The sequence below is a fragment of the Streptomyces sp. NPDC002054 genome (assembly GCF_040296685.1).
In the GTDB taxonomy this organism is placed as follows: domain Bacteria; phylum Actinomycetota; class Actinomycetes; order Streptomycetales; family Streptomycetaceae; genus Streptomyces.
On record NZ_JBEOXT010000031.1, the window covers coordinates 1 to 114,046 of the forward strand.

General features: G+C 71.6%; 107 protein-coding genes. 36 read left to right on the plus strand and 71 right to left on the minus strand.

Annotated features, from left to right (window positions below):
* Positions 1–56: 56 nt before the first annotated feature.
* The 5 genes from nudC to ABT123_RS26030 form a co-directional block, all read right to left on the minus strand.
* The gene (nudC, locus tag ABT123_RS26010) at positions 57–998 is read right to left on the minus strand and encodes an NAD(+) diphosphatase (RefSeq protein WP_351318889.1); all 942 of its coding nucleotides are present in this window, start codon (positions 996–998) and stop codon (positions 57–59) included.
* Positions 999–1,095: 97 nt separating this feature from the next.
* Positions 1,096–2,514, minus strand: a complete 1,419-nt coding sequence (locus ABT123_RS26015) for a dipeptidase (protein ID WP_351318891.1) — start codon at positions 2,512–2,514, stop codon at positions 1,096–1,098.
* 10 nt (positions 2,515–2,524) lie between these two features.
* Positions 2,525–6,301, minus strand: coding sequence for an ATP-dependent helicase (locus ABT123_RS26020; RefSeq protein ID WP_351318893.1), 3,777 nt, complete (start codon positions 6,299–6,301; stop codon positions 2,525–2,527).
* Between the two features lie 100 nt (positions 6,302–6,401).
* Positions 6,402–9,824: an ATP-dependent helicase gene (locus ABT123_RS26025; protein WP_351318895.1), complete on the minus strand. Its 3,423-nt coding sequence runs from the start codon at positions 9,822–9,824 to the stop codon at positions 6,402–6,404.
* Positions 9,825–10,109: 285 nt separating this feature from the next.
* Entirely contained in the window at positions 10,110–10,439 is a 330-nt protein-coding gene (locus ABT123_RS26030) for an MGMT family protein (protein ID WP_351318897.1), read from the minus strand.
* 140 nt (positions 10,440–10,579) lie between these two features.
* On the opposite strand from ABT123_RS26030, the gene ABT123_RS26035 reads away from it, so the two are divergent.
* Positions 10,580–13,426: a lysylphosphatidylglycerol synthase transmembrane domain-containing protein gene (locus ABT123_RS26035; protein WP_351318899.1), complete on the plus strand. Its 2,847-nt coding sequence runs from the start codon at positions 10,580–10,582 to the stop codon at positions 13,424–13,426.
* 450 nt (positions 13,427–13,876) lie between these two features.
* Here ABT123_RS26035 and ABT123_RS26040 read toward each other — a convergent pair whose 3' ends face one another.
* Positions 13,877–14,566 (minus strand): helix-turn-helix domain-containing protein, encoded by a 690-nt coding sequence (locus tag ABT123_RS26040; protein ID WP_351318901.1) that lies wholly within the window; start codon positions 14,564–14,566, stop codon positions 13,877–13,879.
* Positions 14,567–14,659: 93 nt separating this feature from the next.
* Between ABT123_RS26040 and ABT123_RS26045 the strand changes: the two genes are divergently transcribed.
* Positions 14,660–16,225: an alpha/beta hydrolase gene (locus tag ABT123_RS26045; RefSeq protein ID WP_351318903.1), complete on the plus strand. Its 1,566-nt coding sequence runs from the start codon at positions 14,660–14,662 to the stop codon at positions 16,223–16,225.
* Positions 16,226–16,284: 59 nt separating this feature from the next.
* Here ABT123_RS26045 and moeZ read toward each other — a convergent pair whose 3' ends face one another.
* From moeZ to ABT123_RS26105, 12 genes are all read right to left on the minus strand, one after another.
* Positions 16,285–17,463 (minus strand): adenylyltransferase/sulfurtransferase MoeZ, encoded by a 1,179-nt coding sequence (moeZ, locus tag ABT123_RS26050; RefSeq protein WP_351318905.1) that lies wholly within the window; start codon positions 17,461–17,463, stop codon positions 16,285–16,287.
* Positions 17,464–17,544: 81 nt separating this feature from the next.
* Positions 17,545–18,354, minus strand: a complete 810-nt coding sequence (locus ABT123_RS26055; protein ID WP_351318907.1) for a spherulation-specific family 4 protein — start codon at positions 18,352–18,354, stop codon at positions 17,545–17,547.
* Positions 18,342–19,337 (minus strand): NAD-dependent epimerase/dehydratase, encoded by a 996-nt coding sequence (locus ABT123_RS26060; RefSeq protein ID WP_351318909.1) that lies wholly within the window; start codon positions 19,335–19,337, stop codon positions 18,342–18,344. Before ABT123_RS26060 ends, ABT123_RS26055 begins: the two co-directional genes overlap by 13 nt.
* Positions 19,334–20,422 (minus strand): hypothetical protein, encoded by a 1,089-nt coding sequence (locus ABT123_RS26065; protein ID WP_351318911.1) that lies wholly within the window; start codon positions 20,420–20,422, stop codon positions 19,334–19,336. Before ABT123_RS26065 ends, ABT123_RS26060 begins: the two co-directional genes overlap by 4 nt.
* Positions 20,419–21,918 (minus strand): glycosyltransferase, encoded by a 1,500-nt coding sequence (locus ABT123_RS26070; protein WP_351318913.1) that lies wholly within the window; start codon positions 21,916–21,918, stop codon positions 20,419–20,421. Before ABT123_RS26070 ends, ABT123_RS26065 begins: the two co-directional genes overlap by 4 nt.
* 146 nt (positions 21,919–22,064) lie before the next feature.
* Positions 22,065–23,726: a dipeptide ABC transporter ATP-binding protein gene (locus tag ABT123_RS26075; RefSeq protein ID WP_351318915.1), complete on the minus strand. Its 1,662-nt coding sequence runs from the start codon at positions 23,724–23,726 to the stop codon at positions 22,065–22,067.
* Complete coding sequence (locus ABT123_RS26080; RefSeq protein ID WP_351319074.1) at positions 23,723–24,715, minus strand: ABC transporter permease; 993 nt, start codon at positions 24,713–24,715, stop codon at positions 23,723–23,725. Before ABT123_RS26080 ends, ABT123_RS26075 begins: the two co-directional genes overlap by 4 nt.
* Positions 24,716–24,717: 2 nt before the next feature.
* A complete protein-coding gene (locus ABT123_RS26085; protein ID WP_502971051.1) occupies positions 24,718–25,707 on the minus strand; it encodes an ABC transporter permease in 990 nt (329 codons plus the stop codon).
* Entirely contained in the window at positions 25,704–27,434 is a 1,731-nt protein-coding gene (locus ABT123_RS26090; RefSeq protein WP_351318917.1) for an ABC transporter substrate-binding protein, read from the minus strand. The genes ABT123_RS26085 and ABT123_RS26090 overlap by 4 nt, the downstream gene beginning before the upstream one ends.
* A 152-nt stretch (positions 27,435–27,586) precedes the next feature.
* Positions 27,587–27,682, minus strand: a complete 96-nt coding sequence (locus tag ABT123_RS26095; protein ID WP_351318919.1) for an Ms4533A family Cys-rich leader peptide — start codon at positions 27,680–27,682, stop codon at positions 27,587–27,589.
* A 57-nt stretch (positions 27,683–27,739) separates the two neighbouring features.
* The gene (locus tag ABT123_RS26100; RefSeq protein WP_351318921.1) at positions 27,740–29,107 is read right to left on the minus strand and encodes a DUF3152 domain-containing protein; all 1,368 of its coding nucleotides are present in this window, start codon (positions 29,105–29,107) and stop codon (positions 27,740–27,742) included.
* Positions 29,108–29,161: 54 nt separating this feature from the next.
* On the minus strand, positions 29,162–30,154 hold the full coding sequence (locus ABT123_RS26105) for an alpha/beta fold hydrolase (RefSeq protein ID WP_351318923.1): 993 nt from the start codon (positions 30,152–30,154) through the stop codon (positions 29,162–29,164).
* Between the two features lie 131 nt (positions 30,155–30,285).
* Here ABT123_RS26105 and ABT123_RS26110 point away from each other — a divergent pair, with 131 nt between their 5' ends.
* The 4 genes from ABT123_RS26110 to ABT123_RS26125 all read left to right on the plus strand — a co-directional run bounded on the left by ABT123_RS26110 (position 30,286) and on the right by ABT123_RS26125 (position 32,061).
* A complete protein-coding gene (locus ABT123_RS26110; RefSeq protein WP_351318925.1) occupies positions 30,286–30,501 on the plus strand; it encodes a hypothetical protein in 216 nt (71 codons plus the stop codon).
* Positions 30,502–30,625: 124 nt separating this feature from the next.
* Positions 30,626–31,267: a TetR family transcriptional regulator gene (locus ABT123_RS26115; protein ID WP_351318927.1), complete on the plus strand. Its 642-nt coding sequence runs from the start codon at positions 30,626–30,628 to the stop codon at positions 31,265–31,267.
* Between the two features lie 134 nt (positions 31,268–31,401).
* Positions 31,402–31,629: a DUF3107 domain-containing protein gene (locus tag ABT123_RS26120; RefSeq protein WP_351318929.1), complete on the plus strand. Its 228-nt coding sequence runs from the start codon at positions 31,402–31,404 to the stop codon at positions 31,627–31,629.
* Between the two features lie 132 nt (positions 31,630–31,761).
* Positions 31,762–32,061: a hypothetical protein gene (locus tag ABT123_RS26125; protein ID WP_351319078.1), complete on the plus strand. Its 300-nt coding sequence runs from the start codon at positions 31,762–31,764 to the stop codon at positions 32,059–32,061.
* A gap of 66 nt (positions 32,062–32,127) precedes the next feature.
* Here ABT123_RS26125 and ABT123_RS26130 read toward each other — a convergent pair whose 3' ends face one another.
* Positions 32,128–32,886, minus strand: a complete 759-nt coding sequence (locus ABT123_RS26130; RefSeq protein ID WP_351318931.1) for a ferritin-like fold-containing protein — start codon at positions 32,884–32,886, stop codon at positions 32,128–32,130.
* Positions 32,887–33,351: 465 nt separating this feature from the next.
* Here ABT123_RS26130 and ABT123_RS26135 point away from each other — a divergent pair, with 465 nt between their 5' ends.
* The 3 genes from ABT123_RS26135 to ABT123_RS26145 all read left to right on the plus strand — a co-directional run bounded on the left by ABT123_RS26135 (position 33,352) and on the right by ABT123_RS26145 (position 36,458).
* Complete coding sequence (locus ABT123_RS26135) at positions 33,352–35,250, plus strand: DEAD/DEAH box helicase (protein WP_351318933.1); 1,899 nt, start codon at positions 33,352–33,354, stop codon at positions 35,248–35,250.
* Positions 35,251–35,355: 105 nt separating this feature from the next.
* A complete protein-coding gene (locus ABT123_RS26140) occupies positions 35,356–36,225 on the plus strand; it encodes an alpha/beta hydrolase (RefSeq protein ID WP_351318935.1) in 870 nt (289 codons plus the stop codon).
* A gap of 92 nt (positions 36,226–36,317) precedes the next feature.
* On the plus strand, positions 36,318–36,458 hold the full coding sequence (locus ABT123_RS26145; RefSeq protein ID WP_351318937.1) for a DUF8834 family protein: 141 nt from the start codon (positions 36,318–36,320) through the stop codon (positions 36,456–36,458).
* Between the two features lie 80 nt (positions 36,459–36,538).
* Here the strand turns inward: ABT123_RS26145 and ABT123_RS26150 are convergent, their stop codons facing one another.
* From ABT123_RS26150 to ABT123_RS26165, 4 genes are all read right to left on the minus strand, one after another.
* Positions 36,539–37,144, minus strand: coding sequence for a MarC family protein (locus ABT123_RS26150; protein WP_351318939.1), 606 nt, complete (start codon positions 37,142–37,144; stop codon positions 36,539–36,541).
* A gap of 64 nt (positions 37,145–37,208) precedes the next feature.
* A complete protein-coding gene (locus ABT123_RS26155) occupies positions 37,209–38,081 on the minus strand; it encodes a PHP domain-containing protein (RefSeq protein ID WP_351318941.1) in 873 nt (290 codons plus the stop codon).
* Positions 38,082–38,196: 115 nt separating this feature from the next.
* Entirely contained in the window at positions 38,197–38,847 is a 651-nt protein-coding gene (locus tag ABT123_RS26160) for a DUF6758 family protein (protein WP_351318943.1), read from the minus strand.
* Positions 38,848–38,931: 84 nt separating this feature from the next.
* Complete coding sequence (locus ABT123_RS26165) at positions 38,932–39,528, minus strand: suppressor of fused domain protein (protein WP_351318945.1); 597 nt, start codon at positions 39,526–39,528, stop codon at positions 38,932–38,934.
* A gap of 269 nt (positions 39,529–39,797) precedes the next feature.
* Here ABT123_RS26165 and ABT123_RS26170 point away from each other — a divergent pair, with 269 nt between their 5' ends.
* Together ABT123_RS26170 and ABT123_RS26175 are read left to right on the plus strand one after the other, a co-directional pair.
* The gene (locus tag ABT123_RS26170) at positions 39,798–40,916 is read left to right on the plus strand and encodes a magnesium and cobalt transport protein CorA (RefSeq protein WP_351318947.1); all 1,119 of its coding nucleotides are present in this window, start codon (positions 39,798–39,800) and stop codon (positions 40,914–40,916) included.
* A 17-nt stretch (positions 40,917–40,933) separates the two neighbouring features.
* A complete protein-coding gene (locus ABT123_RS26175; RefSeq protein WP_351318949.1) occupies positions 40,934–41,446 on the plus strand; it encodes a hypothetical protein in 513 nt (170 codons plus the stop codon).
* A gap of 6 nt (positions 41,447–41,452) precedes the next feature.
* On the opposite strand, the gene ABT123_RS26180 is transcribed toward ABT123_RS26175, so the two are convergent.
* Positions 41,453–42,229: a hypothetical protein gene (locus tag ABT123_RS26180; protein WP_351318951.1), complete on the minus strand. Its 777-nt coding sequence runs from the start codon at positions 42,227–42,229 to the stop codon at positions 41,453–41,455.
* A gap of 173 nt (positions 42,230–42,402) precedes the next feature.
* On the opposite strand from ABT123_RS26180, the gene ABT123_RS26185 reads away from it, so the two are divergent.
* The 3 genes from ABT123_RS26185 (at position 42,403) to ABT123_RS26195 (ending at position 45,598) form a co-directional block, all read left to right on the plus strand.
* Positions 42,403–43,674 carry a magnesium transporter MgtE N-terminal domain-containing protein gene (locus tag ABT123_RS26185; protein WP_351318953.1) on the plus strand — a complete coding sequence of 424 codons (1,272 nt, stop codon included), beginning with the start codon at positions 42,403–42,405 and terminating at the stop codon, positions 43,672–43,674.
* Between the two features lie 211 nt (positions 43,675–43,885).
* A complete protein-coding gene (locus ABT123_RS26190; protein WP_351319080.1) occupies positions 43,886–44,392 on the plus strand; it encodes a DUF1003 domain-containing protein in 507 nt (168 codons plus the stop codon).
* Between the two features lie 42 nt (positions 44,393–44,434).
* A complete protein-coding gene (locus ABT123_RS26195) occupies positions 44,435–45,598 on the plus strand; it encodes an Mrp/NBP35 family ATP-binding protein (RefSeq protein WP_351318955.1) in 1,164 nt (387 codons plus the stop codon).
* A 228-nt stretch (positions 45,599–45,826) separates the two neighbouring features.
* Here the strand turns inward: ABT123_RS26195 and ABT123_RS26200 are convergent, their stop codons facing one another.
* The 5 genes from ABT123_RS26200 to sigE form a co-directional block, all read right to left on the minus strand.
* Complete coding sequence (locus tag ABT123_RS26200; RefSeq protein WP_351318957.1) at positions 45,827–46,540, minus strand: hypothetical protein; 714 nt, start codon at positions 46,538–46,540, stop codon at positions 45,827–45,829.
* A 122-nt stretch (positions 46,541–46,662) separates the two neighbouring features.
* Entirely contained in the window at positions 46,663–47,085 is a 423-nt protein-coding gene (locus tag ABT123_RS26205) for a sec-independent translocase (RefSeq protein ID WP_351318959.1), read from the minus strand.
* 93 nt (positions 47,086–47,178) lie between these two features.
* On the minus strand, positions 47,179–48,528 hold the full coding sequence (locus ABT123_RS26210; RefSeq protein WP_502971052.1) for a S1C family serine protease: 1,350 nt from the start codon (positions 48,526–48,528) through the stop codon (positions 47,179–47,181).
* Positions 48,529–48,644: 116 nt separating this feature from the next.
* Positions 48,645–49,364 (minus strand): zf-HC2 domain-containing protein, encoded by a 720-nt coding sequence (locus ABT123_RS26215; protein WP_351318961.1) that lies wholly within the window; start codon positions 49,362–49,364, stop codon positions 48,645–48,647.
* A complete protein-coding gene (sigE, locus tag ABT123_RS26220) occupies positions 49,361–50,131 on the minus strand; it encodes an RNA polymerase sigma factor SigE (protein ID WP_150209573.1) in 771 nt (256 codons plus the stop codon). Before sigE ends, ABT123_RS26215 begins: the two co-directional genes overlap by 4 nt.
* A gap of 134 nt (positions 50,132–50,265) precedes the next feature.
* On the opposite strand from sigE, the gene ABT123_RS26225 reads away from it, so the two are divergent.
* Positions 50,266–50,928 carry an O-methyltransferase gene (locus tag ABT123_RS26225; protein ID WP_351318963.1) on the plus strand — a complete coding sequence of 221 codons (663 nt, stop codon included), beginning with the start codon at positions 50,266–50,268 and terminating at the stop codon, positions 50,926–50,928.
* 106 nt (positions 50,929–51,034) lie between these two features.
* Here ABT123_RS26225 and ABT123_RS26230 read toward each other — a convergent pair whose 3' ends face one another.
* The gene (locus tag ABT123_RS26230) at positions 51,035–51,202 is read right to left on the minus strand and encodes a DUF3117 domain-containing protein (RefSeq protein WP_003966491.1); all 168 of its coding nucleotides are present in this window, start codon (positions 51,200–51,202) and stop codon (positions 51,035–51,037) included.
* A 318-nt stretch (positions 51,203–51,520) separates the two neighbouring features.
* Here ABT123_RS26230 and chcB point away from each other — a divergent pair, with 318 nt between their 5' ends.
* A complete protein-coding gene (chcB, locus tag ABT123_RS26235) occupies positions 51,521–52,324 on the plus strand; it encodes a 2-cyclohexenylcarbonyl CoA isomerase (protein ID WP_351318965.1) in 804 nt (267 codons plus the stop codon).
* Here chcB and ABT123_RS26240 read toward each other — a convergent pair.
* Entirely contained in the window at positions 52,309–52,926 is a 618-nt protein-coding gene (locus tag ABT123_RS26240) for a DNA-3-methyladenine glycosylase I (protein ID WP_351318967.1), read from the minus strand. The two genes, chcB and ABT123_RS26240, sit on opposite strands and share 16 nt — an antisense overlap.
* Positions 52,923–53,336 carry a DivIVA domain-containing protein gene (locus ABT123_RS26245; protein WP_502971053.1) on the minus strand — a complete coding sequence of 138 codons (414 nt, stop codon included), beginning with the start codon at positions 53,334–53,336 and terminating at the stop codon, positions 52,923–52,925. Before ABT123_RS26245 ends, ABT123_RS26240 begins: the two co-directional genes overlap by 4 nt.
* Positions 53,337–53,441: 105 nt before the next feature.
* On the opposite strand from ABT123_RS26245, the gene folP reads away from it, so the two are divergent.
* Positions 53,442–54,302: a dihydropteroate synthase gene (folP, locus tag ABT123_RS26250; protein ID WP_351318969.1), complete on the plus strand. Its 861-nt coding sequence runs from the start codon at positions 53,442–53,444 to the stop codon at positions 54,300–54,302.
* Between the two features lie 25 nt (positions 54,303–54,327).
* Here folP and ABT123_RS26255 read toward each other — a convergent pair whose 3' ends face one another.
* A complete protein-coding gene (locus ABT123_RS26255; protein WP_351318971.1) occupies positions 54,328–55,083 on the minus strand; it encodes an LOG family protein in 756 nt (251 codons plus the stop codon).
* Positions 55,084–55,147: 64 nt separating this feature from the next.
* A complete protein-coding gene (gene dapE, locus ABT123_RS26260; RefSeq protein ID WP_351318973.1) occupies positions 55,148–56,227 on the minus strand; it encodes a succinyl-diaminopimelate desuccinylase in 1,080 nt (359 codons plus the stop codon).
* Between the two features lie 85 nt (positions 56,228–56,312).
* Here dapE and ABT123_RS26265 point away from each other — a divergent pair, with 85 nt between their 5' ends.
* Together ABT123_RS26265 and ABT123_RS26270 are read left to right on the plus strand one after the other, a co-directional pair.
* Complete coding sequence (locus ABT123_RS26265; protein ID WP_351318975.1) at positions 56,313–57,317, plus strand: VldE C-terminal domain-containing protein; 1,005 nt, start codon at positions 56,313–56,315, stop codon at positions 57,315–57,317.
* A gap of 154 nt (positions 57,318–57,471) precedes the next feature.
* Complete coding sequence (locus ABT123_RS26270) at positions 57,472–57,804, plus strand: ATP-binding protein (RefSeq protein WP_351318977.1); 333 nt, start codon at positions 57,472–57,474, stop codon at positions 57,802–57,804.
* Between the two features lie 80 nt (positions 57,805–57,884).
* Here the strand turns inward: ABT123_RS26270 and dapC are convergent, their stop codons facing one another.
* Positions 57,885–59,003 carry a succinyldiaminopimelate transaminase gene (gene dapC, locus ABT123_RS26275; protein ID WP_351318979.1) on the minus strand — a complete coding sequence of 373 codons (1,119 nt, stop codon included), beginning with the start codon at positions 59,001–59,003 and terminating at the stop codon, positions 57,885–57,887.
* An 84-nt stretch (positions 59,004–59,087) separates the two neighbouring features.
* The gene (gene fdxA, locus ABT123_RS26280; protein WP_150209564.1) at positions 59,088–59,420 is read right to left on the minus strand and encodes a ferredoxin; all 333 of its coding nucleotides are present in this window, start codon (positions 59,418–59,420) and stop codon (positions 59,088–59,090) included.
* Positions 59,421–59,536: 116 nt separating this feature from the next.
* On the opposite strand from fdxA, the gene ABT123_RS26285 reads away from it, so the two are divergent.
* The gene (locus ABT123_RS26285) at positions 59,537–60,520 is read left to right on the plus strand and encodes a GNAT family N-acetyltransferase (RefSeq protein WP_351318981.1); all 984 of its coding nucleotides are present in this window, start codon (positions 59,537–59,539) and stop codon (positions 60,518–60,520) included.
* Positions 60,490–61,314, plus strand: coding sequence for a transglutaminase family protein (locus ABT123_RS26290; RefSeq protein WP_502971058.1), 825 nt, complete (start codon positions 60,490–60,492; stop codon positions 61,312–61,314). Before ABT123_RS26285 ends, ABT123_RS26290 begins: the two co-directional genes overlap by 31 nt.
* Before the next feature lie 70 nt (positions 61,315–61,384).
* On the opposite strand, the gene ABT123_RS26295 is transcribed toward ABT123_RS26290, so the two are convergent.
* The 17 genes from ABT123_RS26295 to ABT123_RS26375 all read right to left on the minus strand — a co-directional run bounded on the left by ABT123_RS26295 (position 61,385) and on the right by ABT123_RS26375 (position 83,899).
* The gene (locus ABT123_RS26295) at positions 61,385–63,430 is read right to left on the minus strand and encodes a peptidoglycan binding domain-containing protein (protein ID WP_502971054.1); all 2,046 of its coding nucleotides are present in this window, start codon (positions 63,428–63,430) and stop codon (positions 61,385–61,387) included.
* Between the two features lie 196 nt (positions 63,431–63,626).
* A complete protein-coding gene (locus tag ABT123_RS26300) occupies positions 63,627–64,010 on the minus strand; it encodes a DUF6113 family protein (RefSeq protein WP_351318987.1) in 384 nt (127 codons plus the stop codon).
* On the minus strand, positions 64,007–64,921 hold the full coding sequence (mshB, locus tag ABT123_RS26305) for an N-acetyl-1-D-myo-inositol-2-amino-2-deoxy-alpha-D-glucopyranoside deacetylase (protein WP_351318989.1): 915 nt from the start codon (positions 64,919–64,921) through the stop codon (positions 64,007–64,009). The genes ABT123_RS26300 and mshB overlap by 4 nt, the downstream gene beginning before the upstream one ends.
* A 23-nt stretch (positions 64,922–64,944) precedes the next feature.
* Positions 64,945–65,139 (minus strand): hypothetical protein, encoded by a 195-nt coding sequence (locus tag ABT123_RS26310; protein WP_150209559.1) that lies wholly within the window; start codon positions 65,137–65,139, stop codon positions 64,945–64,947.
* Between the two features lie 271 nt (positions 65,140–65,410).
* Positions 65,411–66,439, minus strand: a complete 1,029-nt coding sequence (locus ABT123_RS26315) for an ABC transporter ATP-binding protein (RefSeq protein ID WP_351318991.1) — start codon at positions 66,437–66,439, stop codon at positions 65,411–65,413.
* Positions 66,432–67,415, minus strand: coding sequence for an ABC transporter ATP-binding protein (locus ABT123_RS26320; protein WP_351318993.1), 984 nt, complete (start codon positions 67,413–67,415; stop codon positions 66,432–66,434). Before ABT123_RS26320 ends, ABT123_RS26315 begins: the two co-directional genes overlap by 8 nt.
* Before the next feature lie 12 nt (positions 67,416–67,427).
* A complete protein-coding gene (locus tag ABT123_RS26325; protein ID WP_351318995.1) occupies positions 67,428–68,474 on the minus strand; it encodes an ABC transporter permease in 1,047 nt (348 codons plus the stop codon).
* Complete coding sequence (locus ABT123_RS26330; RefSeq protein ID WP_351318997.1) at positions 68,467–69,390, minus strand: ABC transporter permease; 924 nt, start codon at positions 69,388–69,390, stop codon at positions 68,467–68,469. The genes ABT123_RS26325 and ABT123_RS26330 overlap by 8 nt, the downstream gene beginning before the upstream one ends.
* 53 nt (positions 69,391–69,443) lie before the next feature.
* Positions 69,444–71,060, minus strand: a complete 1,617-nt coding sequence (locus ABT123_RS26335; protein WP_351318999.1) for a peptide ABC transporter substrate-binding protein — start codon at positions 71,058–71,060, stop codon at positions 69,444–69,446.
* A gap of 105 nt (positions 71,061–71,165) precedes the next feature.
* A complete protein-coding gene (locus ABT123_RS26340; RefSeq protein WP_351319001.1) occupies positions 71,166–72,092 on the minus strand; it encodes a GNAT family N-acetyltransferase in 927 nt (308 codons plus the stop codon).
* Positions 72,093–72,185: 93 nt separating this feature from the next.
* Entirely contained in the window at positions 72,186–73,304 is a 1,119-nt protein-coding gene (locus ABT123_RS26345) for an ABC transporter ATP-binding protein (protein ID WP_351319003.1), read from the minus strand.
* A gap of 25 nt (positions 73,305–73,329) precedes the next feature.
* A complete protein-coding gene (locus ABT123_RS26350) occupies positions 73,330–74,391 on the minus strand; it encodes an ABC transporter ATP-binding protein (protein ID WP_351319005.1) in 1,062 nt (353 codons plus the stop codon).
* Positions 74,392–74,401: 10 nt separating this feature from the next.
* Positions 74,402–75,379 (minus strand): ABC transporter permease, encoded by a 978-nt coding sequence (locus ABT123_RS26355; RefSeq protein ID WP_351319007.1) that lies wholly within the window; start codon positions 75,377–75,379, stop codon positions 74,402–74,404.
* Positions 75,380–75,489: 110 nt separating this feature from the next.
* Positions 75,490–77,292, minus strand: coding sequence for an ABC transporter substrate-binding protein (locus ABT123_RS26360; protein ID WP_351319009.1), 1,803 nt, complete (start codon positions 77,290–77,292; stop codon positions 75,490–75,492).
* Between the two features lie 98 nt (positions 77,293–77,390).
* Entirely contained in the window at positions 77,391–78,320 is a 930-nt protein-coding gene (locus ABT123_RS26365) for an ABC transporter permease (protein ID WP_351319084.1), read from the minus strand.
* A 581-nt stretch (positions 78,321–78,901) separates the two neighbouring features.
* Positions 78,902–80,806, minus strand: a complete 1,905-nt coding sequence (typA, locus tag ABT123_RS26370) for a translational GTPase TypA (RefSeq protein ID WP_351319011.1) — start codon at positions 80,804–80,806, stop codon at positions 78,902–78,904.
* Between the two features lie 318 nt (positions 80,807–81,124).
* Complete coding sequence (locus ABT123_RS26375) at positions 81,125–83,899, minus strand: ABC transporter substrate-binding protein (protein ID WP_502971055.1); 2,775 nt, start codon at positions 83,897–83,899, stop codon at positions 81,125–81,127.
* Between the two features lie 355 nt (positions 83,900–84,254).
* Between ABT123_RS26375 and ABT123_RS26380 the strand changes: the two genes are divergently transcribed.
* From ABT123_RS26380 to ABT123_RS26395, 4 genes are all read left to right on the plus strand, one after another.
* Positions 84,255–84,476 (plus strand): Rv0250c family protein, encoded by a 222-nt coding sequence (locus ABT123_RS26380; protein ID WP_351319013.1) that lies wholly within the window; start codon positions 84,255–84,257, stop codon positions 84,474–84,476.
* A gap of 147 nt (positions 84,477–84,623) precedes the next feature.
* Entirely contained in the window at positions 84,624–85,445 is an 822-nt protein-coding gene (sdhC, locus tag ABT123_RS26385) for a succinate dehydrogenase subunit SdhC (protein WP_351319015.1), read from the plus strand.
* 1 nt (position 85,446) lies between these two features.
* Complete coding sequence (locus ABT123_RS26390; protein ID WP_351319017.1) at positions 85,447–87,345, plus strand: fumarate reductase/succinate dehydrogenase flavoprotein subunit; 1,899 nt, start codon at positions 85,447–85,449, stop codon at positions 87,343–87,345.
* Positions 87,342–88,166 carry a succinate dehydrogenase/fumarate reductase iron-sulfur subunit gene (locus ABT123_RS26395; protein WP_351319019.1) on the plus strand — a complete coding sequence of 275 codons (825 nt, stop codon included), beginning with the start codon at positions 87,342–87,344 and terminating at the stop codon, positions 88,164–88,166. The genes ABT123_RS26390 and ABT123_RS26395 overlap by 4 nt, the downstream gene beginning before the upstream one ends.
* A gap of 350 nt (positions 88,167–88,516) precedes the next feature.
* Here the strand turns inward: ABT123_RS26395 and ABT123_RS26400 are convergent, their stop codons facing one another.
* The gene (locus ABT123_RS26400; protein ID WP_351319021.1) at positions 88,517–88,993 is read right to left on the minus strand and encodes an ATP-binding protein; all 477 of its coding nucleotides are present in this window, start codon (positions 88,991–88,993) and stop codon (positions 88,517–88,519) included.
* 243 nt (positions 88,994–89,236) lie between these two features.
* On the minus strand, positions 89,237–89,392 hold the full coding sequence (locus tag ABT123_RS26405) for a hypothetical protein (protein ID WP_351319023.1): 156 nt from the start codon (positions 89,390–89,392) through the stop codon (positions 89,237–89,239).
* A 193-nt stretch (positions 89,393–89,585) separates the two neighbouring features.
* On the opposite strand from ABT123_RS26405, the gene ABT123_RS26410 reads away from it, so the two are divergent.
* The 4 genes from ABT123_RS26410 (at position 89,586) to trxA (ending at position 92,680) form a co-directional block, all read left to right on the plus strand.
* On the plus strand, positions 89,586–90,419 hold the full coding sequence (locus ABT123_RS26410; protein WP_351319025.1) for a helix-turn-helix domain-containing protein: 834 nt from the start codon (positions 89,586–89,588) through the stop codon (positions 90,417–90,419).
* On the plus strand, positions 90,416–90,619 hold the full coding sequence (locus ABT123_RS26415; protein WP_351319027.1) for a DUF397 domain-containing protein: 204 nt from the start codon (positions 90,416–90,418) through the stop codon (positions 90,617–90,619). Before ABT123_RS26410 ends, ABT123_RS26415 begins: the two co-directional genes overlap by 4 nt.
* A gap of 1,333 nt (positions 90,620–91,952) precedes the next feature.
* Positions 91,953–92,351: a MerR family transcriptional regulator gene (locus ABT123_RS26420; protein ID WP_351319029.1), complete on the plus strand. Its 399-nt coding sequence runs from the start codon at positions 91,953–91,955 to the stop codon at positions 92,349–92,351.
* Positions 92,348–92,680 carry a thioredoxin gene (gene trxA, locus ABT123_RS26425; protein WP_351319031.1) on the plus strand — a complete coding sequence of 111 codons (333 nt, stop codon included), beginning with the start codon at positions 92,348–92,350 and terminating at the stop codon, positions 92,678–92,680. Before ABT123_RS26420 ends, trxA begins: the two co-directional genes overlap by 4 nt.
* Positions 92,681–92,701: 21 nt before the next feature.
* Here the strand turns inward: trxA and ABT123_RS26430 are convergent, their stop codons facing one another.
* The 4 genes from ABT123_RS26430 to ABT123_RS26445 all read right to left on the minus strand — a co-directional run bounded on the left by ABT123_RS26430 (position 92,702) and on the right by ABT123_RS26445 (position 95,061).
* On the minus strand, positions 92,702–92,878 hold the full coding sequence (locus ABT123_RS26430) for a hypothetical protein (protein ID WP_351319032.1): 177 nt from the start codon (positions 92,876–92,878) through the stop codon (positions 92,702–92,704).
* A gap of 323 nt (positions 92,879–93,201) precedes the next feature.
* The gene (locus ABT123_RS26435) at positions 93,202–93,456 is read right to left on the minus strand and encodes a hypothetical protein (RefSeq protein ID WP_351319033.1); all 255 of its coding nucleotides are present in this window, start codon (positions 93,454–93,456) and stop codon (positions 93,202–93,204) included.
* Positions 93,457–93,698: 242 nt separating this feature from the next.
* The gene (locus ABT123_RS26440) at positions 93,699–94,556 is read right to left on the minus strand and encodes a hypothetical protein (RefSeq protein WP_351319034.1); all 858 of its coding nucleotides are present in this window, start codon (positions 94,554–94,556) and stop codon (positions 93,699–93,701) included.
* The gene (locus ABT123_RS26445; RefSeq protein WP_351319035.1) at positions 94,549–95,061 is read right to left on the minus strand and encodes a hypothetical protein; all 513 of its coding nucleotides are present in this window, start codon (positions 95,059–95,061) and stop codon (positions 94,549–94,551) included. The genes ABT123_RS26440 and ABT123_RS26445 overlap by 8 nt, the downstream gene beginning before the upstream one ends.
* Before the next feature lie 277 nt (positions 95,062–95,338).
* Between ABT123_RS26445 and ABT123_RS26450 the strand changes: the two genes are divergently transcribed.
* The 3 genes from ABT123_RS26450 (at position 95,339) to ABT123_RS26460 (ending at position 98,819) form a co-directional block, all read left to right on the plus strand.
* Positions 95,339–95,614, plus strand: coding sequence for a hypothetical protein (locus tag ABT123_RS26450; protein WP_351319036.1), 276 nt, complete (start codon positions 95,339–95,341; stop codon positions 95,612–95,614).
* Between the two features lie 251 nt (positions 95,615–95,865).
* Positions 95,866–98,016: a TPM domain-containing protein gene (locus ABT123_RS26455; protein WP_502971056.1), complete on the plus strand. Its 2,151-nt coding sequence runs from the start codon at positions 95,866–95,868 to the stop codon at positions 98,014–98,016.
* An 83-nt stretch (positions 98,017–98,099) separates the two neighbouring features.
* Positions 98,100–98,819, plus strand: coding sequence for a PspA/IM30 family protein (locus ABT123_RS26460; RefSeq protein WP_351319037.1), 720 nt, complete (start codon positions 98,100–98,102; stop codon positions 98,817–98,819).
* A 48-nt stretch (positions 98,820–98,867) separates the two neighbouring features.
* Here ABT123_RS26460 and ABT123_RS26465 read toward each other — a convergent pair whose 3' ends face one another.
* The 6 genes from ABT123_RS26465 to ABT123_RS26490 all read right to left on the minus strand — a co-directional run bounded on the left by ABT123_RS26465 (position 98,868) and on the right by ABT123_RS26490 (position 105,671).
* On the minus strand, positions 98,868–101,486 hold the full coding sequence (locus tag ABT123_RS26465) for a SpoIIE family protein phosphatase (protein ID WP_502971059.1): 2,619 nt from the start codon (positions 101,484–101,486) through the stop codon (positions 98,868–98,870).
* Positions 101,487–101,670: 184 nt separating this feature from the next.
* Positions 101,671–102,099 (minus strand): ATP-binding protein, encoded by a 429-nt coding sequence (locus ABT123_RS26470; protein WP_351319092.1) that lies wholly within the window; start codon positions 102,097–102,099, stop codon positions 101,671–101,673.
* A gap of 128 nt (positions 102,100–102,227) precedes the next feature.
* Positions 102,228–102,653 carry a (deoxy)nucleoside triphosphate pyrophosphohydrolase gene (locus ABT123_RS26475; RefSeq protein WP_351319038.1) on the minus strand — a complete coding sequence of 142 codons (426 nt, stop codon included), beginning with the start codon at positions 102,651–102,653 and terminating at the stop codon, positions 102,228–102,230.
* Between the two features lie 44 nt (positions 102,654–102,697).
* A complete protein-coding gene (locus ABT123_RS26480; protein ID WP_351319039.1) occupies positions 102,698–102,883 on the minus strand; it encodes an SPOR domain-containing protein in 186 nt (61 codons plus the stop codon).
* A gap of 231 nt (positions 102,884–103,114) precedes the next feature.
* Positions 103,115–103,867 (minus strand): GntR family transcriptional regulator, encoded by a 753-nt coding sequence (locus tag ABT123_RS26485; RefSeq protein ID WP_351319040.1) that lies wholly within the window; start codon positions 103,865–103,867, stop codon positions 103,115–103,117.
* A gap of 226 nt (positions 103,868–104,093) precedes the next feature.
* Complete coding sequence (locus ABT123_RS26490) at positions 104,094–105,671, minus strand: S8 family peptidase (RefSeq protein ID WP_351319042.1); 1,578 nt, start codon at positions 105,669–105,671, stop codon at positions 104,094–104,096.
* Between the two features lie 514 nt (positions 105,672–106,185).
* On the opposite strand from ABT123_RS26490, the gene ABT123_RS26495 reads away from it, so the two are divergent.
* Positions 106,186–107,007, plus strand: coding sequence for an isocitrate lyase/PEP mutase family protein (locus ABT123_RS26495; RefSeq protein ID WP_351319044.1), 822 nt, complete (start codon positions 106,186–106,188; stop codon positions 107,005–107,007).
* 42 nt (positions 107,008–107,049) lie between these two features.
* Positions 107,050–108,024: an EamA family transporter gene (locus ABT123_RS26500; RefSeq protein WP_502971057.1), complete on the plus strand. Its 975-nt coding sequence runs from the start codon at positions 107,050–107,052 to the stop codon at positions 108,022–108,024.
* A gap of 30 nt (positions 108,025–108,054) precedes the next feature.
* Here the strand turns inward: ABT123_RS26500 and ABT123_RS26505 are convergent, their stop codons facing one another.
* The 4 genes from ABT123_RS26505 to ABT123_RS26520 all read right to left on the minus strand — a co-directional run bounded on the left by ABT123_RS26505 (position 108,055) and on the right by ABT123_RS26520 (position 112,637).
* Entirely contained in the window at positions 108,055–108,861 is an 807-nt protein-coding gene (locus tag ABT123_RS26505; protein ID WP_351319046.1) for a trypsin-like serine peptidase, read from the minus strand.
* The gene (locus ABT123_RS26510; protein ID WP_351319048.1) at positions 108,858–110,039 is read right to left on the minus strand and encodes an alpha/beta hydrolase; all 1,182 of its coding nucleotides are present in this window, start codon (positions 110,037–110,039) and stop codon (positions 108,858–108,860) included. The genes ABT123_RS26505 and ABT123_RS26510 overlap by 4 nt, the downstream gene beginning before the upstream one ends.
* 82 nt (positions 110,040–110,121) lie before the next feature.
* Entirely contained in the window at positions 110,122–111,402 is a 1,281-nt protein-coding gene (locus ABT123_RS26515) for a DUF418 domain-containing protein (RefSeq protein WP_351319050.1), read from the minus strand.
* Complete coding sequence (locus ABT123_RS26520; protein WP_351319052.1) at positions 111,399–112,637, minus strand: alpha/beta hydrolase; 1,239 nt, start codon at positions 112,635–112,637, stop codon at positions 111,399–111,401. Before ABT123_RS26520 ends, ABT123_RS26515 begins: the two co-directional genes overlap by 4 nt.
* A 192-nt stretch (positions 112,638–112,829) precedes the next feature.
* On the opposite strand from ABT123_RS26520, the gene ABT123_RS26525 reads away from it, so the two are divergent.
* Together ABT123_RS26525 and ABT123_RS26530 are read left to right on the plus strand one after the other, a co-directional pair.
* Positions 112,830–113,099, plus strand: a complete 270-nt coding sequence (locus ABT123_RS26525) for a type II toxin-antitoxin system Phd/YefM family antitoxin (RefSeq protein ID WP_351155685.1) — start codon at positions 112,830–112,832, stop codon at positions 113,097–113,099.
* Positions 113,092–113,391: a type II toxin-antitoxin system RelE family toxin gene (locus ABT123_RS26530; RefSeq protein ID WP_351319054.1), complete on the plus strand. Its 300-nt coding sequence runs from the start codon at positions 113,092–113,094 to the stop codon at positions 113,389–113,391. The genes ABT123_RS26525 and ABT123_RS26530 overlap by 8 nt, the downstream gene beginning before the upstream one ends.
* Here the strand turns inward: ABT123_RS26530 and ABT123_RS26535 are convergent.
* Together ABT123_RS26535 and ABT123_RS26540 are read right to left on the minus strand one after the other, a co-directional pair.
* Positions 113,363–113,617, minus strand: a complete 255-nt coding sequence (locus ABT123_RS26535; RefSeq protein ID WP_351319056.1) for a Txe/YoeB family addiction module toxin — start codon at positions 113,615–113,617, stop codon at positions 113,363–113,365. The genes ABT123_RS26530 and ABT123_RS26535 overlap by 29 nt on opposite strands.
* A complete protein-coding gene (locus ABT123_RS26540) occupies positions 113,614–113,895 on the minus strand; it encodes a type II toxin-antitoxin system Phd/YefM family antitoxin (protein ID WP_351319058.1) in 282 nt (93 codons plus the stop codon). Before ABT123_RS26540 ends, ABT123_RS26535 begins: the two co-directional genes overlap by 4 nt.
* Positions 113,896–114,046: the final 151 nt, after the last annotated feature.

A 114,046-nucleotide genomic window follows, 5' to 3' on the forward strand; every position in this document is an offset into this window, starting at 1 on the left:
CAGCAGGCCCCCGCCGAGGCGGGGGCCTGCTGCCGTACGTACGGCGGGTCAGGCGGTCAGGCGCCCGGCCTCGGCAGCGGCCGGCCGTACCAGAGCTCGACCAGGCGGGCGGCGATGGAGATGCCCGACGGCGGCAGGACCTCGCCCCGTTCGATGGCGATGCGGAGGTCGTCCCGGGAGAACCAGCGCGCCTCCTGGATCTCCTCGCCGTCCACGTTGATCTCGGAGGAGACCGCGCGGGCGGTGAAGCCCAGCATCAGGCTGTACGGGAAGGGCCAGGGCTGGCTGGCGACGTACTCGACCTCGCCGACCCGGACGCCCGCCTCCTCCCACACCTCGCGGATCACGGACTGCTCGATGGACTCACCGGGCTCGACGAACCCGGCCAGGGTCGAGAAGCGGCCTTCCGGCCAGTGCACCTGGCGGCCCAGCAGGGCGCGGTCCTGCTCGTCCGTGACCAGCATGATCACGGCCGGGTCGGTGCGCGGGTAGTGCTCGGCGCCGCAGCCGGGGCAGCGGCGGATGTGGCCGGCCGCCGCGACGACGGTGCGCTCGCCGCACCGGGAGCAGAAGCGGTGCATCCGCTGCCAGTTCTCCAGGGCGACCGCGTGCACCATCAGCGAGGCGTCCCGCGGCGGCAGCAGCAGGCCCGCCTCGCGGAGCCCGGCGGGCCGCGCCTGCTGGTCCATGCGGCCCGGCAGGGAGTCCTTCTGGAGCGCGAAGTAGCTGACGCCGTCGTCGTCGGTGCCGAGGAAGTAGCGGTGCGTCTCGGTGAGCGGCGCCTCGAAGGCGGGGGTCATGACGATCCCGGTCCCGCCGTCCGGGGTGTCGTCGATCAGGACCTGACCGCCGGAGACCACGAACACCCGGGTGGTGGGGTGGCTCCAGGCGGCGGCCAGCCATGCCTCGTCGAGGCGGTGGTGCGCGGCGCGGTCGATTCCGCCGGGCGCGGTGAGTGAGACGGGCCGCTCGGTCGAGATGCTCACAGGTACTTCCAACTCCCCCGTTGGTGGGACAGGCAGCAGACTCTGGTTCGGGTGTGCGGTATGCGGTGCTCGGTGTGTGGTGCTCGGTGCGGGTGGCGGTTGCGGGCGGTCAGGCGGAGGGCGCGGCGGGCGGTGCCGGCCAGGTCTCCGCGAGGTCCCCCCACAGGTACGCGGCGGTCTCCACCCCCTTCAGGAGGAGGTCCAGTTCGACCTTCTCGTTCGGGGAGTGCCAGCCGTCGGACGGTACGGAGATGCCGAGGAACAACACGGGTGCGCCCAGGACGTCCTGGAGGTCCGCGGCCGGTCCGGAACCGCCCTCGCGGGTGAAGCGGACCTTCTGGCCGAAGGCGCGGCCCATGGCCCGGACCACGGACTGCAGCGCCGGGTGGTCCAGCGGGGTCAGACAGGGCCGAGTGGGCGCGCCGAAGGTCACCGAGTGGCGGATCCCGGCAGGCACCCGCTCCTCGACCCACCGGGTCACGGCCGTCTCGACCCGGTACGGGTCCTGGCCCGAGACCAGCCGGAAGGACAGCTTCAGCTGCGCGGAGGCCGGCACGATGGTCTTGCCGCCGGGGCCCTGGTAGCCGCCGCCGATGCCGTTGACCTCGGCCGTCGGCCGGGCCCAGACCCGCTCCAGGGTGGAGTACCCGGCCTCGCCGAGGGTCCCGTACGACTTGGCCGTACGCAGCCACTCGGCCTCGTCGAAGGGCAGCTCGGCGATCAGCTCGCGCTCGGCGTCGGTCAGCTCGGCGATGTTGTCGTAGAAGCCCGGGATGGTGACCCGCTCGTCGGCGTCGTGGAGGGCCGCGACCAGCCGGGCGGCCACGGTGGCCGGGTTGGGCACGGCGCCGCCGAAGGCTCCGGAGTGGATGTCCTGGTCCGGCCCGTACAGCTCGATCTCGCAGTCGGCGATGCCGCGCATGCCGGTGCAGACGGTGGGGGTGGTCTCGTTCCACATGCCGGTGTCGGAGACGATCACCACATCGGCGGCCAGTTCGGCCGCGCGGGCCTCGACCAGGGCCCGGAAGTGGGTGGAGCCGGACTCCTCCTCGCCCTCGATCAGCAGCTTGAGGTTGACGGCCGGGGCGGTCCGGCCGGTCGCGGCGAGGTGGGCACGGACGCCGAGGGTGTGGAAGAACACCTGTCCCTTGTCGTCGGCGGCACCGCGCCCGTACATCCGGCCGTCCCGGACGACCGGCTCGAAGGGCTCGGTGTGCCAGCCGTCGGCGAGGGCGGCGGGCTGGACGTCGTGGTGGCCGTAGACGAGGACGGTGGGTGCGGCCGGGTCCCCGCTGGGCCAGTGCGCGAACACGGCGGGGGCACCGGGGGTCTGCCAGACCTCCGCAGTCGGGAAGCCGGTGTCCTTGAACCGCGCGGCCAGCCACTCGGCGCTGCGCCGCACGTCTCCGTCGTGCTCGGGCTGGGCCGAGACGGAGGGGATGCGCAGCCAGTCGGCGAGGTCGTCGAGGAAGGCGGCGCGGTGCTGATCGATGTACGCGCGGACGGCGTTGTCCGAGGTCTGGCTCATGGATACGAGCCTAGCTGTCCGGTCCTTGGTCGATTTCCGGGTCCGTTTTGCCTAGGAGGATCCTCTCAAGGCGGGCCCGGGTGGGCAGGTCACGGGGCCGGATGACGCGGCCACTGCGGACGTGCAGGAAGGCGGCGGTGACCCGGTCGAGGGGGGTGCCGGTGGTTTCCGCCCAGGCCAGGCGGTAGACGGCGAGCTGGAGGGGGTCCGCCTCGGCGGTGCGGCCGGTCTTCCAGTCGACGATCTCGTAGCCGCCGTCCGCCGTCCGGTACACGGCGTCGATCCGGCCGCGGATGACCCGGCCGGCCAGGGTGAGCTGTACCGGGACCTCCATCCGGTGCGGGGTGCGGTCGGCGTACGGGCTGCGCTCGAAGGCCTCCTTCAGGGCTGCCAGGTCGCGTTCGTCGGCGATTTCCTGGTCGGAGCCGGGCAGGTCGGCGGCGGGGTCGAGTACGTCGAGCAGGGGCAGCGGGAGATCGTCGAACCGGGACTCGACCCAGGCGTGGAAGCGGGTGCCTTGGCGGGCCGCGGGCTGTGGGGGCTTGGGCATGGGGCGGGCGAGTTCGCGTACGAAGGCCTGCTCGTCGGCGGCGAGCCGGAGCAGGTCGCTCGCGGAGAGGGCGGCGGGGAGCACGACGTCCCGTACGGCGGCGCGGGCGCGGCGGAGCTCGCCTTCCAGGGCGTCCAGGTCGCGGTCCCAGGAGGCGATGGCTCGGGCGTCTTCGGGTGTCGGGTCGGCCATGCCGGGGGCTGCGCCTGGGGCGGAGCGCGGTTGTGGCTGCGGGTCGGGCTGTGGCTGCGGCTGGGCGGGGACGGTGGGGTGCCGCTGCGCGGGGCTTTCCCCCACCCCGCCCTCCCCCTCGCTTCGCTGGGGGGACCCCCATCCCGAAACCGGGGCTCCGCCCCGGACCCCGTTCGCGCCTTCGGCGCGGGGTGCCGCGCCGTCCGGCGCGCCGACGGCCCCGGCCGCCGGGCCCGGAGCGGCGGACGCGTCCGGGACGGACGCCGGCCGCGGGCCGGGGCCCGGGCCCGGAGCGGCGGACGCGGACGCGTCCGGGACGGACGTCGGAGCGGGCCGCGGGCCCGGGACCGGGTCCGGGGCGGACCGCGGCCCGGGGACCGGGTCCGTGGCGGGCTCCGCCCAGGGGTCCTCGGCCCAGTCCTCGTCCGGCCAGAGCTCTTCCTCGTAGGCCGGGTCCTCGCAGTCCGGGGGCCAGAGGTACTCCTCCGATGCCTCGGGCGCGGGCTCGGGGGGCGGCGGGGCTGCCAGGTGGGATTCCACCAGGGCGGCGGCGGCGCGGCGGAGGCGCAGGGAGTCCGGGTCCAGGGGGAGCGGCCAGGAGTGGTCCGGGGCGGAGTTCTCCGCCAGCGCCGGGTTCTCCGCGTCCGGCTCGGGCTCCGCCGCCCACGCCTCGATCTCGCCGAAGCCCGCCGCGCAGTGGTCGTGCAGCGCGGTCAGGAACTCCGACGGGCCCCGGCGGCGCTTCTGGGTCGGCCCCCACCAGTGCCCGGAGGCGAGCAGCAGGGAGCGCGGCCGGGTGAAGGTGACGTAGCCGAGGCGGAGTTCCTCGGTGGACTGGTGGGAGCGGAGCCCGGTCTTGAAGGTCTTCAGACCGGCCGAGGTCCACGGCGGGTCCGCCGGGAGGGTGGCCGCGTCTCCGCGCAGCGCGTGCGGCAGCACCCTGGCGTAGGAGGTCCAGGCCTCGCGGGGCTGCGCGCTCGGGAACGCTCCCGCGTACAGCCCGGGGACCGCGACCACGTCCCATTCCAGGCCCTTGGACTTGTGGGCGGTGAGCACCTTGACCGTGTTCTCGCCGCCGGGCAGGGCGTTGTCCAGGCCCTTCTCGTACCGGGCGGCCGTCCGTAGGAAGGAGAGGAAGGCCAGCAGCGAGGCCTCGCCGTCGAGCGCGGCAAAGCCGGCGGCCACGTCCAGGAAGTTGGACAGGGTCTCGCGGCGCCGGGCGGCCAGCGCGTGCGGGGACGCGGCGAGCTCGACGTCGAGGCCGGTGGCCGCCAGGATCCGGTGCAGGACGTCCATCAGCGGGTCGGCGAGGGACCGGCGCAGGTCGCGCAGTTCCTGGGCGAGATGCGCGAAGCGGATGCGGGCGTCCGCGGAGAAGGGCAGCCCGTCATCGGCCGTGTTGGCCGTGTTGGTTCCGCTGCCGTCCAGGAACGTTTCCAGGGCGTCGGACAGCGAGACGATCTCCGCCGGGTCCACTCCCTCCACGGCCGCGGCCAGCCGCAGGTTCGGGTCCTCGGCGGGCCGGGCGTCCCGCGCCACCAGCAGCCGGGCCCGGCGCCCCAGCAGCGCCAGGTCACGGGCGCCGATCCGCCACCGGGGGCCGATGAGGAGGCGGACCAGGGAGGCGTTCGCCCCCGGGTCCTGGAGCACCTCGCAGACGGCCACCAGGTCGGCGACCTCGGGCAGGTGCAGCAGCCCGGACAGGCCGACCACCTCCACCGGGACGTCCCGGGCCACCAGCGCGGCCTGGATCGCCGCGAAGTCGCCGCCGGAGCGGCACAGCACCGCGATGTCCTTGGGCTGGGTGCCCGTACGCACCTGATGGGCGAGGGAGTCGGCGAGCCAGGCCAGCTCCTGCGCGTGGGTGTCGAGGAGGGCGCAGCGGACGAAGCCGGCGTGTTCCGCGCCCTCGGCCGGACGGAGTGCCTCCACTCCCTCGTGCAGCTCGCGGAGCGGTGCGGCCAGCCGGTTGGCCAGGTCCAGCAGACGGCCGCCGCTGCGTCGGTTCTCGCTGAGCGAGTGGCGGTCGGCCGGGGTGCCGTCGGCGTGCGGGAAGTGCTCCGGGAAGTCGTCGAGGTTGGCGACGGAGGCGCCGCGCCAGCCGTAGATGGCCTGGCAGGGGTCGCCGACGGCGGTGACGGCATGGCCGGTGCCGCCGCCGAAGAGGCCGGAGAGCAGCAGCCGCTGGGCCACCGAGGTGTCCTGGTACTCGTCGAGCAGGACGATGCGGAACTCCTCGCGGAGCAGCGCGCCGACCTCGGGGCGGGTGGTGGCCAGCTGTGCGGAGAGGGCGATCTGGTCGCTGAAGTCGAGCAGGTCGCGGGAGCGTTTGGCGGCGCGGTAGCGGCCGACGAGTTCGAGGAGTTCGAGCCGGCCGCGGGCCGCCTCGGGCACCTTGCGGAGGTCGTCGTTGGTGAGCCGGGCGTCCGCGAGGGTGTCCAGCAGGGCGGTGTCGTACGCGCGGAGGGCTGCCGGGTCGACCAGGTGCTCGGACAGTTCGGCGTCCAGCGCGAGGAGGTCGCCGACCAGGTCGGGGAGGGACCGGGTGAGGGCCGGGTACGGGCCGGGGGCCTCGCGGAGCACGCGGGCGGCGAGCTGGAAGCGGGTGGCGTCGGCGAGCAGCCGGGCGCTGGGCTCGAGGCCGATGCGCAGTCCGTGGTCCTTGAGGAGCTGGCCGGCGAAGGCGTGGTACGTGGAGATGCGGGGCTCTCCGGCGACGCCGTCTGCGGTGTCCGCCACTGGGGCCGGGTCGGGATCGGTGATGCCGGCCCGGGCGAGGGCGGTCCGGACCCGCTCGGCCAGCTCGCCGGCGGCCTTGTTGGTGAAGGTCAGGCCGAGCACCTGGGCGGGGGCGACCGTGCCGGTGCCGACCAGCCAGACCACCCGGGCGGCCATCACGGTGGTCTTGCCGGAGCCGGCGCCGGCGACGATCACCTGGGGGGCGGGCGGGGCGGTGATGCAGGCGGTCTGTTCGGGCGTGAAGGGGATCCCGAGGAGCTCCTTGAGCTGCTCGGGATGGGTGAGGCGGGGTGCACGTCCGGACACCCGTCAAGGCTAGCCGGGGCCACCGACAGCTCCGCCCGCGAGCGGAGGCCGCCGGGCCCGCCGGGCCGGGGGCCAAGGGCCGGGCCCGGTTATTCGACGGCTATTCGACGGTCTGGCGGCCCTCCGGGCGGGCGCTGCATGCGGAGCGGAAGGTGCAGTGGTCGCAGTGCGAGCCGGTGGCGGGGGCGAAGCGTTCGTCGAGGACCCGGCCGGCCGCGGTGGCGAGGAGTTCCCCGACCCACTCGCCCGACGGGCCGTCGTACAGCGGCTGCTGCGCCTGCACCTTGGGCTCGGCCGAGCCCTGGCGGAGGTGGACCAGTTCGGCGCCGCCCGGCTCGGGGCGGGCCCCGTCGAAGTGCTCGTCGACCGCGCCCTCGCGGACGGCGAGCTGGTAGACGGCGAGCTGCGGGTGCCGGGCGACCTCGGCACGGGTCGGGGCGCTCTTGCCGGTCTTGAAGTCGACCACGTACGCGCGGCCCTGCGGATCGGCCTCGACGCGGTCCATGGAGCCGCGGATGCGGACGGCGTACTCGCCGGCGTCGAGGGTGACGTCGAAGTCCTGCTCGGTGGCGACGGGGGTGCGGCCGGACCGGTCGGAGTGGTGCCAGCGCAGGAAGCGCTCCAGGGCGGCGCGGGCGTTCTCCTTCTCCTGCCGGGACTTCCAGGGGGCGTCGAAGGCGAGGGCGTCCCAGACGGAGTCCAGGCGTTCCATGAGGACGGCGAGATCCGCGGGGGTGCGGCCGGAGGCGACCTCGTCGGCCAGGACGTGGACGACGTTGCCGAAGCCCTGGGCGGTGGTGGCGGGGGCGTCGGCCTTGACCTCCCGGCCGAGGAACCACTGCAGCGAGCAGGTGTTCGCGAGCTGGTCGAGGGCGCTGCCGGAGAGCGCGACGGGGCGGTCCCGGTCGCGCAGCGGGACGCTGCTGCGGGTGGGCTCGTACAGGCCCCACCAGCGCTGCGGGTGGGCGGCGGGGACCAGCGGGCGGTCCTCGTCGTCGGTGAGCGCGGCCAGCCGGGCGAGGCGGCGGGCGGCGGCGTCGCGGAGGGCGGGCGAGGCGTCCGGGTCGACGGTGGTGGCGCGGAGCTCGGCGACCAGGGCGGGGACGGCGAGGGGGCGGCGGGGCCGGCCGGTGACGTCCACGGGGGTGACGCCGAGTTCGGTGAGGAAGCGGGAGGGCTGGTCGCCGTCGTCGGCGGCGGCCTTGACGGCGGTGACGACGAGGCGGTCGCGGGCGCGGGTGGCGGCGACGTAGAAGAGGCGGCGTTCCTCGGCGAGGAGGGCGCCGGGGGTGAGGGGTTCGGCGAGGCCGTCGAGGCCGATGCGGTCGGCTTCGAGGAGGGAGCCGCGGCGGCGGAGGTCGGGCCACAGCCCTTCCTGGAGGCCGGCGACCACGACGAGGCTCCACTCCAGGCCCTTGGAGCGGTGGGCGGTCATGAGGCGGACGGCGTCGGGGCGGACGGACCTGCCGGTGAGGGTGTCGGCGGCGATGTCCTCGGCTTCGAGCTGCTCGAGGAAGTTGAGCGCGCCACGGCCGCCGGTACGTTCCTCCGCGCGGGCGGCGGTGTCGAAGAGGGCGCAGACCGCGTCGAGGTCGCGGTCGGCGTTGCGGCCGGCGGCGCCGCCGCGGCGGGCGTTGCGCTCCAGGCGGGCGGGCCAGGGGGTGCCGTCCCAGAGGGTCCAGAGGGCCTCTTCGGCGGTGCCGCCGCCGGCGAGCAGCTCGGTGGCCTTGCGGAGGAGGGTGCCGAGGCGGTGGGCGTTGCGGGCGTAGGCGGGGTCGTGGGCGATGAGCCGCTCGGGCTCGGCGAGGGCGTGGGCGAGGAGGACGTCGGAAGGCGGGGGCACGAGGACCCCGCCGGCCCGCTCCTCCTCGCGCAGGGCGCGGCCGAGCCGCCGCAGGTCGGCGGCATCCATCCCCCCGAGCGGCGACCCAAGCAACCCAATGGCCACCTCGGCGGAACCGGGCCCGGGCCCGGGGATTGCCTCAGGGCTCTGCTGGGGGCCCTCGGCGCCCGCGCCGGCGTCGGCGGCCGGCAGCTCCGCGCCGAAGGCGTCGGACGGCTCCGCGCCCGGAGCGGGCGCGGCCTCGTCGGTCCCGTCCGGGCCGGGCCCGGCGGCGGGTTCCGGACTCTGCCCGGCGTCCACGGCGCCGGCGCCCGACCCGGGCACGACCCGCGCCACCTGACCCGGCAGCTTCGGGTCGGACGCGTCGGCGTCGGACGGCTGCGCGGCCACGGCTTCGCCGGAGGCGGTGGCGACGGGGGTCAGGGCCGATTCTGCGCAGAGGCGGAGGGCTGTCAGGAGGGGGGCGACGGCCGGTTCGTGGCGGAGGGGGATGTCCGCGCCGTCCGTTTCGACCGGGACGCCCGCCGACACCAGCGCGCGCCGCATCGACGGCAAGGTGCGCCCGCCCGCACGGACCAGGACGGCCATGTCCTGCCATGGCACCCCGTCCTCCAGGTGCGCCCTGCGCAGGATGTCCGCGATGTTGTCCAGTTCCGCGCCGGCCGTCGGGTACGTGAAGACCTCCAGTCGGCCCCCGCCCCGCGTCGGCCGGAGCTCCCGGTGGGCGCGGACGGCCGCCACCGGGAGGCGGGGCACCGGCATCCGGGTGGTCAGCAGCCGGGTGGCCGTCAGCAGCATCGCCGCCGAGCGGCGGGACACCGTGAGCGGGGTGACCGTCGCGCCGGGGAAGGACGCCGGGAAGTCGAGGATGCCGTTCACATCGGCGCCGCGGAACGCGTAGATCGACTGGTCGGGGTCGCCGAAGGCGGTCAGCCCGGCGCCGCCCGCCGTCAGCGCCTGCAACAGGCGGATCTGCGAGGCGTCCGTGTCCTGGTACTCGTCCACATAGATCGCGTCGTACAGGGAGGCGACGGACGGGGTCCGCTCCGCCAGCAGCACGGCCCGGTGCACCAGCTCCGTGTAGTCCAGAGTGCCCTGCATGTCCAGGACGTCCAGGTATTCGGAGAGGAACGCGGCAGCAGCAGCCCAGTCCGGGCGGCCGGTGCGGCCCGCGAACGCGGCCAGGGCGTCCGGGGCCAGCCCCAGCTCCCGGGTGCGGGCAAGCACGGCCCGGACCTCGTCGGCGAAGCCCCGGGTGGTCAGCGCGGCCCGCAGGTCGTCCGGCCAGGGGATGGACCGCAGCTCGCGCTGCCCCTCCAGCAGCGCCCGGACCGTCACGTCCTGCTCCGGACCGGACAGCAGCCGCAACGGTTCGGTGAAGAGTTCCGCGTCCTGGTGGGCGCGCAGCAGGGCATAACAGAAGGAGTGGAAGGTGGTGGCCTGCGGCGCCCGCGCGCCGCCCAGCCGCAGGGCGGCCCGGTCGCGGAGTTCCACCGCGGCCTTGCGGCTGAAGGTGAGGATCAGTATCCGCCCGGGATCCGTGCCCGACTCGACCCGGGCTGCGGCCGTCTCGACCAGGGTGGTGGTCTTGCCGGTGCCCGGTCCGGCGAGGACGAGCAGCGGGCCGGCGGTGTGGTCAACCACCGCCTGCTGTGCTGCGTCCAGGACAGGGGGACCCACGGGTTCCGGTCCGCCGCGCACGAGCCGGTACGCGTCGGGTGTCCGCGTACGGCCGTGGGAAGGAGAGGTGATCACGTGGGGTGCCGGTCCGGTCCTGATGTGTGCGTCTGCGTGTGGCGAAGAGGCAACGCTACGGCAACCGGGTCGCCCGGCGAAGTTCCGCCGGTCACAGCGGTCAGCCCGGCTGCCGCCGCGGCGCCGGCTCCCCCGTACGGGCTCTTGACTGTCGGTACGTGCCCCCACTCGGCCCCGAAATCACGGAAGCTGTCACGTGTGAGCCAGTCCTCAGCCGCCGTCCCAGCGGGCCCGCCGCATGTCCAGCCGCGGCCCGGCCGGCGAGTCCCGCAGCGGGGTGCCCTCCACCCGGTAGTGCTCGAGCGCGCGCCGTTCGCTGCCGGGCAGCAGGACTCCGTCGGAGCGGACCACGCGCCACCACGGGACGGCTCCGCCGTAGAGGGCCATCACCCGTCCCACCTGGCGCGGGCCGCCCTCCTCCAGCCATTCGGCGATGTCGCCGTAGGTCATCACCCGGCCGGGCGGAATGCGCTCGGCAGCCTCCAGCACCCGTTCCGCGTAGTCGGGGAGCCCGGCCGGGCCGGGATACTCGTCGCTCATTGGGCACATGGTGCCGCACCGGTCCGGAGGGCGCGCGGAAGGATTTCTTCCGCAGGGGCACGCACCCTGGTGCCCCGGCCCGCCACCGGTCCGTGCCACCATCGTCCGGGCGGTGACTGGTGATACGTGATCAAGAAGAGATGACCGAAGTGACGGGGAACGAGCGGGGTGTCAGCCCTCCTGACGACGCGGACGCACAGCGCGACGCGGCGCCGGAGGCGCAGTCCGGCACGGAGCCGGCCACGGAACCGGGCGGCACCGGTACGGGCCCCGCCGAGCCGAACGCCACCGTGCCGTCCGCCACCGTGCCCGGCCCGACCGAGCCCGGCCCCGCCCCCGCGGCGCCCACGGCGCCGGACGGCATCGGGCAGCAGCCCGCCGCACCGCACGGACACACCGCGGCCGACCGCGTCCAGATCGACGAACCGCTGCTCGCCGCCCGCGTGCACCGGCCCTCCGACCTGGTCCGGCTGCTCGTCGGGGTCCTGGGGATCGCCCTGGTCCTCGCCATCGCCGCTTTCGCCCACGGCACCGCCGCCGGCCTGGAGGCCGACATCAGCGCGGGCACCGACCAGGCGCCGCCGCTGCTGATCAAGGTGGCCGGGCTGGTGGGCAGCATCGCGGTGCTGCTGGTCCCGGTCGCCTTCGCCATCGAACGGCTGATCAAGCGCGACGGCCTGCGGATCGCCGACGGGGTGCTCGCCGCCGTCCTCGCCCACGGCGTCACCCTGGCCACCGACCTCTGGGTCTCCCAGGCCGCCCCCGCGACCATCCAGGACGCGCTCACCCGGGCCACCGGGGCCGGCGAAGCCCTCACCGACCCGGTCCACGGCTACCTCGCGCCCGTCATCGCGTACATGACCGCCGTCGGGATGACCCAGCGGCCCCGCTGGCGGGTGGCGCTGTGGGTGGTCCTGCTGCTCGACGCGTTCGCGATGCTGGTCAGCGGCTACACCACACCGTTCTCGATCATCCTCACCGTGCTGATCGGCTGGAGCGTGGCCTACGGCACGCTGTACGCGGTCGGCTCCCCCAATGTCCGGCCGACCGGCCAGAACCTCCTCGCCGGCCTGCGCCGGGTCGGCTTCCAGCCGGTCAGCGCGATGCGCGCGGAGGGCCACGAGGGCGGCGACTCCTCCGAACAGAACGACCGGGGGCGCCGCTACCACGTGACCCTGGAGGACGGCCCGCCGCTCGATGTCACCGTGGTCGACCGCGAGCAGCAGGCGCACGGCTTCTTCTACCGGGTCTGGCGCCGGCTCACCCTGCGCGGCATCACCACCCGGCGCAGCCTCCAGTCGCTGCGGCAGGCCCTGGAACAGGAGGCGCTGCTCGCGTACGCGGCGATCGCCGCCGGGGCCAACGCGCCCAAGCTGATCGCCACCTCGGAGCTCGGCCCGGACGCCGTGATGCTGGTGTACGAGCACCTGGGCGGGCGCAGTCTCGACGCGCTCGGCGACGAGGAGATCACGGACGAGCTGAGCCGCAACGCGTGGGAGCAGGTGCGGTACCTCCAGTCGCGGCGCATCGCGCACCGCCGGCTCACCGGGGACGCCCTGGTGGTGGATCGTTCCGGCACGGTGATCCTGACCGATCTGCGCGGCGGCGAGATCGCGGCGGGCGATCTGGTGCTGCGGATGGACATCGCCCAGCTGCTGACCACCCTCGGCCTGCGGGTCGGCGCGGAGCGCTCGGTGGCCTCCGCGGTGTCGGTGCTCGGCCCGGACGCGGTGGCGGGCTGTCTGCCGCTGCTCCAGCCGATCGCGCTGAGCCGGTCCACCCGGGCGACCCTGCGGCGGCTGGCGCGGGAGCGCTCGCAGCGCGAGCGGGACGCGGTGCTGGAGTCCTCGCGGCGGGCGAAGGCGGAGCGCGAGGCGGAGTCGGCGGCGCGGAAGTCGCCCAAGTCCGCGAAGGCGGAGACCAAGGCCGAGAAGAAGGCGGAGAAGAAGGCGCTGGACGTGGCGCTGGACGAGGCCCGGGAAGAGGACCTGCTCAGTCAGATCCGCCGCCAGGTGCTGCTGATCCGGCCGCAGGCGCCGGTGGAGCCGGCCCGGCTGGAGCGGATCAGGCCGCGCACCCTGGTGTCGTTCATCGCGGGCGCGTTCGCCGCGTACTTCCTGCTGTCGCAGCTGACCCACGTCGACTTCGGGACCATCGTCGGCGAGGCGCAGTGGGGCTGGGTGGGGGCGGCGCTGGCCTTCTCCGCGCTCAGCTACTTCGCCGCGGCGATGAGCCTGCTCGGTTTCGTCCCGGAGCGGGTGCCGTTCCTGCGGACCGTGTGCGCGCAGGTGGCCGGCTCGTTCGTGAAGCTGGTGGCACCGGCCGCGATCGGCGGCGTCGCCCTGAACACCCGCTTCCTCCAGCGGGCCGGGGTCCGGCCGGGGCTGGCGGTGGCGAGTGTGGGTGCCTCGCAGCTGTTCGGCCTGGGCAGCCACATCCTGCTGCTGCTGTCCTTCGGCTATCTGACCGGCACCGAGAACACGCAGGAGATGACCCCGTCCCGGACGGTGATCGCGGGTCTGCTGACGGTGGCCGTGCTGGTGCTGGTGGTGACGGCGATCCCGATCATGCGGAAGTTCGTGGCGACCCGGGTGCGGGCGCTGTTCGCGGGCGTGGTGCCGCGCATGCTGGACGTGCTGCAGCGGCCCCAGAAGCTGCTGACCGGGATCGGCGGGATGCTGCTGCTGACCGGGTGCTTCGTGATGTGCCTGGACGCGTCGATCCGCGCGTTCGGGGGCGGCGAGGCGATCTCGCTGGCCAGCATCGCGGTGGTCTTCCTGGCGGGCAACGCGCTCGGCTCGGCGGCGCCGACACCGGGTGGTGTGGGCGCGGTGGAGACCACGCTGACCCTGGGTCTGATCGCGGCGGGGCTGGAGAAGGAGATCGCGATCTCGGCCGTGCTGTTGTTCCGGCTGATGACGTTCTGGCTGCCGGTGCTGCCGGGGTGGATCTCGTTCAACTTCCTGACCCGCAAGGAAGCGATCTAGCCTCCGGCGGGCGCGCGGTTCACCCCGGGCCCTGCGGGCCCGGGACCGGCTCCGGCCCCGCACGGGCCGGAGCCGACGACCCTGACCACCCTTCCGGCGCTTCCGGCCGCCCTTGGCAGCTGCGCGGCCGGGCGGACCCACGGCGCACTGCGCCCGCTGCCGGCCGGCCGGCCACGTCATGGGTATCCCCGCCGACCCGGCCGCCCTGGCCGGCACCGGACTGTTCTCCCCCGAAGGCATCGCCCGCGCCGCCGCCGAGGGGACCCGGCCGGCCCCCGCCCTCACCGCCCGGTTCGGCCGGGAGACGGTGGACCGGCTTGTCGAGCCGATGCCGGGCGGGGTGTACGCGGGCCGGGCCGAGCGGGTCTCGCTCCGCGCCGTCCTGCCGCGGATCGCCGCCCTCGCCGAAGAGGGCGGGCCGCTGCGGACGGCCGACGCACGGCGCCCGGCTCAGTCGGCCGGGTGGGGGTCCGGGCCCGGCCAGGCGCCCAGCAGGGCGTCCAGGAGCTCTGCCACGCGGGCCTGGGCCGGGGAGATCTCCCCCGCGAGGGCGGCGGACGCGGCCGGACCGGGGCCCGGGGCCGTCGGCGCCGGGCCCGCGGCGGCCGGTTCCGCATCGGTGAAGTCGGGCTCCGGGAAGCACGCCGCCCGTTCCGCCGCCTCCAGCGCCCGGATGTGCACGAACCAGTCGTGGGCCAGCCGCTCCACCCGCGGGTCCGCCGCCTCCGCTCCGGCCAGCGCCGCCAGTTCCGCTTCCAGCCGCTCCTGCTCCACCCGCAGCCTCGGGTGCAGGACCAGCAGGTGCCGGCCCGCAGCCTCCAACCGGGCCGCCGCCGGTCCCAGCAGTTGTCCGGCCTCCGGTTCCGGCCGCCGGGCGCGGACCGCCGCGGCCAGCCGGGCCAGCAGCTCCTCGGGGCCGGCGTCCGGGGCCAGGACCTCCCGTACCTCGTGCGGGGGCAGCCCCAGCTCCGTCAGCCGCCGGGCCCACAAGATCCGTACCAGGTCCTCGTACCCGTACCCCGGTTCCCGTTCAGGTTCCGGCAGCAGTCCGCTGCGGTGCTGCCGGCGGAGGGCCGCCGGGGTCGTGCCGGTCAGCGCCGCCGCCTCGCCGATCCCGACCGTGATCTTCTTCCGGTTCATGGCACCAGGTCACCACGGCCGCGGGCGGAAGGCCCGAACCCGAACGGGTCACGGCAGGGGCGGGCCCGCGGAATCACCCACAGGATGGGTTACATGACGGGAAACGCCCTTCGGACCACCGCTGCCGCCGCCCTCGCCGCGTCCCTGCTCAGCACGGCCGGCTGCTCCGACAGCACGCAGCAACAGGAACCACCGAAGGGCGCGGCGGCCAGCCCGACCCGGCAGGCACCCGCGCAGAAACTCCACTGGGACGCCTGCCCGCCCCCCTCCCCCGCCCAGGGCGGCGGCCAGGCTCCCTCCCAGGATTGGCAGTGCGCCACCCTCAAGGTCCCCCTCGACTACGCCAAACCCGAGGGCGAGCAGATCGAACTGGCCCTGATCCGCACCCAGGCCCGCGACAAGAAGAACCGCATCGGCTCGCTGGTCTTCAACTTCGGCGGCCCCGGCGGCTCCGGCATCGCCACCCTGCCCCCCGCGGCCGAGCAGTTCGACGCCCTGCGCGACCGCTACGACCTGGTCAGCTTCGACCCCCGCGGGGTCGGCCGCAGCGCGCCGGTGCTCTGCGAGAGCGACCGGCAGCTGGACGCGTACTACGCACAGGACAACACCCCCTCGAACCCGGCGCAGGAGAAGCAGTACCTCGACAGCATCCGGGCGTATCAGAAAGCCTGTGAGAAGAACTCCGCCAAGGTGCTGCCGCACGTCGGCACCACAAACGCCGCCCGCGACCTGGACGAGCTCCGCCGGGCGCTGGGCGACGACAAGCTGAACTACTTCGGGATCAGTTACGGCACCGAACTCGGCGGGGTCTACGCCCACCTGTTCCCCACCCACGTCGGCCGGGCGGTGTTCGACGCGGTCGTGGACCCGACCGAGACCTCCGAGCAGGGCGCCCTGGGCCAGGCCGAGGGCTTCCAGCTGGCCCTCGGCAACTTCGCCCAGGACTGCGTGGACCGCGGCGACGCCTGCCAGTTGCAGGGCAGCACCGTCAAGGAGATCCAGGACAACATCATCGCCCTGCAGAAGCGGCTGGAGACCGCCCCCATCGCCGGGATCGGCGACCGCAAGCTCACCCAGTCCGCGGCCACCAACGGCATCGCCCAGGCCCTGTACTCCAAGGAGCTGTGGCCGCTGCTGGAACAGGGGCTGGACGAGGCGGAAGGCGGCCAGGGCCAGCTGCTGATGGCCCTCTCCGACGCCCTCAACGGGCGGGACGAGAACGGCAGGTACAGCAACATCGGGGCCGCCAACACGGCCATCAACTGCGTCGACACCAAGCAGCGGTTCGACCTGGCGCAGACCAAGGCGAAGCTGCCCCGGTTCCGGGCCGCCTCGCCGGTGTTCGGGGATCTGCTGGGCTGGGGCGTCCTGACCTGCACCGGCTGGCCGGTAACCGGCACCTCGGAAACCCCGGACGTGAGCGCCCCCGGCTCCGCCCCGATCCTGGTGATCGGCAACACGGGCGACCCGGCCACTCCGTACGAGGGCGCCCGGAAGATGGTGGAGCGGCTCGGTCCGGGGGTCGGCGTGGAGCTCACCTACAAGGGTGAGGGCCACGGGGCCTACAACAGCGGCGACCCGTGCGTCCAGAAGGCGGTCAACTCCTACCTCCTCGACGGCACGGTCCCGCCCTCGAACACCACCTGCACAGCAGTCTGAGCACGCCGCAGGGGCCGTACCGCATCCCGCGCGGTACGGCCCCTGGCGGGTCGTTCGGTCTAGTAGACCGGCTTGTGCGGCTCGATCTGGTGGACCCAGCCGATCACGCCGCCGCCGACATGCACCGCGTCCGCGAAGCCCGCGGACTTCAGCACCGCAAGGACTTCCGCACTGCGGACACCCGTCTTGCAGTGCAAGACGATGCGCTTGTCCTGCGGCAGGTCCTGGAGCGCGCTGCCCATCAGGAACTCGCCCTTGGGGATCAGCCGGGCGCCGGGGATCGAGACGATCTCGTACTCGTTGATCTCGCGGACGTCGATGATCTCGATGTTCTCGCCGTCGTCGATCCACTCCTTGAGCTGCTTGGGAGTGATCGTCGAACCGAGGGCGGCCTCCTGGGCCTCCTCCGACACGACGCCGCAGAAGGCCTCGTAGTCGATGAGTTCGGTGACGGTCGGGTTCTCGCCGCAGACCGCGCAGTCGGGGTCCTTGCGGACCTTGACCTGGCGGTACTGCATCTCCAGGGCGTCGTAGATCATCAGGCGGCCGACCAGCGGCTCGCCGATGCCGGCGAGCAGCTTGATCGCCTCGTTGACCTGGATGGAGCCGATGGACGCGCAGAGCACGCCCAGTACGCCGCCCTCGGCGCAGGAGGGGACCATGCCCGGCGGCGGGGGCTCCGGGTAGAGGCAGCGGTAGCAGGGACCGTGCTCGGACCAGAAGACCGAGGCCTGGCCGTCGAAGCGGTAGATCGAGCCCCACACGTACGGCTTGTTCAGCAGCACGCAGGCGTCGTTGACCAGGTAGCGGGTGGCGAAGTTGTCCGTGCCGTCGACGATCAGGTCGTACTGGCTGAAGATCTCCATCACGTTCTCGGCTTCGAGCCGCTCTTCGTGGAGGATCACGTTCACATACGGGTTGATGCCCTTGACCGTGTCGCGCGCCGACTCCGCCTTGGAACGGCCGATGTCCGCCTGGCTGTGGATGATCTGGCGCTGCAGGTTCGACTCGTCGACCTCGTCGAACTCCACGATGCCGAGGGTGCCGACACCGGCCGCGGCCAGGTACATCAGGGCGGGCGAGCCGAGGCCGCCGGCACCCACCGCGAGCACCTTCGCGTTCTTCAGGCGCTTCTGCCCGTCCATCCCGACATCCGGGATGATCAGGTGGCGGGAGTACCGACGGACCTCGTCAACGGTGAGCTCGGCAGCCGGCTCGACCAGAGGTGGCAGCGACACGGGGACTCCAGGCGGGTCATCCCCGCGCGAGCGGGGAGCATCTAAAGGGTGGTTCTTCCCGTAACAGTGCCACGGCCTACTTCATTCCGAGACACCCTGTCCGATACGCGAGACAATTTCGTCCCAGTACGCGGGCATTCCCGCCCAGGGGTCCGCGGATCCGTGGCGGTCCGAGCGGTCCGTGAACCAGATCGTGCCGGCGCCCTGCCAGCGGGCGATCCGCATGGCCTCCTCCAGGTGGGTCCGCGGCACCCCGTGGACGAAGTGGCAGAACCGCTCCGGCGGGTACTCGGCGGTCCACTCCGCCACCTGTGACCAGCGGTAGTCCGCCCAGGCGCCGGAGAAGGTGACCAGCTGGTCGGCGGTCTCGGCATAGCCGGCGTACGGGTGGGTGCCGTGCCCGAGCACGATCCGCAGCCCGTCCGCGTCCGCGTCCGACAGGGCGCGCAGGGAGCCCAGGGAGCGCAGGGCGTCCACGATGCGGCGTACGGCGGGCAGCCCGGCCCGGTCCGCCGGCGCCCCCGCCAGGTAGAAACCGCCCACCCGGTACCAGTCCAGGTACCGGTGGGCCTCCGAGACCAGCTCCCCCACGGACCGCTCGCCGTCTCGCAGGTCGAGATGGCCGAGCAGCCGACGGTCGCTGCCGCCGCCGGCGCCACTGCCGGCTTCACGGAGCCGGTGGGCGGCCTCCGCCACATGCGGATCGGGCCGCTGTCCGGGCCCGTCCGTGACGTTCAGCACGGCCCAGTGCACCGGGGTGCCGGGGCGGGCGAGTTCGCCCCACTCGGCGGGGGCCAGCAGCGGATGGGCGTACCCGGGCACCCCCAGGCCCAGCCGGCCGGCCCCGGTGGCGGCCGGGGCCGCCCCGGGCGGGGTGGTCAGATGCGGCATGCCGCCTCCATCCAGATGTCCGCGAGGGATTCCTCCAGGTTGATCCGAGGCCGCCAGCCGAGCCGGTCCCGGGCGGTGCGGACATCGGCCTGCTGCCAGGCGCCGCAGCCGTCGGGATAGGGGTACGGGGGCTGGGCCGCGGCTGCTGCGGCGAGCTGCTCGGCGGTGGCCTCGGAGCGCGGGGCTCCGATCCCGATGTGGCGGCCGGGCAGGCCGTGCGGCGGGCCGGCCGCGTCGAGCTCGTGCAGGGCGCCGCCGAATCCGGCGACCCGGGCGAGGACGGCGGCGGCATCGCGCAGCCGCACCGCCCGGCCGGTGCCGATGTTCACCACGCCCTGCGCGGCGGACAGGCTCGCGGCGTGCACCGCGCGGGCCACGTCACGTACGTCGACGAAGTCGCGCTGCACCCCGAGCCCGCTGAGCTTGAGCTCGCTGTCCCCGGACTGCATGGCCCGGCGCATGGCCTCGGCGAGCCGGCCGAGCGGGGAGCCGGCGGGCGTGCCGGGCCCGACGGGCGAGAACACCCGCAGCACCACGGCATCCAGCCCGGAGCCGAGCACCAGCTCGGTGGCCGCCAGCTTGCTCACCCCGTACGGGCCGCCGGGTCTGGGCACGGCGTCCTCGGCGGTGCTGGATCCGGGCTGGCTGGGCCCGTACTCGGCGGCACAGCCGAGCTGGACCAGCCGGGCCCCGCAGCCGCTGCGGCGCAGCGACTCGCAGATGGTGGCGACGGCCACGGTGTTGTGCCGGGTCAGGTCGCGGGCTCCGCCGCGGGTGGCTCCGGCGCAGTTGACGACCACCCCGGGGTGGACGGCGTCCAGGAACCGGGTCAGCGCGCCCGGGCTGCCGGTTGCGAGGTCGAACCGCACGTCGGCGTCGTCCCCGCGGCCGAGCGCGGTGAGCTGCACGGCGGGGTCGGCGAGCAGCCGGTCGGCGACGTAGCGGCCGAGGTATCCGTTGGCTCCGATCAGCAGCACCCTCATCGCGCGGCCCCTTGGTTGATTGGCTGGCCGGTCATGTCCTTCTCCTTGTCATGGGTACGGGTGTGTGCGGATGCGCGGGACAGCGCGACGGTGGCGTGTACGAGGAGCCAGCCCGCGGCTACCGCTGCGGCACCGGGCACTGGCAGGAGGCCGAGCACGAGTGCGGCGGTCACCTGGCCCCGCCCCCCGTGGGCGAGCAGCAGCCGGGCGAGGAACAGCAGCAGCACGAGCGGCAGGGCGGTGGCGGGCGACGGGCCGCCGGCCGGCAGGAACAGCGGCAGGGCGAGGGCGGTGGCTCCGGTTGCGGCGAGCAGCGGCAGGGGCCGGGCCATGGCGGTGAACTCGGCCAGCGTCCGGCTCGCGGCGAGCCGGCGCCGGGCCATGGCGGCGTGGCCGAGGAGGGCGGCGTGGGCGGGGGCGACGGCCAGGGCGAGCCCGACACCGAGTTCCGGCCCATGCCGGTACACGGCCCAGCCGAGGCCAACGGCGGCGATCAGGTGGGCGACGACCGGACCATGCGGCCGGCCAGGCCAGACAAGACCTCCACCGAGAACGACCCCGAGCAGGACCGCGGCGGCCAGCCCGGCAGGCGCGGCGGCGACAACCCCCACGGCAAGGGCACCGGGCACCAGGGCATAGCCGCACCCACGCAGCACCCGCCGACCCCGCTCCGGCCGCTCCCCCTCGGCGGGCGCGGCAGTCCGGGGCACCCGGGCATGGATCTCCTCGGCCAGCGAAAACACGTCCCGGTGCCGGAAGCGGGCGGCGGTCCGGTCGGTGACCCCGAGGGCTTCCAGCCCGGCAGCGATCTCCAGCGGATCGACGGCACGCTCACACAACTCCCGATGCCGCCGCATCAACGCCTTAACAGGATCCCCACCCCCCCGCCTCCGCCCCGCCTCCCCGGCCCCCGGGGCCGGGCGGTCCCCGTTGTGCGGGCCCGCCTGGTCCGGGCGGAGCCCCGGGGCCGGGCTGTCGGCCGGGGCGGGGGCGAAGCCCTGGGCGGTGGTGCCGCGCCAGGGGACCTCCAGGCCCGCCCGGGGGGTGGGGTCGGGGGTGGGGTCCACGAGGTGGAGGCGGGTCATGCCGTTGCCCAGGACGGCGTCGTCCAGTGCCCCGGCACCCTCGCCTCAGCCGGCCAGGCGAACGGCACATCGCCCTCCGCCACCCGCTCCACCGCGGGCCCGCTCGCGATCAGGTCCAGGTAGATCTCCCGGAACGCGGCCACGTTCTGCTCCACGGTGAACAGTTCGAGCGCCCGCGCCCGCGCCGCCGCCCCCAGCCGGGCCGCCCGCTCCGGGTCGCGCAGCAGCGCCACGCAGGCCTCCGCCAGCGCCCGCGGATTGCGCGGCGGGACCACCAGCCCGGTGCCGCCGATGACCTCGAACACCGCGCCCACATCGGTGGAGACGGTCGCCCGCCCGCAGAACATCGCCTCGGCCAGGGTGACCGGGAAGCCCTCCACCACCGAGGAGGAGACCACCACCCGGCCCGCCCCGTACGCATCGGCGAGCGAGAGGGCGTCCGGGCCGCCGATCTCCTCGAAGGACACCGGGTTCTCGCCCGGCGACAGCGCATCCACCGCCTCGTCGGGAAACAGCTGGGCCGCCAGGGCCCGGCAGTCCGCCAGGTAGGCCGGTGATCCCTCGCCCATGGCGAAGATCCGCAGCCGGGCGCCCGGCACACCCCGCCGGACCTCGGCGAACGCATGCAGCAGGCCGATCAGGTCCTTCGCGGGTTCGATCCGGCCGACCCAGACCACGGTGTCGGGATCCCCCTGGTCGGCGGCTTCCCCGACGGTGGCGAATCGGTCCGCCTCCATGCCGGGGTGGACCGTCCGCAGCCGCGCCCGCGCGGCCCCGCACCGCTCCTGCCAGCGCCGCGCATGCGCATTGCCGGGGGTCAGCAGGTCGGCCTGCGCGTACAGTTCGGCGGCCAGCCGGAGCTGGAAGGAGGCCAGCAGCGCCCGTACCGCGGGCCGGTCCGGCCCGTCGCCGCGGGGCCGCAGGTAGTGCGCGCGGAGCTGGACCCCGTACTCGGTGACCAGCAGCGGCACTCCGAAGAAGCGTTTGGCCAACAGGCCGGGCAGGGCCGCCACCCCGCCGGCCGAGGCGTGCACGACATCGGCCGCGCCGAGCTCCTCGTACCAGTCGAGGGAGAGCGGGCGCAGGGCCTGCGCCAGCCCCGCCGCGACCTCGAGCAGGTCGGGGACCCGGGCCGCCTGTACGGTGCGGCCGGCGGCCGGGACCCGGCAGCCGGCCTCCAGGATCCGCAGGGCGTCCTCGGAGCGCAGGGCCGCGGCCAGCCCCGACCCGCCCCGCTCCCGGGCGAGTTCGGCGAGGCCGTAGAGGCCGGCCGCGAAGGCGGTGGCGTCGGCCGTACAGATGCCGGTCACCAGGTCCCGGAAGGCGGGCACGAAGGCGTGCCGGTCCCGGCGCCGATAGCCGCGGCCCGCCGCCGTCCGGCGGTCCTCGCCGGCCGGCGGCTGCGCGTAGAGCACGAACTCGTGCTGTGGGAGCCCGCGCACAAGCCGCTCGCACCACAGCCCCGAACCACCGTCCGTCAGCAATCCGATCCGCACGCGTGGCACCCCCGTTCTCCCGTTGCGGCGCTTCGCCGCGGGAGAACTCAAGCGGATATGCCGGTGGCGCGACGGACGGTTGTCCGTCGCGCCACCGGAAGGGGTGAAGGATCGTAACTTTCCCGTACGGGTGGCGTTCGACGCGGCTACACCCGTGCGGGGGCGGGTTGTTCGCCCAGGTCCGGTACCGCCCGGCGGGCTGCGCGCCGTTCCGCGGCCCGGGCCGGGTCGAGGGAGGGCACGGCGGCCAGCAGCTGCCTGGTGTAGGGGTGCTGCGGCCGGTCGTACACTTCGGCGGCGGTGCCCTCCTCGACGATCAGCCCGTCCCGCATGACCGCGACCCGGTCGCTGACCTGCCGGACGACGGCCAGGTCGTGCGCGATGAAGACGAGCGCCAGTCCGAGGTCCCGCTGGAGTTCGGCGAGCAGGCTTGTGACCTGGGCCTGGGTGGTGACGTCGAGCGCCGAGACGGGTTCGTCGCAGACGATCAGCCAGGGGTCGGGGGCGAGCGCGCGGGCGATGCCGACGCGCTGCCGCTGGCCGCCGCTGAACTCGTGCGGGTACCGGTCGTGGTGCGCGGGGTCGAGGCCGACCCGGTCGAGGAGCTCGCCGACCCGGGCCCGGATCGTCTTCTCGTCGCGTTCCCCGGCGGCCCGCAGCGGGTCGGCGATGGATTCGCCGATGCTGCGCCGCGGGTTGAGGGAGGAGACGGGGTCCTGGAAGACCATCTGGGCGCCGGCCGGGCTGCCGGTGACGTCCCGGCCTTCGTGCCGGACCCGTCCGGTGGTGGGGGCGAGCAGGCCGACCAGCATCCGGCCGAGGGTGGATTTCCCGCTGCCGGATTCTCCGACAATGCCGAGGGTTTCTCCGGCCCGGACGGTGAGGGAGACCCCTCCGACCGCGGTGACGGCACGCCCCCGGCGGCCGAACTCCCGCCGCAGCCCGTCCGCTTCGAGGACGGCCGACCCCACCACCGCACCCTCGGGTCCGGTCCGGGTGGCCGCCGCGACGCCGTCCAGCCGGGGAACGGCGGCCAGTAGGGCGGTGGTGTACGCGTGCCGGGGGGAGGCGAGGACCTCGGCGACCGGGCCCCGCTCCACGGCGGTGCCGTCGCGCATGACCAGCAGCTCGTCGACGCTCTCGGCGGCCACCCCCACATCGTGGGTGACCAGCAGCAGCCCGAGCCCCCGCTCCTCCCGCAGCCCGTGCAGCAGGTCCAGGATCTGCGCCTGGACGGTGACGTCGAGTGCGGTGGTCGGCTCGTCGGCGATCAGCAGCCGCGGCTCACAGGCCAGGGCCATGGCGATGAGGGCGCGCTGGCGCATCCCGCCGCTGAACTCGTGCGGGCGCAACCGGGCGCGGCGGGCCGCGTCCGGGATGCCGACCCGGTCCAGCACCTCGACGGCCCGCGCCCGGGCGGCCCGCCGGGAGACGTCCGCATGGATCCGGTGCACCTCGGCGATCTGGTCGCCGATGGCGTAGTACGGGTCCAGGGAGCTCAGCGGGTCCTGGAAGACCATGGCGGCGGTGCCGCCCCGCAGCCGGCGCAGCTCGGCCGGCGGTGCCGCGGTCACGTCGGTGCCGCCCACCCGGACGGTGCCGTCCAGGTGGGCGCCCGTACCGCGGTGCAGTCCCAGCAGGGCGGCGGCCACGGTGGACTTGCCGCTGCCGGACTCGCCGACGATGCCCAGGGCGCGTCCCGGCTCCAGGGTGAAGGAGACCCCGTCCACGGCCCGTACGTACTCCCCCGCCCCGCCGACGGGGAAGTCGACCACCAGGTCGGTGACCTCCACCAGCGGTTCCGTCATGAGAGGGCCACCCTTCGGTCCGCGGCGGCGTAGAGCAGGTCGGCGATCGCGCCCGCGAGGACCACGGCCGCGCCGATGGCCAGCAAGACGCCCACCACGACGGGCAGGTCCACGACCCGCACGCCGTCGATGAGGGTCTTGCCGAGACCGGGGATCCCGAACAGCGACTCCGTCAGCACCGCGCCGCCGATCATCGTGCCGAAGTCCACGGCGCTGAGCGCGATCACGGGGGCCACGGCGCCGCGCACCGCGTGCCGGGTGACGATGGCCCGCTCCCCCACCCCGTAGGCGCGGAAGGTCCGGATATGGTCCTCGGCGAGTGTCTCCAGGGTCGAACTGCGGGTCACTCGTGCGTACTTGGCGCTCTCGAAGAGGCCGAGCGTCACCCAGGGCAGCAGCAGGTTCCAGGCCCACTGCTCGGGGTCCTCGGTCAGCGGCACGTACGTCGGGAAGGGCAGCCACTGGAGGTGGGCGCAGACGGCCATGAGCAGCAGCAGCCCCAGGATGAAGACGGGGGTGCCGGTCCCGGCGAGGGTGAGGACGGTCAGCGCCCGCTCGGTGATTCCGCCGCGGCGCAGCGCGGACAGCAGCCCGGTGCCGACACCGACCACCAGCCAGATCACCAGCGCGCCGAGCGCCAGCGACAGGGTGGCGGGCAGCCGGTCCAGGATGAGCTCGGTGACCTGCTGGTCGTTCTGGTACGAGAATCCCAGGCAGGGCGCGTCGCAGTGCAGGACCAGCCCGGCGCCGGCGGAGTGGTCGCGGCCCAGCAGCAGCCCCTGGAGGAAGTGCAGGTACTGGACGACCACCGAGTCGTTCAGCCCGAGCTGTTCGCGGACCTGGGCGATCTGCGCCGGGTTGCAGCGCTCCCCGCAGGCGAGGCGGGCGGGGTCGCCGGGGGCGAGGTAGAAGAGGGCGTAGACGATGACGGACAGGGCGAGCAGCACGAGCAGTGCGCCGCCGGTCCGTTTGAGCACGAAGCAGGTCATGGTCACCCCTTGCGCTCCTTTCTGGTGCCGACCCGCAGGCGGGAGCCTTCGCGCGGGTCGAGGGCCGTGCGGAGGGCGTCGCCGAGCACGGTGAAGGCGAGCACGGTGACGAAGAGCAGCCCGGCGGGGAGCAGGACATAGGCGGGGTCGGCGCGGAACCAGGTCTGGGCGCTGGACAGCATCTGTCCCCAGGAGGGGGTGGGCGGTTTGACACCGACCCCGAGGAAGGACAGCGAGGCCTCGGCCACCATGGCGGTGGGGACCTTGATCGCGGCGAGGGTGATGACGGGCGCGGCCAGCGAGGGCAGCAGCTCGCGGCGGGCGATCCGCAGGGTGCTGTTGCCGGAGAGCCGGGCGGATTCCACGAAGTCCAGGCCGCGCAGGGCGAGGGTCTGGGCGCGCACCATCCGGGCGGTGCCGCCCCAGTCGAGCAGTCCGATGACCAGGATCAGCAGCAGGGGCCGCGGGAAGTCGGGCGGCACGACGGCGGTGAGGGCGATGCCGAGCACCAGCACGGGCAGCGCGATCATCACATCGGTGAGCCGGCCGATGAGCTGCCCCACGAAACGGTTGCCGAGCGCGGCGGCGAGCCCGGCGGCCACCCCGACGAGGATCTGCACGGCGGTGGCGCCGAGGGCGACGAGGAGGGAGATCCGCGCGCCGTAGAGGAGCCGGGTGAACAGGTCGCGGCCGGTGCCGGGCTCGACGCCGAGCCAGTGGTCGGCGGAGATCCCGCCGAAGGAGCCGAGCGGGACCCCGCCGCGCGCGGAGTCGACGAGGTCGTCGTGGTACGCATTCGGGTCCTGGCCGGTGAGCTGGGCGAGCAGCGGCGCGGCGAGAGCGAGGAGGACGAGCAGCGCCAGCACCCCGGCGGCCGTGAGGGCCGCGGGGCGGCGGCGCAGGCGCCGCCAGACCTGGCGCGCGGTACCCGCGCCCGGGGTGGAGATCCCGGGCGCGGGCACCGGCTGATCGGCGGTGACGGTCACGGTCACTTGACCGAGACCTGCGAGATGTCGAGGACGCCGGTCCAGTCGCTGATCACGACGTTCTTGACGTCCTTGCCGACCAGCCGCTTGTAGACGGGGTGGAAGAGCGGGACGTCGAGAGCCTGCTCACCGATCTTCTTGTCCAGGGCGCCCCAGCGCTTGCCGGCCGCCGCCAGGTCGGTGAGCTTGTTGATCTCGTCGATCTCGGTGTTCACGGCGGGGTCGTTCAGCTGCGCGTGGTTGTAGTTGGTGCCGTCGGTGACGATCTGCCGGCCGTCGAAGATCGGGGCGAGGAAGGGTCCGCCGGACGGCCAGTCGGCGCCCCAGCGGGAGAGGAAGAAGCCGGGCGTGTTCTTGGCGTCCCAGCGGCGCTCGTTGAACGCGTTGTTCTCCAGGCCCTCCAGCTTGACGGTGATCCCGGCGGCGGCGAGCGCCTGCTGCACGGCGGTGGCGACCTCCGGGCCGGTCTGCCGGTTCTGCGCGGTGGAGTGGGTGAGGGTGATGGTCAGCCCGTTCGGGTGGCCGGCCTCGGCGAGGAGCTGCTTGGCCTTGGCCGGGTCGCCGGTCTTACCTGCCGGGAAGTGGTCGTACGGGGTGAAGCCGAACGCCTCCTTCTCGGGCAGGAAGGTGGTGGCGGGCTCGGCGAGGGCGGAGCCCCCGGCGGCGTTGATCACGCTGGTGCGGTTGATCGCGTGGGAGATGGCCTGGCGGACCTTCGGGTTGTCGAAGGGGGCCACCTTGGGGTTGAAGGCGAGGTAGTTGATGTAGCCGAAGCGGCCGGTGCCGACCCGCCCCTCCAGCTCCTTGTTGTTGCCGATCTGGGCGAGTTCGGCCGGGCCCAGGTTGGTGTCGGTGGTGATGGCGGCGGCGTCCGGGCCGGTGCTGGTGGACAGCCGCTGGTTGATGACGGCGGAGTCGAGGCCGGAGCGGACGTCGATGGTGTCCGGGTAGGCCTTGCGCTCCTCGTCGGTCTTCTCGTCCCAGTGCGGGTTGCGCTCCAGGGTGAGCCGCTCGCCGTCGTTCTCGTTCTTGACCACCTTGTAGGGGCCGGAGGAGACGGGGTGCTCCTCGTACTTCGCGCCGGTGTCCTTGGCCTTGGGGACGGGTGCGAACTGGGTCTGGGTGGCGACGAAGGGGAACTCGCCCTCCGGCTTGCGGAGCTTGAAGACGATGGTCTTCGCGTCGGGCACGACGATGGAGTCGAGGCCCTTGCCGCCGTCCTTGTAGGGGCCCTGGTACGACTCGCCGCCGACCAGCCAGTCCCGCAGGTAGGGGGCGCCGCCGGACAGCTCGGCGGCGAAGGACCGCTCGATGCCGTACTTGATGTCGGCGCTGGTGATCGGGGTGCCGTCCTCGTACTTCAGCCCGTCCTTGAGCGTGTACGTCCACTCGGTGGCGTCGGCGTTGGGCCGCCCGGTGTCGGTGGCCAGGTCGGGCACCACCTTGGTGCCGGCCGCCCCGCTCTCCCGGTTCCGGGTGGTGAGCGTACGGAACACCAGCGAGGGAACGTTTCCGCCGCCGGAGGTGTAGAGCCGGGCCGGGTCGAAGTCGTTCTGCGGCTCGGAGTTGAGGACGGTCAGCGTGCCGCCCTTCTGCGGCGCACCGGCGGTACCGGGCTTGCCGGTGTCCTTGGCCGCGCCGTCCTCGGGGCCGCAGGCCGCGGCGCCCCCGGCCAGTACGAGGCTGACGGAGACCGCGGCCACACGGCGCGATATGCGGGACTGACGGAACATCGGAAAGGACCTCTCGGCGAGAAGAAAAAGGGGGGAGGAAGGTGAAAACTCCACGCCGGGGCCGTGCAGAATGCCGCGCGCCCGGACATGGATATGCCCGGGCGCGGCGGAAAGCGGAAGAGAAAGAGCTGTCGGCGCGCGATCGGGCGACGTCAGCGACAGAAGATGTCGGCCACGCTGTGCGCGGTCACACCGAGGAGCGCCAGCTCAATGGCGGCGCTCGCGGAGGCGGTGTGGTGCTGCGACATGCGGAGAACCCTCGCCGATGATCGGACCGGTTGTCAACGCGACCGCTTGATGCACCGTCAACTCCCCGGATACACCCAGGGATTGGGCTTGCAGTGAATTCCGTCGACATCGAGGGACTTGGTCTGCTGCTGCATGATCGGCGCGAGGGCGCCGGGGGTGCGGCAGCTGACGTGGCCGTTCCCGAGCCGGTGTCCGACCTCGTGGTTGATCAGCATCTGCCGGTACGCGAACATCGCCTGCGCGCCGTAGGTCTGCGAGCCCTGGGCCCACCGGAAGGCGTTGATCATCACCCGGTCCGTGGAGGCCGAGTCGCAGGAGACGTTGTCGACGGTGGTGTCCAGGTCGGACTTGGCGCACCAGATCCCGGTGGTCCCCGGGCTGGCCAGGGTGATCACGAAGTCGACCTCGCCGGAGGGCACCCGCTCGAAGGTGCGCGCCCCGTTGTGCGCCCAGCTGCGGTCGTCGTTGAGGGTGCGCTGCACGGCCTCGGCGAACAGCTGCCCGTCCAGGCCGAGGCCTTGTTCCACGTCGACCCGGTAGCGGACGAGCTTCCCCTTGCCGGGGGCCTTGGCCAGACCCGGCACGGCGTCGAAGGTTCCCGGGCCCTTGAGTTTCGGGTCGATCGGGAACTGCTCGGCCATCTTCTGCTCGTACGACTTCTCCACGGGGGCCGCCGGGACCGCCGGGGCTGCGGCAGCGACGGAGGACTGCGAGGCGTCGGGGGTGGGCCGCTCGTCGGAACGGGAGGCCGCGGACTGCCCGGCCGCGGCCCGGTCCTTGCCGTCGTCGGCCGCGCGCGTGCCGGTCCGGCCGGCATCGTCCTCGGCCACGACCTGCCCGGCCACCACCACGGCGAGCACGGTGGTGACGGCCGCCGCCGCCATGCCGGTGTACGTACGGACCTTGGTGCCCCGGCCGGGCGCGGGCGCGGCCGGCCGGTCGTCGTCGTCGTCGCCGGTCCGCGGTACGGGGACCCGGCGGTGCGAGCCGGTGGAGGTGACCGCGTTCTCGGCCGGACGGGCCTGGGCCTCGAGGTTCTCGAAGATCTCGAGGTTCTCGAGGTCCACCTGCGGGAAGCCGGCGGCGGGCGTGCCGAAGGCCGGGGTGTGGTGGTCGGGGATGTAGTGGTCGGGGAACGGCCCGGGTGTGTTGCGGGTGGGGCGCGGCGCTCCGCGCCAGTCGCCGTAGGCTGCGCCGGCTCCCGGGCCGGCTCCGGTGCCGGCAAGGGCGCCCCAGCCGCCGCCGGGCTCGCGCAGCTCGGGGTGCCCGGCGCGCACCTCGGGCGCGGGCTGCTGTCCGTATCCCTGGTGGATGACGGTCTGTTCGACCCGGCGCCCGCCGCCGGCGCCGCCACCTGCGGCAAAGGCGTCGAACTCGTCCTCCACCTGTGGTGGACCGGCCTGGACGGAGGGGGGCGGAGTCATGACGGGAGCCGGGCCCGAGGCGGGGCCCTTACGACTGTGTCGTCCCACGGATCCTCAGCCTCTGTCGTCGTCGGCGCCGTTGTCGCCGTTTTCACCGTTGTCCCTGAGCAGGCCCCGGAAGGCCTCGGCGACCACCTCGGGGTACTCCATCATCGCCACGTGGCCGGCCTCCGGCAGCGTCAGCAGCCGCGAGCCCCGGAAGGCCGCGGCGGCCCTGCGCGCCATACGGTACGAGACGAGCCGGTCCCGGCCACCGTAGACCAGCAGGGTCGGGGCGAGAACCCGCTGGGCCTGTCGCCACAGTCCGTGCTGCCCGCCGAGGGTATAGGCATCGACGATGCCGCGGGATGAACGGCTCATGGCCTCCCAGAAGTACGGGAGGGCCATCCGGCGCTCCATCTCCTCGACGGCGTTCCGGAAGCCCTCGGGTGTCACCCGGGAGGGGTCTCCGTAACACAGGCCCATCACCCCCCGGGTGCGCTGTTCGGCGGTCAGCCCGCGGGTCAGCCGGCCGAGCAGGGCGGCGGCGCCGGGGACGGCGAGCAGCGCGGTGGGCACGGCGGTGCGCTGCACCCGCAGCTCCGGCAGGGCGGGCGAGACCAGGGTGAGCGAGCGCACCAGGTCGGGCCGGACGGCCGCGATCCGGGTGGTGACGGCGCCGCCGAGCGAGTTGCCGATCAGGTGGACGGGCCCGCGGCCACTGGCGTCGAGGTACCGGATCACCACCCGGGCGAGCCCGGTGACGGAGTAGTTCCGGTCGGTCGGCGGCGGCGAGTCCCCGAAGCCGGGCAGGTCGACGGCCTCGCCGTCGACGGTGTCCTCCAGCTGCTCCATCAGCGCGGACCAGTTCAGCGAGGACCCGCCGAGCCCGTGCACGTACAGGGCGGGCGGCAGCCCTTCGCGGACCGGCGGCCTCGACCGCACGGTGAGCGTCAGCCCGGGCAGCGCGACACTGCGCAACCGCTCCCCCTCGGCCACCCGCACCCCGCCGACCGGCGAGGACAGCTCGGCGGCGGACCTTACACCCGGCAGCTCGGTCGAAGACATGCGGCAATGTTACGAGACGATCACGCGGCAATCCGTGTGTCCGCGGTCACAAGTCTGCGTAGCGGTGGGCTCCCGACTCTCCTAGGCTCGTACTAGAGAGGAATGCGGGGCACGGAAATGAGGGGAGCCCCATGAGCGTCGACCCAGCGGAGCCGGACACCTTCCAGGATCAGTTCGCGGAGACGCTGGACCCGGAGGCCCCCGAGGCGGACGCCTCCGAGCAGCAGAAGGACCTCAGCCCTCAGGAGGACGACCCGCTGACCGGGCACGAGCAGGGCGAGGCTGCCGAAGGGGATGCCGCGGAGCAGGCGCGGATCGTGGAACTCGATGAAGAGGACTACCGCTGACCAGCACTTAGGGCGTCCGTACCGCGAGAAATCTCGGTCTGGACCCTCCAGATTCGGTTACCGAAAAGTACGATGGCGGCGCGGCGCACAGCGCACTGTGTTCGGAGAGAAAGTGGGAGGCGGCGTGACAGCCATCGAGCAGACCGAGGCGGCGCGCCCGCGGGGCACGCGACTGCCGCGCCGAGCCCGACGAAACCAGTTGCTGGGCGCAGCCCAGGAGGTGTTCGTCGCGCAGGGTTACCACGCAGCGGCGATGGACGACATCGCCGAGCGCGCGGGAGTGAGCAAGCCGGTGCTGTACCAGCACTTCCCGGGCAAGCTCGACCTCTATCTGGCGCTGCTGGACCAGCACTGCGAGGCACTGCTGCAGGCGGTGCGCGGGGCGCTCGCCTCGACCACCGACAACAAGCTGCGGGTCGCGGCGACGATGGATGCGTACTTCGCCTATGTGGAGGACGAGGGGGGCGCGTTCCGGCTGGTCTTCGAATCCGATCTGACCAACGAGCCGGCGGTGCGCGAGCGCGTCGACCGGGTGTCGTTGCAGTGCGCGGAAGCCATCTCGGATGTGATCGCCGAGGACACCGGTCTGTCCAAGGACGAGTCGATGCTGCTGGCGGTGGGCCTGGGCGGGGTGTCCCAGGTGGTGGCCCGGTACTGGCTGTCCAGTGAGAGCCCGGTGGCCCGCGACACTGCGGTCGGCCTGCTGACCTCGCTGGCCTGGCGCGGTATCGCCGGCTTCCCGCTGCACGGCACCGAGCAGCACTGATCCGTTCCGGCCCGGGGGCGATCTGTTCGCTGCGAGCGTTCCCCGGTACGCCGTCCGGGTCGTCCCGCCCGGCTAATGTGTCCGGTGTACGGCGCGGTGATCGCGCGACCCGGAGACGTCGGAGGGACAGAGCCGTGGAGGTCAAGATCGGCGTGCAGCACGCACCCCGGGAGATCGTGCTGGAGACCGAACTGAGCGCCGAGGAGCTCGAGAAGGCCGTCACCGACGCGCTCACGGGCAAGTCGCAGCTGCTCTCGCTCACCGACACCAAGGGCCGCAAGGTCCTGGTGCCGACGGACCGGCTGTCGTACGTCGACATCGGCGAGCCGAGCACCCGCAAGGTGGGCTTCGGCGCTCTCTGAGCGCGGGCCAGGCACAACGGGCACGTGTGGAACGGCCCGGTGGGGAACCCCCGCCGGGCCGTTTCTCTTTGTTCCGCTTCGGGTAGGACGGGCAGTGACCCGGTTGCCCGGACCCGTGGGAGGAACCTCATGCTGCTGATGGAAGCGCTCGGCTCGGCCCTGCTGGGCCTGGTCCTGTCCGCCGCCGCGCTGAGAGTCCTGGGCGAACGGCTGCCCTCGCCTCGATCGGTGCTGGTCAGCGGGGTGGTGGGAGCGCTGTTCGGCGCATATCTGACGCACTTCGCGCTGGGCCCTGGCCATACCAGTCCGGCCGCGACGTTCGGTGGAGCGGTGCTGGTGTCCGCGGTGGTGCTGTCCCTGCTGCTGCGTCCTGCCGGGCGCCCGGGGAGGTCGGGCCGGCGGGCTCCGTTTTCGGTCCCGTCGGGGGGATGACCGACGGAAATCGTGAGGGCGGCCCCGGAGCTGATGCGCTCCGGGGCCGCCCTGTGTGCCGGTGGTTCAGGCCGCGAGGCCGAGTGCGGCCATCCGCTTGGTGTGCGCCTTGGTGATCCGGGCGAACATCTCGCCGACGGCCGCCAGGTCGAACCCGGCGGCCATGCCGTCGACCCCGCCGACCAGCATGGTGGAGAGGGCGTCGCGCTCGGCGACCACCCGCTGGGCCTGCGAGAGGGCCTCGCCCATCAGGCGGCGGGCCCACAGCGCGAGCCGGCCGCCGACCCGCGGGTCGGCCTCGATCGCGGCGCGCACCTTCTCGACGGCGAAGTTGCCGTGACCGGTGTCGTCCAGCACGCCGAGCACCAGGGCGCGGGTGTCGGAGTCGAGGTGGCTGGCCACCTCGCGGTAGAAGTCACTGGCGATGGAGTCGCCGACATAGGCCTTGACCAGTCCCTCCAGCCAGTCCGAGGGCGCGGTCTGGCGGTGGAAGTCGTCCACGCCCTTGGCGAAGGGCTCCATGGCCGCGGTGGGCTCGGCGTCGACCGCCGCGAGCCGGTCGCGCAGCCGCTCGAAGTGGTGGAATTCGGCGGAGGCCATCTTCGCGAGCTCTGCCTTGTCGGCGAGAGTGGGTGCCATTTTGGCGTCTTCGGCCAGCCGCTCGAACGCCGCGAGTTCTCCGTACGCGAGTGCGCCCAGCAGGTCCACGACGGCAGCCCGGTACTGCGGCGAGGCGGAGGCATCGGCCCAGTTCTGGGCGGCGATCCCGGTGGCGCCGCCGTCGGCGTCTTCGGCGGGCGGCGATGCGTTTTCTTCGGTCGACATGCTCCGCACAATAGCCCGCCAAATGCCCGCGGGAGCCACCCGCCCGACGCGTTGTGCAGTGCCCTGTGGAGACGGCGCCGGACGCCGACCCGGTGAATTCACCCGACACACCTGCGCGATTCCGGGGTACAGTGGTAATGCGCCTGCCGAATACTCGACGGGCCATCCGAATGAGGATGCCCGGTCGGTGGCCCGATCGGCTCCAACCGACCGCCCTCGGTGTGGTGTGTACGTCCATGCGTACCGCCGCCCATGAGGGGCCCCCTCAGCGGCATGAGCGCGCTTGAGCGAAGGCAGTGGTCCCGCGCAGCTTCGTATGTACAAGGCAAGTACTACAGGCCAGGCACGGTACGACCCCCCTCGCCGCCTCGCGCCGCGTCTCACAGAAGAGGCAGCACCCTGACTACGTTCCGAGACCTCGGGATCTTTCCCGAGACGGCCGAGGCCCTTGAGGCCGTCGGCATCGTGTCCCCCTTCCCGATCCAGGAGATGACCCTCCCCGTCGCCCTTTCCGGCACGGACGTCATCGGCCAGGCGAAGACCGGAACCGGCAAGACGCTCGGTTTCGGCCTTCCGCTGCTGGAGCGGGTCGTCGTCCCCGCGGACGTCGAGGCCGGCCGGGCGAAGCCCGAGCAGCTGACCGACGCCCCGCAGGCCCTGGTCGTCGTTCCGACGCGTGAGCTCTGCACCCAGGTCACCAACGACCTGCTGACCGCGGGCAAGGTCCGCAATGTCCGCGTCCTCGCCATATACGGCGGTCGCGCGTACGAGCCCCAGGTCGAGGCGCTCAAGAAGGGCGTCGACGTGATCGTCGGCACCCCGGGCCGTCTGCTGGACCTCGCGGGCCAGAAGAAGCTCGACCTGTCGCACGTCAAGGCGCTCGTCCTGGACGAGGCCGACGAGATGCTCGACCTGGGCTTCCTGCCCGATGTCGAGAAGATCATCAATTTCCTTCCCCCCAAGCGTCAGACGATGCTGTTCTCGGCGACCATGCCGGGTGCGGTCATCGGCCTGGCCCGCCGCTACATGTCGCAGCCCACGCACATCCGCGCCACGGCGCCGGACGACGAGGGCGCGACCGTCGCGAACATCACCCAGCACGTGTTCCGCGCGCACAACATGGACAAGCCGGAGCTGGTCTCCCGCATCCTGCAGGCCGAGGGCCGCGGGCTGGCCATGGTCTTCTGCCGGACCAAGCGCACCGCCGCGGACATCGCGGAGCAGCTGGAGCGGCGCGGTTTCGCCTCGGGTGCCGTCCACGGCGACCTGGGCCAGGGCGCGCGCGAGCAGGCCCTGCGGGCCTTCCGCAACGGCAAGGTGGACGTCCTGGTCTGCACCGATGTCGCGGCTCGCGGTATCGATGTCGAGGGCGTCACCCACGTCATCAACTACCAGTCCCCCGAGGACGAGAAGACCTTCCTGCACCGGGTCGGCCGGACCGGCCGCGCGGGCAACAAGGGCACGGCCGTCACCCTGGTCGACTGGGACGACATCCCGCGCTGGCAGCTGATCAACAAGGCGCTGGAGCTGGACTTCCACGAGCCCGAGGAGACGTACTCCACGTCCCCGCACCTGTACGAGCTGCTGAACATCCCGGCCGGCACCAAGGGCATCCTGCCGCGCGCCGAGCGCACGCGGGCGGGCCTGAAGGCCGAGGAGATCGAGGACCTGGGCGAGACCGGCGGCCGTGGCCGCAAGTCCGCCGCCGCCTCGGCCGTGGTGACCGAGGAGCGCCCGGCGCGCACCCGTACGCCGCGCCAGCGCCGCCGTACCCGCGGTGGTGCGGAGGTTGCCGCCGAGGCTGCCGAGGCCGCTGTGGTGACCCCGGTCGCCGAGGCCGCCCCGGTGGCGGAGGAGGTTGCCGCGGAGCCGCGCAAGCCGCGTCGCCGCCGGACCCGGTCCACCTCGTCCGCGTCGGCCGCCGCCGCCTCCGCCGTGGCCGTGGCCGCTCCGGTGACTCCGGTCGCCGAGGCCGTGGCCGCTCCGGTGACCGTGGTCGCCCAGGCCGCCCCGGTCGTCGAGGAGGCTCCGGTCAAGCCGAAGCGGACCCGGACCCGCAAGGCCGCTGCCGCGGCCGAGACCCCGGAGCCCGAGTTCCAGACGGTCGCCACGGCCGCCCCCGTCGCCGAGGAGGCTCCGGTCAAGCCGAAGCGGACCCGGACCCGCAAGGTCGCCGCCGCGGCCGAGACCCCGGAGCCGGACTTCCAGATGGCTCCCCCGGTCGAGCCGGTCAAGGCCCGCCGCACCACCCGGACCCGTAAGGCCGTCGAGGCCCCGGTGACCCCGGTCGCCGAGGATGCTTCGGCCCCGGCCAAGCCGCGGCGCACCCGGACCCGCAAGGCTGCGGAGTCCCCCGAGGCCTGAGCCTCACCGCACGGATCGAAGGCCCGGCCCTCCCTCGGAGGTGCCGGGCCTTCGGCATACCCGGGGTGCTGCCCGGCGCACCCGACCGGCCAGTAACGTGGCGGCATGAGCAAGCCGCCGCGACTGACGCTGCCCCCGTGTGCCCGTGCCCGCCTCCTGGAGACCTCCCGCGGCGCGTTCGCCGTGCACGAGGCCGGCGACCCGGTGCACGGCACGGCCCTGCTGGTCCCCGGTTTCACGGGCAGCAAGGAGGATTTCATCGGGCTGCTGGAGCCGCTGGCCGGCGCCGGCTTCCGGGTCCTCGCCGTGGACGGGCGCGGGCAGCACGAGAGCCCGGGCCCGCGCGAGGAGTCGGCGTACTCCCTGGACGAGCTCGCCCGGGACCTGCTGGCCCAGGCCGCGGCCCTCGGCACGCCGGTCCACCTGCTCGGGCATTCCCTCGGCGGGCTGATCTCGCGCGCCGCCGTGATCCGCGATGCCGCTCCGTTCCGCAGCCTGACCCTGATGAGCAGCGGGCCCGCCGCCATTTCCGAGGCCCAGCAGGCCCGTACGAAGCTGCTGGTCGGAGCCCTGGAGGTGATGCGGGAGGACATGGCGGGGGTGTGGGCGGCGATGCGTGCCCAGGATCCGGAGGATGCCGTCCCGGACACCCCCGAGCTGGCCGGGTTCCTGCGCCGGCGCTGGCTGTCGACGGTGCCCGAGCAGCTGATCGCCACCGGCCGGACGCTGATCTCCGAGCCCGACCGGGTAGCCGAGCTGGCCCGGGTGGAGCTGCCCAAGCTGGTGCTCTCCGGGGCGGTGGACTACGCCTGGCCAGTGCCGCTCATGGACGACATGGCGCGTCGGCTGGGTGCGGCACGGGTGGTGATCCCGGGGACGGAGCACTCGCCCAATGCGGAGGACGCCCCGGCCACGGCCGCCGCGCTGGCCGCGTTCTGGACATCCGTCGGCGTTACCGAACCCGCCAGTAGTTAGCCAGTGAAAAAATTTCCTTAGCGTAGGGAATTATTGCGTCCTACACTTCGTTGGACCCTGTGCAAGGAGAACACTGACGAAGGGAGAAGCCCGTGCGCTTCGAGATTCTGCGCCTGGACGATGTCGACGGAAACGCCGTGGACAGCACCGTCGTGGACGCGGCCTCCGTCAACCGGATCGTGCAGCAGGCCGCCGCGGTGGGCCAGCGCATTCTCATCCGGCCGGCCGAGTAGCGTCCTCCGCCTGCCGCAAACGCCGAAGGCCCCCGCTCCGGACCGGAGCGGGGGCCTTCGGCGTGCCACGGCGACCGGGCTCAGGCGCTCTGGATCACCTGCAGCACACCGTTGATGATCTGCTGCACGGCGATCGCCGACAGCATCATGCCCGCCAGCCGGGTCACCAGGACCACGCCGCCGTCCCGGATCACCCGGATGATCACCAGCGAGTAGCGCATGACCAGCCACAGCACCACGTGCATGGCGACGATCGCCGACCACACCGAGACCTGGCCACTGAGGCCGTCGGCCTTCTGGACGGCCAGGATGACCGACACGATGGCACCCGGACCGGCCAGCAGGGGCATGCCCAGCGGCACCAGCGCCACGTTCACGTCCTTGGTCTGCTTGGGCTCGTCCGTCTTGCCGGTCAGCAGGTCCAGCGCGATCAGGAGCAGCAGGAGACCACCGGCGATCATCAGCGCGGGCACCGAGACGTGCAGGTAGTCCAGGATCTGCTGGCCGCAGATACCGAAGACGGCGATCACCCCGAAGGCCACGCAGACGGCCTGCCAGGCCATCTTGCGCTGCACCTTGACGGGGCGGCCCGAGGTCAGCGCGAGGAAGATCGGCGTGATCCCCGGGGGGTCCATAATCACAAAAAGGGTGAGAAAAAGGGATCCGAAAACGGCAAAGTCGAACACAGGGAAGCCTTGGCCTTGCAGGAGTGGTGGTACGAAAACGGGGACGCGGCCGGCCCGGGGCCGGTTATGCGGGGCGTCCGCCCGCGCCCGGCACCGGGAAGGCACCCGTCGCACGGCGGGTGATCTCGCCGTAGATCTCGGGGTCCGTGGTGTACTCCCCGAGCCGGCAGGTCTTGCGGCTGCCGTGGTAGTCGCTGGAGCCGGTGGTCAGCAGACCCAGCTCGGCGGCGAGACCGCGCAGCCGTGCCCGGGTGGCGTCGTCGTGGTCCATGTGGTCGACCTCGATGCCGTCCAGGCCCGCAGCCGCCAGCTCCGCTATCACGCTCTCCGGGACGCACCGGCCGCGCTTGACCGCGGCGGGGTGCGCGAAGACCGTGACCCCGCCGGCCGCCTTGACCAGGCGGATGGCCTCGAAGGGGTCCAGTTCGTGCTTCTCCGCGTACGCGCGACCGCCATCGGCCAGCCAGTCCGGGGTGAAGGCGTCCGAGACCGTCGGTACGACCCCCAGCTCGACCAGTGCGGTCGCGATGTGCGGGCGGCCCACCGAGCCCTCGCCGGCGATCCGCGCCACCTGCTCCCAGGTGACGGGCACGCCCAGGGCCTGGAGCTTGCCGACCATCGTCTGGGCGCGGGGGGTGCGGTCGTCCCGGACCAGCTCCCGCTCGCGCGCAAGCTCGGGCTCCGCCGGGTCGAAGAGGTAGGCCAGCATGTGCAGTCCGATGCCGTCCAGACGGCAGGACAGTTCGGCACCGGTCACCAGGGTGAACCCGGCCGGCAGAGCCCGGACCGCGGCAACGGCCTCGGCGTGACCGCCGACCGTGTCGTGATCGGTCAGGGCGACGACGTCCAGCCCGGCGGCAGCCGCATGGCGGACCAGCTCGGCGGGGGTGTCCGTACCGTCGGAGGCCGTGGAGTGGGTGTGCAGGTCGATGCGCACAGCACGGCTCCAGGGGCAGGACGGACGGGGGGACACTTCAGGATAACCGGCGATCACCCGCCCGAAGGCCGACCCGGCGGCCGGAGGGGCGCTACGCGGGGACCCGCCGCCGACGCTACTCGGGCCCGGGCGACAGGATGCGCGGGCTGAGGGCCCCGCACGGCAGGAGCTCCACCTCCGCACCCGCGTCCCGCAGATCCGTCAGCACCAGCTCGTCGTACATCAGCAGGCCCGACTGCTCGGGCCAGACCACCGCCCACAGCCACAGCCCGCGCGCCTCCCCCGCGAACACCGCACGGTCCTCGGGAGTGCCGGCCACATGCCAGAGCGGGGTGGGACGGCCGGCCGCGATCACCTTGGCGTGCGGCGGACCGGATACGTTCAAATAGGCGCCCGGGTCAGGGCCGTCGATGCCCGCATAGCGCGCCCCGAGGCCCACTCCGAGCTCCTCGGCGACGAGCAGCAGCTCCCCGATCCCGCCGAGCGGGCCCGGCCCCGAACAGGCCACCGCGGTGGCCCGGCCCCCGCTGCGGTCGTCCCCGGCCGAGGCGATCCCGGTGAACAGCCAGCCGACCGGCAGCGGCCAGGGCATCCACACCGGTACCCGGGTGCGGTGCACGACCACGCCGAGGCCCTCGACACTGGGGGGAATGATGGGCTGCAAGGGGTGGACGGTGCCGTGCACCGCGCACTGCCAGGAGTCGGCGAAAAGGCCGGGCGCCCTGACCCGGCCACCGCACTTCGGGCAACTCGGTTCACCCCTCATAAGAAGCCACGTTCCTCCCCGGCCGGGGCCGCGTCAAGGGACGATCACCCGTCCGGAGGCGATCCGTACCCCCGCCGGCGGGCGTCAGTCCAGGGCGACCGAGCTGCGGCGGGGATCGCGCAAATCCGTGCCGCGGGCGAGCCAGCGCTCCTGGAGGGCCGCCGCACCGTGCACCCGCTTCCAGGCGGCCTCGTTGGCGGTCATCGGCAGCAAGGGGAGGAAGCGGACCGGATCCATCGGCTCGTCGAGCTCCAGGTCCGCCACCAGTCCGCCGGGTTCGGCGACCAGCACGGAGCCGAACGGCGCCCCGGGCCACAGCGGTTCACCCAGATCCAGCGAGGCACCGGGGGCCACGACCAGCCCCTCCACCTGCGGGGTGGCGGCGAGGACGGCCAGCGGGCGGAGCACCTTGTCGGTGTCGGCGAGGCCGGCCCGCACGGTCAGCACCAGCTCGGCCCGCGGCCCGCGCACCGGGTCGGCGACCACGGCGGTCGGGTCGGCCATCGGCTGCGCCGCCATGCCGAGGGTGGCGTACCGGACGAGCGCCCCGCCCTCGTCGGACGCCGGGAACCGGAGCACCTCGATGCGGTCGGTCCCGAGGAAGGTGACGGCCGCGCGGGCGTCGGGTTCGCCGAGTGCGGTGCGCAGCCGGGCCTCGACGAGTGCCAGAAGATCTGCCATGGATCGAGCATAGAACTCATATGGGGTGGGTAAAACCAGGGCTTTGACCATCTGTCGGCTGATAGTGTTGACCGCTGGACAGGACATCCCCCACGGGGGACCGGCCGGAGGAGGTGGGGCTGCGGTGGATCGAAGTCGATCGTGCAGTACCGGCCCCGGCCACACTCCCCGTCGTCCTGTTCCTTCCGCGCGCCGCCGGTAGCTCCCGGCCCGTGCCCCGCGGAGGGCCTCCCACCCGCACGGTCCGCAGCCGTGCGAAGGAGCCTGCCATGTCGATGATCCGTGACCTGCGCGCAGTCGTCCGCCCTTCGCTGCGCAAGTCCACCCCCGTCCAGCCCGGCTACGACACCACCCGCGACCCCTCGGCGACCAGTGCGGTCGTCGACTGCGCGGTGTACCGCGACGGCCGCCGGCTGCCCCGGGCCGCATGTCCCACCCCGCGTGCCGCCATGCGCGAGGTGCGCCGGGACGGCGGTTTCACCTGGATCGGCCTGCACGAGCCGACCGAGGCCGAATTCGCGGACATCGCCGCCGAGTTCGGGCTCCACCCGCTGGCCGTGGAGGACGCGGTGCACGCGCACCAGCGGCCGAAGCTGGAGCGCTACGACGACACCCTGTTCGCCGTCTTCAAGACCATCCACTACGTCGAACATGACGAACTCACCGCCACCAGCGAGGTCGTGGAGACCGGCGAGGTGATGTGTTTCAGCGGCCGGGACTTCGTCATCACCGTCCGGCACGGCGGCCAGGGCTCGCTCAAGGGGCTGCGGCACCGGCTGGAGGACGAGCCCGAGCGGCTGGCCAAGGGCCCCTCGGCGGTGCTGCACTCGATTGCCGACCACGTGGTGGACGGGTATATCGCGGTCGCGGCGGCCGTGCAGGACGACATCGACCTGGTGGAGAGCGAGGTCTTCGCGGCCCCGGCCGGCAAGGGCGGGCCGCGCGGCGCCGACGCCGGGCGGATCTACCAGCTCAAGCGCGAAGTGCTGGAGTTCAAGCGGGCGGTGTCGCCGCTGATGCGGCCCATGGAGCTGCTCAGCGAGCGGCCGATGCGGCTGGTGGACCCGGACATCCAGAAGTACTTCCGGGACGTGGCCGACCACTTGGCCCGGGTGCACGAGCAGGTCATCGGCTTCGACGAGCTGCTGAACTCGATCCTCCAGGCCAACCTGGCGCAGGCGACGGTGGCGCAGAACGAGGACATGCGCAAGATCACCTCATGGGCGGCGATCATCGCGGTGCCGACCATGATCTGCGGTGTGTACGGCATGAACTTCGACCACATGCCCGAGCTCCAGTGGAAGTACGGCTATCCGATGGTGATGGCCTCGATCGTCGGCATCTGCTTCACCATCCACCGGGCCCTGCGCCGCAACGGCTGGCTGTAGGGACCTACCCTGTGCGCATGACTCTCAGCGCACTCGAGCTGGCCCTCGTCGAGGAGGCCACCAAGAAGTCCGGCCTCATCTGGGTCCGGGGCACCGGGCCCGACCGGGGGCTCTGGCACGCCTGGGTGGCCGGTGCCGCGCACGTGCTGGGCGACGGGCCCGGCGAGCAGCCGTTCCCGGGGCTGGCGGACGGTGCCGCCGCCGAGGTGACCGTACGGAGCAAGGACAAGGGCGGCCGGCTGGTGGCCTGGACGGCCCGGGTCCGGGAGCTGGAGCCGGGCAGCGAGGCCTGGGAGGCGGCGGCGGCCGAGCTCAAGACCAAGCGGCTGAACGCGCCCGACTCCGAGACGATGACCGAGCGCTGGGCCCGGGAGTGCCGGCTGCTGCGGCTGGAGCCGGAGGCCGCGCGTACGGAGCTGCCGGACGGCTCGCATGCCGCCGCGCCGCTGCCGTCGCCGGGGATCACCCGCCGGCCGGTGCCGGCGGCGCTGCCGAAGCTGCTGCTGAAGCGGAAGAAGCGGGCCTCCTAGCGGGCCTCAGCCCTGGCTGGGGTCGGAGCCCGAGCCGCTGCCGGAGCCGGTGCCCTTGGTGGTGGGCAGCTGGGAGCCGTAGTCCACGGTCTGATCCTCCGGCGGAGCCTCGATCTGGAACGTGGTGCCCCAGTCGGCCAGTTCCACCGTGCCCGCGCCGCCCGCCCGCTCCATCCGCACCGGGTACGGGGTGCCCTCCAGGGAGACGGCGAGCTTGCCGCCCGCCCCCTTGTCGGCCGTGACCGAGATCGTGCGGGTGTGGCCGACCTTCGCGTACGCGCCCTTGGCCAGCTTGCCGTCCAGTCCGAGCAGCCCGTCCAGCAGCACGTCCATGTCGGTGAACCCGCGCAGCTGCTTGTAGGAGGGGTCGCCCTCGGGGACCTTCACGAACTTGTCGCCGAGCTTGCCGGCCGCCTCGGACTGCCCCCAGAACGCCGCGTTCGCCTTCAGGAAGAGCTCCTCACCCACCCGGAGCAGCTGGAAGGTGTTCTCCTGCGACCGCACCTCACCGGAACCACCGTCCGACTTGAGCCGCATGTCGAGGGTGAAGGTCTTGCCGCCGCTGACGACCGTCCCGGACAGCCGGACCGAATCGGCGGCGGTCGCGGCGTCCCGCGCCTTGTCCTCGATCTGGTCGGCGGACAGTTTGCCGACCCCGTTGGTGCCCTTGTCGGGATCTTCCTCCCCGCCCCCGCAGCCCGTGGCGGCGACGGCGAGGCCGACACACAGGGCTCCGACACCGGCGGCGCGGCGCAGCCGTGCGAGAGGGAAACAGGCGGTCACGGGCAGGTGCCTCTCGTCGTCGTTGGCGGGCAGCAGGCAGCGTACCCGGCCCCGATCTGCGGCCCGGGCACCCCCTCGGCCCGAGCGGACCGCCCCACCAGCGCAGTTCCCCCTGGCACGGGCTAGCCTGAGGCTCGGAACCGGAGGATGTGAACGCACCAGGAGGCGCTCGGATGGCTGCAGGCGCCCCACGGATCTTCGTCTCGCATCTGTCGGGTGTGCCCGTCTTCGACCCCAACGGCGACCAGGTGGGCCGTGTCCGCGACCTGGTCGCGATGCTGCGCGTCGGCGGCCGGCCGCCCCGGCTGCTGGGCCTGGTGGTGGAGGTGGTCAGCCGCCGGCGGATCTTCCTTCCCATGACCCGGGTGACGGGCGTGGAGTCCGGCCAGGTCATCACCACCGGTGTCATCAACCTGCGGCGGTTCGAACAGCGCCCCACCGAGCGGCTGGTCCTCGGCGAGCTGCTGGACCGCCGGGTGAAGCTGGTCGCCACCGGCGAGGAGGTCACCGTCGTGGACGTGGCCATCCAGCAGCTGCCGGCCCGCCGCGACTGGGAGATCGACCGGATCTTCGTACGGAAGGGCAAGGCGGGCGCGCTGCGCCGCCGCGGCGAGACCCTGACCGTGGAGTGGTCGGCGGTCACCGGTTTCTCGCTGGAGGAGCACGGGCAGGGCGCCGAGAGCCTGGTCGCCACCTTCGAGCAGATGCGGCCGGCCGACCTGGCGAACGTCCTGCACCACCTGACGCCGAAGCGGCGGGCCGAGGTGGCCAACGCCCTCGACGACGACCGGCTCGCGGACGTCCTGGAGGAGCTGCCGGAGGACGACCAGATCGAGATCCTGGGCAAGCTGAAGGAGGAGCGGGCCGCCGACGTCCTGGAGGCGATGGACCCGGACGATGCGGCCGACCTGCTGTCCGAGCTGCCGGAGGACGACCAGGAGCGGCTGCTGACGCTGATGCAGCCGGAGGATGCCGCCGATGTGCGCCGCCTGCTGTCGTACGAGGAGAACACCGCGGGCGGTCTGATGACCACCGAGCCGATCGTGCTGCGGCCGGACGCCACGGTCGCGGACGCCCTCGCCCGGGTCCGGCAGGCCGACCTCTCCCCCGCGCTGGCCGCGCAGGTGTACGTGTGCCGGCCGCCGGACGAGACCCCGACCGGCAAGTACCTGGGCACGGTGCACTTCCAGCGGCTGCTGCGCGATCCCCCGTTCACCCTGGTCAGCTCGCTCGTGGACGCCGACCTGCCGCCGCTGCGGCCGGATGCCTCGTTGCCGGCCGTGACCAGCTACCTCGCCGCGTACAACATGGTGGCGGTGCCGGTGGTCGACGAGAGCGGCTCGCTGCTGGGCGCGGTGACCGTGGACGACGTACTGGACCACCTGCTGCCGGACGACTGGCGCGAGACCGACTTCCACTCGGAGGAGGCCGTGCGTGGGCACTGAACGCGGCCCCCGACGGGACCCACAGCGGGACTCGCGGCGGGAGCAGGCGCGCGAGAGCCGCCGGGAGCAGCTGCGGGAGCGGCGCGAGGTGGCGCGCCGCCATGCCCGCGCGCACGGGCTCGCGGAACGGGCGCGGGCGGAGGAGGGGGCCGAGCGGGCCGAGCGGACGAAGTCCTCGTTCGCGGCCGGGGAGCGGACCGGGTCCAGCGCACTGACCCGGTCGCGGGCCCGGCTGGACCTGCCGCGGCCGGCCCGGCGGCGGCTGCTGCCGGAGTACGACCCGGAGGCGTTCGGGCGGTTCTCGGAGAAGATCGCCCGGTTCCTCGGCACCGGCCGGTTCATCGTGTGGATGACCCTGGTCATCATCGTCTGGGTGCTGTGGAACATCTTCGCGCCGGACAATCTGCGGTTCGACCAGTACCCGTTCATCTTCCTGACCCTGATGCTGTCGCTGCAGGCCTCGTACGCCGCCCCGCTGATCCTGCTCGCGCAGAACCGGCAGGACGACCGGGACCGCGTCAACCTGGAGCAGGACCGCAAGCAGAACGAGCGGTCGATCGCGGACACCGAGTACCTGACGCGGGAGATTGCGGCGCTGCGGATGGGCCTGGGCGAGGTCGCGACCCGCGACTGGATCAGGTCCGAGTTCCAGGACTTGATCAAGGAGATGGACGAGCGGCGTCTATTCCCGCTCGAGAGTGACGAAGGCGACCGCTAGCGGTCTTTCCCGGGGCCCGCTACCGGGCCGTACCATCGGGTCATGGCTACCGACACAAGCTCCGCCGCCGCCGTGCCCGGGCAGGACGCGATCCTGGACGCGCTGGCGACGGTGAACGACCCCGAGATCCACCGGCCGATCACCGAGCTCGGCATGGTCAAATCGGTCGAGGTCGCCGAGGACGGCTCGGTCGCCGTCACGGTGTATCTGACGGTGTCGGGCTGTCCCATGCGGGAGACCATCACCAAGAACGTGACGGACGCCGTCGCCAAGGTCCCCGGTGTCAGCTCGGTCGCCGTCACCCTGGACGTGATGAGCGACGAGCAGCGCAAGGAGCTGGCCACCGCGCTGCGCGGCGGCACCGCCGAGCGCGAGGTGCCCTTCGCCAAGCCGGGCTCGCTGACCCGGGTGTATGCGGTGGCCTCCGGAAAGGGCGGCGTCGGCAAGTCCTCGGTGACGGTCAACCTGGCCGCGGCGATGGCCGCGGACGGGCTGAAGGTCGGCGTGGTCGACGCGGACATCTACGGCCACAGCGTGCCGCGCATGCTGGGCGTGGAGGGCCGGCCCACCCAGGTCGAGAACATGATCATGCCGCCGTCGGCGAACGGCGTGAAGGTCATCTCCATCGGCATGTTCACCCCGGGCAACGCGCCGGTGGTGTGGCGCGGGCCGATGCTGCACCGGGCGCTCCAGCAGTTCCTGGCGGACGTGTTCTGGGGCGACCTGGACGTGCTGCTGCTGGACCTGCCGCCGGGCACCGGCGACATCGCGATCTCGGTGGCCCAGCTGGTGCCGAACGCGGAGATCCTGGTCGTCACCACCCCGCAGCAGGCGGCTGCCGAGGTGGCCGAGCGGGCCGGCTCGATCGCCGTGCAGACCCACCAGAAGATCGTCGGCGTGGTCGAGAACATGTCCGGGCTGCCGTGCCCGCACTGCGACGAGATGGTCGACGTGTTCGGGACGGGCGGCGGCCAGCTGGTCGCGGACGGCCTGACGAAGACCACCGGCGCGAGCGTGCCGGTCCTGGGCCAGATCCCGATCGACGTGCGGCTGCGCGAGGGCGGCGACAACGGCCAGCCGGTGGTCCTGTCGGACCCCGAGTCCCCGGCGGGCGCGGCGCTCCGCTCCATCGCCGGCAAGCTCGGAGGCCGCGCCCGCGGCCTGGCAGGCATGTCCCTGGGCATCACCCCGCGCAACAAGTTCTGACCGCACCACCCCCGGTGTGGGCAATCGTTCCGCTGGGGCGGAACGGGTGGGCACACCGGAACCCGCACCCGCAGGGACCGCGCAGCGTTAAGGGCACCGCCGCTCAGGCGGTGCCCTTCGCTGTACCCGGAGCGGGGCTGCGGGACACGCTGCGCGGCCGGTGCGCGCCGTCGTGCCGTGTGCCCACCCGTGCCGCCCTGCGGCACGATTGCCCACCCGGCGGTGGCCCTACGCGTACGCGCTGAGGTCGCCCGCCTGGGCAAAGGCCAGACCGTACGCGCTCATGCCCCGCCCATACGCCCCCAAGTGAACCCCCGCCTCGGTGGAGCCGGCCAGCACCCACCCGAACTCCGACTCGCGGTAGTGGAACGGCGTCGGCACCCCATCCACCGGCAGGGACAGCGTCGACCAGTCCGGCCCCGCCAGATCGTCCGCCAGCTCCCACGCCGCCTCGGTCTGCTGGTCCAGCCAGTCGTTCCGCAGGTTGTGGTCCATCTGGCCCGGCCAGGAGAACGCCAGCAGCCCGGAGCCGGCCAGCCAGGCCGCCGAGGAGACCGAGGTAGCCTCCAGCACCCCGGTGCCGTCCCCGCTGCGGCGCAGCGGGTTGCTGGCGACCGTGACGACCACCGCGAACCGCTCCTTCTCGCCGGTCGCGATCTCGCCCCGTACGGAGGGCTCGTCGCCGTGCCCGACGGAGCCGTGCTCCACGGTGCCGTCGGCGGCCGTGCCCAGCTGCATCAGCCAGCGCGGCCCGGTGAACGCCTCGTCCAGCCCGTACCAGGGAAAGTCGGCCTTGAGGTAGTTCTGGACCGCGCGCCGGGCGACCGGCACGGGCTGCGGTCCGGTGTGCTCCTGCTCCGCTGCGTGGCTGGGGGCCGGGGCCGAGGCGGTCTCCTCGGCGGCGGGCTGAGCCCCTACCCGGCTACTGCTGGTGGTCTCCATCTGCGGCCTCTCGTTCCGTGGGATCCGGAACATCCCGCCCCCCTCGGGCGTCCTGCATCCGGACAGATGGAGAGAATAGCCACCCGACCCGCTCGGACCCGGCAGGTTGCGACGGAGGAGACTCAGGTGGCGTCGGCGTCGAACCGGGCCCGCTGCTCCACCGCGGGCGCTGCCGGCTTCTTCAGCAGGTCGGGACCGGCGGTCGCGGCGGGGGCGGTTTCCGCCTCCTTGCCGTTGACGGCGTCGGTGACGTCGCCCAGCTCCTTGCGCAGGTCGAAGCTGGTGCGGATCTCCTTCAGGTCCTCGTTCTCGGTCAGCTGCTTGCGGATGTACGTCTTCGGGTTCAGGTCCTCGAACTCGAAGTCCTTGAAGTCCGGTCCGAGTTCCGAACGGATGTCTTCCTTCGCGCTGTCCGAGAACGCGCGGATCTTGCGGATGAATCCGGTGACGTCCTGGATGACCTTGGGCAGCTTGTCGGGGCCGAAGATGAGAATGGCGAGCACCACGATGGTGACCAGCTCAAGGCCGCCTATGTCGTTGAACACCTTGCCGCTCCTCGGCTCTCATCCATCGGGCCTCGACAACGGTACCCGTCGTTCTCCGCAGAACGACACCTCGCTCCCTCATTAACTCACTCGTCATGAGCCGTTCGCCGAACCGAGGACGAGTTCGAGGGTGCGTTCCCGCCCGTCGCGCAGCACGGTCAGCCGGAGCGGGTCGCCCGGCCGGTGCGCCCTGACCTTGATGATCAGTTCGTCGCCGCCGTGCACCCGCTGCCCGTCGACCCTGGTGATCACGTCGCCGGGCAGGATCCCGGCCCGGGCGGCCGGGCCGTCGGCGATGACCGCCGACTTGCCGTCCTCGGTCCGGGTGCCGACCTTGGCGCCGTCTCCCGTGTACTGCATGTCGAGGGTGACCCCGATGACGGGGTGGGTGGCCCGGCCGGTGCGGATCAGTTCCTCGGCGACCCGCTTGCCCTGGTTGATGGGGATCGCAAAGCCGAGTCCGATGCTGCCGCCCTGCCGTGCCCCGTCCTTGCCGCCGCCGCCCTCCTCGGCTCCGCGGATGGCACTGTTGATGCCGATCACCCGGGCCCGGCTGTCCAGCAGCGGCCCGCCGGAGTTGCCGGGGTTGATGGGGGCGTCGGTCTGCAGGGCGTCGACGTAGCTGATGTCGCTGCCGTCGCCCTTGTCCCCGCCTGCGGTGATGGGCCGGCCGGTGGCGCTGATGATCCCGGCGGTGACGGTGTTGGAGAGGTCGAAGGGCGCGCCGATGGCCACCACCGGGTCGCCGACCTTGACGTTCTCGGAGTTGCCGAGGGCCAGCGGGCTGAGGCCCTTGACCCCGTCGACCTTGACGATCGCGAGGTCGTAGCCGGTGTCCCCGCCGACGAGGGTGGCGGCCACGCTCTCGCCGGTGCTGAAGGTGACGAATATCTGCTTGGCTCCGGCCACCACGTGGTTGTTGGTGAGGATGTGGCCGTTGCCGTCGAGGACGAAGCCGGTGCCCGTGCCGCCGCTGCCGCCGCCGCTCACATGCAGGGTGACCACCCCGGGCAGTGCGGTGGCAGCGATCCCGGCGACGCTGTCGGGGGCCCGCTGGCCGCTCTCCGGGCCCGCCTGTGGGAGTTCCAGCCGGGTGGAGGCCTGGCGCTCGGCCAGCACGCCCGCATAGCCGCCGACACCGCCGGCCAGCAGGGCGATGCCGATGCCGCCGACGGCCATCGTCCAGCGGCGGCGCGGGCGGGCCGGTGCGGTGTCGAAGATCTGCAGCGGGGCGTCCTGCCACGGGTCGTAGCGGGGGCCCGGTACGACGGTCTGCGCGCCCGCGGCTCCGCCGGCCGGGCCGGGCTCCGCGCCGCCGGCCTCCGGCCCGGGGTGCTGCGCCGGGACGCGCCCCGGCTCCGCCCGGTCCGGAGCGGACCCGTCGGGTCGGCTCCACCACCGGGGGGCCGGCTCGGCCGCGTCGGTCGCCTGGTTGTCGGACATGGGTTCTCCCCGCATACGTCGTGCACCGCCCGGCGGCCCGTCTGCGGAGGATTCAACCAGGTCCGGCCAGCCGCGCGGGGCCTCTTCCACGGCCCCGCGCCCGGCCGGCCGCCGGGTCAGCGGGTCAGCGAGACCGGACGGTGCGAGGGTGCCGCGGGCGTCGGCGCGGGCTGCGCCGGATGGGCCGGATGGGCCGCCGGGCGCCAGCCGGCCACCAGGGACGGGCTGGGCTGCCGGGTGCGGACGACCGCATCGCTCACCGGTACGGCGCCGCCGGTCACCCCCGGACGGGCCGAGGGGGTGACGCTGGCCGCGCCGCCCTCGCCCCGGGCATTGGGCTCGACCCGGGTTTCCATGGGCAGCGTGCCACCGAGCGCGATGGCCGCCAGCGAGACCGCACCCGCGGCGACGAAGGCGAAGCGGCGCCGGGGGCGGCCCACCTCATGGATGGGGAAGCCCTGGCGCTGCTGCGATCCGGGCGGCGCGGTCGGCAGGACGAATCCGAACGTGTCCGCGCCGGGAGCACTCTGGACCCCCGGCATACTCGGCACTCCCGGCAGCCCCGTCATGCCTGGTGCGCCCGGTCCGCCGGGCAGGCCCGGCAGTCCCTGCAACCGGGCCAGCAGCCCGGCCGACGGGGGCGGCGGCGCGCTCTCCACGAACAAGGTCTTCAGGCGCCGCTGCGCATCCGCCTCGGCCTTACAACGGGGACAGGTCGCCAGGTGCGCGAGCACCCGCTCGCGCGCGTCATGGCTCAGCTCCCCGTCGACGAGGGCGGCGAGCCGGTCGCCGAGGTGCTGTTCCGCCGGTGACGGCGAGGGACTGGCTCCGCTCACTCGGTCCCGCCTCCTCCCCCGACTCCGCCGCCGACCCCCGCCAGCGCGCGCTGCTCCGCACGGGCCTCGGGAGACCGGTGCTTGAGGGCCTTGCGGAGGTGGGAACGGCCGCGGTGGATACGGCTGCGCACGGTGCCGAGCTTCACCCCGAGGGTGGCGGCGATCTCCTCGTACGACAGTCCTTCGATGTCGCAGAGCACCACGGCCGCGCGGAACTCGGGCGCGAGGGTGTCGAGCGCCTGCTGGACGTCCGCGTCGAAGTGGGTGTCGTGCAGCACCTGCTGCGGGGAGGGCTCACGGCTCGGCAGCCGCTCGGCGGCGTCGTCCGCGAGCGCGTCGAACCGGATCCGCTGCTTGCGGCGGACCATGTCCAGGAAGAGGTTGGTGGTGATGCGGTGCAGCCAGCCCTCGAAGGTGCCGGGCGTGTACGTGGACAGCGAGCGGAAGACCCGGACGAAGACCTCCTGGGTGAGGTCCTCGGCATCGTGCTGGTTGCCCGTCAGGCGGTACGCGAGACGGTAGACGCGGGCGCTGTGCGTGCTGACGATCTCCTCCCAGCTGGGAGGGGTCCACGCCTGTGAGCCCGCATCGGCGGCAAAGGTCGCGGTGGTTGCGGTGGCAGCGGTGTGGAAGCGGTCAGCATTGTCGGTCACGGATTTCGGCTCACCCGCCGACCAGAAGAGACGTCTCAGGACGCCTCCACGATCCACAGGCGCAGCCGCACCTCCCCTATCGGCTCTGGTGGAGTCCAGTGGAGCCCCTACCATAGCCACCCCCTCCGTCAGCTCCGGATAAGTGTTTTTGCCCGAACTTTGCACGGGCGGCGGGCGCCGGACGCCCTCACCCCTCCCAACGCCCGGTCCCATCTGCGGGTTCCCGCGGCCAACGGATACAGTCACCGTTGCGCCAACTAAGGGGACAGGAGAGGGTCATTACCGGCAACCGGCAGACGAGCCAGGCGTTCGCCGACGCGTTTGTCGCCGAGGACGACGCTCTGCGATGGGCCCGCGACCGGTCCAGGGAAGCGGGCCTGCGGGCCGTCTCCCCGGGCACCGGGGCCGCGCTGCGCCTGCTGGCCGCCACCGCGGACGCCAAGGCGGTCGCGGAGATCGGCACCGGTACCGGGGTCTCCGGCATCCACCTGCTGCACGGCATGCGCCCGGACGGGGTGCTGACCACCGTCGACCCCGAGCCCGACCGGCAGGCCTTCGCCCGCCAGGCCTTCCGGGCCGCCGGCTTCGCCGGCAACCGGGCCCGCTTCATCCCCGGCCGCGCCCTCGACGTACTGCCCCGGCTCGCCGACGGCGGGTACGACCTCGTCTTCTGCGACGGGGACCCCTGCGAGTCGCTGGACTACCTCGCTGAATCGTTGCGCCTGCTGCGGCCGGGCGGCCTGGTCTGCTTCGAAGGGGTCTTCGCGGACGGCCGTACGGTCGACTCCGGCGCCCAGGAGACCGAGGTGCTCCGGGTCCGCGAGCTGCTCCGCACGGTCCGCGAGAGCCCGGCCCTGGAGACCGCGCTGCTGCCGGTGGGCGACGGCCTGCTCTGCGCCGTCCGCCGCTGACCCCGGCCCCAGCCCCGGCGGGCGCAGCTGCATACAGCACTGCCCCGGTCGCACGGAGCGACCGGGGCAGTACCGAAATCTTTGCGGAGAAGTCCGAGCGTCGGCGTCAGCCGACGACCTTCTTCAGGGCGTCACCCAGGGCGTCGGCCTCGTCCGGGGTCAGCTCGACCACGAGCCGACCGCCGCCTTCGAGCGGTACGCGCATGACGATGCCCCGCCCCTCCTTGGTCACCTCGAGCGGGCCGTCGCCCGTCCGCGGCTTCATGGCCGCCATGCTCGTTCCCCTTCCTGAAACCAGCTCATCGTCAGCCGACGGCCCCATTCAGGCGCCTGAGACCCGGCATCGAACACATTGCTTCCCAGCCATTATCCCGCATGTCAGGACCCGATGACCAACATCAGCAGGGAACGCTTGGGCAACGCGCTCGACCAAAACCACTCATTTCGGGGATCCGCCTGCGATACTTCGCCTCCGTCGCCCGCGTCTTCGGCCCCCATTCTTTGACACACATCACATGACGACGCCTGCCGGGGCCCCGTCCGGTCCGCCATGCTGACCCGAGCAGACCCGCGACGAAGGGGGACCCCCGCCATGGCCGACAGCGTGCTCTACGAAGTGACCGACGGACTCGCGACGATCACGATCAACCGCCCGGACGCGATGAACGCGATGAACACCGAGGCGAAGGTGGCCCTGCGGGACGCGGTGCAGGCGGCCGGCGAGGACACCGCCGTCCGGGCGGTCCTGCTGACCGCGGCCGGCAACCGCGCCTTCTGCGTGGGCCAGGACCTCAAGGAACACATCGGCAACCTGGCCTCGGACCGCGAGACCGGCACCTCGCTGACCATGTCCACCGTCGCCGATCACTACAACCCGATCGTGCGGGCGATCACCGAGATGCCCAAGCCCGTGGTGGCGGGGGTGAACGGAGTCGCCGCGGGCGCCGGATTCGGTTTCGCCCTCGCCGCCGACTTCCGGGTGGTCGCCGACACCGCCTCCTTCAACACCTCCTTCGCCGGGGTGGCGCTGACCGCGGACTCCGGGGTCTCCTGGACCCTGCCCCGCCTGATCGGCGCCTCCCGCGCCTCCGATCTGCTGCTCTTCCCCCGCTCGCTGAAGGCCCAGGAGGCGTACGACCTGGGCATCGCGAACCGCGTGGTCCCGGCGGACGCGCTGGCCGCCGAGGCGGCGGCGGTGGCCCGCACCCTGGCGGACGGCCCCACGGTGGCCTACGCGGCGATCAAGGCCTCCCTGGCGTACGGGGCCTCGCACTCCCTCTCGGACACCCTGGAGAAGGAGGACGCCCTCCAGACCATGGCGGGCGCTTCCGAGGACCACGGCATCGCCGTGCAGGCCTTCCTCGCCAAGGAGCCCCCGCGCTACCTGGGCCGCTGAGGGCGCTGAGGGCGCTCGGCGCCCCCGCGGGAGGTGCAGGCGGCCAGGTGGTCGTTCACCAGGCCGCACGCCTGCATCAGGGCGTAGGCGGTGGTCGGGCCGACGAAGCGGATGCCGGCCTTCTTCAGCGCCTTCGCCAGGGCCGTGGACTCCGGGGTCACGGCCGGCACCTGGGTGGTGCTCACCGGGGCCGGGCCGGGCTCGGCCGGGGCGTGGGACCAGATCAGGGTGTCCAGCTCGCCCGGGGCCCAGCCGGCCAGCACCCGGGCGTTGGCCAGGCTCGCCTCGATCTTGGCGCGGTTGCGGATGATGCCGGTGTCGGCCAGCAGCCGCGCCACATCCGCGTCGCCGAACCCGGCGACCTCGGCGATCTCGAAGCCCGCGAAGGCGGTACGGAAGGCAGCCCGGCGGCGCAGGATCGTCAGCCAGGACAGCCCGGACTGGAAGGCCTCCAGGCACAGCCGCTCGTACAGTGCGTCGTCCCCGTGGACCGGCCGCCCCCACTCCTGGTCGTGGTAGGCGATGTAGTCCTCGGTGGCCAGCGCCCACGGGCAGCGCAGGGCCCCGTCCGGGCCGGCCAGCACGGGGCCGGCCGGACTCACTCCTCCCCCTTGAGCAGGCTCGGCGCACCGGGCGCCGGGGACCCGCCCTGAGCCGGGGGTTCCGACGGAGGGGCAGCCGGAGGGGCAGCCGGGGGGCCGGCCGGCGGCGCGGCCGGGGCCTGCGGCCGGAGCGCGGCCTCCAGCGCGGCGATCTGCTCGTCCCGGCCGGCGATTTCCGCGGCCAGCCGCGCCAGCGCCTCGTCCACCTCGGCCATCCGGTAGCCGCGCGGCGCGACCGGCAGCCGGAGCGCGTCCACGTCCGCGGGCATGACCGCCCGGTGCTCGGGCAGGCCGTCGGCCACCCGCTCCGGCTCCACGTCGGGAAGCACCGCCTCCTCGCCGCCCCCGACCACCGCGAGGGTGACCGCGGCGACGACCACGACCAACGCGATCAGCAAGAAGAAGAACACGACCACTCTCCAGAGACGGGACACCGACACTGCCTGGGCCCCGATCGTCGCACGGACCCGCGGCGGTTAAGGTCGCAGGCGGACCGTCGAAGGAGGAAACAGGGGATGCTGCGACTGGGCAGGCGTGAGTTCGGCACGCACGAGCCGGTGATCATGGCGATCGTGAACCGGACCCCGGACTCCTTCTACGACCAGGGCGCCACCTTCCGGGACGAGCCGGCCCTGGACCGGGTCGAGCAGGCGGTGGCCGAGGGCGCCGCGATCATCGACATCGGCGGGGTCAAGGCCGGTCCCGGCGAGCACGTGGACGCGGCCGAGGAGGCCCGCCGTACGGTCGGCTTCGTGGCGGAGGTGCGCCGCCGCCACCCCGACGTGGTGATCAGCGTGGACACCTGGCGGCACGAGGTCGGCGAGGCGGTCTGCGAGGCCGGGGCGGACCTGCTGAACGATGCGTGGGGCGGGGTCGACCCGAAGCTCGCGGAGGTCGCCGCCCGCTACGACGTGGGGCTGGTCTGTACGCACGCGGGCGGGGTCGAGCCGCGGACCCGGCCGCACCGGACCGAGTACGAGGACGTGATGGCGGACATCCTGCGGGTCACGGTGGGGCTGGCGGAGCGCGCGGCGGCCCTGGGCGTCCGCCGGGACGCGATCATGATCGACCCGGGCCACGACTTCGGGAAGAACACCCGCCACTCGCTGGAGGCCACCCGCCGCCTGGCGGAGATGACGGACACCGGCTGGCCGGTGCTGGTCTCGCTGTCCAACAAGGACTTCGTCGGCGAGACCCTGGACATGCCGGTCAAGGAACGGCTGCTGGGCACGCTCGCCACCACGGCCGTCTCGGCCTGGCTGGGCGCCCAGGTCTACCGCGTCCACGAGGTCGCGGAGACCCGGCAGATCCTGGAGATGGTCCGCTCGATCCAGGGCCTGCGTCCCCCGGCGGTGGCCCGCCGGGGGCTCGCCTGACGGCTACGTACCCACTACGTGCCGACTACTTCCCGACTTCCTTCGTCACCAGGGCGATGGCCTCGTCCACGTCGTCCGTCACGTGGAACAGGTGGAGGTCGTGCTCCGAGGCCTTGCCCTGGGCGATGACGGTGGACCGCAGCCAGTCGACCAGGCCGCTCCAGTAGGCCGTGCCGAACAGCACGATCGGGAAGCGGGTGATCTTCTGGGTCTGGACCAGGGTGAGCGCCTCGAAGAGCTCGTCCAGCGTGCCCAGGCCGCCGGGCAGCACCACGAAGCCCTGGCTGTACTTCACGAACATCGTCTTGCGGACGAAGAAGTACCGGAAGTTCAGGCCCAGATCGACGTGCTGGTTGAGCCCCTGCTCGAAGGGCAGCTCGATGCCGAGGCCGACGGAGACGCCGTTGGCCTCCCGGGCACCCTTGTTGGCCGCCTCCATGGCGCCCGGCCCGCCGCCCGTGATCACCGCGAACCCCGCGTCGACCAGGGCCCGTCCGATACGCACGCCCGCCTCGTACTCCGGCGAGTCCGCCGGGGTCCGGGCGGAACCGAACACGCTGATGGCCGGCGGCAGCTCCGCCAGCGTCCCGAAGCCCTCGATGAACTCCGACTGAATGCGCAGCACCCGCCAGGGATCGGTGTGCACCCACTCCGACGGTCCGGCCGAGTCCAGCAGCCGCTGGTCGGTCGTACTGCCCGCCTGTACCTGGCCACGCCTCCGCAGAACCGGCCCGAGCTGCTGCTCCTCCGGCTTGCGACGGCCGCTTACAGGATTGGCCATTGTGTGCTCCCTCCTGACGATCGTCCGGCCAGGGTAGGCGCACAAAGGTGACGGGAGGCGGAATTCAGGAGGTCAGCCAGGCGCGGAGTCGTTCTTCGCAATGCAGGATCGCCTTCGTTTCGACCCGTTCGTCGACCTTGTGGGCCAGCAGCGCGTCGCCCGGCCCGTAGTTGACCGCGGGGACGCCGAGGGAGCTGAAGCGGGATACGTCGGTCCAGCCGAACTTCGGCATCGCGCGGCCTCCGACCGCCTCCATGAAGGCCGCCGCCGCCGGGTGGGAGAGGCCGGGCAGAGCGCCGCCCGAGGAGTCGTCGACCGTGAACTCGGCGATGTCGCAGTCCGCGAACACCTCGCGGACGTGCGCCAGGGCCTCTTCCTGGCTGCGGTCGGGGGCGTAGCGGAAGTTAACGGTCACGGTGCAGGCGTCGGGGATGACGTTGTTCGCGACGCCGCCCTCGATACGGACCGCGTTCAGGCCCTCGTGGTACTCCAGGCCGTCGATCACCGGCTTGCGCGGTTCGTAGGCCGCGAGGGTGGCGAGGATCGGTGCGGCCGAGTGGATGGCGTTGGATCCCATCCAGCTGCGGGCGGAGTGGGCGCGTTCCCCGGCGGTGCGCAGCAGCACCCGCAGGGTGCCCTGGCAGCCGCCTTCCACCTCGGCGTTGGAGGGTTCCAGCAGGACGGCGAAGTCACCGGTGAGCCAGTCCGGGTGCGCCTCGGCGACCTTGCCGAGGCCGTTGAGGTCGGCGGCGACCTCTTCCTGGTCGTAGAAGACGAACGTCAGGTCGCGGTTGGGCTCGGGAACGGTGGCCGCGATGCGCAGTTGGACGGCGACCCCGGACTTCATGTCGGTGGTGCCGCAGCCCCAGAGCACGTCGTTCTCGTCCAGGCGGGAGGGCACGTTGTCGGCGATCGGGACGGTGTCGAGGTGGCCGGCGAGTACGACGCGCTCGGGCCGGCCGAGGTGCGTACGGGCCACGACGTTGTTGCCGTAGCGGTCCACGGTGAGATGCGGCAGCGCGCGCAGTGCTTCCTCGACGGCGTCGGCGAGGACCTTCTCGTCGCCGCTCACGGAAGGAATGTCCACCAGCCGCGCGGTCAGCTCGGCGGCGTCCAGGGTGAGGTCGAGCTCGGATTCGGTCATGAGGCACCCTAACTCTCCGGCCTCGGGGCGCGGGGAGAGCGTCCGGGGGGCGGACGCAGCATTCGGCTCAAGTACGGTGGGCCGCGTGCCCGAGACCGCTCAGTACAGCCCGCGACCTGGCCGTCGCCGCCCGTTCCGTTTGCTGGCGGCGCTGCTCGTACTGCTCGGGCTCGCCGGATATTTCCTGGTTCAGTACGACTCGACGGGTGGTGGAGCACCACGCTGCACGGTCCGGGCGGCCGAGGGATTGGCCGGAGGTGAGGGTTCCTCGTACTCGATGACCCCGGAGCAGGCGGGGTACGCGGCGACGATCGCGGCCGTGGGCACCGCCAAGCGGATGCCGGAGCGGGCCGTCACGATCGCGATGGCCACGGCCATGCAGGAGTCGGCGCTGCGCAACCTCGACCACGGGGACCGGGATTCGCTGGGCCTGTTCCAGCAGCGGCCCTCGATGGGCTGGGGCACCGCGGATCAGATCAGGGACCCGGTCTACTCGGCCGGGATCTTCTACGACCGGCTGGCCGAGGTGCCGGGATACTCGCGGATGCCGCTGACGGTCGCCGCGCAGAAGGTCCAGAAGAGCGGCTTCCCGCAGGCGTACGCCAAGCACGAGCCCGATGCGATCCTGCTGGCGGCGGCGCTGACCGGGCGTGCGCCCGGCGCCCTGACCTGCACCGGTCCGGTCCCGCAGGGTCCGGCCGACCGGGCGCGGCTCACCGCACGGCTGGACCGGGTGTTCGGCGGCGGCGCCAAGGCGGGCTCCACGGCCGAGGACGACCGCGCGGTGTCGGTGGCGTTGACCGCCGACGGCAAGGCGGGCGGCAAGACCGGCAGTACGGCGGGCGGCAAGGCCGGCACTGCGGCGGTCGGCAGGGCCGGAGCGGACGAGCGGCGCGGCTGGGAGGTGGCGCACTGGGCGGTGGCCCACGCCTCGGAGCTGGGCATCGAGCAGGTGTCGTACGCGGGCCGGACCTGGATCGCGGGCAAGAACAAGGGCGGCTGGAAGGACACCGGCGGCACCGGGAAGCCGGGGAATGCCGGTCCGCGCACCGCGGACTCCGGAACGGTCCGGATATTCCTCGCACGCTAGTGCAGGACATCCCCCGGGTGGGGAGCGGAATGCGGCAATGAAGCCGATAAAACGACCCATTACCAGTTCTTTACCCGGGAATTCCGCAACCTCCGGACCCCTTGGAGCGGTTGTTCACGGCGTACTCAGCAAGCAAACGCTAGGAGCACGCACCATGTCCCTCCCCATGACCCGCCGGATCGCCCGTGCCGCCCTGCTGATCGCGGCCGGGGCAGCCCCCGTGGTCGGCGCGGCCGGCGCGGCGAGCGCCGCGGGCCTCGAGGCGGTCCCGGACCTGGGTTCGGTCAGCGCGCTGGACAGCGCGACCGGCCTGGTCGGCGGTGCCACCCAGCAGACCGGCGAACTGCCGACGGACCAGCTGCCCACCAAGCAGCTGCTCGGCGGCGTACCCGTCGCCGACACGCTGCCCGCCACCGACAAGCTGCCCGAGCTGCCGTCCACCGACGCCCTGCCGGTGGCCAAGACGCTGCCCGCGCTCGGCGGCTGACGTCGGTCGGCAGGCAATACGCCCGAGGGGGCCCGGAGCTTCACGCTCCGGGCCCCCTCGGGCGTATTGCTCGGTGGTGCTCAGCCGAGGCGCTTGACCGCCGCCGCGACCCGCTCGTCGGTCGCGGTGAACGCGACCCGGACGAACTGCGCACCCGCCTCGCCGTAGAACTCGCCCGGCGCGACCAGGATGCCCAGCTCCGCGAGGTAGGCCACGGTGTCCCAGCAGGGCTCGTCCCGGGTCGCCCACAGGTACAGGCTGGCCTCGCTGTGCTCGATCCGGAAGCCGTGGGCCTCCAGCGCGGCCCGCAGGGCCGACCGACGCGCCGCGTAGCGCTCCCGCTGTTCCTGTACGTGGGCGTCGTCGCCCAGCGCGACGACGGTGGCCGCCTGCACCGGGGCCGGGGTCATCATCCCGCCGTGCTTGCGGATCTCCAGCAGCTCGCCGAGCACGGCCGGGTCGCCCGCCAGGAAGGCGGCGCGGTATCCGGCCAGATTGGACCGCTTGGAGAGCGAGTGGACCGCCACCAGGCCCTCGTACGAGCCGCCGCAGACGTCCTCGTGCAGCACGGAGACCGGCTCGGCCTCCCAGCCGAGCTCCAGGTAGCACTCGTCGCTGAAGACCAGGATGCCGTGCTCCCGGGCCCAGGCCACGATCCGGATCAGCTCCTCCTTGGCGAGGACCTTCCCGGTCGGGTTGGACGGGGAGTTGAGCCAGAGCAGCCTGATGCCCGCCGGGTCGAGCTCGGTGCCCGCGGGGTCACTCGCAAATGTCTCAGCGTCGTAGACGACCGCCTCCGCGCCGCAGAGCCGGGCCCCCACCTCGTACGTCGGGTAGGCCAGCCGCGGGTACGCGACCCGGTCCCCTGCCCCGAGGCCGAGCTGGGTCGGCAGCCAGGCCACCAGCTCCTTGGAGCCGACCACCGGCAGCACATTGCGGTGGCCCACCGCCCGCGCGCCCAGCCGGTGCTCCACCCAGCCGGCGATCGCGTCGCGCAGCTCGGGCGTGCCCCACACCGTCGGATAGCCGGGAGAGTCGGCCGCGGCGACCAGGGCCTGCTGGATCAGCTCGGGAACCGGGTCGACGGGGGTGCCCACCGACAGGTCGACGATGCCGTCCGGGTGGGCGGCGGCGGTCGTCTTGAACGGTTCCAGCCTGTCCCACGGGAACGCGGGCAGGCGGGACGAAACTGCGGCCACGGTGCGTGCTCTCTTTCTCGTACACGGTGGAAAACACCCCGGTCCGGTACGGCGGGCGCCGCCGTACCGGACCGGGGTGGGAGATCAGTGCGCCGGCGGGTTGATGCCCTCCGGCAGCGCTGCGATGAAGGGGTGGTCGCGCTCGATCAGGCCGAGCTTGGAGGCACCACCGGGCGAACCGAGCTCGTCGAAGAACTCGACGTTCGCCTTGTAGTAGTCCTTCCACTCCTCCGGGGTGTCATCCTCGTAGAAGATCGCCTCAACCGGGCAGACCGGCTCACAGGCACCACAGTCGACGCATTCGTCCGGGTGGATGTACAAGGACCGCTGGCCCTCGTAGATGCAGTCGACGGGGCACTCTTCGATGCATGCCTTGTCCTTGACGTCGACACAAGGCTCCGCGATGACGTAGGTCACGCTCTCGTTCCTCCTCGGTAGGGCTGTCCATATCGCGCGGGAGCGCGGCGTCGTCGATGCCCACACCTAGTATCGCCGTTCCCGGCCACGATCCGAACAAGAGGGGCTAGAGAGCTGTGGAAAACACCGCTGGTGCACTGATGGAGATTCGCATTACCCCGGCTGACGTGGGTAAACGGGTGTCCGTGCGCCGTACCGTCACGGCCCCCGAGGGCGGTGGGGGCTTCACCGATGTGGTGGGTGTTCTCGTATCGTGGACGGACGGTGTGCTGCTGATCACACGAAAGAGCGGTGAAACCGTCCGCATCGCGGAATCGTCCCTGGTCGCGGGCAAGGTGGTGCCTCCCGCACCGGCCCGCCGGCGGGGTCCCGCGGCCTCCTTCGAGGAGCTCGCCCGGGCCTGCGCCCGGGCCTGGCAGCCGCTGGAGAGCGAGCCGCTGGGCGACTGGACGCTGCGGGCCGCGGCCGGATTCACCCGGCGGGCCAATTCGGTGCTGCCACTGGGCGAGGCGGGGATACCGCTGGACGAAGCACTCGCGCGGGTGACGGCCTGGTACGCGGACCGGGGGCTCCCTGCGTACGTGCAGACGGCGACGGGGGCCGTCGGCACCCAGGAGGCGCTGTGCGCGCAGCTGACCGAGCGCGGCTGGACCCGGGAGGTGTCGGCGGAGATCCGGATCGCCTCGCTCGCACCGGTCGCGGACGTGGACGCGGATGTGTCAGGTGTGGCCCTCTCCCGGGACTTCGGGGACGACTGGCTGGCCCGGTACGGGCGGGTCGCGGACCCGGCCGTGGCCCGCGCTGTCCTGTCGGCAGGATCCTCGGTGTGGTTCGCGGAGGTGCCCGGGAAGGCGATCGGACGGTGTGTGGTGGACGGCCGGTGGGCCGGCTTCACCTCGGTGGAGGTCGCCCCGGAGCACCGGCGGCAGGGCCTGGCGACGGCGGTGATGGCGGCGCTGGCCCGGCAGGCGCTCGAGGAGGGCGCGTCGGCGGCCTGGCTCCAGGTGGAGGCGGACAACGGCGGGGCCCGCGGCCTGTACGACGGGCTGGGCTTCGCGACACACCACGCATACCACCATTTCCGGGCGGTGGGCTCGTGAGTGGCGGGTTCCGCGCGGAGTTCGCGGCGGAAGCGCGGTCGGAACGACCGGACTTGTCGCTGTTGTGCCTGTATCTGGCGGCAGAGGCTGATCCGTCCCTGGACGAACGGGCGGTGGACGAGGCGCAGATCGAACTCGACCGGCTGGCCGGACTGCTGCCGTACGGGCTGCGGACCCCCCGGCAGTGGGCGGCGGCGCTGACGGAACTGCTGGGCGGGCAGCTGGGCTTCCACGGCACCCCGGCGGACTACGGCCGGCTGTCCTCCTCCCTGCTGCACGAGGTGCTGCGGCGGCGGCGCGGGCTGCCGATCCTGTTGTCGGTGGTCTGGCTGGAGGTGGCCCGGCGGGCGGGCGCCCCGGTGTACGGGCTGGGCCTGCCGGGGCACTTCGTGGTCGGCTTCGGGGACCCGGAGGAGCGGGTGCACGTGGACCCCTTCGCGGGCGGCGCCGCGCTCGGCGCGGGGCCCGCGGGGGTGGCGGCCGAGGCGGGGCCGCTGGAGCCGGCCCGGACCCTGGACATCGTGCTGCGCATCCTGAACAACATCCGTGCCTGGGCCGCCGCCCGCCCGGAGCAGTCGGCGGTGGCCCTGTGGTCGCTGGACCTGTCGCTGCTGCTGCCCTCGCACCCGGCGTCGCTCCGGTACGAGCGGGCGCGGCTGCTGGTGAACCGGGGAGAGTTCACGGCGGGCGCGGCCGAGCTCGACGCGTACGCCGAGGTGGTCGCGGCGGTGGACGCGGACGCGGCGTCCCGGCTCCGCGCGGAGGCGCTCGCCGCGCGGGCCCTGCTGAACTGAGCGGGACCGCCACCGCGGACCCGCGTACGAGCGAGCCCCTGCCCGGAGATCCGGGCAGGGGCTCTGTCGGTCAGCTCGCGTTGGTCTCGATGACCCCGACCCGTTCGGCGGCGGTCTTGCCGCGCAGTGCCTTGCCGAGGGCGCCGGCCACGTCCTCCGGGGTGACGGCGGTCTTCTCGCCGTTGCCGCGCATGACCTGGACCCCGTCGAAGGTGTTCCCGTAGAGCTCCTTGAGCGCTGCGAGGTCGTACTTCTCGACCAGCTTCCCGTCCACCACCACCATGCTGAGGATCTTGGGAAGCGACCGGGACGGTCCGAACGGGATGGACTTGGCGCCTGCCTTGACCGTGACGTTTCCGGACATGGCGGGCTTGGCAAATTCGTTCATGGCCCGGTCGAGTTCGGCCTGGCCGACGGTCGGCGCCTTGTCCGTCACCGGGAGCTCGACGGGCACCGCCTTGCCGGTCTCCACCAGGGCGCGGTAGGCGTCGGTGACCTTGCCGAGGGAGGCTTCCACGTCCAGGCTGCTGCCGGCCTTGCCGGGGACCGGGGTGACCTTGTTCGGCTCGAACTTGATCGTCGCCTCGACGGCGCTGCCGGAGGTGCCGGCCAGCTCCTGGAGGGCGACCTGCAGCTTCTCCTCGTCGACCGGGATGACCGGGGTGGCCGGGCGCTCCTGGCCGAAGAGGGAGCCGATCACGGTGACCGGGTTGTAGTCGCTGCCGGCGGCGTTGCGCACGGTGGTCTGGCTGTCCAGGGACAGTCCGGCCTTCTCGGGCTTCAGCTCGACCTGCTTGCCGCCGACGGTGAGCTGCAGCGGGGCGTTGGCCCGGTTGCCGAAGGCGGTCTGGAGCTTGGCGACGGCCTCCTCGCGGGTGCCGCTGATGTCCACGCCGAGGACGGTGGTGCCCTTGGGTACGTCGGAGTGGTTGAGCAGCAGGCCCGCGCCGTAGGCGACGCCGAGCAGCACGACGATGCCGCCGCCGGCCAGGACCAGCTTGGAGCGGCCCTTCTTCTTGGCCGGGGCGGGCGCGGGCGCGGGCTTGGCGGCGGGGGCCGGCCGCGGCGTGGGCGTGGGGGTGGTGACCGGGACGGGCCGCGGCATCGGGGCGGCGGCCGGGTGGTCGATGCGCGGCAGGGCGCCGGTGGGCGCGCCGCCGTCGGCCTCCGGGCCGGGCCAGCGCGGGGCGAGCCCGGGGACGGGGATGTCCTCGTCGGCCCGGGGCGGGCCGCTGACCGGCATGGTGCCGAAGGAGGGGCCGCCGGTGGGGCCGGCCGGGGCGAAGCCGTGCGGGGCGGGCCCGCCCGTGGCGTAGCCGGCGCCGGCGCCGCCGTCCGGGCCGGCCGGGGCGAAGCCGCCGCCGCCGGGAGCGAAGCCCGCGCCGCCGGGGGTCTGGCCGGGGCCGGGGGGCATCGGGCCGTTGCCCGCGCCGCCGGGGAAGCCCTGGGGAGCCTGGCCTCCGGGAGCGCCGGGAGCACCGGGACCGCCGGGGCGGGGGCCGTTGCCGGGCCGGGGGCCCGCGCCGGGGCCGCCGGCACCGACACCGGGGCCACCCGGGCGGCCGGAACCGTACGCAGCAGCCGGCGCGGACGCCTGGGCCTGAGCCGGGGCGGAGGCCTGCGGCTGACGGGTCGGGAGACCGGGCCGGGCCGGACCGGGACCCGGCCCCGGAGCGGGGGCGGGCGGCGCGGCGGGCGCAGGAGCCGGAGCCGGGGCCGGCGCCGCGGCGGCCGGCTTGCGCGGGGCGAACCAGTTGCTGGCCTCCGGCTCGGCCGGGGCAGGCGCCGGGGCCGGGGCGGGCGCCGGCGCGGCCTCGGCCGGCTCGACCGGATCTCCGGCCTCCACTTCGGCCACGGGCTTGCGTACGACCACCGGCGGAATCGGCCGGGAGCCCGGAATGTTGATCCGGATCCGGGTCGTCAGCGTGGTCTCGGTCTTCGGCCCGTCGGAGTCGGCGGAGTCGCCGGCGGGCGTGGACGGCTTGGAAGTCACAGTGTTCCCCTCCGGGGCGTTCGCCGGGTGCTGGCGTGATCCGTACGGCGGCGTACCCGACGGGTAGGCGGCTCCACCGGACCCATGGGGCCCGGAGGACGAACTGTCAGTTTCACGGCTCAAGGCAGGTTCTCCCGGTTGGCTCCGCCGCCCGTCATACCGTGCGCGGGCAGCTCGGCGGCCCGTCCACCATACTGGCCGCCGCCGGGCCGCACCTGACCGGCGGACTCGGCAGGGTTCTCCACCGGGTTGCGGAAGGGGCGCACCGGGGCACTTCACACCCCCCGGCGCACATCACGGGACTGCCCCGAACGGCACGTCACTTGCCGGGCCGGGCGGCCGAAACCGACCCCTCCACCGGTCCGTGCATCGTGGCACAGATCACAGCGGCAACCGCCCCACCCAAAAGGTAGGCATACATACCGATTCCGGCCGAGCTGAGTAGGAAGTCGCCTTCCGGGCGCGGCATGCTGAACACCACGTAGGTGAGGAACCAGCCGGCGGATGCCGCGCCGACGCCGATGGCCCCGCCGAGGGCCAGCCGGCCCGCCAGGAAGACCCCGAACACGGCCAGCAGGGCGAGCAGCAGCCCGCCCGGGAACCACAGGTCGACCACGAGCCAGCCGGCCGCGCCGGTGACCGCGCCGGCCACCACGAGGCCCAGCAGGGCGGCGATCCGGCCGGGGGTGTAGGTGCCGGTCATCGCGCCGCCGCCCCTTCGACCCCGGCGAACAGGTCGCGTTCGCGCTCGCCGGCCGGAGCTCCGGAGCGCCCCTGGACCAACTCGTAGTACTCCCGGGTCAAGAGCGGCTGCGCCAGGTCGTTGGAGAGGGCGAAGAACGGGCCGTCCACGGCGATCTGGGTGGCGTGGGCGCGCATCGCCGCCGCCTTGGCCGCCTCGTACGCACCATCGCGGTCGTCGGTGATCTCGGCGGTGATCCGGGCGTCCTCGACCACCCCGGGCACGTCGTCGGGGGTGGCGATCCCGGGGAACGGCGATGTCGTGCCGGCGGCGCGGAGCTTGGCGAAGCCCTCCTCGACCACCGAGCGCGGGACCCGGTTCCAGTAGATCTTCCCGATTGGGTGCGGCGCGCCGAGCTCGGGCCGGAATTCCGGCTCCGCGGCCAGTTTGGCGGCGCGCATGGCCACCCGGTGGGCCTGGATGTGGTCGGGGTGGCCGTATCCCCCGTTCGGGTCATACGTCACCAGCACCTGCGGGCGGATCCGCCGGATCACCTCCACGAGGTGTCCGGCGGCCTCGTCGAGGTCGGCGGACCAGAAGGCGCCCGGGCGGTGGTTCTGCTCCACGCCCATCATCCCGGAGTCGCGGTAGCGGCCGGGCCCGCCGAGGAAGCCGTGGTCGGCCACCCCCAGCTCGGTCATCGCCGCGGCGAGCTCACCCACCCGGTGGCGGCCCAGCGTGTCCTCCTGACCGGCCGCCAAATGGGCGAGCTCGGGCGGAATGACCTCGCCCTCCTCGCCGAGCGTGCAGGTCACCAGTGCCACATGGGCACCCTCGGCCGCGTACTTGGCCATGGTGACGCCGTTGTTGATCGACTCGTCGTCCGGGTGTGCGTGCACGAGGAGCAGACGACGGGCAGGAAGACCGTTCATAGGGCCAGCCTAGGCGGAAGGCCTCACAACTTCAGTCCGCTGATCATGCCGGCCACGTTGGTGGTGAGCTGGTCCAGGGTCGGAGCCATCGAGGAGCTCGCGAGATAGAAGCCGAGCAGGGTGCAGACCACCGCGTGTCCCGGCTTGAGTCCCGACTTGCGGACCAGCAGGAAGACGACGACTGCCAGCAGCACCACGGCCGAGATCGAGAGTGCCACGGCGGTTCACCTCCACGTCGGACGGACACAGGTAAGTGCACACGACGGAGTCATACCCACCGTGCGCTACGGATCATAACTATCCGTCCCAGCGCATCGATCGAATTCCGGCAGCACGAGGGGCGCATGCCGCGCATGCGGCGGAGCACGGGAGCACCGGCCGGGGTGGGCTCGCGCCCGCCCCGGCCGGTTTACGGCACCCGCACGGACCGTACAGGGCCAGCGTCCCCGGGGCACGTATCGTCGCCGAAACTGTCAAGTTGCCTCCGTGTTAACGAAGTTCAGGCTTCTCCGCCGCGAAGTGGCAGGCCGAGGGGTGGGCGGCCGGGCCGGTGGTGTGGCGGAAGGCCTCGGGGACGGCCAGCAGCGGGACCTCGGCCGCGCAGCGGGGCTGCGCCTTCCAGCAGCGGGTGCGGAAGCGGCAGCCGGACGGCGGATTGGCCGGGGAGGGGACGTCCCCGGTGAGGATGATCCTCCCCCGGCGGGCGCGGGCCTCCGGGTCGGGGACCGGCACGGCCGAGAGCAGGGCCTGGGTGTAGGGGTGGGTGGGGTGCTCGTAGATCTCGGTGTCGGTGCCGAGCTCGACGATCCGCCCGAGGTACATCACCCCGACCCGGTCGGAGATGTGACGGACGATCGAGAGGTCGTGCGCAATGAACACGTAGGAGAGCCTGAACTCGGACTGCAGGCGTTCCAGCAGGTTGATCACCTGCGCCTGGACGGAGACGTCGAGGGCGGAGACCGGCTCGTCCGCGACGATGATCTCGGGCCGGAGGGCGAGGCCCCGGGCGATGCCGATGCGCTGCCGCTGGCCGCCGGAGAACTGGTGCGGATAGCGGTTGATGTACTCCGGGTTGAGGCCGACCACGTCGAGGAGTTCCTGCACCTTCCGGCGCCGGTCCCCCTTCGGGGCCACCTCGGGGTGGATCTCGTACGGCTCGCCGATGATGTCGCCGACCGTCATCCGGGGGTTCAGCGAGGTGTACGGGTCCTGGAAGACCATCTGGATGTTCCGGCGGACGGCGCGCAGGGCCTTTCCCGACAGCCGGGTGATGTCCTCGCCCTTGTACGCGATCGAGCCCGCGGTCGGGCGTTCCAGGTGGACCAGCATCCTGGCGACGGTGGACTTGCCGCAGCCGGATTCGCCGACGATGCCCAGGGTTTCGCCGGCGCCGAGGGCGAAGTCGACCCCGTCGACCGCCTTGACCGCGCCGACCTGCTTCTTGATGAGTACGCCCTGGGTGAGCGGGTAGTGCTTGACCAGGCCGCGGACCTCCAGGATGGCTTCGGTCTCAGGCATGGAGGCACTCCTTCCAGAAGTGGCAGGCGCTCGATCGGGGCACGGGGGATTCGGTGACCGGGTACAGCGGCGGGATGTCCGTCCGGCAGATGTCCTGGGCCATCGGGCAGCGCGGGTTGAAGGCGCAGCCGGGCGGGATGGCCAGCAGGTTGGGCGGCAGTCCCTTGATCGCGTAGAGCTCCTGGCCCTTCTGGTCCAGGCGCGGGATGGAGTCGAGCAGGCCTCTTGTGTAGGGGTGCGCGGGTGCTTTGTAGAGCCGGTGGACGGGGGCTTCCTCGACGATCCGGCCGGCGTACATGACGGCGATCTTGTCGGCCACGTCGGCGACCACCCCGAGGTCGTGGGTGATCAGGATCAGGCCCATCCGGAGTTCGCGCTGGAGCTCGGCGAGCAGGTCCATGACCTGGGCCTGGACGGTGACGTCGAGGGCGGTGGTCGGCTCGTCGGCGATGATCAGCGAGGGTTCCAGGGCCAGCGCCATCGCGATCATGATGCGCTGGCGCATGCCGCCGGAGAACTGGTGGGGATAGTCGCCGACGCGCTCTTTCGCGGCCGGGATCCTGACCCGGTCCATCAGTTCCACGGCCCTGAGCTTGGCGTCCTTGCGGGACATGCCGCGGTGGACCTCGAACATCTCGCCGAGTTGTTTGCCCACGGAGAGCACCGGGTTGAGGGAGGACAGCGCGTCCTGGAAGATCATCGCCATCTCGGCCCCGCGGATCTTCCGGCGCTCCTCCTCCTTCAGTTTCAGCAGGTCCTGGCCCTTGAAGAGGATTTCGCCGCCGGTGATCCGGCCGGGCGGGGTGTCCAGGATGCCCATCACGGCCTGTGCGGTGACCGACTTGCCGGAGCCGGATTCGCCGAGCACGGCCAGGGTCTCGCCGGCGTCCACCGCGTAGTCGACCCCGTTGACGGCCTTGGCGACCCCGTCCCGCGTCGTGAATTCCACCTGGAGGTCGCGGACTTCGAGCAGCATGTGCGGAGCTCCTCAGCGCAGCTTGGGGTCGAGGGCGTCGCGCACCGCGTCGCCGAGCATGATGAACGCCAGCACGGTCACACTGAGCGCTCCGGCGGGCCAGAGCAGCATGTGCGGGGCGTTGCGGATCTGCGGGGCGGCGTTGGAGATGTCGATGCCCCAGGAGACGGTGGGCGGGCGCAGGCCCACGCCGAGGAAGGACAGGGTGGCTTCCAGGGCGATGTACGTGCCGAGGGCGATGGTGGCGACGACGATGACCGGGGCGACGGCGTTGGGGGCCACGTGGCGCAGCAGCATCCGGCCGTTGCCGGCGCCGAGGGCGCGGGCGGCCTGGACGTAGTCGTTCTGTTTGGCGGTGATGACGGATCCGCGGGCGATGCGGGCGACCTGCGGCCAGCCGAGCAGCACGATGAAGCCGACCACCGGCCAGACGGTGGTGCTGGTGACCACGGACAGGAAGACGAGGCCGCCGAGGACCACGGGGATGCCGAAGAAGATGTCGGCGACCCGGGAGAGCAGGGCGTCGCTCCAGCTGCCGAAGAAGCCGGCCAGCCCGCCGAGCAGGGAGCCGAGCAGGGCGGCGCCGACGGTGGCGCAGATGCCCACGGTGATGGAGGCGCGGGCGCCGTAGACGGTGCGGGTGTAGACGTCGCAGCCCTGGGTGTCGTAGCCGAAGGGGTGTCCGGGGGCGGGGCCCTGCTGTGACTTGGACAGGTCGCACTGGAGGGGGTCGCCGGAGGCGATGGCCTGCGGCCAGATGGAGATGAAGACCAGGAACAGGATCAGCAGGGCGGAGATGACGAAGACCGGGTTCCGGCGGAGCTGGTGCCAGGCGTCGGACCAGAGCGAGCGGGCCTTGTCCTGCGGACGGCCGACCCGGCCGGCGGCGGTGCGGAGCCGGCCGGCCCGTCTCGCCGCCCCTGGGGTCTTCTCCAGGCTCTCGGCCTCGTCCAGGGCGAGGTCCATGGGGCCGCCCGCGCCGGTGGGTGCCACGGCCTCGCGGGGGCGGGGGCCCACCGGGTCGTAGCCGTGGCCTTCGGGGTGCTCGGGCTCAGGCATACCGGATCCTCGGGTCCAGGACCGCGTAGAGCAGGTCGACGAGCAGGTTGGCCAGCAGGAAGACGATGACGAGGATGGTCACGAAGCCGACGACGGTGGGGGCGTTGTTGCGGAGGATGCCCTGGTAGAGCTGGTAGCCGACGCCGTGGATGTTGAAGATGCGCTCGGTGACGATGGCTCCGCCCATCAGGGCGCCGATGTCGGTGCCGATGAAGGTGACCACCGGGATCAGCGAGTTCCGGAGCAGGTGCCTGGTGACGACGCGGTGGCGCGGCAGTCCCTTGGCGACGGCGGTGCGGACGTAGTCGGCCTTGGTGTTCTCGGCGATGGAGGTGCGGGAGAGCCGGGTGACGTAGGCGAGGGAGACCAGGGCGAGGACGATGCCGGGCAGGATCAGCTCGTTCAGGGGGGCGTCCGCGGAGACGGTGGGCCTGACCCAGCCCCATTTGACGCCGAGGAGGTACTGGAGCAGGTAGCCGGTGACAAAGGTGGGGACCGAGATCACCACGAGGGTGAGGACCAGCACGCTGGTGTCGACGGTCTTGCCCCGGCGGAGTCCGCTGACCACGCCGAGGGTGATCCCGACGACGATCTCGAAGAAGATCGCGACGCAGGTCAGGCGGAGGGTGACGGGGAAGGCGGAGGCCATCAGCTCGGTGACCGACTGCCCGTTGAAGGCGGTGCCGAAGTCGCCCTGGAAGATCTGCCCCATGTAGTGGAGGTACTGCTTCCACAGGGGCTGGTCGAGGTAGAGCTCCTTGCGGATGCGCGCCGCGGTGGCCGGGTCGGGGGCCTTGTCGCCGAAGAGCGCCGCCACCGGGTCGCCCAGCGCGTACACCATGAAGAAGATCAGGAACGTGCTGCCGATGAACACCGGGATCATCTGGAGCAGCCGCCGGATCACATAACGTCCCATGGAATGCTCCGGGGTGTTCGGGGGCGGCGGGAGGAGCGGGGGGGAGCCCGGGCTCAGTTGACCTTGATCCGGTCGTAGACGGGGACGCTGAACTGGTTCAGCTCGACGTCGGAGAGCCGCTCCGCGTAGCCGGCGCTGCCGTTCTGGTACCAGAGCGGGATCGAGGGCATCTGGGCGGCGAGGATCTTCTCGGAGTCCTGGAAGGTGCCGATGGCCCGGGCGGTGTCGGAGTCCCGGTTGGCCTCGTCGACCAGCTGGTCGAACTCCGGATTGGAGAATTTCCCGTAGTTGGAGGAGGCGCCCGTGTAGTACAGCGGCTCCAGGAAGTTCTGGATCAGCGGGTAGTCGCCCTGCCAGCCGGAGCGGAACGGGCCGGTCAGCTTGAAGGAGGTCGTCTGGTTGCGGAAGTCCGCGAAGGTCCCGATCGGGTTGACCGTACAGACCGGGCCCCTGCCGAGCGCGTTGTTGATGCTGTTGCAGACGGCGTCCATCCAGGTGCGGTGCGAACCGGTGTCCACGTTCGAGGTGAGGGTCATCTTCCCGCCGGGCAGGCCGCCGCCCGCCTCGATGAGCTGCTTGGCGGCGGCGGGGTCGTAGGTGCACAGCTCCCCGCACATGTCCTTGAAGCCGCCCTTCTCGCCGAGGGCGGAGGAGGTCCAGTCCTTGGCGGGGCTGCGGGTGTTCTGGAAGATCTGCTTGGTGATCTCAGGGCGGTTGATGGCGCGGGAGATGCCCTGGCGGACCTTCTCCATGCCGGGCTTGTTCCATCCGGGGTCGTACAGCGGGAAGGTGAGGGTCTGGATGATGAGGGCGGGCTGGTTGATGTACCGGTCGCCGAGGTCGTTCTTGACGTTCTTCAGCTGCTGCGCCGGCACGTCGTCCACCAGGTCGAGGTTGCCGGAGATCAGATCGGTGTAGGCGGTGTTGTTGTCGGTGTAGACCTTGAGGTCCACGCCGCTGTTCTGCGCCTTGTCCGGCCCGGGGTACCCGTCCCAGGCGCGCAGCTGCATGCCGGTGCCCTTGGTGTACGACTCCACCGTGTACGGGCCGTTGCCGACGGGCTTGTCGAGCCAGCCGGTGTGATCGGTGAAGAAGGACTTCGGCAGCGGGGAGAAGGCCTGGTAGCCGAGGGTCTCGGGCCAGGTGGAGAACTTCTCCTTGAGGGCGACGGTGAAGGTCTTGGGGTCCTTGACCACCAGTCCGGACATGGTGGTGGTCTTGGGGTCGCCGGAGGCCGGGTGCAGGTCGTCGTAGCCGACGATGTCGGCGAAGAAGGGCGCGTTGTTCTGCTTGTTGCGGACGTCCGCCGCGTAGTTCCAGGCGTCCACGAAGGACTGGGCGGTGACGGGCTCTCCGTTGCTGAACGTCCAGCCGTCCTTGAGGGTGACGGTGAAGTTCTGGCTGTCGGTGGTCTCGATCTTCTCGGCGACCATGTCCTGGGCCTCGCCGGTCTTGGGGTCGTACCGCTTCAGACCCCGGAAGAGCATGTCGAGCACCTTGCCACCCTGCACCTCGTTGGTGTTGGCGGGCTCCAGGGGGTTCTGCGGGTCGCCCCAGGAGGAACTGACGATTCCGGCGCCGGCTCCACTGTCGCTGCCGCCGCAGGCCGTCGCCGCGAGGGCGACGGCCACCGCACCTGCGGCCCACTTGGCGTGGGTGGCTCCGCGCATCGAGTGCCTCCTTGGCTCACGCATCCCAATGGGAGCCAATGTCACCCCATGGCGGCGGCCGTGCACTCCAGGTGCGCCCGATTGCACCCGCGCGCCTGGCCGCTGTCACTCCTGGGGGTGCAGGGCCAGCTCCCAGGTGTTCACGGCGAAGTGCATCCGCATGCCGTGTGCCTCGTAGAGGGCGAGGGCGCCGGTGGCGTTCAGGGTGTCCACCCCGAGGCCCAGCGTGTCCCGGCCGCGGCCGGCGTAGACGGCGAAGCCGTGGCGCAGCAGGTGTCCGCCGATGCCCCGGCCGCGGAAGTCCTTGCGTACTCCGATGTGGCTGAGCCAGCCCATGCTGGTCCGGTCGTCCCGGGTGAGGACGACGGCGACATCGCCCTCGCCGGGCAGCGAGGCGATCCACACCAGGGACCAGTCGAGGTTGCGGAAGGAGTAGTGGTCCAGCCAGACCTCGTAGTCGCGCTCCACATGGCCGAAGTGCTCGGCGAAGGAGCTCTCGATCAGCGCGTGCGCCCGGCGCCGGTCGGCCTCGTCGGTGCCGCAGTGGCGCAGGGTCAGCCCGGCGGGGAGCTCGGGCGGCAGGTCGGCGGCCGGGTCGAGGTCGCGGACCATCACCTGGTAGCGGCGTACGGTCTGCCAGCCGTGGCCGGCCAGCAGGCCGGTGTCCAGGGTGGGCTGCACATTGAGCTGGAGCCGGAGCGAGCCGGGGGTCCCGCCCGCCATGGCGTGGGCGCGGGCCTCCATCAACTCCAGCAGGCGCAGGCCGGCGGCCTGGTGGTCGGGCAGCACATAGTGGTCGCACTCGATCCGGCCGGGCTCTCCGGCCGGCCAGACCAGGCCATAGGCGACCAGCCGGCCGCCGTCGTGGGCGAGCCAGGAGTCGGTGGCAAGGTCCACGTCGGGATGGTTGAGGTCGGCCTCGACCTCGTGCAGGTCGGTCTCCGGGCGGCCGATCTCGATGGTGTCGATGGCGTTGAGCAGGGCACAGATATCCCCCGCATCGCCGGGCCCCGCGGGCCGAACAGTCAGCATCCGTCCACTCTGGCGGGCGCCCGAGGCCGGGGACAACCCAATAAACGTCGACGGGCCCCGCATCACAGATGCGGGGCCCGTCGACGATGTCACCTACGCCTCGTCGCCCTCCAGGGCGGTGAGTGCCGGGTCGAGGACGATGTCCTCGCCGCGCTTCTCGGTGGTCGGGTCCTCCGGGAAGTGGCAGGCCGTCAGGTGGCCCGCCTTGCTGGTGGCGAGCTGCACCAGCGGCGGCTCCTGGGAGGCACAGATGTCCTGCGCCTTCCAGCAGCGGGTGCGGAAGCGGCAGCCGGACGGCGGCATGATCGGCGAGGGAACGTCGCCGGAGAGCCGGATCCGCTCCTTCTTGTCCAGATCCACGTCCGCCTCGGGCACCGCGGAGAGCAGTGCGTGCGTGTACGGGTGCCGCGGCCGGTTGTACAGCGAGTCGCGGTCGGCGATCTCCATGATCTTGCCGAGGTACATGACCGCGACGCGCTCGGAGAAGTGCCGGACGATCGACAGGTCGTGCGCGATGAACACGAACGCGATGCCGAGCTCCCGCTGGAGCTTCTGGAGCAGGTTGATGACCTGCGCCTGGATGGAGACGTCGAGGGCCGAGACGGGCTCGTCCGCGATGATCAGCTTCGGCTCCAGGGCGAGCGCGCGGGCGACGCCGATGCGCTGGCGCTGGCCGCCCGAGAACTCGTGCGGGAAGCGGTTGTAGTGCTCCGGGTTGAGGCCCACAATCTCCAGGAGCTCGCGGACCCGCTTCTCCCGGCCGCCGGGCGGGTTGATCCCGTTGATCTCCATCGGGCTGGAGATGATGGTGCCGACCGTCTGCCTCGGGTTCAGGGAAGCGTACGGGTCCTGGAAGATCATCTGGATTTCGGACCGCACCGGCGCCAGCTGCTTGCGCGAGGCGTGGGTGATGTCCTGGCCCTTGTACGTGATCTTGCCGCCGGTGGGCTCCATCAGGCGGGTCAGCAGCCGGCCGGTGGTCGACTTGCCGCAGCCGGACTCGCCGACGAGGCCGAGGCTCTCGCCGGGGGCGATGTCGAAGGACAGGCCGTCGACGGCCTGGACCGCGCCGACCTTCCGCTTGATCGGGAAACCGCCCATGATCGGGAAGTGCTTGGTCAGCCCTTCCACGGTCATCAACGGCTCGGCGGCCGGGTCGCGCTGCGCCGGAACGGTGTCCTCGGCAGCCTTGGTGGTGGTGTTGTCGCTCATGGTCTCAGCCTCAGTCGCCGGTCCGTCAGCCCAGCCGGGGCTGGATGGTCTGGAAGAAAGCCTGCTGCTTCTGCTCTGCGGTCAGGTGGCAGGCAGCCGCCCGTCCGTCGGCGAGCAGCGGACGCTCGGAGGTGCACCGGCTGTCGGACACCAGGTCCACGTGGGCACACCGGGCGCTGAAGGCGCAGCCGGGCGGCGGGTTGAGCAGGCTGGGCGGCGAACCCGGGATCGGGGTCAGCGGCTCGTTGACATCGGAGGTCAGGCTCGGCATCGAGCGGAGCAGACCGACGGTGTACGGGTGCGAGGGGTCCTTGAGCACCTCGCGGACGGTGCCGCGCTCCACGGCCCGGCCCGCGTACATCACCAGGAGGTCGTCGGCCATGTTGGCCACGACACCCAGGTCATGGGTGATCATGATGATCGCGGAACCGAACTCCTGCTGCAGGTCCTTGAGCAGGTCGAGGATCTGCGCCTGGACGGTCACGTCGAGCGCCGTGGTGGGCTCGTCCGCGATCAGCAGCTCCGGGTTGCAGACCAGCGACATGGCGATCATGGCGCGCTGGCGCATACCGCCGGAGAACTGGTGCGGGTAGTCGTCCACCCGGCGCTTGGGGTCGGGGATGCCGACCTTGCCGAGCATCTCGATGGCCCGGTTCCGGGCCTCCTTCTTGCTCGCGCCGGTGTGCTTGCGGAACGGCTCGGAGATCTGCCGGCCCACCGTGTAGTACGGCGAGAGCGCGGTGAGCGCGTCCTGGAAGATCATCGCCATCTTGTCGCCGCGGAGCTTCTCCAGCTCCTTGTCGCGCATGTCGGTGATTTCCTGGCCATCGAGCCGGATGGAGCCGGTGATGTTGGTCGTCTTCGGGTTGTGCAGACCCAGGACGGTCAGGTTGGTCACGGACTTGCCGGAGCCGGACTCGCCGACGATGCCGAGCGTCTGGCCGCGCTTCAGGTCGAACGACAGCCCGTCGACCGCCTTGACGATGCCGTCCTCGGTGGAGAACTGGACTCGCAGGTCGCGCACCGAAAGGAAGGCGTCGGACTCGGTCGGAGCCGGGACGTCCTCGGTCTTGGTGAGTGTGGTCACGGTCGTTCTCCTAGGACAGACGCACGCGCGGGTCAATGATGGCGTACAGCGCGTCCACAATGATGTTGAAGAAGAGGATGAGCGCGGCGCTGAACACCATGACGCCCATGGTCAGCGGCAGGTCCTTGTCCTTGACCGACTCGACGGCCAAGCGGCCGATACCGGCAAGGTTGAAGGTGAACTCGGTGACCACCGCGCCGCCGAGCAGTGCGCCGAGGTCGATGCCGAGGATGGTCACGATCGGGATGAGCGAGCCGCGCCAGGCGTAGCGGAAGAACACGTACCGGTTGCTCATGCCCTTGGCGCGGGCGGCTCGGACGTACTCCTCCTGGAGCTGCTCGATCATTGTCGAACGGGCCATGCGCGTGTAGTTGGCCGTGAAGATGACCGACATGACCATCCATGGGATCAGCAGACCCATGAACCAGCCGCCGAAACTCTCGGAGAACGGTACGTACTTGGGCTTCTCCAGCCAGCCGGTGCTGTAGACGAAGATGCCGAGGACGACCGGACCGAGGAAGTAGATCTGGAGCGAGGACAGGACCAGCGAGCCGCCGCTGAAGACCTTGTCGATCCAGGTGCCCTTGCGGGCAGCGGCGATCATGCCGGCGCCGAGGCCGACGATCAGGAAGACGATCAGACCGCCGATGGACAGCGAGATGGTCAGCGGCAGGCGGTCCAGGAGCGTGTCCCAGACCATCTGCTGGTTGTCGAAGGAGACACCGAAACAGGGGGCGTCGCAGTGGCCGACGGAGAAGTCACGTCCGGCGAAGATGCCCACCATGTAGTTCCAGAACTGGACCGGAACCGGGTCGTCGAGGCCCATATTCTTGTGGATCACCGCGAGGGCGTCCGGGGTGCAGTTCTTGCCACAGGCCAGCATTGCCGGGTCCTGCGGGATGGCGAAGAACATGAAGAAGGTGAAGGCGCTGATCAGGAACAGGATCAGCACTGCGCCGAACGTCCGGCGAAGAAGGAATTGAAGCATGGGTCGCTGCTCTCAGGACGGCGGCGTGAGGGGTCGAAGGAGAGGACCGGTACCCCGGGGGTTGTGCGGACCGCCGTCCGCACAACCCCCGGGGCTTCGGCCTGAGAGTGTTAGCTCTTCAGGAAGACGCGCGTGACGTCGATCGCGCTCAGGTCGTTCGAGTAGCGAGCGCCACCGACGTTCGAGCCCTGGATCTGCAGCGACTTGGTGAAGTACAGCGGGGCGGCCGGGTTGATGCGCTCCACGATGTCGTGGTGCAGCGCGGTCCACGCCTTCTGGGCCTCAGCCGGGTCGACGATCTTCTTGATGCGGGCGATCTCGTCGTTGACCTTCGGGTCGTTGATGTGCGAGTAGACCGAAGAGCCGTCCTGCAGCTGCTTGCCGTCGTACAGCGGCGGGATGACGGTGGAGGCGGACGGCCAGTCCTGGCCCCAGCCGGTCATGTAGAGGTCCAGACCGTTGTCGACCTTGCCGACCTGCTCGTACCAGGTGGCGCCGTCGATCTCCTTCTTCTGGATGTCGAGACCGATCTTCTGCAGCGCGTCCGCGATGAACTGGGCCTGCTGCTGGCGCTTCGGGGTGTTGGCGTAGGCGTACGTGAGCTTCATGCCCGTGGCGCCGGCCTCCTGGATGAGCTTCTTGGCGGCCTCGATGTCACCCATCGGCTTCTTCAGCTTGCCGAAGGGGTCGTAGTCCTTCTCGAAGCCCGGGGTGGTCGGGGAGATGAGGCCGGTCGCGACCTCACCGCCGTACGCACCGCCGTCCGGCTGGTACACGTTCTTGTTCGGCATGGCCAGCGTGATGGCGTCGCGGATCTTCTTGTCCTTGACGCGGTCCAGGTTGAAGTTCAGCTGCCAGACGTAGGGCTGGTAGCCGGAGATCGTCCGGGCCTTGGCCGCGGCGTCGTTGACCACGTTCTGCACCTGCGTGGTCGCAACGGTGCCGGTCATCTGGATGCCGTTCTTGGCCTCGTCACGGTCGGCCAGGATCGCCTTGGTCTGCGCCTCGTCCGGCGTGTTGAAGGCGATGTTGAAGCCGTCGACGTACTGGTGACGGACCGAGTCGGTCTTCGGGTCCCAGTTCTCGTTCTTGACGAGCTTCATTTCCTTGCCGGGCTTGAAGTCGGCAATCTTGTACGGGCCGACCGAGACCGGAGCGGTGTCGTACTTCTCCTTGGTGTCACCCTTGGCGGGCACCACGGAGTAGCCGGTCATCGCAAGGGCCTGCGGCAGGTCGGCCTGCGGCTCCTTGAACTTGAAGATGACGGTCTTCTCGTCCGGGGTCTCCAGGACGTCGTTCGGCAGGTGCTGGCCGCCGTACGGGCCCTCCGGCAGCGCCTTGCGGTACGTGGTGCCCTCGCCGGACAGCCAGTTCTGCAGGTAGACCGGGCCGTCGGTGATGAACGGCGTGTAGAGACGCTCGACCGTGTGACGGATGTCCGCGGAGGTGATCGGGTTGCCGTTCTGGTCCTTCACGCCGTCCTTCAGCGTGTAGGTCCAGGTCTTGCCGCCGTCGGTGGTCTTGCCGGAGTCGGTGGCGATGTCACCGACGACCGTCAGCTTGCCGCTGGCGTCCTCCTGGTACTGGGTCAGGCCACGGTGAATCAGCCGGCCCAGGATGCGGGCGTCGGAGACGTAGCTCTGCGCCGGGTCCAGGTGGGAGAAGTCGTCCGTCTGGTAGACGGTGATGGTGCCGCCGGGGCGGGCGCCGTCAACAGGGGCGGCCGGGCCGGTGGAGGCCTTCGCGTCGCCGAAGGTGACGGCGGCGGACTGCTTGGCCGCGTCCTCCTTCGTCTTGCCCTGCTCCTTGGCGGAGCCCTTGTTGTCGTTGCCACCGCAGGCGGTGAGGGCAAGCGAGCCCGCCGCAACAGCGACGACGATCGCGCGCGCCTTGCGCGTGCCGAAGATGCTCATGGTGATGAGTACCTATCTGTCAGTAGTGATCCAACTGTGCTGCCTGCCGCACAATCAACTCTGTGCGTAGGGGCGGCAGCAGTCCCGCTGCAGTGACGTCAGCGTCCGGACTTGGGGTCGAAGGCGTCCCGTACCGAGTCGCCGAGCAGGTTGAAGGCCACCACGAAGACGACCATCGCGACACCCGGGAAGAACATGTACGCCGGGTCCTGCTCGTAGATTTCGGCACCGATGGCGAACATCCGGCCCCAGTCCGGAGTGGGCTCGACATAGCCGACACCCACGTAGGAGAGGAAGGCCACCGAAAGAATCGTGGCGGGCAGCATGAGCGTTGCCTGCACGAGAATCGGCGTCACCAGGTTCGGCAGCAGCTCCTTGCGGATGATCCGCCAGGGAGAAGCGCCCGCGATCTTGGCAGCCTCGACGAACTCCCGCTCGCGCAGGGAGAGCGTCGCCGCCCGGATCAGCCGGGACAGACCCATCCAACCCAGGAACGACAGCACCAGAATGATGGCTGAGGCTCGCAGGGCAGTCGGGGTCTCCCGGTCCGGACGGACGAAGGCTGCAACGACCACCGGCATCGAGGCGATGAAGAACAGCTGGCTGGGGATACCCAGCAGGAAGTCGGTCAGCCGGCCGAGCCAGTAGTCCGTCTTACCGCCGTAGTAGCCACCGACCAGGCCGATGATCACGCCAATGACGACCATGACGATCGTCGCCACCAGAGCCGTGAAGATCGACGTCCGCATGCCGTACAGCAGCTGCGTGAAGACGTCACGACCCAGGGTGGGCTCGATGCCGAACCAGAAATCGCCGGAGACGCCTCCGAACGACCCCACCGGCATGTTGAACTCGTCGAGGAGTCCTTCGGTGTTCGCCCCGTAGAGGTCGTACGGGTTCTTCCCGTACAGCTTGGCAATCACCGGTGCGAGCAGCGCAATGGCGAAGAAGAAGATCACGATGAAGGCGGAGATGACTCCCGCCTTGTCCCGCTTGAATCGTCGCCACATCAGCTGCCCAGGGGACAGCCCGGCGGGGTCCTTGGCCTTCGAGTCGTCCTTGGACGGCTCCTCGACAAGGACGTTGGGTGCTGCTGCACCCTCAGTCTGCGCAGGGCTGGTCACGATCGCGTCGCCCCCAGAGCGATCACAGTCGCGCACGTGACCCAGTTGGCGCTTGTGGCACCACGCATGGGGTCCTCCTCATGAGTTCACTTGTCACTACGTGAGGGGCACTCAGAGGGATCGCCGACACCCCTGACGGCTAGATCTCCAGTACCCCAAGTGTGCTCGTGAGTCGGCACTCCCCACAGTGCATGACCCATTGACCCGAGCTCATTGGAGCCATCCTCAGGGACGGCCTGACCGTAAACCACATCTAAGTGGTCTCGTTTTCACAACATCGACCCAGGTCAGAAAACCGAAATCCGGACAAAGCGAGCAGAGACAGACACACCCGAAACGGACTGTTAGCACACCTTCCGGAGTGTGACGATCGCTATGCGGACACCTGAACGAGATAATCCGTTTGACAAATGCGAACAGCCCCCCTACCACGGAGAACCGTGACAGAGGGGCTGTGAACGCCGGTAAAACCCTGCGCCTACTGGCTACTTGGCGGACTTGGCGCGCGACGCCGTGCGCGAGCGCTCCTTCTGGTCCAGGACGACCTTGCGGATGCGGACGGCCTCCGGGGTCACCTCGACGCACTCGTCGTCGCGGCAGAACTCCAGGGACTGCTCCAGCGACAGCTTGCGCGGCGGAATCACGTTCTCCGTGTTGTCCGCGGAAGCCGCACGCATGTTGGTGAGCTTCTTCTCCTTGGTGATGTTCACGTCCATGTCGTCGGAGCGCGAGTTCTCGCCGACGATCATGCCCTCGTACACCTCGGTGCCGGGGTCGGTGAACAGGACGCCGCGCTCCTGCAGGTTGATCATCGCGAACGGCGTGACCGAACCGGAGCGGTCGGCGACCAGCGAGCCGTTGTTACGGGTCACCAGCGGGCCGAACCACGGCTCGTGGCCCTCGTGGATCGAGTGGGCGATGCCCGTACCGCGGGTGTTGGTCAGGAACTCCGTACGGAAGCCGATGAGGCCACGGGACGGAACGACGAACTCCATGCGGACCCAGCCGGAGCCGTGGTTCGACATGTTGTCCATACGGCCCTTGCGGACGCCCATGAGCTGCGTGACCGCACCCATGTGCTCCTCGGGCACGTCGATGGTCATGCGCTCGACCGGCTCGTGCACCTTGCCGTCGATCTCCTGCGTGACCACCTGCGGCTTGCCGATGGTCAGCTCGAAGCCCTCACGGCGCATCTGCTCGACCAGGATGGCGAGCGCGAGCTCACCACGGCCCTGGACCTCCCAGGCGTCCGGACGGTCGGTGTCCAGGACGCGCAGCGAGACGTTACCGACCAGCTCGCGGTCCAGACGGTCCTTGACCTGGCGGGCGGTGACCTTGCGGTCCTTGACCGCGGACTTGGCGTCCGCGCCCTTGCCGCTGCCGCCGCGGCCGACCATCGGGGAGGTGTTCGTACCGATGGTCATGGAGATCGCCGGCTCGTCCACCGAGATCAGCGGCAGGGCGACCGGGTTCTCCGGGTCGGCCAGGGTCTCGCCGATCATGATGTCCGGGATACCGGCGACCGCGCAGATGTCACCCGGGCCCGCCACCTCGGCCGGCTTGCGGGTGAGCGCCTCGGTCATCATCAGCTCGGTGATGCGGACGTTCGACATCGAGCCGTCGCGCTTGATCCACGCGACCGTCTGGCCCTTGCGCAGCTCGCCCTGCTCGACGCGGAGCAGCGCGATGCGGCCGAGGAAGTTGTCGGCGTCCAGGTTGGTGACGTGCGCCTGGAGGGGGGCGGCCTCGTCGTAGGTCGGGGCCGGGACGTGCTCCAGGATGGTGGAGAAGAACGGCTCCAGGTTCTCGCTGTCGGCGGGGACGGTGCCGTCCTCCGGCTTGGTCAGCGAGGCGACGCCGTCACGGCCGCAGGCGTAGACGATCGGGAACTCGATCTGGTCCTCGTCGGCGTCCAGGTCCAGGAAGAGGTCGTAGGTCTCGTTGACGACCTCGTCGATCCGGGAGTCCGGGCGGTCCGTCTTGTTGATGCAGAGGATGACCGGCATCTTCGCCTGCAGAGCCTTGCGCAGGACGAAGCGGGTCTGGGGCAGCGGACCCTCGGAGGCGTCCACCAGCAGAACGACGGCGTCGACCATCGACAGACCGCGCTCCACCTCGCCACCGAAGTCGGCGTGGCCGGGGGTGTCGATGATGTTGATCGTGATCGGGGCCCCGCCGTCCTTGGGGTGATACTTCACCGCCGTGTTCTTGGCGAGGATCGTGATGCCCTTCTCACGCTCCAGGTCGTTCGAGTCCATCATGCGGTCGTCGAGCTGCTGGTGGGCGGCGAAGGCACCGGCCTGCTTGAGCATGGCATCGACGATGGTCGTCTTGCCATGGTCGACGTGGGCGACGATGGCGACGTTACGGATGTCGTGGCGCGTGGGCACTTCGGCGCTTCTCCCGGGATCGTGGATGGCGTCGCGTACGGCCTGGTACGCGAGCCTCTGCCGGGCGGAAAACCTGCCACGGCCTTACCCCATGGTACGTCGCGTGGCGGGAACCGCCCGCCGGGGGGCTGTCAAGAGGCCGTACGGCTGAGGATGGGGGGTGGGGAGGCGGCCCGGGACGGGGGCCGGGCACCGCAGGGGAAATGCCGGGTCAATGGGCAGGTACGACCTTGCCCGCCGGGCATCCGGCGGGCAAGCGAATTGAGTCACATCTGAGCTAGTGACCCGCGAGTTCACCCCGCCTCCACGGGGCCGCCACTACTTCTTCGCGTTCTTTTCCTTGGCCGGGGTCGGCTTCTTCCAGCCGATGTCCTGGTAGCGGGGGGTGCCGAGGCCGAAGGCGCCGGCGTTGACCAGGCCGGCCTTGGCGGCGACCAGCTCGGGCCGCTGGTAGAGCGGAATCGATCCGGCAGCCGCCCAGATCCGGGCGTCGGCCTTCTTCATCAGCTCCCGGGCCTGGTCCTCGTCCAGCTCGCCGAGCGCCTGGTCGAAGAGCTGGTCGATGTGGTCGGTGCCGACCCGGGTGTAGTTCTGTTCGACGAGCAGCGAGCCGTCCGCGGCCGGCTCCGGCTTGGCGAAGATCGGCCGGGCGTCGGTGGCGGGGAAGGCGGTGGCGGGCCAGGAGTACAGGGCCAGGTCGTACTGGCCGGAGGCGATGTGGTCCTTGAAGAAGCTCTCGTCGGCGACCTTGGTCAGCTCCGTGCCGATGCCGATGGTGCGGAGCATTCCGGCGATCCGCTCGCCGACCGCCCGGAGGGATTCCGAGCCGGGGCCGGACGGGAGCACGAAGCGCAGGTTCAGCGGCTTGCCGTCCTTGGCGACGACGCCCGCGGCGGCGTTCTGCGCCGCCTGCTCGGCGGGCGCCGCGGGTGCTCCGCTGGCCTTGGCCTCCTCCCCGGCGGCGTCCGCCCGGGCGCCGTCCTGGACCGGATTGCGCTTGCCGTCGTCCACGGCGTCCGCCTGGTTGAGCATCGGGGCGTCCTGCTGCTCGCCGAGCGGGGCCGGGGCGGGGCCGCCCGGGAGCTCCTCGGCGGGCTCGGGGCCCGCCGCGAACCCGTCCGCGTCGACGATCTCCCCGTCGGGGGCGTACGGGCCGCCCTCGGGCAGCGCCTCCTCCACGGGCAGGCCCTCCCCGCTGCTGCCCTCCGGCCCGGCCTGGTCACCGGGCTCGCCGGGCTCGCCGGGTTCGCCCGGTTCGGCGGGAGCCTGCCGGGACAGGGCCGAGGACAGGGCCAGGGCCTTCGGCGGGCGGGCGCCATTGGCCGCGTCGTCCCGGCCGGCGGGCGCGGCCGGCGCCGCGACCACGAACCCGAACACCGGAGCGGTCTGCGCCAGCGCGGCCGGTACGGACTGCCCGGGCGCAGCCGCGGGGGCCTGCTGCCACGCGGGCGCACCCACGGCCCGCAGCCCGCCCGGCAGCAGCAGGCCACGGTCGGCGCCCGGCAGCAGCGGGCCCGCAGGCAGCCCCGCAGGCAGCCCCGCGATCCGCGGAGTCGCCGCGTCGGCCGCGGCGCGGGCCCGGCGGGCCGCGGCCGACAGATCGCCGTTGCGCTCGTCGTCCTGGCCCACGATGTACAGGCCGTCGTCACCCGTGCCCGGCCCCGGGGCCCGCTTCGAGTCGTCCTTCTTCTTCTCCGACTCGCCGCCCGCCTTGGTGCCCGGCGGCACGGTGACCTTGCCGCCCTGGCGCCAGCCCGCGTCCGCGAGCAGCGCCCGGGCCGCCTGGGCGTTCTGGTTCCCCAGGGCGTCGCTGTTGTCGGTGTACGCACGCTGGCCCGCCAGGGCCAGATGGCTGCCCACCGGCTTCGCCGGCAGGCCCAGCGGCTTCAGCACGATCTCGGCCAGGGCCTCCCGGTCCAGCGCGCGGGCCACCGCCCGCCGCACCCGTTCGTCGGCCAGCGGCCCGGACGCCCCGTTCAGCGCCAGCTGCGTATAGGCCGGCTCCAGGGACTTGCGTACCGTGAAGCGGCGCAGCGCCACCTGCTCGTCGGCGTACTTCTGCACCGCGTCGACGGCCTTCTTCCGCGCCGCCTGCTCCGCCGCCGCCTTCTCCTGGTCCGCCCCGTGGGCCAGCGCCCAGGAGCGGGTGGCCTGGGCCGCGGTGCGATCGGCGGCGGCGCCGTGGGCGGCCGGGGACTTCGTCTGGCCGGCCTCCCGGTGCGCCTTCGCGATCCGGTCCGCGCCCGCCCGGTCGATCTCGGCCAGGTCCAGCGTCCCGGCCGCCAGCGCCGCCGGCCGCCCGGCCCGCGGTACGGCGGTCAGAACCAGCGTGTCCAGCTTGGCCGGCCGGCCCCACCAGCGCGGGTTCCGGGACAGGGCCGCGGTCCCCGTCTTCTTGTCGATCGTGCCGAGGGTGAAGGGTCCGGCGGTCACCTTCAGCGTTCCCCGGGCCCCTTCGTTGAAGGCGTCCGGGGTACCGGTGACCTGCTTGGGGTAGAGCGGGGTGAACAGCGACTGCCAGTCGGCATACGGCTTGCCGAAGGTGACCTTGACCTCCAGGTCGCTGGCCCCGCGCTCGATCTTCTCGATCCGGTCGTAACCGGCGTTGCGGGCCGTCCAGTACGCCGAGTCCTTGCCGTTCAGCGCCCGCCACTGGGCGAGGAAGTCGGGCGCCCCGATCTCGCGGCCGTCGCTCCACACCGCCTGCTGGTTGAGCTTGTACAGCACGACCTGCTTGGGCTCGCGCTCGACGACCTCCGCCTTCTCCAGGTAGTCCGGATTGGCCACCGGCCGGCCCTTCTCGTCCAGCACGAAGAGCTGCGGCAGCACCGCCCCGGCGATCCGGGCGGTCGTCGCGTCGGCGTCGGCCTGGAAGGTGTTCAGGGTGTCGGGCAGCGAGTCCACCGCCCAGCGCACCACACCCCCGTCGGCCACCTGTTCCCGCGCGGTGGACGCGATGTCCGGACCGGCGGCGACGGCGCCGCCCTCGTCCTCACCGGAGCTGCAGCCGGCGAGCAGCGGCAGCGCCAGGACGCCCGAGGTCAGCAGCGCCATGGAAGCCATGGATCTGCGCCTTCTCTGGCTCTGGGACATGGGTGGTACCTCCGGGGCGGGCGGGGCGTACGGGGTTCGCGTACGTGATCACGTATGGCGGTATATGGAGCTGATCACACTGATGTCGAAACCCACTGAAATCGACGGCCGCCCGCAGCCCCCGCAGCCGGCCCGCGCCACGCCGTGAACCCCACCCGTGCGGACCAATCGCGTCCGCCGAGCGGACGGGCATTCCGCCGGAAGAGGGACGAAAATAGGTACGGGGAGGGGCGCACAGATCGCGCCTGCGCGCCCGTAATCGCTGCACGTCCCTTCACAACGGGGGACGTGAGGCGCAACACTCGCAGGCGCACATGAGCGTTGCCACCGCAACCTGCGGAAGTGAGGGCAAGTCATGTCCCTGCAGGACGATTTGACGGCCGTACGGCGCAACCTGAACGATCTGATCCGCTCGGTCGAGCGGCTGGAGCAGGACGTCGCCCGGCAAGCACCGGCCGCCCCCAGGGCACCGGACACGTCCCGGATGGTCTCCATCCCGGACACGCCGTACGACAACGCGCTGTGGACGGACACCGACGACGAGGGCCTGGGCGCCCGAGATCGCCGCGCACCCTGACCGGCCACACACCGAGCACCACCGATTCACGGCACCACGATTCACGCACCACAGAACTGCATACGCACCCCCATCAGGCCCAGCCGCCCACCGACCGGCGGCTGGGTCTCCTGGGCCACCCCTGACCACTCCCTCCCGGAGTCCCCATTGGCCACAGGCACTGAACCACCCCGTCAGCTGACCGGCGTCCACGACGCCTCCCGGGCCGCAATCGCGGCCCGGCACCTTCGCACCGACCGCTGGTGGCTGGCCCCCGCCGCCACCGCGGCCGGACTGCTCGCCTTCATCGTCTACTCGACCTGGCGGGCCTTCGCGAACGCCGACTACTACGCGGCACCGTACGTCTCGCCGTTCTACTCGCCCTGTCTGGCGGAGAACTGCGTCCCCATGAAGGCCGGCCCCAACTGGGAGATCTTCGGCAGCTGGTGGACCCTCTCCCCCGCCCTGCTGGTCCTGATCTTCCCGCTCGGCTTCCGCCTCACCTGCTACTACTACCGCAAGGCCTACTACCGGGGCTTCTGGGCCTCCCCGCCCGCCTGCGCCGTCGCCGAACCGCACACCAAATACACCGGCGAGACCCGCTTCCCCCTGATCTTCCAGAACATGCACCGCTACTTCTTCTACGCAGCGGTGCCGGTCGCGGCCATCCTCACCTACGACGCCGTACTGACCTTCCGCAACGACCAGTACGAGTGGGGCCACATGGGCCTCGGCACCCTGATCTTCCTCGCCAACATCGTGCTGATCTGGGCGTACACCCTGTCCTGCCACTCCTGCCGGCACATCATCGGCGGCCGGCTGCGGCACTTCTCGAAGCACCCCGTGCGCTACCGGCTGTGGGGATGGGTCGGGAAGCTCAACTCCCGCCACGCGCAGCTGGCCTGGGCCTCCCTGATCAGCGTGGCGCTCTGCGACTTCTACGTGTACCTGCTCGCCACCGGCGCCATCACCGACCCGAGGATCTTCTGACATGGCTCAAGTCGACCGGCAGCAGTGGGACGTGGTCGTGGTCGGCGCGGGAGGCGCCGGGCTGCGGGCCGCGATCGAGGCCCGCGAACGGGGCGCCCGTACCGCGGTGATCTGCAAGTCCCTGTTCGGCAAGGCGCACACGGTGATGGCCGAGGGCGGCATCGCCGCCTCCATGGGCAACGTCAACGAGGGCGACAACTGGCAGGTGCACTTCCGCGACACCATGCGCGGCGGGAAGTTCCTCAACCAGTGGCGGATGGCCGAGCTGCACGCGAAGGAAGCACCGGACCGGGTCTGGGAACTGGAGACCTGGGGCGCGCTGTTCGACCGTACGCCCGACGGGAGGATCTCCCAGCGCAACTTCGGCGGCCACGAGTACCCGCGCCTCGCCCACGTCGGCGACCGGACCGGCCTGGAACTGATCCGCACCCTCCAGCAGAAGATCGTCGCCCTCCAGCAGCAGGACTTCAAGGAGACCGGCGACTACGAGGCCCGCCTCAAGGTCTTCCAGGAATGCACGGTCACCCGCGTCCTCAAAGAAGGAGACCGGGTCTCCGGCACCTTCTGCTACGAACGCGAATCCGGCCGTTTCTTCGTCCTGGAGGCCCCGGCCGTGGTCCTCGCCACCGGCGGCATCGGCAAGTCCTTCAAGACCACCTCCAACTCCTGGGAGTACACCGGCGACGGACACGCCCTCGCCCTCCTGGCCGGAGCCCCACTCCTCAACATGGAGTTCGTGCAGTTCCACCCGACGGGCATGGTCTGGCCCCCCTCGGTGAAGGGCATCCTCGTCACGGAGTCCGTCCGTGGCGACGGCGGCGTCCTGCGCAACAGCGAGGGCAAGCGGTTCATGTTCGACTACGTCCCGGACGTCTTCAAGGAGAAGTACGCCGAGTCGGAGGCCGAGGGCGACCGCTGGTACGAGGACCCGGACAACAACCGGCGGCCCCCCGAGCTGCTCCCCCGCGACGAGGTGGCCCGCGCCATCAACTCCGAGGTCAAAGCCGGCCGGGGCACCCCGCACGGCGGCGTCTACCTGGACGTCTCCACCCGCATGCCGGCCGAGCGGATCAAGCGACGGCTGCCGTCCATGTACCACCAGTTCAAGGAGCTGGCGGACGTGGACATCACCGCCGAACCCATGGAGGTCGGCCCGACCTGCCACTACGTGATGGGCGGCATCGCCGTCGACTCCGACACCGCCGCCACCGTCGGCGTACCCGGTCTCTTCGCGGCCGGAGAGGTGGCCGGCGGCATGCACGGCTCCAACCGCCTCGGCGGCAACTCCCTCTCCGACCTCCTCGTCTTCGGCCGCCGCGCGGGACTGCACGCAGCCGAGTACGCGACGGCTCACGGCCGGCCGGTGGCCTCGCAGACCGAGGTGGACGAGGCGGCGGCCGAGGCCCTGGCCCCCTTCCACGCGGACGAGGGCGCGGAGAACCCGTACACCCTCCACCAGGAGCTCCAGCAGACCATGAACGACCTGGTGGGCATCATCCGCCGGGAGGGCGAGATGCAGCAGGCCCTGGGCCGGCTGCGGGCCCTGCGGGTCCGCGCCGCCCGCGCCGGGGTCGAGGGCCACCGCCAGTTCAACCCGGGCTGGCACCTGGCCCTGGACCTGCGGAACATGCTGCTGGTCAGCGAATGCGTGGCCCGCGCCGCTCTGGAGCGCACCGAGAGCCGCGGCGGCCACACCCGCGAGGACTGCCCGGTCATGGACCGCGACTGGCGCCCGGTGAACCTGGTCTGCCACCCGGTCACCCCCGTGCCGGCCGACCCGGCCGCCGACCGCATCCGCCTGGTCCACACCCGCACCGAACCCATCCGCCCCGACCTGCTGGCTCTCTTCGAGAAGGAAGAGCTGGTCAAGTACCTCGCCGAAGAGGAGCTCTACGAGTGACAACGACTGGCACCGAAACCGGCACAGGCACGGGCACGGGCACAGGCACAGCCACCGCCTACGACGCAAACTTCCGCATCTGGCGGGGCGACGCGGAGGGCGGGGCACTCCGGGACTTCACCGTCGAGGTGCACGAGGGCGAGGTAGTCCTGGACATCGTCCACCGCCTGCAGGCCACCCAGGCCTCGGACCTGGCGGTCCGCTGGAACTGCAAGGCGGGCAAGTGCGGTTCGTGCAGCGCGGAGATCAACGGCCGGCCGCGCCTGCTGTGCATGACCCGCATGTCCACCTTCTCCCGCGACGAGCTGGTGACGATCACCCCCCTCCGCGCCTTCCCGGTCATCCGCGACCTGGTGACGGACGTGTCCTTCAACTACCAGAAGGCGCGCGAGATCCCGTCCTTCGTGCCGCCCCAGGGGGTGGCACCGGGCGAGTACCGGATGCAGCAGGTGGACGTCGACCGCTCACAGGAGTTCCGGAAGTGCATCGAGTGCTTCCTGTGCCAGGACACCTGCCATGTGGTGCGTGACCACGAGGAGAACAAGCCGGCCTTCGCCGGCCCCCGCTTCCTGATGCGGGTCGCCGAACTGGACATGCACCCCCTCGACGCGGCGTCCGAAGCGGGCCTGGACCGCAAGCGGACGGCCCAGGAGGAACACGGCCTGGGCTACTGCAACATCACCAAGTGCTGCAGCGAGGTCTGCCCGGAGGGCATCAAGATCACGGACAACGCCCTGATCCCCCTGAAGGAACGCGCAGTCGACCGCAAGTACGACCCCCTGGTCTGGCTCAGCTCCAAAATCCCCCGCCGCACCCCCTGAACGCCCCATCCTGCGCCCGGGGGTACACCACCCCGGGCGCGGGCGGCCCGACCAGAAGGGGCAGGGTGCGGACCCGAGGTGCTCCGGCCCGACGGCCGGAAGCGCGCGGCGGCAACCGCGTACGGTCGCAGACCGACCGGGCGGCTGGCCACGGGGGCCGGCTTGCCCAGCGGCATGGATTCGACGAGGTTCACATGACACCCACTTTCTCCGAGATGAAGGGTGCCCACCCCTGCCAGGGGCCTTACGCCGTGGTGTTGCGAATGGGTCAACCCGGCGGGGGCGGAGTCACTGAAGATGTTTGACGGTGGCCAAGCCCCGGAAGTCAGGGGCGTGTACCCGCCGGGAGTTCAGCGAGTCTGAGGTGTCACGTGGCGCTTTGCGATCTCCGCCCACACCACCTTGCCGATCGTACGGGCGGACACGCCCCAGGCAACGGACAGCGCTTCGACGATGCGCATGCCGTACCCGTGATCACCCAAGTGCTCCGGCTGGACCGTGGGCCGGGCTTCGGCTCGTGCGTCGGCGACTTCCACGCGCAGCACATGCTCCAGCTCCGTGATTCGGAGTTCAAAGTCCCGGCCCGGGACGCATCCGTGGCACACGGCGTTCGACACCAGCTCGGCCACCACCTGGGCCACACGTTCGGACTCGTCCCCGCCCAGGGGGAATCCCCAGTCAGCCAACTCAAGCAGAGCCAAATGCCGGGCCAGACGGGCACCGCGCCGGGTGCTGCTGAATCTCTGCCGCCACACAGGTGGGGCTGGATCCACCATGGGCATGGCACGGGCGGACTTGCCCAGCGACTTGGATTCGACAAGGTTCACATGACACCAACTTTCTGCGAGTTGAGGGGCGTCCACCCCTGCCAGGGGCCTTACTGCGGATTGGTCAACCGGCAGCAGCGTTGTGCGACTGGCCGCGCTCCCCCAGAACTGCCTTCTGGATGTCTCCAGACAGCTCCTCGAATTCGCGTACGACAAAGGCGCAGTACCCCTGCTCAATGGCAGCGCGCTCCGCTGGGGTGAATCGGATTTCCCCGCCGATCAGGCAGTCGTCCGGCGGCCGAGTCATGCGACCACGCACCCAACAAGGTTGGCCGGCCAAGGGCCGTCGGTTCCGGCGTCCTCCGACTGTCCGTAGCGCCAGCCCGGGAACTCTATGACGTCGTCCAGATCCGCCACATGGTCGGAGCCGCCATTCATGGTCACGATGATGCTGGTCACGGTCTGACGGCTTGCCTTTCACTGGGGCTGCTTGCATGACTTCCGACGCACAGGTTGGCCCCAATTCGCTAGGCTCGCTAGCGGTTTGAGTCTCAACCTGCGGATTGGTCGGAGTGGCATATGCCAAATCCGCTGACCTGCGAAGACCCGGAACGATGGTTCCGCGACCGGCGACATGGTCAGGAGGTATCTCATGGACTTAGCAAGGGAGTTCGAAGAAGATGGAGACCCTCGGGAGGAGTTTCAGCAAGAGCTACGTACTGCCCGCGAGCTTTACCGACCCAGACCGCTAACCCAAGAGGCGCTAGCGCGGAAGCTGAAGACTTCGAAGAGTTCCGTTAGCCGACTCGAACGGGGAGAGGGGCCGATCCCGCCCGAGATGCCCAGCCTTCTGGATCGGATCTTTGAGACCGACGGCAAGTTTCAGCGGATCTTTGAGCGCATCATTTCCGGCAGCTTTCCCGTGATCTACAGGAAACGTATGGAGGAGGAGCGCAAGGCTCGGGTCATTTGGGAGTGGTCGCCCACCATCATCCCGGGACTCTTCCAGACGTATGAGTACGCGTACACCCTGATCCGGGCGGGCAAGCCGAGGGCAAGTGAGAAGGAGGTTGTCCGACTTGCGCGAGCACGCGTGGCGCGTCAGGACGTCTTCACAGGACCCACTCCGCCAGACGTACTCATGATCCTTTGCGAATCTGCCGTGAAGCGGGAAGCAGCAGCGCCAGCCGTGATGCACGCGCAGCTTGTGGCGCTGCTGGATCACACACAGCGGCCAACGACGACTGTCCGGGTGCTGCCGCTCAACGCACAGCCAAACCTTCTGATGGATGCACCGGCCAGTATCCTGACGTCAGCAACTCATGAGCAGGTTGTGTGCGTTGATCAGTACCGAACCACCGCGGTCATCGCTGAGCCTGACCATGTACGGGATGCCGTGGCGGCGTTCACGGACTTGGTTGGTGAGGCTCTGTCCGTACGAGATAGTGCCGACCTCATAAGAGAACAGATGCGGAGCCTGACGTGAGCACCACTTCCCCTCACCAGTGGACGAAGTCCACGTACAGCAACCCTGACGGCGGCAACTGCCTTGAGTGGGACCGTGCGCACGCTGCCGCCGTCGGCGTGGCGCCTGTTCGGGACAGCAAGCGGCCTAACGGCCCGATCATCTACGTGTCCGCTAACGCGTGGGCCGGTCTGGTTGGGTTCGTTCAAGCTGACGCTTGAGATTTCGCCCAAGTATCTGCTTGACGAATCGGGCTGCCAGAATCGGACGGCCCCTGGGTGTTCATACGATTCTCTGTCAGCCTGAACACGACGAAGTCCCACCAGGACACGCGCGATGCCTTGGTGGGACTTCTGTCATGCGGCGGCCGTCGCCCCGCAGGGGGCGCCGGGCCAGTGCGTCCACGGCTCGGACTCAGGCACCAGTCAGCCGCTTTCAGCGCTGCGAGCCCGCTCGCAAATGCCCCATGAGGGCACCTCACCGACCACGGCCAGCCCGCGTGTCGCCCGACGGCAGAAGCGCGTAGCGATCGGTGGCGGCCATACCCAGCCACGGACGGCCGGGGGCCGCCAATCCTGCCGGAGCGCGTAGCGATCTGCTGCGCCAGGAGGCTCCGCCGGGCCAAATGGGCTCGTGCTTCGAGGAAACGGAGCTCTCCGCCCGACAGGGCGGCCGGTCAGGCGGCAGCCGCTGCTCAGCCCCTTGCGCATGGCCGCATCTGGGACACGTCCCCCATGCCGGCCCTCCCCCAGGGGGCCGCCCGACAGTCCTTGTCTTTCCGGGGCGGACGGCGGGGTCAAGGGTGGAGCGAAGCGGAATCGCGAAGCGACGCGAGCGCAGCGAGCGCCCTTGAGGCCGACGGCCGACACGGGAGGACAGTGAGGACTGCCGGGCAGCCCCCGGACACCACCTGACACCGCCCAGGCAAAACCCCGCCACCCCGGCCCCGCCCTGCAACCGGACCGGGCTGCAGCCCGGGCAGACCGTCCCCCGCCCCGCTTGTCGGCAGGGCGGGGCTCCGCCTCAACGAGGGCCAGGGTGGGTACCGCTCAACACGCCGGCAGGCCCGCGCTGCGGGCCCCGGAACCCCGGCTCCGGCTCTGGGCTCCGCCCAACGGAGGCACAGCACCCCGCCCCGCCACCGGACCCGCCCCACCAAAGCCCGCAGGGGGCGGGCGGGACACCCCGGCCCACCCCGGCCCCGAGAAGGGGGCAAAGAAGCGGACCCGCGCCGGGAGCCCCAGCAAGCCAAGGCAGGCACCGCTCAACACGGCGGCAAGCCCGCGCTGCGGGCACCGGAGCTGCGGCTCCGGCTCTGGGCTCCGCCCAACAGAGGCAAAACACCCCGCCCCGCCACCGGACCCGCCCCACCAAAGCCCGCAGGGGGCGGGCGGGACACCCCGCCACACCCCGGCCCCGAGAGGGGGGCAAAGAAGCGGGCCCGCGCCAGGAGCCCCGTACACCCAGCCCGGGGCAACCAAGCGGGCCCGCACCAGAAGCCCCGCCGGTCGGCTCGTTGCCTTGACGTCGGCGTCAACGTCTAACGTCGCATCCATGCGCATCGGCGAACTTGCGGAACGGGCAGGGGTTAGTACTCGAACCCTGCGCTACTACGAGTCCCGCGGGCTGCTCCCCGCCCGTCGTGCGGTCAACGGATACCGCCTCTACGGCGACGACGACCTGCGACTGGTCGAGCAGATCCGCACGCTGCAGGACTTCGGGTTCGGTCTCGAGGAGACCCGCCCCTTCGTGGAATGCCTGCAGGCAGGACACGAGGACGGGGACTCCTGTCCCGGATCGCTCGATGTCTACCGCAAGAAACTCGCCGAACTCGATGTGCTCATAGATGAGCTGCGGTCCGTGCGCGAGCACGTCGCCGTCCAGTTGTTGCGGGCGGAGGCGCGACTGCCGGGCGGACCGGAGCCACGGTGCGAACTGGGGGGACAGCAGTGATCAAAGCAGCAGGCGTCGATGAGGTCACGGACGCGACGTTCACCGACGAGGTGCTGAAGGCGGACCTTCCGGTGCTGGTGGAGTTCACCGCCGACTGGTGCGGCCCCTGCCGCCAGCTGGCCCCGGTGCTGAGCGCGATCAATGCCGAAGAGGGCGACAGGATCAAGGTCGTACAGCTCGACGTGGACACCAACCCGGAAACCATGGCCGCCTACGGCGTGCTGGCCATGCCCACGCTCATGGTCTTCCGCAACGGCGAACCGGTGAAGTCCATGGTGGGCGCCAGGGCCAAGCGCCGGCTGCTCCGGGAACTCGAAGACGTGATGTGACCCCTCCCCTGCCCCTCCCCGTCAGACGTCTCTGAGCCAGCGGGGGGTGCTGATCCATCGCTGGACGGCCGCGTGGGTGGTGTCGTCGAGTGCGGAGAGGGCTTCGATGGCGTGGAGGTCGCCGGCCAGGGGTGGGATGCCGGCGGCGGTCAGGGCGGCGTGCAGGTCGAGGCGTCGGCGATCTGCGGCGCTCAGCACGTTCGCAGGGCGTTCCCCTGGGTCGCCGGAGGCGAGGGTATGCGGGGGATGCGAGGGGAATGGGGGATGCGGGGGAATCGGGAGTAGCCAGGGGCTGATGTCCTCCGGGTTGTCCTCCGTGCTGTCCTCCACGCCCCGCATGCCGGGGAAGCGGTAGGGATCGAGCCCCGCCGCCTGCGGCGCCTCCGGCACCTCCGGCGTGGTTGCGGAAACCTGCCGTCCCTTTATGCGTAAAGACCATCCGGAGTGTGTCGCCGGTGGCGAGGAGTCGCGGCCCTGTCCGCAAGGGGAGCCGCCCATGCCGCCCATACCGCCCATGGCGCTCACCGCTGGTACGCCAGCACGTCGGCGCCCGCGGCGATGACCTCGGCGAGCCGGTTGGCGAGGGCCGCGTTGCATCCTCCGAGCCGGACGAAGCCGTGGCCGCCCACCGGCCCGTCGTTGTACAGGGAAGGAAGGGCCAGCCCGGCCAGCGCGAGCGCTGCCCGGAGGTTGGTGACAGCTTCGTCGCCGGCCTGATAGGCGGCGTCCTGGCGCTGCTTGTACTCGATTCGCTCGGCGTAGGTGTACTCGTACATCGTCGTGCTGCCCTCTCGTAGCAGGCGGGGTAGGTGAGTGCCTCCGGGCCCGGGCATAAAGGAATTCCTGCAGGCAGACCCGTCGGACTGAGTCTGCGCACGGCCCGTGACTATCGCTTTCGATCTTCGTTTCAAGGGTGCAGGCGATCACCCCTCCGAAGCGTGGGAAAGGACCCCGAGTTGTCCAGGAAGTCAGCGGTGTTCGCAGCCCCCGCTCTTCAAGGTCGTCCTGCGCACGGCCGTCATGCGCCGTAGCGGAATCCATGGGCGGGGGTCGGGGCGGGCGCGGGCGAGCGGGCAGTCTTCCGGTCCGTTACCGAGTGGTCGGAAAGGGCACTGCCCGGGCTGCTCTTCGGGGTGGCCGGCTGTCCGAGCGGTGAGGACGTCGGGTGACGGTGCCGTGGAGTGGCCTGGCGGGGCGGCCTCGTGAGGGTGATCTGGCGGACCAGTTGCTGGAAGCAGGCCAGCGCGGCGACGGCGGGGAGGGCGGCTGCCGCCCCGGCGGCGAGCGTTCTGGGCGCCTCGGCCACGCACAGGAGCGTGGCCAGGGTGGAGAACAGCAGGACGATGGACCAGGAATGGAGCGCGCGCCGTTGGTGCAGTGCGGCTCTGAGGATGGACAAGGAGGCGACCATCCAGGGTCCGTAGATCAGCAACGGCCACCAGTTGACCACTTCGTGGGCCGTGTGGGGTCCGGCGCTGTGGCGCAAGGTCTCGCAGATGGCCATCCCGCTGAGGACGCTCACCACGGCGGCGATCAATGCAACCAGCGTGGCGGTGAACAGACTGCCCGTACGCAGCAGGGTGACGACCGGCGCCTTCGGCGGGGTCCGGCGGTGCCCGCCTGAGGTGTGCGTGTGCGGTCGCTCGGCGGTGGTCTGCGTCAGCCCGGCGACGAGGTCGGCGGTGCTGATCGTGTCGTCCTCGCCGAAGCCGACGTGCTCGAAGGGCTCGAAGGGCTCGAAGGGCTCGGGCTGTCTGGATGTGATGGCGTCTTGAAGGAGGTAGGCGAGGTTCTCCGTCGGATCCCATGGGGCTTCCGGCTGGGGAGGGATACCGTGCAGGCCAGGATGCCCGTACGTCTCATACGTCTCATACACGGGAGTCCCGCCCGGAATGCTCGTCGACGGGCGTCGTGGATGATGCGGTGTTCTCGATCCGCCGGTCGAACTCGATCTGGATCATTCTCATCGTTTCCAAGAAGTCTTCGAGGACCGAGGACGAGTAATTCAGGTCAATCTCAAGATCCTCGTATTGCAGCGTTGCATTCTCGGCCCGTGGCCAGCCGGTTGAGCGCGGCATGAAAGTCCACTTTCCGAGCCGGGTGGGAACGGCGTGAAGGTGATGGCGCCCGTGTGCGTCGTCTTCTGCGGGTCTGCGATATAGATCCGAGCGCTGTGCGGTTGACATATTCCAACAACGCTGTCGATGTTGGTCAGGGTGTGCGCCATCCAGGTGATGCTGGCGATCGAAAAGAGTGCCGACCGTGTCTTTTATCGGTTCTGCACGCTCGCGGAACAAAAGCAGGAGCGCGGCATCCGCACCCGCCTGGCCGCCTTGCCGCAGCTCAAGGGGGTGATGAGGGGCGCGCCGGCGGAGGTTCACGGCTCGCCGCGCACCTCCGCCCGCATGTTGTCGTCTCGAACCCCTGAGCCTGTATCGCCACTACGGGGTCCACCCGGGCCGACGTCGACAGTTCGAGTCCCCCGAACCCTTGTCCGCAATATGAGACTACTGCGGGTCGAAAAATGTTGCGCATGGCTGCAATCGGAGGAGAAGGCGCAACTCTGCATATGCCTCAGCGTTATTCGGAGGTATCACTGGGGCTCCGGTCGTGCGCGCCCCGTGCCTCTGGTCATTGAGCCCTTGAAAAGGACCCGTTGTGGCAGACATGCTCCTGTGGATCGCGCTGATCTCCGCCGTGCTGGGCACAGGTTTCACCGCGTTGACGTCATCGGGGATCGGCCGTATGTGGCATATGGACGTCCTCGAACTGCGACGCCAGCAACGCTTCGAGCACGTCCTGTCGGAGCATGTGGACGCCACTCGGCTGTCTCGTCAGCAGGCTGCAACGGAGGGCGGGCCGGGGGGAAGCCCGGTGGGCATCCCGGCCTGCGCCGTGTGTGGCGAACCGCGGAATTTCCGCCATGGCAGTTGAGCCCCGGAACTGCGGCTCCGGCTCTGGGCTCCGCCCAACGGATGCACAGCACCCCGGCCCCGCGAAGGCGGCGAACAAGCAGGCCCGCGCCAGGAGCCCCGTGCTCCCCTAGCCGTGGACGTCCACGAGCGTGGTTACCACGACAGACATGATCTTCTTCATGTGCTGCAAACGAGGGAGCCCCGCACCCGGTCACGCCTGATGATCACCTCCGGGTGCGACACCGCGAAACCCCCCATACGCTCCGAAATGTGACGCCTCCGAAGCAACGCACGCCGCCCGCCCCCGTGGCGGTCCGCGCCGTGCTGGCCCTCGCCGCCGCGCTGCTGGCGTGCGCGGTGGGAGCCGCACCGCAAGCCCGGGCCGACGACCCCATCACCCTGTCCTCGGAGGGCCAGATCACCGACCGGGTCGGGGCGCTGGGCGACCGGAAGGATGCCGTCACCGCGGCTCTCGACAAGCTGTACGCCGACCGGCGGGTCCAGCTGTTCGTCGCCTACGTACGCGATTTCTCCGGGCGTTCCGCCCAGAGCTGGGCCGATGCCACCGCCCAGCGCAACGGGCTCGGCCAGAACGACGTGCTGCTCGCCGTCGCGACCGGGGCCCGGCAGTACGCCTATTCGGCCGATGTCGACTCCGGTTTCACCGAGGAGCAGCTCGCCACGGTCGCGCAGACCGCCATCGAGCCGGCCCTGAAGCAGAACGACTGGCCGGGGGCCGCCATCGGTGCCGCGAACGGCTACAACGCCGTGCTCGGCGGCCGGCCGGTGCCCGTGCCCACCATCACCCCGGGCCCGGCGGACCCCGGCGGTGACCAGGCCGGCGGCGAGAGCGGGGCCGGGGACTTCGTGCTGCCGGTGGTCGCGGTCGGGGCGGCCGGTGCGCTGGGCGTGTACGCGTACACCCGCAGCAAGCGCCGCAAGGGCCGGGCCGGCGGCGGGGGCGGCAGCGGCGGTGCGGCCGGGGCCGGCTGGGGTGGCCAGGCCGCAGGCGGCCTGCCGTTGCCCGAGCTGGACGCCAAGGCCAAGGCGCTGCTGGTGGAGACGGACGACGCGGTCCGCACCAGCACCGAGGAGCTGGGGTTCGCGACGGCGCAGTTCGGCGAGGAGGCGGTGAAGCCCTTCGAGGAGGCCGTGGCCTATGCCAAGGACGAGCTGACCCATGCCTTCCGGCTGCGGCAGCAGCTCGACGACGCCTACCCGGAGGACGATGCGACCCGGCGGCGGATGCTGGACGAGATCGTGGCCCGCTGCTCCGAGGGCAACCGGCGGCTGGACGCCGAGTCCGACGCTTTCGACCGACTCCGCGCGCTGGAGAAGAACGCCCCGCAGGCGCTGGCGACGGTCGAGGCGCACTTCCGGGCGCTGACCGGCCGGACCGCCACCGCGGAGGCGACCCTGACGGCCCTGACCGGCCGGTACGCGGATTCGGCGGCGGCACCGGTGGCCTCGAACCCGGAGCAGGCCAAGGACCGGCTGCTGTTCGCCACCACCAGTCTGGCCGAGGCGCGGGCAGCGCTCGATGCCGGCGACAACGGACGGGCGGCAGTGCATGTGCGGGCCGCCGAGGGTGCGGTGGACCAGGCGGCCACGCTGGTGGATGCGGTGGAGCGGCGGGCGCAGGAGCTGGCGGAGGCCGCGGGGAAGCTCGATGGTGCGCTGACCGAGACGGAGACCGATCTGGCCGATGCCCGCGGTCTGCTCACCGGCACGCCGGAGGGGGTGTCGACGGCGGATCTGCAGGGCCGGATCGGGCGGGCGGAGTCGGTGCTGGCCGACGTACGGCAGGAACTGCAGGAACAGCAGCAGCGGGAGGAACGGGAGGGCGGCGGCCGGTACGACCCGATCGACGCGCTGCGCCGGGTGGAGGAGGCGGACGCGGCGCTGGACGAGGCACTGGCCGGGGCCCGGGAGCGGGAGACGGCGGACCGGCGGGCCCGGACTCTGCTGGACCAGGCGTTGCTCGGGGCCCGCAGTGCGATCGGGGCGGCCACGGACTACATCACCACCAGCCGGGGTGCGGTGGGCAGCACGGCCCGCACCCGGATCGCGGAGGCGCAGCGGCATCTGGAGCGGTCCACGGCGCTGGCCGGGTCGGATGCGGCGGGCGCGCTGGCGGAGGCGCAGCGGGCGGATGCGCTGGCCCGGGAGGCGCAGCAGCTGGCCGAGCAGGACGTACGGGCGTACGAGAACCCGTACGCGGGCCGGCAGCGCGGGGGCGGCGGGATGGGCGGCGCGGTGCTCGGCGGGATCATCCTCGGCGAGATCCTCGGCGGGGTCGGGCGGGGCAGCAGCGGCGGGGGCTTCGGTGGCTTCGGCGGGGGCGGCGGCTTCGGTCCCGGTCCGGGCTCCTTCGGGGGCGGCGGCACCCGGGGGCGCATGGGCGGCGGCGGCCGTTTCTGACTCACCGAACTCACCGCACTCACCCGACTCACCCGACTCACCCGACTCACCCGACTCACCGGACTCGGACAGGAGCAGAACGCATGAGCAAGCAGAGCATTCTCGGCCGTGTCACCCAGCTCGCCAAGGCCAATATCAACGCGCTGCTGGACCAGGCGGAGGACCCGCAGAAGATGCTGGACCAGCTGATCCGGGACTACACGAACAACATCTCGGAGGCGGAACAGGCGGTCGCGACGACGATCGGCAATCTGCGGCTGCTAGAGCAGGATCACCGGGAGGACGTGGCGGCGGCCGGCGAGTGGGGCGAGAAGGCGCTGGCCGCGAGCCGGAAGGGGGACGAGCTGCGCTCCTCCGGTTCAACGGCGGACGCGGACAAGTTCGACAACTTGGCGAAGGTGGCGCTGGGGCGGCAGTTGCAGTCGGAGAAGGAGGCGAAGACCGCCGAGCCGACGATCGCCGCGCAGACGGAGGTCGTGGACAAGCTGAAGGCCGGCCTGGACTCGATGAAGACCAAGCTGACCGAGCTGCAGGCGAAGCGGGACGAGCTGGTGGCGCGGGCGAAGACCGCGCAGGCGCAGAACACGATGATGGACGCGGTGAAGAGCATCGACGTGCTGGACCCGACGAGTGAGCTGAGCCGTTTCGAGGACAAGGTCCGGCGGGAGGAAGCAAGGGCAATGGGCAAGCAGGAGCTGGCGGCGTCCTCGCTGGACGCGCAGTTCGAGTCGCTGGACGATCTGGCCAAGACGTCGGAGATCGAAGCACGGCTGGCCGCACTGAAGTCGGGCCGCGCCGCCTAGTCCGAAGGCGGCCCCGCCCCTTGGCGGGGGCCGCCCCGGCAGCCGCGCTCAGCCGTACATGTTCAGCAGTTGCTCCGCCGAGAGTTCCGTGACGGGTTCCGCCCCGACGCCGGGCAGGGGCAGTTCGAACCAGACGGTTTTGCCGCGGTGGGTGCGGCGGGTGCCCCAGCCGGCCGAGAGGAGGCCGACCAGTTGGAGGCCCCGGCCGCCCTCGTCGGTGTCGCGGGCGCGGCGGCGGCGCGGCTGGGCGAGGTTGGCGTCCCACACTTCGCAGACCAGGGTGCGGTCCAGCAGCAGGCGGAGCCGGATCTCGCCCTCGCCGTAGCGGAGGGCGTTCGTCACCAGTTCGCTGACGAGCAGTTCGGTGGTGTCGAGGAGGCCTTCCAGGCCCCAGGCGGGGAGTTTGGCGCGGGCGAGTTCGCGGGCGCGGCCCACCGAGCGGGCCTCGCGGGGCAGCTGCCAGTCGCCGACCGCGTCCGTGGGCAGGCCCTGTACGCGGGCCATGAGCAGGGCGATGTCGTCCTCCCCGTGTCGGGTGTCGAGGGTGGCGAGGACGTGGTCGCAGACGTCCTCCAGGGGGCGGACCGGGTCGGCGAGGGCCTCGCGCAGGCCGCGCAGGCCCTCTTCGAGCGGGTGGTCGCGGGATTCGACGAGGCCGTCGGTGTAGAGGGCGAGCAGGGCGCCTTCGGGGAGTTCCACCTCGACCTCCTCGAAGGGTTCGCCGCCGACGCCGAGCGGCATGCCGGGCGGGACTTCGAGGAGCAGGCCGGGGCGGGGGGCGCTGCCGGGTTCGCCGGGTTCCACCAGGACCGGGGGCATGTGGCCGGCGTTGGCGATGGTGCAGCGCCGGGTCACCGGGTCGTACACGGCGTACACGCAGGTGGCGAGGTAGACCTCGGAGAGGTCTGCGTCCCGGGAGTGCAGGGCGGCCCGGGAGGCCTGCTGGGTGCCTCCGGGGGAGCCGAGGCCGCGGGCGACCTCGTCGAGGGCGGAGAGGACCTCGGCCGGTTCGAGGTCCAGCAGGGCGAGGGTGCGGACGGCAGTGCGGAGTTCGCCCATGGCGACGGCGGCGCGCAGGCCGCGGCCCATGACGTCGCCGACGACGAGGGCGGTGCGGTGGCCGGGGAGTTCGATGACGTCGAACCAGTCGCCGCCGACCTCGGTGGCGGCGTTGCCGGGCAGGTAGCGGCAGGCGATGTCGAGGCCGGCGGCCTCCGGGTCTCCGGGGGGCAGCAGGCTGCGCTGGAGGATCAGGGCGCGTTCGTGTTCGCGCCGGTAGAGGCGGGCGTTGTCGATGCAGACGGCGGCCCGGGAGGCGAGCTCGACGGCGACGGCCCGGTCGCGTTCGCCGAAGGGCTCGCTGCCCTTGGTACGGGAGAACTGGGCGAGGCCGACGACGGTGTCGTGGGCGACCAGGGGGACGACGAGGGTGGACTGGACGAGGTCTTCGGCGCCGCCGCCCTCGATCAGCCGGGGGTGGGCGGTGCGCAGGGCGAGGGCGCCGGGTGAGGCGGCCGGGTAGCGGTGGATCTCGCCCACGGCGACCGGCGGGCCGGAGAGCGGGGGATCGGAGAGCGGGGCGTCGGAGACGGCGCTGGCGAAGGCGACGCGGCGGAGCGGGGCGGAGGGGGCGCGGCGGGAGCCGCAGCCGGGGAGGCTGGGTACGCCGGGGCCCTGGGGTCTGGCGGGGCGGTCGTCGTCGCCGAGGAGCAGCCCCTGGTAGAGGTCGACGGAGGCGAGGTCGCAGAAGCCGGGGACGGTGACGTCGAGGAGTTCGCGGGCGGTGGTCTCCAGGTCGAGGGAGTTGCCGATGCGGTGGCCGGCCTCGTTGAGGAGGGCGAGGTTGCGGCGGACGCCGGCGGCTTCGCGGGCGGCGAGGTGGCGGCGGGTGACATCGGTGCCGAGGCCGGCGACGCCGATGGGGAGGCCGGTGCCGCCGTGGACCCGGTAGAGGTTGATGGACCAGTGGCGGTGTTCGCGGCTGCCGGGGGCGGAGCCGCTGATCTGGAGGTCGGTGACGGCTTCGCCGGTCTCCAGGACGCGCCGGAGGGCGCGGGTCATCCGGTCGGCCTCGCGCGGGGGCAGGTAGTCGTGGACGGTGCGGCCCCGGTGGTCCTCGACGGCTCCGCCGAAGACGGTGGCGAAGCGGCGGTTGGCCCGCTGCACGGTGAGGTCGGTGCCGAAGAGCAGGAAGCCGAAGGGAGATTGACCGAATATCGCCTGTGAAGCGGCGAGATCGGATTCGATCCGGCGGAGTGCGCGGACGTCGACCACCACGCAGAGTGCGGCGCGCTCGGCGGTCTCGGTCTCGGTGGGCATCACATAGATCTCGGCCACGCCGTGGGCGCCCTTCCCGCCGGGAATGCGGAAGGGGATGAGGCCGGTCCATTCCTTGCCGTCGAGGATCTCGGCCACCTTGCGGTGGCCGCCGGCCCGCAGTTCCGGGGGCATGAAGGCGTCGACCGGGTCGCGGCCCACGGCCTGGGCGGCGGTCAGCCCGAAGAGTTCCTCGGCGCGCAGGCTCCACTGGTCGATGAGCCCGTCGGGGCCGATCGAGAAGGACGCGACCTTTATGTAGTCATAGATCGAGCCAGGCGGACTGCTGTGCCACAAGGAGTCGTGCCAGGTCTCCCGGGGCACTCGGGCCTGATGTGCCTGCGCAGGTATTTCGCTCACGCGACCGTCCCCTCCAGCTCACCGCAACCGGACCGGCCATGACCGAAGTATTCAGCACCACGGGCATGGCTCGCACGGCGTTCACGATCACAGCAAGGTCTCGGTCGTTTTGAGCCAGGCTGTGCGCTCTCCCCCGGACCGCGTCCGAGGGGATCCCCTGCCGCTCTTCTTCTTGTTACTCACCAGGAAGAGCCAACTCGAACCACACTGTCTTGCCCGTCTTCCCGTGCCGGGTCCCCCAGCGCTGTGCCGAGACGGCCACCAGATGGAGTCCACGGCCGCCTTCGTCGTCGGGGGTGGCGACCCGCTCGCGGGGCGGATCCGGAAGCGGATCTGAAACCTCCACGAGCAGGGCGGGGCGGCCGGTGGGGGCCGTGGTGGCCTGATCCCGCCGGACCAGCCGGACGCCGATGGGGCCGGAGGCGTACCGCAGGGAGTTGGTGACCAGCTCGCTGACCAGCAGGACGGTCACATCGCAGACGGAATCCAGGCCCCAGTCACGGAGTTTTCCGAGCACCGCGTGACGGGCCGTGCGGACGGCACCCGGTTCGGCGGGAAAGGCCCATTCGGCGTAGTCACCGTCTGTCTCGATCACGCCGATCACTTCCCGGGCCGGCAACGGACCCCAGTGCGGTTCTTCAGGGACGAGATAGGGATATTTACGACATACCCGATATCGGGGGCATCTACCGCCCCGAACCTCGACCACCGGCGCACTGTGGCACGTACGGCCTACAGCGCGCCCCCGATGCGCCCCCCGGGCGCGGCGGCGCAGAGCCGGCGGCCGATCTCGGCGACCGCCGGGCGGTCCTGGTCGAGCCAGTCGACCGAGTCGAGTTCCGCGGGGGCGAGCCAGCGCAGTTCGTCGTGGTCCGCCAGCGCTTCGGGCTCACCGGACAGCAGCCGGGCGGTCCACACCTGGAGGACCAGGCCGGGCTTGACGGGCCATTCCCCCGGGATCCGCTCCAGCGGCTCGGTCTCCACGCCGAGCTCCTCGCGCAGTTCGCGCACCAGCGCCTCGGGGACGGTCTCTCCGGGTTCGGCCTTGCCGCCGGGCAGTTCCCAGCGGCCGGCCAGCTCCGGCGGGGTACTGCGCCGGGCGGCCAGCAGGCGCCCGTCACGACAAAGGGCTCCGCCCACGACCACGCGTACAGTCATGGGGCGGAGCCTATGTCACGGGTGGTGCGCTCCCGTTGGCGTACTCAGTTCGCGGTGGCGGTCTGTCCGATCCGCTCGACCCAGTAGAGCTGCTTGTGTCCGCGGTCGTCGAAACTGTCGACGACCTTCTGGGCCTCGGCCCGGGTGGCGTACCGGCCCACCCGGTAGCGGTTGCCGTTGTCGTCCTGCCGTATGACCAGCCACGGGAGCAGGGCACCGCTGTCGTTCATCGCGCTTCACCCTCCGCCGACGTACCTGCCCAGGAAACCGCATTGCGCATATGCCCGAGCTTACGCCCGACCTTCACTCAGCGGATACGTGTTTTCACCAAGAGGTACCTCACAGGCGTACGCATCCGGCCATGCGTACGAGTGGGCCGTGCGCGCCGGCGCACGGGGCGCGAACGACCCACCGGGAAACCGGTGTTGAGCTGCGCCGAAAGGGACGCCCCCGGACCGGTTCTAGCGGACCGGGAGGTGGTAGGAGAGGCGGTAGCGGTCCGCCGGGACGACCACGTCGGCCGTCTCGACGGCGCGGCCGGAGGCGAAGTACGTCCGGCCGATGACCAGGACCACATGGCCCGGGACCCCGCCGAGGGCGAGGAGTTCCTCGGCCAGGCCGGGGCGGGCGCCGACCTCCTCCACCACGTTGTCCACCACGAGGTCGATCGCGGCCATCCGGTCGACCACCCCGCAGCCGCCGAGCGGGCCCTCCTCGGGCAGCATCACGGGGCTGCGCCCGGTCACGGCGAGCGGCTCCCAGGAGGTCGACAGCATCATCGCCTCGCCCGCGTCCCGGTACACATACCGGGTACGCATCACCCGGTCGCCCGGCGCGATGCCGAGCCGGTCGGCGATCTCGGCCGGGGCGCCGGTCTGTTCGCTGCTGGAGTCCCAGGTGCCGCGGGCGCCGGCCTCCGCCTGCTCCTGCCGGAAGGGGGTGGAGCCGGCGGAGGAGCGGTACCCGGTACGGGAGACCCGGCGCGGCACCGGCTGCTCCCGGACGTAGGTGCCGGATCCGGACCGGCCCTCGACCAGGCCCTCGGCCATCAGGACCTTGCGGGCCTCCAGCGCGACGGTGTCGGAGACCCCGTACTCCTCCCGGATCCGCGCCTGCGAGGGCAGCCGGGTATGCGGGGGCAGGGACCCATCGACGATCTTCCGCCGAAGGTCCCCGGCGACGCGCAGATAGGCCGGCTGCTCACCGAAAGTCACTGGCCACTCCCATCAGGTTGACAGACAGCTACAGCCTGGCAACCGACGGTTGTACGCCGCAAGCAAGGGCCAGAGTTTCACTCGATGTGATGAACCGAGGTCACTCAAACCCCTTACCCAGGGTCACAGCAGTAGCGGGGGCGACCGCCGAATCGGTCGCCCCCGCCACTCACGCTCTTGTTCGTTCACGCGTCCATGGTTCGCATGTTCACGCGTTCACTGCTGGTCAGAACTCCACCGACCAGAGGTCGATCTTGCCGGTGTCGATGTTGGCGTTGTCGTTCACCCGCAGCTTCCAGGTGCCGTTGGCGACCTCGCTGGAGGCGTTGACCGTGTAGGTCTGGTTGATGTTGTCGGTGCTGCCGCCGCTGCGGTTGTGCAGGGTGTAGGCGGTGCCGTCCGGGGCGATCAGGTCGACCTTCAGGTCACCGATGTAGGTGTGCTTGATGTCCACCGCGACCTTCAGTGCGGCCGGGGCGTTGCCCGCGACCCCGCTCACGGTGACCGGGGACTCGACGGTGGTGTGGTCGTTGATCGCGAAGTCCGTGGCGTTCTCGAACTTCTTCCCGGGCGGCGGGGTGGTGCCGCCGTCGCCGACGAACAGCAGGCGGTTGGGCGAGCCGGTGCCGGGGCTGCCGACCACGTTCGGCGTGGCGGCGTCCACCAGTGCGGTGCTCACCTGGGCCGGGGTGCTCGACGGGTTCTGCGAGAGGTAGACGGCGGCGGCGCCCGCGACGTGCGGCGAGGCCATCGACGTACCGGAGATGTTGTTGGTGGCGGTGTCGCTGGTGTTCCACGCCGAGACGATGGAGGAGCCCGGCGCGAACAGGTCCAGGACGGCACCGAAGTTGGAGTAGCTGGCCTTGGCGTCCGTGTTGGTGGTGGCGCCGACCGTGATGGCCTCGGTGACGCGGGCCGGGGACTTGGTGTTGGCGTTGGTGGACTCGTTGCCCGCCGCGACCGCGTACGTGATGCCGGCGGCTATGGAGTTCCGCACGGCGGTGTCCAGCGCCGCGTCGGCGCCGCCGCCGAGCGACATGTTGGCCACGGCCGGCTTGACCGCGTTCTGGGTCACCCAGTCGATGCCCGCGACCACCTGCGCGGTGGTGCCGGAGCCCTGGTTGTTGAGCACGCGGACGCCGACGATCTTCGCCTTCTTGGCGACGCCGTACGCGTTGCCGCCGACGGTGCCGGCCACGTGCGTGCCGTGGCCGTGGCCGTCCTGGGCGACGTTGTCGTTGTCGATGGCGTCGTACCCGTTGAAGGCACGGCCGCCGAAGTCGCTGTGCGAGATCCGCACGCCGGTGTCGATGACGTACGCGGTGACGCCCTCGCCCGCCTTGTCGGGGTAGGTGTAGCTGCTGTTGAGCGGGAGGGCCCGCTGGTCGATGCGGTCCAGGCCCCAGGACGGCGGGTTGGGCTGGGTGCCGTCGACGGTGAACGTCCGGTTCTGCACCACGGACGCGACGGCCGGGTCGGCGGCGATCTTCTTGGCCTGGGACTCCGAGGCTTCGATGGAGTAGCCGTTGAGGGCCGCGCGGTAGACCTTGTCGATCTTCGCACCGTGCCGCTCGGCGACGGACTTGCCGCTCGCGAGGGTGGACCGGGCGGCGGAGTCCTTCAGGATCACGATGTAGCTGTTGGCGACCGTGCCGGCGGCGCCGGCGTTCACGATCTGGCCTTCCGCGGCGGATCCGCCGGCAGCCGAGGCCGGGAGGGCCGAGGCCGCGCCGAGCACGAGGGCGACGGCGGCCGTCGCGCTGAGGCCGGCGATCTTCCGGCGGTGATGACGCATCACGGACATGTGAGGGGTCCTCCTCATAGGTGGTGCGTTGCGGGGGGTTAAGCGACATGCCCATGACAATCCTTTGTGGCCAAGAGCCGGTCGCCTCCGAAAGGTTGACCCACCATCAGGTGGTCCCACAAGAGGAGAACGGATGCGTAACATCCGTGCCATGCAGCGGCCACGAAAGGGCAAAGCTCCGGCTCACAGCCGCCGCCCGATGCCCAGATCCGGTTCCGGCCAAGCCGGGCTCTGCTGCCCGCCGGAGCCACTCGGACACGCTCCGCGAAGCCCTCGGGGTGGCGCGCGCGGAGGCATCCGCTCCGGCACCCCGCCCCAAGGGCGGATTCCCGCCAATGCCGGGCCGGCCCGGCCGGACGGAGGCCCGGAGCCGCCGTGCCGGAGGGAGTTGTGCATTTTTCGTGAGCGGCCGGGCCACCGGGCGGGGCGGGGCGCCGCCTGTGTGCCGCTGTGTGCCGCCTCTGTGTCGGAAATCCGCCGGACGTCCAGCGGGGCCGTCTGATGAACTGCCGCCATGAACCCTCGTTCCGAACCGATCTCCCAGGCCGCGATCTTCACCGCCCTGCACGACCCGGCCGCCCCGCTCGCCCTCGCCAACGCCTGGGACGTGGCCAGTGCCCGGATCGTCGAGGCGGCCGGGGCCCCGGCCGTGGCCACCACCAGCGCCGGGGTCGCCTGGTCGCTCGGCGCACCCGACGGGGACTCCCTCGCCCGGGACCGGGTGCTGGACCTGATCGCGCGGGTGGTGGCGGCCGTGGCGGTGCCGGTGACCGCCGATATCGAGGGCGGCTTCGGCGCGGACCCGGACGCGGTCGGCGAGACCGTCACCGGAGTGCTGGCCGCGGGCGCAGCCGGGATCAACATCGAGGACGGGTCCCGCTCCCCCGCCGAGTACGCGGAACGGCTGGCGGCGGCCCGGGCCGCCGCCGAACGGGCCGGCGTCCCCCTCTACATCAACGCCCGCATCGACACCTATCTGCGGGGCGTCGGCGAGGCCGGGCCGGCCCGGCTGGACGAGACCCTGGCCCGGGCCGCCCGCTATCTGGAGGCCGGCGCCAGCGGGGTCTTCGTCCCCGGGGTGCACGATCCGGCGACGGTGGCCGAGCTCGCCCAGGGCATCCCGGCCCCGCTGAACATCCTGGCGAGCCCGGGCGCCCCGACGGTGGCCGAGCTCGGGGCGCTGGGCGTGGCCCGGGTCAGCCTGGGTTCGTGGGTGGCCGAGGCGGCGTACGCGGTGGTGCGGCGGGCGGCCGAACAGCTGGCGGCGGACGGCGGCTACGGGACGCTTGCCGGCTCCCTCGCCTACGGGGAGCTCAACGGCCTGCTCAAGGGATGAAATCCGGTTACTTGTAAGCCCCAACGAACGTAGGATCCGGCCGTGCCCACACCGAACGCTGCCGAGAGCAGCCACAAGGTCCCGCCGACCGGGACACCGGCCGGATCCGCGGCCGGATCCCGGCCCACCCGCAAGGTCGGCGGCGCGGTCTGGGCCGCGCTGGCCATCGTCTATGTCGTCTGGGGTTCCACCTACCTCGGCATCCGGATCGTCGTCGAGACCATCCCGCCGTTCCTCTCCGCGGGTGCCCGGTTCATCACCGCCGGCCTGCTGCTGACCGCCCTGGTGGCCTGGCGGCAGGGCTCGGCGGCGCTCAAGGTCAGCCGCGCGCAGCTGGGCTCGGCCGCCCTGGTCGGCCTGCTGCTGCTCCTGGGCGGCAACGGCCTGGTGGTGCTGGCCGAGACCTCGGTGCCGTCCGGTCTGGCGGCGCTGCTGATCGCGGCCGTGCCCATGTGGGTGGTGCTGCTGCGGGCGGGCTCCGGGGACCGGCCGGCCCCGCGCACCCTGGGCGGCGTACTCCTGGGCCTGATCGGGCTCGCGGTGCTGATCGTGCCCGGGATCAGCGGGACGGTGCAGTTGTCGGGGGTGCTGCTGGTCCTGGTGGCGAGCCTGCTGTGGTCGACGGGCTCGTTCTCGGCCTCGAAGCTGCCGATGCCGGCCAACCCGTTCACCGCCGGCGCGTACGAGATGCTGGCGGGCGGCGTCGGCGCGCTGCTGGTGGGCCTGGTCCGGGGCGAGCAGCGGGGGCTGGACCTGGCGGCCGTGTCGGTCCGGTCGTGGGTGGCGCTGGGCGCCCTGATCCTGTTCGGGTCGCTGCTCGCGTTCACGGCGTACTCCTGGCTGCTGGCCTCGGCGCCGCTGTCGCTGGTCGCCACGTACGCGTACGTCAATCCGGTGGTGGCGGTGCTGCTCGGTGCGCTGATCCTGGACGAGGCGCTGACCTGGCCGATCCTGGCCGGCGGCACGATCGTGGTGGCGGCGGTCGGAGTGATCGTCTCCACCGAGCGCAGGCGCTGAGGACGCGCTCGTTCGGGGCTTGTTCGGGGCTCAGCCGCGGGCGGCCCGGTCGTACAGGGCCTTGGCCCGGTCGTCGAAGAGCGCGGCCGTGGAGTCCACGTCGGTGTCGCCGCCGCTGAGCACCCCGATCAGCCGGCCCGGCTCGCCGGGGCCGGCCCGGTCGGCGACCCAGGGGCTGCCGCTGGTGCCCGTCCAGAACCCGGCGCAGCTGATGTACAGCATGTCGGGGTCGTCCTCGTCGTGGCTGGTCCGGGTGGTGCAGGAGATCGGCTTGTTCTCCGGATTGCGGTCCTCCTCCGGGTACCCGACCACGGTGACGTCCCGCTCGTACCCGGAGTGCCAGTCGGCCGCCGGCGCCTCCGTACGCCCCACCACGTCCTGGAGGCTGCGGCCGTCCCCGTCCGGCTGCACGGTCAGGAAGGCGTAGTCGGCGGTGTCCTCGCCCCACTTGGACCAGCGGTCGTCGACGTGGACCGCGGTGACCTTCCACAGGCCGAGGGGCTGCCGGCCGGAGCCCTCGCCGGAGAAGGCGGGGGCGAAGGAGAGGTCGCCGATGGCGAGGCCGTCGTGGGCGACCGTGCCCGGCTCTCCGTCCTTGCCCTCGGGGGCCACGCAGTGCGCGGCGGTGGCGACGACATTGCCCTTCGGGCTGTCCACCACGCTCGCGGTGCACCAGTGCTCGCCGTCGGCCATGAGCACGCCCACCGTGGGGAACGGCTGGGCTTCGGCCCGGCCGGGCCGGCCGGGCTGTCCGAGGTCGAAGACGGCGAGGGCGAGGACCGCCAGCGCCGCCGCGGCCACGGATATGCCCTTGGCCAGCGGGCCTATCGGGCTCATCGGGCGGCGGGGGCGGTCTCCCGGGTGGTCTCCAGGGTGCCCGCCGGGGCGGTCTTCGCGGCCGTCTCCGGGGCGGGGTCGGGGGTGGGTGCCGACAGCACCTTGCTGATCCACTCCAGCGACCCCTCCCTCATGCCTCGTACGTATGACTTGCCGTTGTGTTCACCATCCTGGATCACCTGGAGCCGAGTGTGCACGGGGCCCCGGCCGAATTCCTTCATGAACTTCTCGGCCTGGGCGCGCCCGCTCTCCGCGGTGCCGATCTGGAAGTTGATGTAGACCTCGGGGCCCTTGGTCTCGATGAGCCGGCGGGCGAGCTTCTCCGGGTTGTCGGCGTCCATCGCCTGCCGGTTCCCCTTCCACAGCGGGGAGTCGGGGACGGTGTCGACCCCGCTGGCGATGACCGCCTTGAAGCGGTCCGGATGCTTCAGGACGTGCTTGAGGGCGCCGAAGCCGCCCGAGGAGGAGCCCATGAAGGCCCAGCCGTCGCGGGCGGTGAAGGTCCGGAAATTGGCCTTCGCGAAATCCGGCACGTCTTCGGCCATCCAGGTGCCCATCTTGGGCTGGCCGGGGATGTCGGAGCCGTCGAAGTGGTTCTTGGTGTCCGCGTTGATCACCGGCATGACCAGGATGAAGGGCAGGCTCCGGCCGGCCTTGGCCCCGTCGGTCACGGCCTGCTGGAGGCCGAGGCCGGGGCCCGTCCCCCAGTAGTTGTTCGGATAGCCACGGCCGCCGGGCAGGGAGATCAGCACCGGGAAGGCACTGCGGGCGTAGGCCGGGTCGTTGTACTCCTTGGGGACCCAGACCCATACGTCGCCGGTAAAGCCGGACTTCGCGCCCTTGAGGTTGGTCTTGCCGATCTCGGTGCCGTCGGGGAGGCGGGCGGATCGGACGAACTTGGCGGCCGGGCCGGTCGGCAGCCGGGTCCCGGGCCGCGCGGCGGCCGTCGCACCGGTGCCGGCCGCGGCCTGTTCCGCCGAACCGTCGGCCCGGCCGAAGCTGATGGGCTCGCCCAGGTCGTTGAACACATCGAACTGGTACGCGGCGACGCCGCCCCCGGCGGCGAGGGCGAGCGCGAGCGCACCGCAGATCAGGAACAGGCGCCTGCGCCGCGGCCGACGGGGGGTGCGGGGGCTGCCGGGCCCGCGGGCGTCCTCGCCCTGCTGGTCTTGCTGCACGGAACATCTCCGACTCTTGACGACTGATCGCCTTTACACAGACTAGAGAGCCCAAAACGGCCGATCGGGTTGCCTGGCCGGGTCAGGCCCGCGCGTGGCGGTCGCCACGTCCCGCCGCCCGGCCCACCACCGTGTGCATCAGGTACTCCAGCGGGCCGCGGCGCAGCGGCGAGTCCCGCCAGACCAGCTGCCAGGTCCAGCACCCGGCCACCGTGACCGCGCCGAACCAGACGGTCTCCCGCCAGCCGGTGTCCTGCCAGTCGGCCAGGCCGGTCAGCGCCGTGAGGGCCAGGACGTGGCCGACGTACGCGGTCAGGGCCATCGAGCCCACCACGGTCAGCGGGGTAAGCAGCCGCGCACCGAGCCGGCTCCGGCCGGCGGCCACGGCAAGCCCGACCAGCGCGACCGCCACCCCGGCGCTGCCGAGGATCTCGGGCGGGGTCTGGCTGTACGGGTCGGAGACCAGCAGCCAGCCCCAGTCGGTGGCCGGGATCGCGCCGAGCTGGCCGGCCAGGATCTCCTGCAGCGGGTCCTCGGCGGCGGCTGCCCAGGGGTGGCTGTCCTGGATGGCGGTGAGCAGGGCCGCTCTGGCACCCCAGTTCTCCAGGGCGAGGTGGGAGACGCCGTAGCCGAGCAGGGCGACGGCGGTGCCACCGGCCGCGGTCAGCCAGGGGCCGGCGGGGCGGTGCAGGTCGACCGTACGGCCGAGGGCGAGGCCGGTCAGGACGTACGGGAAGTAGGCCAGGACCGGGTAGGCGCCGCTGACCAGCACCAGGTCCAGGGTGTGCCAGAGCCCGGCCGGGGTGGTCAGGTCGCGCAGTTCGGGGGCGCCGCCGCCCCGGCCCTCGGTGAGGTGGCCGAAGGCGGGTGCCACTCCGTACAGGAGGACCGGCCCGAGCAGCACCGAGGCAGCAGCGGAGGCGATCAGGGCGGGCGGCCGGAGCCGGGTGAAGGGCTCGGCGAGCAGGAAGTACACGGCGTAGAAGCCGAGGATGACGAAGACCGGCGGGTGCAGGGAGGCGAGGGACAGCCCCACGACGGCCAGGATCCCGCAGCGCACCAGGGTGGTGCGCAGGGTCGCCGGGGCGCGGGAGCGGGGCCGGGTGGCGCCCCGCGCCACGGCCAGCGTGAGGCCGGCGATGAGCGCGAAGGCGGCCGAGGCCCGGCCCTGCGGGGCGGTCAGCAGCAGGTCGGCGCCGCCGGCGGCCGGGCCGTCGGCGGGGTGCGGGCCAATGTGTACGACGAACATGCCGAGGACGGCCAGGCCGCGGGCGGAGTCCAGGCCGGTGAGACGTTTCGCCGGCCGGGCCCCGGCGGCGGTGCCGGCAGTGCGGCCGGTGCCGCCGTCGCCGGGCTTCGTCACCCCGCGTCCGGCTTCGGGGCCTTCATCACCTTGCTGGTCTCCTGCAGGGCGCTCTCCTTCATGCCCCGGACGTAGTCCCAGCCGTTGTGGTCGCCGCCCTTGATCTCGTGGATGGTCACCTTGACGGGGCCCTTGCCGTACTGCGTCCGGAACTTGTCCAGCCGCGCCCGGCCGCCTTCCTTGGTGCCGTACTGGAAGTTGACGTACACCTCGGGCCCCTTGGAGTCGATCAGCTTCTGGGCGAGCTTCTCGGGGTTGTTGGCGTCCATCTCCTTCTGGTGGCCCTTCCAGAGCGGGGAGTCCGGGACGATCTCGCCGCCGTTGGCGATCACGGCCTTGAACCGGTCCGGGTGCTGCATGACCTGCTTGAGGCCGACGAAGGCGCCCGAGGAGTTGCCCATGAAGGCCCAGCCGTCACGGGACTTCCAGGTGCGGAAGTTGGCCTTGGCGAAGGCGGGGATGTCCTCGGCCATCCAGGTGCCCATCTTGGGCTGGCCGGGTATGTCGGAGCCGTCGTAGTAGTACTTGGCGTCCGGGTTGAGGACCGGCATCACCAGGACGAAGGGCAGGCTGGTGCCCGCCTTGGCGCCTTCGCTGATCGCCTTTTGCAGGCCGAGGCTGCGGTCGGCCCAGTAGTTGTTCGGGTGGCCGTTGCCGCCGGGGAGGGCGATGAGCACCGGGAACCCGCTCTTGGCGTATTTCGGGTCGTCGTACTCCTTGGGCGTCCACACCCATACGTCGCCCTCGAACCCGGATTTCGCGCCCTTGAGCCGGGTCTTGGATATCCGGGTGCCGTCGTCGAGCTTGCCGGTCTGCTTGAACTGGGCGGCCGGGCCGGTCGGGAGCGAGACGTCCGGGTCGCCTCCGGGCGGCGTGGCGGTGCCGCCGTCCCCCTTGCCCTGGCCCTTCCCCTGACCCTGTCCCGCCGCCGGGACGCCATAGCTCACGGCCTCACCGTTGCCGTCGAACCAGTCGGTCTTCCAGTACGCCCACCCGGCACCACCGCCGGCCACCAGGGCCAGCACAACCGCCGACCCGATCCAGACCCCCTTCCGGGACCGCCGCACGGGCGGGGCGGGCGGCTGCGGCGGCTCTGCGTAGTGCGGGGCCTGCTGGTACTGCGGTGCCTGCTGATACTGCGGTGCCTGCTGCTGGAACTGCGGCGGCTGCTGGTACTGCGGGTACTCCCGGGTCGGCTGGTCATCAGGCCGCGGGCGCTGCGGGTACTGGTGCACGGACTTCGCTCCGAACGGTCATGACTGCCCACACGGGACAGAACGGCTGGTCATCCCCCTATTCCTGATGCACCAACGCCGCGCCGGGTTTCATATCCCGGCAAAGAGCTGACCGGATCTTCGTCACACCCGGCCCGGCGCCGCGGCGAAGCACCAGTGTGTACACATGGCACACTCGGTACACTTGAGCGCATGACGCAGCCACTGCCCATAGAGTCCATCCGCGACGTGCGCGCACACCTGGCTGAGGTCGTGGAGCGCGCCGACCGCGACGACACGCCCACTGTCATCACCCGTCGCGGCAAGCAGGTCGCCGCCGTGGTCTCCATCGAGGTGCTGCGCAAGTACCAGGAGTGGGAAGAGCGCGAGATCAACCGGATCATCGACGAGCGCATGGCCAACCCGGCCCCCGGCATCCCGATCGAGGACATCATGAGGGAGACGCTGGCGCGCGGTGAGTGAGTACCGAACCGCCTTCCGCCCCGAGGCACAGGCCGAACTTCGGAAGATCCCTCGCGACATGGCGCTGCGCATCCTGGCCAAGCTGACCGAGCTGGAGAGCGACCCCCTCGGATTCAACACCACGGCGCTCGTATCGCAGCCAGAACGCCGTCGCCTACGAGTCGGCGACTACCGCATCGTCTACACGATCGACAACGGAGAGCTCGTGGTGTGGGTCGTGCACGTCGGACACCGCTCCAGCGCCGCTCTCACTGCACCAGCGGTCAGTAGTGGTACCGGGCCGCGAGGATGACGATCTCTTTGTCCGTCACCAGGTAGACAAGGCGGTGCTCGTCGTCGATCCGCCGCGACCACGCCCCGGGCAAGTGGTATTTCAAAGGTTCGGGCTTGCCAATCCCTGAGAAGGGGTCACGCCTGAGGTCCTCGATGAGCCTGTTGATCCTGGCGAGCATCTTGCGGTCGTTCTTGAGCCAGGACGTGTAGTCCTCCCAGCCCTGATCCTCGAAGACAAGCCTCACGCGGCACCCGCACCTGCGTCCGCCGAGTCCGGATCGATCAGCTCGCGCTCCGACACGTTGATGTGGGCCAGGGCGTTCTCGTACGCCTTGAGTAGGCGGCGAGCGTTCACCGGGGAACGCAGCAGGTACGAGCCCTCGCGCAGCGCCGCATAATCCTCGGCCGAGATGAGCACGGCATTGCCGTGTTTGGAGACGATCTCAATGGCCTCGTGGTTCTCGTTGACCTTCTTGATCAGTGGAAAGAGTTCCTTGCGGGCTTCGCTCGCGGTGATGGACATGACCTGACCTCTTCCCTCAAGTGGTACCTAATAACGTACCACTCTCGACGCCTTCCGGCGGGTCCCAGCACGGGAAACGACAAGGGGCCGACTCCCGACGGAGTCGACCCCTTCTGCACTTCTCATTTGCCACGTCAGCGGCCTGCTGTTT

Excerpts from the sequence above, each read along its gene's own strand:
- ABT123_RS26195 (WP_351318955.1), top strand. The coding sequence starts at position 44,435 with ATGGCTACCGACACAAGCTCCGCCGCCGCCGTGCCCGGGCAGGACGCG.
- ABT123_RS26410 (WP_351319025.1), top strand. The coding sequence starts at position 89,586 with ATGGACTTAGCAAGGGAGTTCGAAGAAGATGGAGACCCTCGGGAGGAG.
- ABT123_RS26360 (WP_351319009.1), bottom strand. The coding sequence starts at position 77,292 with ATGAGCATCTTCGGCACGCGCAAGGCGCGCGCGATCGTCGTCGCTGTT.
- ABT123_RS26330 (WP_351318997.1), bottom strand. The coding sequence starts at position 69,390 with ATGGGACGTTATGTGATCCGGCGGCTGCTCCAGATGATCCCGGTGTTC.
- ABT123_RS26140 (WP_351318935.1), top strand. The coding sequence starts at position 35,356 with ATGAGCAAGCCGCCGCGACTGACGCTGCCCCCGTGTGCCCGTGCCCGC.
- ABT123_RS26390 (WP_351319017.1), top strand. The coding sequence starts at position 85,447 with ATGGCTCAAGTCGACCGGCAGCAGTGGGACGTGGTCGTGGTCGGCGCG.
- ABT123_RS26525 (WP_351155685.1), top strand. The coding sequence starts at position 112,830 with ATGACGCAGCCACTGCCCATAGAGTCCATCCGCGACGTGCGCGCACAC.
- ABT123_RS26105 (WP_351318923.1), bottom strand. The coding sequence starts at position 30,154 with ATGTCTTCGACCGAGCTGCCGGGTGTAAGGTCCGCCGCCGAGCTGTCC.
- ABT123_RS26355 (WP_351319007.1), bottom strand. The coding sequence starts at position 75,379 with ATGCTTCAATTCCTTCTTCGCCGGACGTTCGGCGCAGTGCTGATCCTG.
- ABT123_RS26210 (WP_502971052.1), bottom strand. The coding sequence starts at position 48,528 with ATGTCCGACAACCAGGCGACCGACGCGGCCGAGCCGGCCCCCCGGTGG.
- ABT123_RS26060 (WP_351318909.1), bottom strand. The coding sequence starts at position 19,337 with ATGAGGGTGCTGCTGATCGGAGCCAACGGATACCTCGGCCGCTACGTC.
- ABT123_RS26080 (WP_351319074.1), bottom strand. The coding sequence starts at position 24,715 with ATGACCTGCTTCGTGCTCAAACGGACCGGCGGCGCACTGCTCGTGCTG.
- ABT123_RS26505 (WP_351319046.1), bottom strand. The coding sequence starts at position 108,861 with ATGAGCCCGATAGGCCCGCTGGCCAAGGGCATATCCGTGGCCGCGGCG.
- ABT123_RS26040 (WP_351318901.1), bottom strand. The coding sequence starts at position 14,566 with ATGAACCGGAAGAAGATCACGGTCGGGATCGGCGAGGCGGCGGCGCTG.
- ABT123_RS26475 (WP_351319038.1), bottom strand. The coding sequence starts at position 102,653 with ATGACTGTACGCGTGGTCGTGGGCGGAGCCCTTTGTCGTGACGGGCGC.
- ABT123_RS26460 (WP_351319037.1), top strand. The coding sequence starts at position 98,100 with ATGAGCAAGCAGAGCATTCTCGGCCGTGTCACCCAGCTCGCCAAGGCC.
- ABT123_RS26100 (WP_351318921.1), bottom strand. The coding sequence starts at position 29,107 with ATGACTCCGCCCCCCTCCGTCCAGGCCGGTCCACCACAGGTGGAGGAC.
- ABT123_RS26030 (WP_351318897.1), bottom strand. The coding sequence starts at position 10,439 with ATGAGCGACGAGTATCCCGGCCCGGCCGGGCTCCCCGACTACGCGGAA.
- sigE (WP_150209573.1), bottom strand. The coding sequence starts at position 50,131 with ATGGTAGGGGCTCCACTGGACTCCACCAGAGCCGATAGGGGAGGTGCG.
- ABT123_RS26315 (WP_351318991.1), bottom strand. The coding sequence starts at position 66,439 with ATGCCTGAGACCGAAGCCATCCTGGAGGTCCGCGGCCTGGTCAAGCAC.
- ABT123_RS26095 (WP_351318919.1), bottom strand. The coding sequence starts at position 27,682 with ATGTCGCAGCACCACACCGCCTCCGCGAGCGCCGCCATTGAGCTGGCG.
- ABT123_RS26170 (WP_351318947.1), top strand. The coding sequence starts at position 39,798 with ATGTCGATGATCCGTGACCTGCGCGCAGTCGTCCGCCCTTCGCTGCGC.
- ABT123_RS26160 (WP_351318943.1), bottom strand. The coding sequence starts at position 38,847 with ATGAGGGGTGAACCGAGTTGCCCGAAGTGCGGTGGCCGGGTCAGGGCG.
- ABT123_RS26175 (WP_351318949.1), top strand. The coding sequence starts at position 40,934 with ATGACTCTCAGCGCACTCGAGCTGGCCCTCGTCGAGGAGGCCACCAAG.
- mshB (WP_351318989.1), bottom strand. The coding sequence starts at position 64,921 with ATGAACGGTCTTCCTGCCCGTCGTCTGCTCCTCGTGCACGCACACCCG.
- chcB (WP_351318965.1), top strand. The coding sequence starts at position 51,521 with ATGGCCGACAGCGTGCTCTACGAAGTGACCGACGGACTCGCGACGATC.
- ABT123_RS26345 (WP_351319003.1), bottom strand. The coding sequence starts at position 73,304 with ATGAGCGACAACACCACCACCAAGGCTGCCGAGGACACCGTTCCGGCG.
- ABT123_RS26270 (WP_351318977.1), top strand. The coding sequence starts at position 57,472 with ATGTCCCTCCCCATGACCCGCCGGATCGCCCGTGCCGCCCTGCTGATC.
- ABT123_RS26490 (WP_351319042.1), bottom strand. The coding sequence starts at position 105,671 with ATGTCCGTGATGCGTCATCACCGCCGGAAGATCGCCGGCCTCAGCGCG.
- dapE (WP_351318973.1), bottom strand. The coding sequence starts at position 56,227 with ATGACCGAATCCGAGCTCGACCTCACCCTGGACGCCGCCGAGCTGACC.
- ABT123_RS26480 (WP_351319039.1), bottom strand. The coding sequence starts at position 102,883 with ATGAACGACAGCGGTGCCCTGCTCCCGTGGCTGGTCATACGGCAGGAC.
- ABT123_RS26420 (WP_351319029.1), top strand. The coding sequence starts at position 91,953 with ATGCGCATCGGCGAACTTGCGGAACGGGCAGGGGTTAGTACTCGAACC.
- ABT123_RS26035 (WP_351318899.1), top strand. The coding sequence starts at position 10,580 with ATGACCGAAGTGACGGGGAACGAGCGGGGTGTCAGCCCTCCTGACGAC.
- ABT123_RS26320 (WP_351318993.1), bottom strand. The coding sequence starts at position 67,415 with ATGCTGCTCGAAGTCCGCGACCTCCAGGTGGAATTCACGACGCGGGAC.
- ABT123_RS26495 (WP_351319044.1), top strand. The coding sequence starts at position 106,186 with ATGAACCCTCGTTCCGAACCGATCTCCCAGGCCGCGATCTTCACCGCC.
- ABT123_RS26185 (WP_351318953.1), top strand. The coding sequence starts at position 42,403 with ATGGCTGCAGGCGCCCCACGGATCTTCGTCTCGCATCTGTCGGGTGTG.
- ABT123_RS26300 (WP_351318987.1), bottom strand. The coding sequence starts at position 64,010 with ATGACCGGCACCTACACCCCCGGCCGGATCGCCGCCCTGCTGGGCCTC.
- ABT123_RS26110 (WP_351318925.1), top strand. The coding sequence starts at position 30,286 with ATGAGCGTCGACCCAGCGGAGCCGGACACCTTCCAGGATCAGTTCGCG.
- ABT123_RS26090 (WP_351318917.1), bottom strand. The coding sequence starts at position 27,434 with ATGTTCCGTCAGTCCCGCATATCGCGCCGTGTGGCCGCGGTCTCCGTC.
- ABT123_RS26045 (WP_351318903.1), top strand. The coding sequence starts at position 14,660 with ATGACGGGAAACGCCCTTCGGACCACCGCTGCCGCCGCCCTCGCCGCG.
- folP (WP_351318969.1), top strand. The coding sequence starts at position 53,442 with ATGCTGCGACTGGGCAGGCGTGAGTTCGGCACGCACGAGCCGGTGATC.
- ABT123_RS26540 (WP_351319058.1), bottom strand. The coding sequence starts at position 113,895 with ATGTCCATCACCGCGAGCGAAGCCCGCAAGGAACTCTTTCCACTGATC.
- ABT123_RS26230 (WP_003966491.1), bottom strand. The coding sequence starts at position 51,202 with ATGGCGGCCATGAAGCCGCGGACGGGCGACGGCCCGCTCGAGGTGACC.
- ABT123_RS26380 (WP_351319013.1), top strand. The coding sequence starts at position 84,255 with ATGTCCCTGCAGGACGATTTGACGGCCGTACGGCGCAACCTGAACGAT.
- ABT123_RS26325 (WP_351318995.1), bottom strand. The coding sequence starts at position 68,474 with ATGCCTGAGCCCGAGCACCCCGAAGGCCACGGCTACGACCCGGTGGGC.
- ABT123_RS26335 (WP_351318999.1), bottom strand. The coding sequence starts at position 71,060 with ATGCGCGGAGCCACCCACGCCAAGTGGGCCGCAGGTGCGGTGGCCGTC.
- ABT123_RS26435 (WP_351319033.1), bottom strand. The coding sequence starts at position 93,456 with ATGTACGAGTACACCTACGCCGAGCGAATCGAGTACAAGCAGCGCCAG.
- ABT123_RS26255 (WP_351318971.1), bottom strand. The coding sequence starts at position 55,083 with ATGGCCAATCCTGTAAGCGGCCGTCGCAAGCCGGAGGAGCAGCAGCTC.
- ABT123_RS26375 (WP_502971055.1), bottom strand. The coding sequence starts at position 83,899 with ATGTCCCAGAGCCAGAGAAGGCGCAGATCCATGGCTTCCATGGCGCTG.
- ABT123_RS26340 (WP_351319001.1), bottom strand. The coding sequence starts at position 72,092 with ATGCTGACTGTTCGGCCCGCGGGGCCCGGCGATGCGGGGGATATCTGT.
- ABT123_RS26200 (WP_351318957.1), bottom strand. The coding sequence starts at position 46,540 with ATGGAGACCACCAGCAGTAGCCGGGTAGGGGCTCAGCCCGCCGCCGAG.
- ABT123_RS26075 (WP_351318915.1), bottom strand. The coding sequence starts at position 23,726 with ATGACGGAACCGCTGGTGGAGGTCACCGACCTGGTGGTCGACTTCCCC.
- ABT123_RS26065 (WP_351318911.1), bottom strand. The coding sequence starts at position 20,422 with ATGACCCGCCTCCACCTCGTGGACCCCACCCCCGACCCCACCCCCCGG.
- ABT123_RS26165 (WP_351318945.1), bottom strand. The coding sequence starts at position 39,528 with ATGGCAGATCTTCTGGCACTCGTCGAGGCCCGGCTGCGCACCGCACTC.
- ABT123_RS26015 (WP_351318891.1), bottom strand. The coding sequence starts at position 2,514 with ATGAGCCAGACCTCGGACAACGCCGTCCGCGCGTACATCGATCAGCAC.
- ABT123_RS26055 (WP_351318907.1), bottom strand. The coding sequence starts at position 18,354 with ATGCCGCATCTGACCACCCCGCCCGGGGCGGCCCCGGCCGCCACCGGG.
- ABT123_RS26130 (WP_351318931.1), bottom strand. The coding sequence starts at position 32,886 with ATGTCGACCGAAGAAAACGCATCGCCGCCCGCCGAAGACGCCGACGGC.